Consider the following 115,343-nt stretch of genomic DNA (forward strand, 5'->3'; position numbering starts at 1 on the left):
CCCAGAGGATCTGCACCGCCGTCAGGGGCAGAGCGATACCCGCCACAAGCGCCGTGATCACCACCAGCGCCTTGCCCGCGTTCGTGGGAAGGGTCCGGCTGATGACCTTCTTGAGGTTGTCGTAGACGGTGCGCCCCTCGCGCACCGCCGCCGCGATGGTGGCGAAGTTGTCGTCGGCCAGCACCAGGTCGGCCGCCTCCTTCGCGGCCTCGGACCTCTTCAGCCCCGTGGCGATGCCGGCATCGGCGCGCTTCAGGGCCGGGGCGTCGTTCACCCCGTCGCCGGTCATGGCGACCGAAAGGCCGTTCGCCCGCAGCGCGGTGACAAGGCGCAGCTTGTCCTCGGGGCTGGTGCGGGCGAAGACGTCGATCCCCTGCACCTCCAGCGCCAGTTGTGCCTCGTCCAGCTTGTCGAGATCGGTCCCGGTCAGCACGCGATGCGGGTTCGGGCGCGCCCTTCACATGGATCAGCCGGCCCTCGGGGCCTTCGGTCAGCACCGCCATGAAGCGGTGGCGGCTGTCGAACGGGATGGCATCCAGCCGGGTCGCGGCAAGGCCGTGTGCGACCTTGCCCGCGAAGGCCAGAAGCGCCCCCTCCATCGGATCGCCCTCGACCGACCAGACGCCGCTCCGGTCGTGCTGGGCCGCGTCGTTGCACAGGGCCAGCCGCGTCAGGTCGCCTTTGGGTGTGATCTCGCCGCTGGTAGCCCTCGCCGGCCATGCGCTCGACACAGGCCCGGCCGATACCGACGGCGCCTCCGGTCACAATGACGGTCTTTCCGTTCAGGCGGTCCATGATCGTACTCCTTGACGGTTGAACAGTCGGGGCCGCCCGGTCACGGCGCCGGATGGCCCTCTGTGGCGATTTCGGGGATCTCGGTGCGTTCGGCGGCGGCGGCCCCGCCAAGGATCTCGACGGCACGGTCGGCCGCGTCCTGGAACGGCTCGAGCACGGTGTCGGCGCCGGCGCCGAACAGCGCCTCGGTCTCGCCCGCCCCGTGCGAGGCGACGGCGAGCCGCCCGCCGAAGCCCGCGGCACGGGTCAACTGGATCAGCGTCGTCCGCGTATCCTCGTGGCTGAGGCCGGTGGGATGGCGCGGCACGGTCAGCACGACCCACGCCGCGCCCCGCAGCGGCAGTTCGGCCACGAACTCCGGGTCCGTCGCATCCCCGAACCGGGCCTCGAGCCCCAGCCCGCGCCAGCGCCGCACGGCGAGCGGGTTGAAATCCACCCCCAGCACCCGCAGTCCGCGCTTCTTCAGCCGAAGCCCGATGGCGGTGCCGAACCGGCCCAGCCCGAACAGGATGACCGGAAACGACCGCCCGCCATGCGCCTCGGCCTCGTGCGGCTCGCGCGGGGTGCCGCGACGCTCGAAGACGCCCAGCACCGGCTCGCACAGCGCATAAAGCCGGTGCGACCAGGTGATCATGTAGGTCGAGGCCGCAATGGTCACGAGGCCGACCAGCGTCACCAGCCCCAGCGCATCCTCGGTCACATGGCCAAGCGCCACGCCCATCGCCACGAAGATCAGGGAAAACTCGCTGATCTGCGCCACGGTCAGCCCGGCAAGGAAGCCCGTGCGCTTGCGGTAGCCCATCGCCCCCATGATCGCCATGACGATCAGCGGATTGCCGATCAGCACGAAGAGCGAGAAGATCAGCGCCGCCTCGACCTGCGCGCCCAGCAGCGACAGATCCAGCGTCGCGCCAAGCGCGATGAAGAAGAACAGCAGCAGGAAGTCGCGCAGGGGCGCCAGTCGCGCCGCGATGCTCTCGCGGTAGGGGGTGGAAGCGAGCGACACGCCGGCCAGCAGGCCGCCCACCTCCTTGCCCAGCCCCACGGCATCCCCGATCGCGGCGAACATGGCGGCCAGCGACAGGGCAAAGATCACCAGCAGCTCGGGCGCGCGCGCCAGCCGCTCGGTCAGCGCATCGGCGGCATAGCGCACGAACAGCGCCACCGCCCCCACCAGCGCCACGCCCGAAGCGAGCACCGTCAGCACCGCGCCCCCGCCATGCCCCTCGCCGGCCGGGGCGCCGATGCCGATGGCCGACAGCACGATCATCGCCAGCACGACCACCAGATCCTGCACGATGAGAAAGCCAAGCGCCACCTGCCCGTGCAGCGCATCGATCTCGCGCTTGTCCGACAGAAGCTTCACGATGATGATGGTCGAGGAAAAGGTCAGCGCGACCGCCACATAAAGGCTCTCGACCGCGTCGAGGCCAAGGGCCAGCCCGATCAGCCAGCCGAAGACCGCGGTGAAGGCCACCTGCCCCAGCCCCGTCGTCACCGACACCGCACCCAGCGACCGGATCAGCTTCACGTCGAGCTTGATCCCCACAAGGAACAAGAGCACCGCGATGCCCAGTTCGGACAGCAGGTCGATCTGCTCGTCCGAATGCACCACATCCAGCGCCGACGGCCCGGCGATCAGCCCCACGGCGATGAAGCTGACGATCAGCGGCTGGCGCAACAGCGTGCCGAGAAGCCCGAGGCCCGCCGCCATCACCAGCAGCAGCGCGACCTCGGCGAACGAGGTCATGCCCGTCATCGGACGCCCTCCGTGCCCGCCTCGGGCCGGCGCGGTGCGGTCTCGTGGCGCATCAGGAAGACCTTAAGATCCGCATCGGCAATGCGCCAGCCCTTGCCGATGTCGATGGCGCGCAGGTCGCCCGTCCGGATCCAGTGGCGCACCGTGGTCTCGGCGACCTTCAGTCGGTCGGCGACTTCGCGAACGGTCTGGTACTGCTCCTGCGGCACGATCATGTCACCTCGGTCCGGTTGGTTTCGCGAAGTATGGCGCTGTTTGCCGTGGTTCGACCTGAGATGGATCAAGTCCGGCAGCTCCATTCCATGCTGAAATGGCCGGACCGAAGGGGGGCACCTGCGATGCGCATGATCCTGCTTGCGACGGACTTTTCCGAGCGTTCGGACCGCGCCCTGCGCCGCGCGGCGCTTCTGGCACGCGCCACCGGCGCCGAGTTGCTGCTGGTCCACGTCGTGGACGATGACCGCCCCCGCCGCATTGTCGAACATGAGACCGGCGACGCGCGACGGCTGCTTCACGATCTCGGCCATTCGCTGCGGAACCACGACGGGATCAGGTGCAGCACCTCGATTGTGCAGGCCGACCCCTTCGCCGGCATCGCCCGCGCCGCGACCGAGGCCGGGGCCGACCTTCTGGTGATCGGCCCGCACCGCCGTCACCTGCTGCGCGACGCCTTCGCCGGCACGACCGCCGAGCGCGTGATCCGCACCGCGGCCTGTCCCGTCCTGATGGCGAACGGCCCGCCGGTGGGGCCGTGGCGACACCTGTTGCTGACCACCGATCTCTCCGATGCCTCGTGCGCGGCGCTGCGTCGCTTTGCGGATCTGAAGGTCGGCGCGGGCGCTGCCCGGACGGTTCTTCATGTCTTCGACGCGCCGGCATTGCGCCTGGCAATGGCTGGGACGCTGCCCGAGGATGCGCGCGGCACCTATCTCGACGATCAGCGCGCCGAGGCTGCGGGACGGCTGACGGAGTTCCTGGCTTCGACCGGGCTTTCGGATGCCGCCCCGATCGTGCGGAGAAGTGGCGCGCCCCCGGCCCACGAGATACTCGGCGCTGCGGAGGAAATCGGAGCAGATCTTCTCATCCTGTCGAGCGTGGGCAAGGGCACGTTGGCGCGCGCGATCCTTGGCAGCGTGGCGGCGCAGGTTCTCGCCTCTGCCTTGGTCGATGTTCTGGTGGTGCCGCCGCCGGCTCCGCAGAAGGAGTGAATACCGAACCTTCCGGCGCGCGCGTTGAAAGCCCACCACCAGACCGGCTCACTGAAGCGAACTCCGGCAAGGATCCGAATTCTCATGGCCAGGCGCTCCGTTCTCACCGATCGCCAGCGTTCCTTCATCTGGGCGCTGCCGACGGACGAACCGACCCTGCTGCGGCATTACACGCTGGCGGACGACGATCTCGACCACATCCGTGCGCGGCGTCGGGCACACAACCGCCCTGCGGTTCCCCGGGCGGCTGCTGGCGCCGGGCGAGGTCATTCCCGAAGCGATCTCACGTTTCCTCGGGGCGCAGCTCGGCCTTAGCCCCGACGCTCTGACCGGCTATGCCATCCGGGCAGAGACGCGGCGCGAGCATCTTGGCGAGTTGCGCGCGATCTACGGCTACCGGATGTTCTCGGGCCGCGGCGCGCGGGATCTGAAGGCCTGGCTCGACGGTCAGGCCGAACTGGCGCGGACGAACAAAGACCTCGTGCGGCGCATCGTCGAGGAGTGCCGGCGCACGCAGACCATCCTGCCGGGGCTGACCGTGATCGAGCGGCTCTGCGCCGACGCGCTGGTCGCGGCCGAGCGCCGGATCGACGCGCGCATCGCTGCCCGTCTTGATGCCGATCGCGGCGGCGCAGGCCACGGCCCGCCTCGCGGTGCCCTTCGATCCGGCACACTGGCTGGCGGACCGGAAGGCGCGCATGGCCCAGGCGCTGAAGCGCCTCGCTTCGGCCGTGAAGGCCGGGGCGATACCCGGCGGCTCCATCGAGGACGGCACCCTGAAGATCGAGCGTCTGACCGCAGCCGTTCCGCCCGAGGCGGACGATCTGGTTTTGGACCTTTACCGGCGTCTGCCCATGGCGCGGGTCTGGGGGGCGGGCCTCACCGCATCAAGCGACGGCCAGTTCTTTCCTGCCGCCCGGCAGGACGCGGCGATGAACCTCGTGAACGCCAAATACGGCAGCGAGCCGGGGGTGAAGGCCTACACTCATGTCTCGGATCAGTTCGGCCCCTTCGCCACCCAGACCATTCCGGCGACGGTGAACGAGGCGCCCTATATCCTCGACGGCCTGCTGATGAATGAGCAGGGCCTGCGGGTTCGCGAAAGCTTCGCCGATACGGGCGGTTTTACCGATCATGTCTTTGCCATCACGGCGGCCCTCGGCGTCCGCTTCGTGCCGCGGCTCCGCGACCTGCCGTCGAAGCGGCTTTATGTCTTCGACCCGGCAAGCGTCCCGAAGGAACTTAGGGGGCTCATCGGCGGCAAGGTCCGCGAGGGCACCATCACCCGCAACTGGCCCGACATCCTGCGCAGCGCGGCCACCATGGTGGCCGGCATCCTGCCGCCGAGCCAGCTTCTGCGGAAGTTCGCGGCCTGTCCGCGCCAGCACGACCTGGCCGTGGCGCTGCGGGAAATCGGACGGGTTGAACGGACGCTGTTTATCATCGACTGGCTGCTGGATGCCGACCTTCAGCGGCGCGCGCAGATCGGGCTCAACAAGGGCGATGCGCACCACGCCCTGAAGAACGCCCTGCGCATCGGCCGCCAGGGCGAGATCCGCGACCGGACGGCCGAAGGCCAGCACTACCGGATGGCTGGCCTCAACCTGCTGGCCGCGATCATCATCTACTGGAACACCGCGCACCTTGGCCGCGCCGTCGCCGAGCGGCAGACCGCCGGGCTGGCCTGCCCGCCCGAGCTTTTGGTCCATACCTCGCCCCTCGGCTGGGCGCACATCCTGCTGACCGGCGAGTACAGGTGGCCGAAACCGTAGCTCTCGCTCTTAACGTACTATGCTGCCCCCTCCGGCAGCAGTCCCCTCGTTGACCGCGCGCGAGAATGTGGCCCTTGTGACCGAGATCGCCGCCCACCCCATGCCCCCCGAGGAAGCCCTTGACCGTGTGGGCCTTGGCCATCGGCTGGACCATTTCCCGGCCGAGATGTCGGGCGGCGAACAGCAGCGCGTGGCCATCGCCCGCGCCCCGAGATCCTGCTGTGCGACGAGCCGACCGGCGCGCTGGACAGTGCCACCGGCATCACCGTGCTTGAGGCGCTGGTCAAGGTGAACCGCGACCTTGGCGCCGCCACCGCGATCATCACCCACAACGCCGGTATCCGGAAGATCGCGCATCGGGTGGTGGCGCTGCCCGACGCCGGGCTGGTCATCGCCGAGGGGCTGGCTTGCGGGCTATGGCTTTGCCGCGCTGATGGTGCAGGGTTTTTCGACCGATGTGGTCAGCCTGCCGCTGGTGGTGGCGCGGCGCACCTATGCGGTGGCGGCGCTGATCGTGCTGGCGACGGCGCTGGTCTCGGCGCTGGCGGTGCGGCGGCGGCTGGACCGGATCGATCTTGTCGGCGCGCTGAAAGCGCAGGAGTAGGCAGGGATGGCGACAGGCGGCAGGATCATCATCGGCATCGCGGCTGCGGCGATCCTTGGCGGGCTGGCCCCGGCCCGCCCCCGCGCATCGGGGCCGGGCCGGGGCCTAATCTTCAGCGATCAGGTGGAAGAACGACCCCGTGACATGCCCCCGGGCCGAGCCTGTCTCGGCCACGGGTTTGCCCTCGGCGTCGCTGACGCGCGCCAGCGGCGCGTCGGGCTGGGCGAGGATGGTGGAATAGTGGAACTCGTGCCCGCGCAGCGCCGTGCCCTTGGGGTGGCCGGGCAGGGGGGCCAGCAGCTCGGCGCGGCGATAGCCCAGATGCAGGCGGCGGCGCTCGAAGCTGGTGACAAGGCCCAGAAGGCCGGTCATGGCATGGCGTGTGCCGGTGGCATCCACCAGCGCCTCGCCCAGAACCATGTAGCCGCCACATTCGCCATGCACGGGCCGGGTTTCGGCATGGCGGCGCAGCCCCGCGCGGAAGCGGGTGGCGGCGGCCAGCCGGCCGGCATGCAATTCGGGATAGCCCCCCGGCAGCCAGACCAGATCGGCCTCGGGCGGGGGGTCGTCGGCCAGCGGCGAGAACGGCACGATCTCGGCCCCGGCCGCGCGCCAGCCGTCCAGCAGATGGGGATAGGTGAAGGAAAACGCCGCATCCTGCGCCAGCGCGATCCGCTGCGCGGGCGGGCGCGGCAACGGCCCCGGCGCGGGCGCGCGGGTGGGCAGGGCGGTGGCGCGGATGGCATCCAGATCGGCATGGTCGCGCAGAAGCGCCGCGAAACTGTCGATCGCGCCGGTCAGGTCGGGATGTTCGCCCGCCTGCACAAGGCCCAGATGCCGTTCCGGCAGGGCCAGATCGCTGCGGCGGGGCAGGGCGCCCAGCACGGGCAGATCCAGCCGGGCCATCTCGTGCCGGATCAGCGTCTCGTGCCGGGGGCTGGCCACGCGGTTCAGGATCACGCCGGCAAAGGCCGGCGCGTCGGGGTGGCGGGCAAAGCCAAGGGCGGTGGCGGCGGCCGATTGCGCCTGCCCGCCCACATCCAGCACCAGAACCACCGGCCAGCCGAACTGGCGCGCGATCTCGGCGCCCGATCCGCGCCCGGTGACCCCCGGCGCCGAGGTGCCATCGTAAAGCCCCATCGAGGCTTCCGCGATCACCAGATCCGCCCCCGCCGCGCGCCCGGCGATCGCGCCCAGCAGGCCCGCGCCCATCGCCCAGCCATCAAGGTTGCACGACGCCCGCCCCGCCGCCGCGCGGTGAAAGGCGGGGTCGATGTAATCGGGACCGTTCTTGAACGGCTGCACCCGCAGGCCCGCGGCGCGGAACGCCCGCAACAGGCCCAGCGTCACCGTGGTCTTCCCCGTCCCCGAGGCCGGCGCGCCGATCATCAGCCCCGGCGGCAGGCCCGCCCCCGCCCGATCCGTCGTCGTATCGCCCATCCGCCCCCGCCCCGCCCCCGTCTGTTCGCCGTCAGTTCGCCGTCAACCCGCCGCGCAATGCCCCGATCTGGTGCGATGCGGGGCCAGGGCTGTCAAGCGAAAGGGCGGCACCGGATCAGCCGTTGGCGGCACGGCTCAGGGCAAGGCGCATCTGCTTTTCGGTCTCGATCAGGGCAAAGAACACCGCGCCGATGCCCACGATCAAAAGCCCTTCGGTCAGCGGCACCGCACTTGTGCCGAACATCGCCTGAAGCGGCGACAGGTAGGTCACGGCGAACTGCGCCGCCGTCACCGTCAGCACGCAGGTCCAGACCACGCGGGTGCCGCGCGCGGCCGTCCATGTCAGCGACGTGCCGTGGATGTTGCGGATGAAGAACAGGTGGAAAATCTCAAGCACCACGATCATGTTCATCGCCATGGTCTGCGCCAGCGCCTGCGAATGGCCGCGGTCGATGGCATAGGCATAGATGCCGAACACCGCGACAAGGAACAGGACCGACACCAGCACGATATGCCAGACCAGCATCCCCGACAGCAGCGGCTGGCCGCGCGGGCGGGGCGGGCGGCGCATCGTGCCCGGCTCTGACGGCTCGAACGCCAGCGCAAGGCCCAGCGTCACCGTGGTGATCAGGTTCACCCACAGGATCTGCACCGCCGAGATCGGCAGGGAAAGACCGGCAAACAGCGCGACCATGATGGTCGCGGCTTCGCCGGCATTGGTGGGCAGGGTCCAGCTGATGACCTTCTTGATGTTGTCGTAGACCGTCCGCCCTTCGCGCACCGCCGCCGCGATCGAGGCGAAATTGTCGTCGACCAGCACCAGTTCGGCGGCCTCTTTCGCGGCCTCGCTGCCCTTCTGGCCCATCGCGATGCCGGCATCGGCGCGTTTCAGCGCCGGCGCGTCGTTCACCCCGTCGCCGGTCATCGCCACCGTCAGCCCGCGCGATTGCAGCGCCGTCACAAGGCGCAGCTTGTGGGCGGGCGAGGTGCGGGCGAAGATGTCGGTGCTGATTGCGGCCTCGGCCAGTTCGGCGTCATCCATCTCGTGGATATCGGCGCCGGTCAGCACGCGGGCACTGTTTTTCAGCCCGATCTGATGGCCGATGGCGCGGGCGGTGGCGGCATGGTCGCCGGTGATCATCTTCACCCGGATACCGGCGGCATGGCAGTCGGCCACCGCGGCGATGGCCTCGGGGCGGGGGGGATCGATCAGGCCGACCAGCCCGATCAGCGTCAGCCGTCCGGCCAGATCCTCGGGGCCGATGGCGGTCATGTCGGCGGGGGCCGCACATCGGGCCAGCGCGATCACGCGCTGGCCTTCGGCGGCAAGGCGTTCGACGCGGGCGTGCCATGCGCGGGCATCCAGCGGGGCGGTGCCGCCCGCGGCGGTGCCTTGGTCGGCGCATATCGCCAGAACCGCCTCGGGGGCGCCCTTGACGTGAATGGTGGCGCGGCCCGCGCCATCGCGGTGCAGCACCGCCATATAGCGATGCGCAGCATCGAACGGGATCGCGTCCAGCCGCGTGCCGCCGGCCATCGCGCCCGCCCCGGCGATCTTTTCCGCCAGCGCCAGCAATGCGCCTTCCATCGGATCGCCCTCGACCCGCCACTGGCCGTCCGTATGGTGCAGCGTGGCGTCGTTGCACAAAGCCGCGGCCTGCCCCAGATCGGCCAGAAGCGCGGCGCTGTCGTGCCCTTCCTGCACCACCACCGCGCCCTGTGGCGCATAGCCGTTGCCCGTGACCGTCCACAGCGCATCGCCCGCGGCAAGGCTGGCGGCCATCATCTCGTTGCGCGTCAGCGTGCCGGTCTTGTCCGAGCAGATCACCGAGACCGAGCCCAGCGTCTCGATCGCGGGCAGGCGGCGCACGATGGCATGGCGCCGCGCCATGGCCTGCACCCCCACCGCCAGCGTGATGGTCAGCACCGCGGGCAGGCCCTCGGGGATTGCCGCGACCGACAGGCCCACCACCGCCATGAAGAATTCGCCAAAGGGCAGGTGGCCGACGAACTGGCCATAGACCAGCAGGCTGCCCGCCACGATCAGGATGAACAGCGTCAGCCAGCGCGCGAAACTGTCCATCTGCTGCACAAGCGGCGTGGTCAGTTCCTGAACCTCGGCCAACATGCCGCTGATGTGGCCGATCTGGGTGGCGGTGCCGGTCGCCACCACGACGCCGCGCCCGGTGCCCGCCGCGATCAGCGTGCCGCTGAACAGCATCGAGGCACGGTCGCCCAGCGGCGCGCTGGCGGCAACCGGGGCGGTGCCCTTGTCCACCGGCACGGATTCGCCGGTCAGGGCGGCTTCCTCGGCGCGCAGGCCGCGGGCCGCGATCAGCCGCAGGTCGGCGGGAACGCGGTCGCCGGACTCGATCAGAACGATATCGCCGGGAACCAGATCCGCCGTGTCGACGCCCCGCCGGCGCCCGTCGCGCAGCACCGCGGCACGGGGGGCCAACATGCCACGGATCGCATCCATCGCCTGTTCGGCGCGGCCTTCCTGAATGAAGCCGATCACCGCATTGGCGATCACCACCGCCACGATCACCCCGGTGTCGATCCAGTGCCCCAGCACCGCCGTCACCAAAGCCGAGCCGATCAGCACATAGATCAGCACGTTATGGAACTGAAGCAGCAGCCGCACCACCGCATTGCGCCGCCGGGGCGCGGGCAGAAGGTTCGGGCCATGTTCGGCCAGACGGCGCGCGGCCTCGGCCTGATCCAGCCCCTTGGGGCTTGCGTCGGTGGCGGCAAGGACCGCAGAGGCGGGCAGGCTGTGAAAGGGCGGGGGCGGGGTCTGTGCAGGGGGCGGGGGGTGGATCGTCACGGATGAAGCCTCTTTTCGGTCGCCATGGCGGGACATCCCTTCGGGGTCGGCGCGGGGCCTGTCCGCCGCACTGGACGGGCACGGGGGTGGGCCACGGGGGCGGGCGTCCCATCTCGTGCCCGGGGTCCGGGGCCGGCCACATTGCGGCCAAAAGCGGCGGCGCGGCCGGCACCGGGGGCTGTCACGATGTAAGCCCCGCGCCCGGCAGGGAAAGAGGCATGCGGCACCCTGGCACATGCAGGCCGGTTTCCTGCGGCGCCGGCAAGAACGGGTAATGAAGATTATGTAACGGCACAATCCAGGGCCACGGCCCGCACGACCATGGGGCGAGTGACGCGAAAGATTGTCATACTGGAAATTGCAGGCCATCCGGGTTATGGTAACCGGGCACTTACTCGATTCCCCATGCATCCTGTTATTGGCGCCGCGCGTGTTGCGCGTCCCGTCATATCGAGGTTTTCAAGGAGTAAGCCCATGCCGTCGAAATCGACCATCAATCGCTTTACCTCGAAGAACCCGCTTGACCTGAAACAGGTCCGCATCCCCGGTCTGGACAAACCGTTCGAGCAGCTGACGATTTCCGAACTGGTGCAGCTTCGCCCCGGATCGGCCGTGGCCGACACCTGGGAAGTCAACGCCGTGACCGACAACATCTCGGCCACCACCTCGGCCGCGCTGGAAGCCCTGGGCCGCATCCACAAGGAACGGGTCATCAATCAGGTGATGGATCAGGCCCGGCTGAACCAGCTTCGGACGCAGATCGGCGGCTCGATGGGGATCGGGGGGCTGTCCAGCGAAGTGCCCGCCGACGAGGTGCGCAGCGGAACCGAAGATGTCTTCCGCGCCGCAAGTTCCGACCCCTTCAAGGCCTGAGGCGGCAGGTTCGCCTGCCCCGCTTTCCAGATGATCAGGTTTGGCCCCAGAATGACGGGGCAGGAGTTCGCACGCTTTCAGGCGGCGACGATGGCGCATCTGTCGTTCAGCCTGACGCTCGCCTGCCCGCTTCGCTGCGCGCATTGCATGGTGGCGACCGTCTCGCCGCGCGATGCCGACAGCGCGTCGCTGCCTGTGACGGTGGCACGCCGCTTTGCCGCCGAGATGCCCGCGGTTGCGGCCATGGGCATCTCTCGGATCAGTTTCACGGGCGGCGAGCCGTTCGTCGCCCGCGAGCAACTGTCGATCCTGTCGGATGCGGCGGCGCGTGCGGGGATCGGCTGCACCGTGGTCACGGCCTGCCACTGGGCCAAGACGCCCTCGATCGCGGCGCGGACGATCGCGGCCTTTCCGGCGCTGGATCGCTGGCATGTTTCCACCGATGTCTTCCACAGCGACCAGCTTGACCCGGTCTTTGTGGTGAACGCGGCCCGCGCGCTGTGCGATGCCGGCCGCGAGGTGCAGATCCGCATGGCGGTTCCGGCCGATCCCGGGGGGGATGAGGCTGCCCTGCTGGACTGGCTGCGCCAGCGCCTGCCCGCAGGGGTGGGCTTTGCGGTGCAGCCGGTGATGGGCGGACCCGATCCCGGCTGCGCCGATCCTGCCTGCACCGATGGCGCCGCGCCGCCTTCGACGCCCTGCCTGACCACGGGGCCACTGATCCGCCACGACGGCCAGCTTTCGCCCTGCTGTTCCGGTCTGGCCGAGCGGTTGTCGATCAGCCCGTTCGACCGCGCGGACCCCGCCCGGACCGGGCTGGTCGAGGCCATCGGCATCTGGCGCGGCGACCGGCTGCTGACCCTGATCCGGGCGCTGGGGTTCGGCTATCCGGCGCTTTGGGCGGCCGAGGCCGGCGCGCCCACCCCCGCGGCCGCCCCCCGCCACCCCTGCGATTACTGCACCGCGCTTTGGGCGGCACCCGCCACCCGCGCGGCCGTTCTTGACCGCATCGCTTCCCCCGAGGTCGCGGCCCGCATCGACGCCCTTGCCCGGACCCTTTTCCCCCAGTCGGGAGTTGCCGCATGACCATCGCCGTCAAGACGCCCGATCCGAAGATTGCGCTGACCTTGCAGGAACTGACCGCCTGCCAGCACCTTGCGCGCACCCACATCACCTTTTCGCTGACGCTGAACTGCCCGTTGCGCTGCGCCCATTGCATCGTGGATGCCGGCCCCGACAAGGCCGCCACGTCGATGCCGCTGGCGGTGGCCGCGCGCTATGGCGCGCAGATGCCGGCGCTGGCCCGGCACGGCATCCGCGGCATCTGCTTTACCGGAGGCGAGCCGCTGGTCGCCCGCGCCCCGCTTCGCGTGATGTCCGAAGCGGCGGCTGCGGCCGGCATCGACGTTTCGGTGGTGACGGCGGCGCAATGGGCGGCCACGCCGGACCGCGCGGCGGGGCTGGTGGCGCAGTTCCCGGCGATCTCGTGCTGGGACATCTCTTTCGATGCGCATCATCTGCCATGGGTCGACATCCACCATATCCGCAACGCGGTCACAGCACTGCGGGCCGCAGGGCGGCGGGCCAATATCCGCGTGACCTATTCCGACCCGATGACCGAGGCCGACCGCCGGATCATGGACGACCTTGCCGCCATCGGGGAAGCCGATTGCGTGGCGCAGGCGCTGCGCCCGGTGGGCCGCGGCGAGGATCTGCACGCGCCGCGGCCGCATGGCTGGTCGCCCTGGATCAAGCCCTGCCTGACGCAGGGCATGGTGGTGCGCTATGACGGCTCGGTGTCGCCCTGCTGTCTGAACCTTGTGGAATCGCGGGCGCATCCGTTCCGCTTCGGGGCGCCCCTGGTCGAGGATCTGGTTCAGGTTCACCGCCGCTTTCTGACCGATCCGCTGTTGCAGTTGATCCGCGCGCTTGGCTTTGGCCCGCTGCGCGACTGGATCGAGGCCGAAGGGCTGGCCCATCTCTTGCCCGATCCCGTCCCCGAGGAAGTCTGCGAGTTGTGCACCGCCATCATGCACCGGCCCGAACTGGCCCGGCTGGTTCAGGCCCGCGCCGCCGAAGGCGAGGTGCCGGCCAAGATCGCGGTGATCGCGGCCAAGGTGCTGGGCGAAACCGACATGCTGCGGGCGGTGGCGCCCGACATCCTGTCCCCCGAACCGGAGTCCCTGCCATGACGCGGCCCTTCACCCCCCCGGCGCCTGCCCCGGCGCCTTCCCCGAACGTGGTCTTTGCCTACATGCCATGGGCCACCACCACGCGGCCGTCGCTGGCGCTGGGGATACTGGGCGCGATCTGCCATCAGGAAGCTGTGCCGGTTCAGACCTTCTATGCCAACCTTGACATGTCGGCCCGGATCGGATTCGAGGCCGCCGGCCGGATGGCCAATGAACGCTGCCTTTACGGGCTGTCCGAACATCTGTTCGCCTGCGACATGTTCGGCCCCGAGGTTCTGTCGTCCGACACCTATCTTTCGGCGCTGGCGGAACTGGCGCTGCCCGACACCTTCAAGGACATGGCCTATCTGCACCACCTGCGCGACGAGGCGGTTCCCGCCTTTCTTGACGCGCTGGAAGCCCGGATCGTTGCGGCCTGCCCCACGGTGCTGGGCCTGTCGTCGACCTTCAATCAGGTGATGGGGTCGCTGGCGATCGCGGCGCGGATCAAGCGGCGGATGCCGCAGGTCCGGGTGATCGCGGGCGGCGCCTGTTTCGACGACGAGATGGGGCAGGAATACCACCGCGCCCTGCCCGGCGTTCTGGATCATGTCTTCATGGGCGAGGCCGAACCCGCCTTTCGCGAATTCCTGCGCCGGGTGAAGGCGGGCCGGCCCACCACCGACATTCCCGGCGTGACATGGTGGGATGGCGACCGGCTGCATCTGCTGCCGGGTGGGCCGCTGGCCGATCTGGCCGACAGCCCCGCCCCCGATTATGACGACTTCTTCGCGGAACGCGACCGGGTGCGCACCGGGACCGGGCGGATCTTCAACATCGAATTCCTGCCCTTCGAGGGGTCGCGCGGCTGCTGGTGGGGGCAGAAGAACCATTGCGTGTTCTGCGGCATCAATCCCGATCTGATGGGGTTTCGCGAAAAGCCGGTGGATCGGGTGGTCTCGGAGATGGTGTCGCTGTCGCAACGCTATCGCGTGGTCAGCCTGACCGCCTCGGATTACATCGTCTCGCGCAAGCATCGGCGCGAGCTGTTCGGCCGGCTGGCCGAACTGGATCTGGACATCGAATGTTTCTACGAGGTCCGCGCCGATCTGCACAAGGACGAGCTGGCGGCGATGCAGCGCGCGGGCATCGTCAAGGTGCAGCCGGGGATCGAATCCTTCTCGACCGAGCTGTTGCGCCTGATGAAAAAGGGCACCAGCCGCATCCGCCATGTGCAGTTCCTGCGGTGGGCCAAGGAATATGGCATCCACCTCAGCTACAACATCCTGAACGGCTTTCCGGGCGAACAGGCCGAGTGGTATCGCGACATGGCGGCCTTCCTGCCGCAGATCCGCCATCTTCAGCCGCCGCTGCACAATGTCCACCGGGTCGAGATGCACCGCTTTTCGCCGCTGTTCCGCGACCGGGTGGCGCTGGGGGTGGATGATTACCAACTGCGGCAGGACTATTGCTTCAACTTTCCCGAAGGCTTGGTCGATCCGCTGAAGGTGGGGTATTTCTTCTCGTTCTCGGCGGGGACGGTGCTGGACCCCGAAGGGTATGTCGCGCCGCTGAAGGCGGTGCTGGCCGACTGGATCGAGGCCCATGCCGGAAAGATCGCCCCCGGCTTTCAGTATCAGATCGGCCCCGGCTTCACCCGGATCGTGGACAGCCGCGGGCTTGAGGATCGCTATGTCGATCTGGCGGGGCTGCATCAGGACATCTTCCTGTTGTGCGACGAGATCACCACCATCGAGCGGCTGGAAAAGGATCTGCGCCCGCTGTGGCCGGCCGAGGTCGCCGCCGGCAAGGTCGCGGCCTGTGTGGACGAGATGGTGGCCTCGGGGCTGCTGATGCGCGAGGACAGCTCGGTTCTGATGCTGCCGGTGGCACGCCACACCCGCAGCACGGCCGATCTGCGCGCCTATGTGCTGGGCGATGGTGTCGCGCAGGGGGTCGCCGCGGAATGACCATCCAAAGCGGGCGCGGCACGGCGGCGGATCTGTGGCGGCTTCAGTCGCTGGCCGCGCAGTCGCTGGTGGTCAGCGTGACGCGGAAATGCCCGCTGCGCTGCGGCCATTGCATCACGCGATCCGGCCCGGCGGCGCCGGGGCCGCTTCTGTCGCCGGCGCTGGCGGCGGTCTGGGCCGGCGATCTGCCGGCGATGGCGGCGCAGGGCCTGCGGCACCTGACGCTGACCGGGGGCGAGCCGATCCTTGCCCGCGATGCCTGTCGGCTGCTGGCGGGCGCGGGGGCGGCGGCGGGGGTGTCGGTGTTCGTGGTCACCTCGGGGGTCTGGGCGCGTTCGGCCGCGCAGGCGCGCGCGGTGGTGGCCGGGATGGCGGGGGTCGCGCGCTGGGATCTGGGGGTGGATGGCTGGCACGCGCAGGAAATGCCGCTGGAACGGATCGGTCATGCGCTGGATGCCATTCTGGCGGCGGGCGGCACGGTCACGCTGCGGCTGTGCGAAGGGCGCACCGCAGCCGAAACCCGCAGGATCGAAACCGAGGTGGCGGCGCTGGTGCGCGGCCGGGCGCCGATGATCCGCCAGTCGGTCCGGCGTATCGGCCGGGCGGCCGACCGGGGCGGCGCCGGGGGGCAGGCCGGGTTGCCGCGCAGGCCCTGTGTCTCGACGGGCCTGTTCCTGCGTGCCGATGGCAGCACCGGCCCCTGCTGTTCCGGCCTTGCCTATGAGGCGCCGGGCCATCCCTTCACCTATGGCCGGGTTCTGGCGCCCGGCGATCTGCGGGCGGCGTGGCAGGCATGGCAGGACGATCCGCTGTTGCGGCTGATGCGGGTGGCCTCGCTGGCCGGGCTGAACGGCTGGCTTGCGCCGGATCGGCGGGCCGATCTGCCGGCCGACCCGTGCGAGGCCTGCGTGGCGCTGTGGTCGCGCCTGCCCGCGGATGAGGCCGCCGGGCTGCGCGAACGCGCCGCGGCGGTGACCGACCGGCTGGCGCTGCTGGAAGCGCGGCTTCACCTTGCACTGGCGGATCAGGATGCCGACGGCAACAGCACCATCACGGACTGACGACAAGGCCCCCGCGGCGCTTCTGGCGCAGCTGCGCGCGGGCGGCGATCTTTCGGCATGGCCTTCGGGGCGGTCCCGGCTGATCGCCGCGGCGCTGCTGTCGGACAGGGCCGCCCTTTCCCAAGAGATCGCGGCGCTGGCCGGCCGCGCCGACGCCACGGCCGACGATGCCTTTGTGGCGGATTGGGCCGGGTTCTGGGCCTTTGGTCCGGGCTGGCCGCCGGTCCCCGGCGCGCCGATGCCCGAAAACGCGGAGTGGCTGGGTGAATGGCACTGGATGCAAGGCCGCCGCCAGCACTGGCCGCAGGAAACCCGGCAGGGCCGCGGAGAGATCCCGCTTCGCCCCGATCCGGGGCCGGTGCAGGTGGATTTTGCGCTGAATGGCGTGACCGGGGTGGCGATCCTTGACAGCGGGGCGCCCTCATCGGTGCTCAATCGCGGCTTTGGCCTGCGCGCAGGCGTGGGAACGCTGCCCGCGCATGGCCGCCAGATCCGCGACGGCGCGGGGCTTGCGGCGCCGATGCAGGCGGTTGTGGTGGATCATCTGGGCATCGGGCCGTGGCAGGGGCGGCGCCTTGCGATGGACATGGTGGACCTGCCGACGCTGCCTTGCGATGCGATCCTGTCGCCCTTCGATCTGTTCGGGCGGGTGGCGATGACCTTCGACACCGGGCGCAGGCGGCTGATCCTTGGCGCGCCGCCGCCTGCGGCGGGCGTCAGCCTGCGCGGCCTTTGGTCGGCGGGCGTGCCCCTTGTCGTGGCCGGGATCGGGTCGGCGCTGCTGTTCGCGCTGCTGGACAGCGGGGCCGGCGCCACCGTTCTGGACGCCGCGGCGGCCGACCGCGCCGGGATCGGCGCCCATGGCCGGCGGTTCGACAGCCCCACCGCCCTTGGCCAGACCGCGATCGAGACCGCCGGCGCGGCCGCGCTGGCCCTTCCCGGCCTGCCGGTCTTTCACGAACCCGTCTACCGCAGGGCCACGCCGCGCCACCCGCCCCCGCCCCTGCCCCGGCCGGCCGAGGTGTTGCTGGGCCGGCGCTGGTTCGATGCCCATCAGGTGCATTTCCCGGCCCGCCGCGGCCGGGTGATCCTTGCGCCCCGGTTGCAGGAGTGCCCGCCATGACCCCCTCGGTCCGCACGCTGGATCTGCATGTCGGCGGGCGGCGGTTCTCGCTGCCGCGCGATCTGCGGCGCTGTGGCGTGATCTATGACGACCGCCTTGCCCGCACCGACCGGCTTCGGCTGGAACAGCAGACGCTGGGCGCCACGCCTGCCCTGCGGTTCGAGGTGCCGGGCCAGCGCATCACCCTGCTGGACGCTTCCGAAACGCCGGCCGGCACGCGGTTCGGCCCGCTGGGGGCCGAAACCGCCCTTGGCGCCCAACCCGAGGTGGCCGCAACCTTTCCGGTGTTCCAACTGGCGGACAAGCTGGTTCTGCTGGCGCCGATGATCGTGGTGGGCTTCGATCCCATGGCCACCGATGCCGCCGCCATTGTCGCCGGCACGATCCTGCGCATCCGGTATCAGGCGCGCGATCACGCGGTTCTGACCGCCCCGGCCGAGGCCGATGTGCTGGCCGAGGCCGAGGCCCTGACCGCCCGGCCCGGCGTGCTGTTCGCCGAGCCGGATCTGATCACCATCGGCGCCAACCTGCGCCCGCCGCCGCCGGGCTTCATGGCCTTTGACAGCGCGGCCGGGGTGCAGCGGGCATTCCTGAACATCCGCGCGCCTGCGGCGTGGCCGCTGGCCGGGCCGCTGGACGCCATCCGCATCGCCGTGCTGGACGACGGGGTGGATCTGTCGCATCCCGCGTTGGCCGCGGCGGTCGTGGGCAGCTTTGACGCGATCGAGGGCACCGAGGGGCCGGTTTCCCCCAACGCATGGGACTATCACGGCACCTCTTGCGCGGGGCTTGCGCTTGGGCTTGGCGCGGGGTTTCGCGGGGTTGCGGGTGGGGCGCGGCTGCTTGCGGTGCGCATCGCCCGCAGCCCCGGGCCGGGCCAACCCTGGGCCACCTCGAACAGTGTGCTCAGGCGCGGGATCGACTGGGCGGTGGATCAGGGCGCGGATGTGATCTCGAATTCCTGGGGCGGGCCGCCGTCGTCGGTGGTGGCCGAAGGCATCGCGCGGGCATCAGGCGCGGGCCGCGACGGGCGGGGCGCGGTGGTTGCGGTGGCCGCGGGCAACAGTGGCGGGCCGGTGGCCTTTCCGGCCAATCTGTCGGGGGTGATCGCCGTGGCCGCCGTGAACCTTGCCGACGAGCCCAAGACATGGGCCAGTTCGGATGGCGAAAGCTGGTGGGCCTCGAACATGGGCCCCGAGGTCGATCTGGCGGCGCCGGGCATCGGGCTGACGACCACCGATCTGCAAGCGGCGCCGGGGCGCACGCCGACCGACTGGCGGCAGGATTTCAACGGCACCTCGGCGGCCTGCCCGATCGTGGCCGGGGCGGCGGCGCTGATCCTGTCGCGGGCGCCCCACCTGACCGCGCCCGAGGTCGCCGCGGTGCTGATCGCCGCGGCCGACCCGATCGGATCGGCCCAGCGGCGGCTGAATGTCGAACGGGCAATGACGGCACTTGCGCCCGCGCCCACCCCGGACCTGCCGCCGCCCGAGATCACCGGCCGCTGCACCCGCCTTGTGCTGTCGGAGGCGGTCAGCGTCTTTCACCTTGCCCCCGCGGACGGGGGGGCGGCGCTGTTTCTGGCCGATCCGGGCGATCTTGCGGCGCTGATCGCCGCCGAGGCTGTGGGCGTGGATCTGACGCTGCGTTATCGCGACAGCGTGGCGGGGCCGCTGGCGATCCTGAAAGGCGCGCGGCTGCGGCCTGCCGTGGGCGCGCCCCCCGACCCGGACCCCGCACCCGAGCCCGACCCCGACCCCGACAAGGTTCTGCTGCCCCGGCCCGAAGACGACATCTTCGCCACCGCCTGACCGGGGTGCCGCGGCCGGTCAGGGTGTTGCGCCCCTGCCCCGCCATCAAGACGGCCCGCGCAGGCCCGATGTCGCGGCGGTCATCCTGCCAAAGCCAGCGCCATCCGTCGATGATTGCGCGTTGCGGGGTGGGGTGGCGGGGGCGGCACCACCGGGGGCTGATCTGCGTCAAGGGCGCATCAACCTTTTGCCGCTAATGTCGCCAAAACCGCGGAGTGACCGGATGGACATCGTTCCCCTGATCGATGCTTTGGGCGAAAGCCGGGTGGCGGCGCTGTTCGGGCTGCTGACGGGGCTGGCCTTCGGCATCGCCGCGCAGCGGTCGGCCTTCTGTCTGCGCGCGGCGACGGTGGAATTCGCCCGCGGCCAGCTGGGCGAGCGGATGGCGGTCTGGCTGCTGACATTCTCGACCGCGATGGTCTGGGTGCAGGGCGCGGCGGCGCTGGGGCTGTTTCGCGATGCCGATGCCCGGATGATGGCGGTGACCGGATCATGGTCCGGCGCGATCATCGGCGGGGTGCTGTTCGGCGCGGGCATGGTGCTGGCGCGCGGCTGTTCGGGCCGGCTTCTGGTGCTGGCGGCGACGGGCAACCTGCGCTCGGTCGTGGCGGGGCTGATCTTTGCGGTGGTGGCGCAGATGTCGCTGCATGGCTGGCTTGCCCCGCTGCGCGAATGGATCGCGCAGCTTTGGGTGACGCCGGGCGGGCGCAACGTCGATCTGCTGGAGGTGTCGGGCCTTCCGGCGGGGGCCGGTCTTGTGCCCGGACTGGCGGTGGCGGTGCTGGCCTTGTGGCTGGCGCGCAGGAACCGGATCGGGGCGGGGACGCTGATCTTCGCCTCGGGGGTGGGGTTTGCGGCGGCCTTGGGGTGGGTGCTGACGTGGCAACTGGCGCAGGTCAGTTTTGATCCGGTCAGCGTGACATCTGCCACCTTCAGCGGGCCATCGGCGAATACGCTGATGTATTTTCTGGTGCCGGCGCCCGATCTGGGCTTTGACATCGGCCTTGTGCCGGGGGTGTTTCTGGGCGCTTTCCTTGCCGCAGCCTGGGGGAGAGAGCTGAAATTTCAGGGCTTTGACGGCGCCCCCGCGATGCGGCGATCAATGATCGGCGCGGTGCTGATGGGCTTTGGCGCGATGCTGGCGGGGGGCTGCGCCATCGGGGCGGGGGTCAGCGGAACCTCGATCTTCGTGGCGACGGCCTGGATTGCGCTGATCTGCATGTGGGTCGGCGCGGTGGCGACCGACTGGCTGGTGGATCAGGCAGCAAGCCCCGCGGGACAGGCCGCCTGATCCGGTCAGCCTTGGCACCGCCAAGGCGGCAGCCCCGCGGTCAGGCGGGGACGAACCGGAACCCTTCGGCCGCGCGTTCGACCTGACCGATCCCGCCTTCGGGCAGGTGAAATCCCACCAGCGTCAGCCTGTCCGCCGCCGCCCGATCCAGCAGCCGGGCGCGTGTCTCGGCGCCCTGCCCCGGTTCCTGATCCGAGGGCACGCGATGCAGCGGGCGTTCAAACCCGATATGAGCGTTTCCGATGGCATCCCCCGCGATCAGCACCCCATCAAGCAAAAAGGCCATGTGCCCCGGCGTGTGCCCCGGTGTCATCAGCGCAACCACCCCCGGCAGCACCTCCTGGCCGTCCTGAAACAGCGCCAGCCGCCCCGCCATCGCCTGAAGCCGGCGGGCCGCGCCGACGGCAAAGGTCTGGCGAGCCTCTCCGATGGTGCCGGGCGTGGCCGGGTCGGTCCAGTAGGCATGGTCCACCGCGCCGAACAGATGTTCGGCATTGGGGAACACCGGCTCGTCAAAGTCGTCCAGCATGCCCCACAGATGATCGGGGTGACCATGGCTAAAGACCACATGGGTCACCTCGTCGGGCGCCAGTTGAAGCAGGGCCAGCGCCTCGGACAGTTTGCCCGCCGTCGGCATGAAATCGGGGCCTGCGCCCACATCGAACAGCACCGTCCGCACACCGTCGCGCAAAAGCGTGACGTTGCAGGGCGGCGAAAGCCGGTCTTGCGGCAGGCCGTGGCGGGCCAGATAGCCCGCCGCATCGGCCATGTCGCCCAGCAGAAAGTCGGGCGGCACCACCAGATGGCCGTCGGACAGCGTGTCAAGCCGGAAGCCGGGCCCGGTCAGGGTGCTGCCAGCCCACAGCCGCGAGGCGGCAAGCCCCGCGGCGGCGGTCAGGAAATGGCGGCGCGACAGCCTCATCCGAAGATGTCCGCGGTGATGCCCTGATACCAGCCAAGGCTTTCCTCATAGGTTGCGCGGCGCAGCTCGGCCGGCTCTCCGGGTTGGCTGATGAAGCTTTCGACGCTGGCGATCTTTTCCGGCGTCGGCTCGTACGAGGCGCCGACCTTCACCCCGTCCTTGGGCGCGATCAGCGACCAGCAGGTGTTGGTGTATTTCGCCGGGAACACCCGCGATCCGGTCAGCTCTCCGCGGATCTTCATCGCCGCCACCTTGGCCTGACTGTTGGCCGAGAACGCCGATTTCGGCATGTCGCCCTGCGCCGAGGCATCGCCCACCACGAACACCCCCGCATCCACCCGCGAGGCCATCGACAACGGATCGACCGGCACCCAGCCGGTTTCGTCGCACAGGCCCGCGATTTCCGCGATCCGCCCGGCGATCTGCGCCGGGATCACGTTGCAGACATCGACCTTTTCGGCCTCGCCGTCGATCACGACTTCCATCGTGGCGGGGCGGACCTCGACCGCGCCGCCGCCCATGTCGGGGCCCAGCCATTCGATCATGCCGGGGTAGTGGGTCTGCCAGCCTTCCTCGAACAGGGCCTGTTTGGAATATTTGTCCTTTGGATCAAGGATCAGGATCCGGGCCGTGGGGTTCGTCTGCGTCAAGAGATGCGCGATCATCGACACCCGTTCATAGGGGCCGGGCGGGCAGCGGTACGGGTTGGGCGGTGCAACCATGCAGAAGGTGCCGCCCTGCCGCATCGATTCCACCATGGATTTCAGCAGCTTGGTCTGCGGCCCGGCCTTCCATGCATGGGGCATCACCTCGGCATTGGCCAAGGACCAGCCCGGAACGCTGCCGTCGCGGAAATCGATCCCGGGCGAGATCACCAGCCGGTCATACTCCAGCACATCCCCGCTGCCCAGCGTCACGCGGCGGGTGTCGCGGTCGACCCCTTCGGCGGTGGTCGCGGCAATGGTCACCCCCGCCGCCGCCAGCCCGTCATAGCCATGCACAAGGCTGTCAAAGTCGCGGAACCCGCCCAGATACAGGTTCGAGAAGAAGCAGGTGGTATAGCGGGCGTTCGGCTCGACCAGCGTCACATCCAGTGCGCCGCCGCTGTCCTTGGCCAGATAGCGGGCGCAGGTGGCGCCGCCCGGCCCGCCGCCGATCACCACGACGCGGGGCTTGGTCTGGCCGAACACGGCGGGCGCGGCAAGGGCGGCCGCGGTTGTGCCGATGAATGTCCGGCGTGTGACTCGCAATACTGGTCCTGTCATGTGAAGCGCCTCCCTGCGCTTGTCAGTCGATCCCCGCGTAATAGGCGGCGAGTGCGGCGATTTCCTCTTCGGTCAGGCGGCCGGCCATCATCTGCATCACCGGATGGGGCCGCAGTTTCTGGCGGTAGGCATGCATGGCCAGCACGAAATCCTCGGGCGGCCAGTGCGTGATCGAGGGAATCCCCTGATCCGAGCCGTCGCGCTGGTGGCAGGTGGAACATTCCGACGACAGATAGGCGCCAAATTCGGGATCGCCGCGGATGGCCAGAACCTCGGGCGACAGTTGCGGCGTGCTGCGGCGCGCGGTCGGTTCGGCCTCGGGGATGTCGCGCGGGCGGTCGGACCATTCGCGCAGAAAGGCGATCAGATCGGACCGGGCCTGTTCGTCCTGAAGCCCGCGAAACCGCATCCGTGTGGCCGACACCAGCACCTTGGGGTTTTCGATATAGGCGTCCAGCGTCTGCATGGTCCAGACAAGGCCATCGCTGCCCATCCGCGCCATGCTTTTGGAATAGTCGAACCCCTCGACCGATCCGGCGCGGCGGCCGAACAGGCCCGTCAGGCGCGGGCCGACGCGGTTGATCGCTTCGGGGCCGATCTGGTGGCAGGCCGAACACTGGCGCTGAAACAGCGCCGCCCCCCGGTCCGCATCGCCGATGGGGCCGGCCGTGGCCGCCCCCGTCAGCATCATCCCAAGGACAAGCGCGGCCCGGATCATCAGTCGGCCGCGTCGTCCGGCGTCACGTCAAGAACGGTCGCGTGCATGCGGATCGTCACCTCTTGCTTGCAGTCGGCCATACAGGGCGGTTGCGAGAACAGCGGCAGTTCGGTGGTGGCGCGATCGTCGGGAAAGAAGCCATCGGCATTGGGCATCGCGACCGTCAGAAAACTGTCGCGCGACAGAACGAAATCCTCGTCCACAAGGTCGTTCGAATAAAGCAGATAGGCCAGGATCGCATAGGTCTGATCGGCGTCAAGGCTGCGGGCATTGCCGAAGGGCATGGCGCGGTGGATGTAATCCCAGGCGGTGGACAGATAGGGCCAGTAGCTGCCGATGGTCTTTTGCGGGTCGTCATCGGCCAGCGTGCCATCGCCGCCCGCCAGTTTCGGCCAGCGGTCCACCCCTTCGCCAAATTCACCATGACAGGCGGCGCAGGTTTCGGAAAACAGTTCCTCGCCGGTGGCCACATCGCCGGCGCCCTCGGGCAGACCCATCCCATCGGGGCGGATGTCCAGATCCCATGCGGCGATTTCCTGCGGCAGCGCGGGGCGACCAAGGTCGCCCGCGGTGGCGGTGCCCGCGCACAGGATCAGGGCGAGCGTCTCAGGAAATCTCGACATTCTCAACCTCTCCGTTGGGCTTGACCAGCCAGGTCTGGATTCCGTTCATGTGATAGACCGAGTTCACGCCACGGATGGCGCGCAGCTGATCCTTGGTGGGCTGGACATAGCCGGTGGTGTCCACCGCGCGCGATTGCAGCAGCAGTTCCGACCCGTCCCAGTCGATATCCAGGTAGAACCGATGCAGCGCCTTGTCATGCGACGGCCCCGAAAGCCGGGCCTGCTGCCAGTTCCGGCCCCCGTCCAGCGAGACGTGAACCGCGCGGATGGCGCCGCGGCCCGACCATGCCAACCCCGAGATCACCATCGGACCCCGCCCGTGATTGACCCGCGCCTGCGGGCTGGGCGAGGTGATGATGGATTTGGCGTCCATCTCCCATGTCCAGCGGCGCGAACGGCCGTCGGCCATCGTGTCGGTGTATTTCGAGGTCTCCTCGCGGTGTTCCCATGGCGCGTCGCCCACCTCGATCCGGCGCAGCCATTTGACCCACATGTTGCCTTCCCATCCCGGCACCACCAGCCGGACGGGATAGCCATGTTCCTTGCGCAGCGCCTCGCCGTTGGCCTTGTAGGCCACAAGCACGTCATCCAGCGCCTTCTCGATCGGCAGCGAGCGGCTCATGGCCGAGGCGTCGGCGCCTTCCACCAGCAGCCATTTGCCTTCGGGGCGGATGCCGGCCTCGGCCAGCAGCGCCCGCAGCGGCACGCCGGTGTATTCCATGTTGTGGATCATGCCATGGGTGAACTGGCAGCCGTTCAACTGCGCGCCGGCCCATTCCATGCCGCTGTTGGCGGCACATTCCAGAAAATAGACGTGGTTCTGGCGCGGGAAGCGTTCCAGGTCGTCATAGGAAAACACCAGCGGGCGATCGACAAGGCCGTGGATCATCAGCCGATAGTCCGCCTTGGGCAGGTCGATGGCGCCGGCGTGGTGGCGTTCGAAGGCGCAGCCCTGCGGGGTGATCGTGCCTTCCAGCGCATGGATCGGGGTGAAGTTGACCGACGAGACCGCATCCGCCGTCAGCCACGGCACGTTGCGCCGGATCACCTCGGCTTCGTGATGGATCGGCAGGCCGTAGGGCGTGGCATCCACCCCGTCGCCCCAGCTGACGTTCCAGTCCTGCACCTCGGTGATCCGCGGGTCGGGGGGGGCGGCCCGCGCGGCGGTGGCGGCCAGCGCGCTGCCCGCGGCGGCGGCGGCAAGGAAATGGCGGCGGTTCGGCCCCGTGGCGTTGCTGTCTGTCATGCTGTTTTCCCTGTCAGGCGCCGGCGATGACGACCGAGTCATTCGGCGCGATCCGCACGGTGCCGATCTTCTTCAGATGGCTTTCCACCACATCCCAGATCTGCGGCCCCTCGGTCCCTTCATTGACCGAGGCCCAGCCGGCCACGACATAGCTGCGCGCGGGCTCGATCGGCTCGCCGGTGGATTGCAGCACCATGTCCGAGATCCGCGCCCCCATCGGCGCCGAGACATCGATCCGATAGCCCAGACCCCCGGTGCGCACCATGTCGCCGCCCTGCTGGTAATAGGGATCGGCGTTGAACAGGTTGTCGGCCACGTCTTCCAGCACCTCGCGCAGGCGGTCGCCGGTCATTTCGGTGCGGTAGCACTGGCCATAGGTCATCGAGGTCGCGCCCATCAGCGCCTCGCGGGTGATGGCCTCGCCCGGCATCACGCTGGGCCCCCAGCGCACGCCCGGCGACAGCGCGATCTGCGCATCGCGTTCGGACAGGATCGCCTGACAGATCAGGTCGTCCCATGTGCCGTTGAAATTGCCGCGGCGATACAGCAGGCTTTCGGTGGTGGCGAGTTCTTCCTCAAGCCGGGCTTTGAAGGGCGCGCGTTCGGCATCGATCAGCGCGGCCATGTCGGGGTCGGGCGCGATGGCATCGGCAAAGATCGGGATCAGCCGATGGCGGAACCCTGTCATGCGGCCGGCCTGAACGTCCAGATCGACGCGGCTGACGAATTTCCCGTGCGAGCCAGAGGCCACGATGATCGTCTGCCCGACCAGCACGGGTTCGGGCAGGGCGTCATGGGTATGGCCCGACAGGATCACGTCGATGCCGCGAACGCGCGCCGCCATCTTGCGATCGACGTCAAAGCCGTTGTGGCTAAGGCAAACCACCAGATCGGCCTTGGCGCGGACCTCGTCCACAAGCTGCGCCATCCGTTCCTCGCGCAGGCCGAAGCTGTATTCGGGGAACATCCAGCCGGGGTTGGCGATGGGCATGTAGGGGAAGGCCTGCCCGATCACCGCGATGCGGGTGCCGGCGCGTTCGAAGATTTCATAGGGGGCGAAGGCGGGTTCGTCCCATTCGACATCGAAGATGTTGGCCCCAAGGAAGGGGAAGGGCAGCGCGTCGACAATGTCGTGCACGCGTCGGGTGCCATAGGTCCATTCCCAATGCGAGGTCATGGCATCCACGCCAAGCGCATTCATCGCATTGACCATGTCCTGCCCTTTGGTCAGCAGCGATGTCATGGACCCGTGCCAGGTATCGCCGCCATCCAGCAGCAGCGCATCGGGCCGCGCGGCGCGGATCGCCTTGACCACGGTGGCGATACGGTCCAGCCCGCCCATCCGGCCATAGGCCCGCCCCAGCGCCACAAAATCCTGATGCGTCAGGGCATAGGCTTCGGGGCTGCCCGGCGTCAGGCCATACAGTTTCAGGAAATCGGCGCCGGTGACATGCGGCACCCGCCCCTTGGCCTCGCCCACGCCCAGATTGATTTCGGGTTCGCGGAACCAGACCGGGCGAAGCTGGGCGTGGATGTCGGTGACATGGATCAGCGTGACATTGCCGAAATCTGGAAACGCCAGCAGCTGATCCTGCGTCAGCCGCTGTTGCGCGGCCAGCCGCGACCACGGCCCAAGGCCCGCCCCGGTCAGGATCGCCGAGGCGGCAAGGCTTGCCTGTAGGAATTCGCGGCGCGAGATCATGGCATTCTCCTTCGGGCACGTCTTTCCCGGTCGCGCGGGCGCGTCGGGGGGTATCCTTGTGGGGCCGGGACGGGCCGGCGGGGTTCAGTGACGGACCGACAGCCCCTCGATCGGCAGGGTCATCCCGCGCGAGGCGACGTAAAGTTCCAGGGCGCGAAACTCGGGCGATCCGGGTTTGAACGGCTCGCCGCGGGTATCGCGGATGCAGCCGACAAAGCGGCCGTGAATCGAGACGATGCCCGAATCCTTCAGCCGGTAGGTGGGAAAGCCGTTGATCTGGCCCTGACTCAGGTGGTCGGCGCGGATCATCTTGCCGGCGTTCTGTTCGTGGCAATTGGCGCAGGACAGTTCAAGCTGGCCGTAGCGGGTATAGTAGATCTCGCGCCCCTGTTCCCAGTAGGGTTCGGCCGCGCCATCGATCCGGATGGTCGAGGCCATGCCGCGCGACTGAAGCGAAATCGCCGCGGTCATCTGCTTCATCGGGTCCGAGTTCCATTTCCATTCTTCGGCGCCCATCCGCTGGGTGCGGCAGGCGTTGATGAAATTTTCCAGCGACCACAGATCGTTGCCGGCCGGGTTCACCTTCGGCATCGAGGCGCGAACGCCCTTCATGCTGTCGATGCCCTGATGGCAGGACGCGCAGGACTTGCCTTCGCTGCCGTCCACGCCATCCCACTGTTCCAGCCCAAGATCGACGAACACCATCGCGGGATTGTCGAAATCGTCCATCTGAAGCGCGCGGGTTTCCTCGGTCCGATACAGCCAGCCGGACTGGACGGTGTCGAACACGTCCTTCAGATGGTCGGGCGCGGGGGCGCGGGTGGCGATCTCGATCTGGTCGTTGACGATCAGGGTCGCGGTCGGATCGGGGTCGGCACTGGCCGCACCCGCCAGCAGAACAGCGGCAAGCGTCACGCCGCCGGAAAGCAGTCGCATGGCATTCCTCCCTTGATGTGGCCGCCCGCCTCCCCACGGACGACCGGGGGCGCGCGGCCCCGGATGATCGGTGATCTCAGGCGACCTCGATCGACTTGCGGTCTTCGTAGATCGAGCCGTCATCGTCATACCAGGTGAAGGTGAACTCGCCCGAGGCATCCACCCTTGCGTCGAATTCGAAATAGGGGTTGGTCGAGATCGCCGGTTCCATGGTCACGTCGATCACATTCACCCCGTTGAAATCACAGGTGAAACGATTGATGATCGAGCGCGGGACCGTGTTGCCGTCGGCATCCTTGCGCTGGCCGCTTTCCATCTGGTGGCTGATCAGCGTCTTCAGGGTGACGACCTCGCCGGGGGTGGCGGTTTTGGGCACTTTCACGCGGGGTTTGGCATTGTCGGCCATGTCTGTTCCCTTTCCTGTCAGCCGCCGCAGCCGCCGATGGTGACCTTGACGGTGGCCTTCGCCTGAACGAAGCTGCCGTTTTCCAGTTTCGCGATCGCGATCACATCCTGCGTCTTGGCCAGACGGATGCGCGTGGCCGCCATGCGCGATCCCGCGGCCGGGCCGAAGGCGAAGGTTGCAACCCCCGGCACCGGGTTGCCCGAGGCCAGAAGCGTGATCGCCACCGCCCCCGGCGCGCTGACCGCGACCGGAACGGTATTGCCGTTTTCCGCGATCTCGGGGGCGGTCAGGGTGATGCCGCCGTCACCCAGAGGGGCGCCGCCGGTGAAGGCGGCGATCGCCTCGTCCACCGCCGCCGTCGCGGGCAGGGGCAGCGTCAGGGCCGCAAGCCCGCCCAGCCCAAGCACCAGCGTTTCGCGTCTTGAAAGCTTCATGTGTTCCTCCTTGGTGTCTGGCCTAGGGCTTCAGCGTCAGCAGATAGGCGACAAGATCCTCGACCTGCTGTGCCGACAGGATCGGCCCAAGATCCGCGGGCGCGGGGTTGCCGGTAAAGCCGTCACCCGGCCGGACATGACCGCCGACCTTGTAAAACGACGGCATCACCGAGCCCGCGAAAGTCAGCTTGGAATTGGCCACGATTCCGCGCAGTTGCGCCTCGGAATAGCGCGAGGCCACATCGTCGAGCGCGGGGCCGACATCGCCTTGGAACGCCACGTCGGGCTGTGCCGCGATCATGTGGCAGGCCACGCAGTTCGCATCGGCGCGCGACGACAGAAGCTTTGCCCCCGCCGCCGGATCGCCCGGCACGCCGGTCAGCGATTGCGCGACGGCGCCGTTGTCGAACCGCACCTCTGTCGGCGTGATCTCGGCGGCCGCGGGTGCCGCAAGGCAAGCCGCCACCGCGCCCAGCATCCACTGGTGCCTCATGCTGTTTCCCCCCTGACTTCCTCCGACTCGAAGGATAAGCGCATCGGTTCGAGTCTGGCAATAAAGATATTACAATTCTTGCATACTATATCAGTCGGCGGCGTTCATCCGCTGGGCCACGAATTTCTGGAAGTTCTCGCCCGACTGATAGCCATGATCCCGGACCCAGGTCAGAAGGGCCGCCGTGGTGCCCTTGCCAAAGGCCCCCGGCATCGAGGCCACCGCCGCCTGCTGCGCAGTCATCCCTTCGGGCACCTGTTCGGGAAAGAACATCAGCGTCGGCGTGAACATCACCCCCCAGCGCATCGCCGCCTGCTTTTCGGTCAGTTTCGTGCCGTCGAAATCGGTCACTTCGGTATCGCCGAACAGGTTCATCTGCACCACGAAGTAGTGGTCGCGGATCAGGGCCTCGATCTCGGGATCGGGGAACACCTCTGCGTGCATCTTCGTGCAGTAGATGCAGCCGCGCTGTTCGAAGGTCACCATCAGGCGTTTGCCTTCGGCGTTGGCCTCGGCCAGATCCTCGCGCAGATCCTTGAAGGTCTCGCGCAGCCAGTCGGGCTTGTGCAGCCCGTCATCGCCCAGTTCGGCGGCCTGCGCCGGCAGGGTTGCCGCCAGTGCGGCGGCAAGTGCGAATCGTCTCATCTTCCGCTCCTTTCAGGTGAGGGTGCCGCTCCAGTCAAGATGGCGGATCATGAACTCGGCGATGCGGTTCACGGAATTGGTGGCGATCAGCACGGCAAACAGGATCAGCATGGCGCCCATCGCCTTTTCGACATGGCCAAGGTGGTGGCGGTGCCGCCCGACCCAGGCCAGAAACGGCCGCGCAAACAGTGCCGCGATCACGAAGGGCAGCGTCATCGCCAGCCCGTAGGTCAGAAGCAGGCTGGCGCCGCGCCACAGTTCGCCCATGCCGCCGGCGATCATCAGGATCGCCGCCAGCGCGGGGCCGACGCAGGGTGTCCAGCCAAAGCCGAAGGCCAGCCCCATCACATAGGCGCCAACGACCGAGCTGGGCCGGGCCGAGGTCTGAACCCGCGCCTCGCGATACAGGAACGGAATGCGCACAACCCCAAGGAAATGCAGCCCGAACAGCAAAAGCACCGCCGCCGCCCCCCATGACAGTTGCGCCTTCCACTGAAGAAAGGCGCCGCCAAGCGCGGTGGCGCCCAGCCCCAGCAGGACGAAGATCGTCGTCACCCCCAGCGCGAAGCCCATGGCCGAGACGACCAGCCGCCGTTGCGCCCCGGGGGCGATCGTATCCGCCCCGCGCAGTTCCGCCATCGACATCCCGGCCATGTAGCACAGGTAAAACGGCACCATCGGCAGGATGCAGGGCGACAGGAACGACAACAGCCCCGCCACGGCCGCGGCGCCGTAGCTTATTTCGAACATCGCGGTTCCCCCCGGACCGATACGATGCCGCTTGCGGCGGCGACAAAATACATTACGATATTTCGATATAAAAAGGCGGTCGTCAATCATGCTGTTCCGCGCCCTTCTGCTGACCCTGCTTCTGGCCCTGCCCGCCCGCGCCGAAACGCGGCTGTTGCTGTTCGAGCAGCCCGGCTGCATCTGGTGCGAACGCTGGCAGGCAGAGGTGGGCCATCTTTACCACCGCACCCCCGAGGGCCGCGCCGCGCCTCTGGTGCGGGTGCGTCTGGGTCAGCAACCCGACGGCATCAAGATCGCACCGCCGCCGCATTTCACCCCCACCTTCGTGCTGGCCGCGGACGGCCGCGAACTGGGGCGGATCGAAGGTTATCCGGGTGAGGCGTTCTTCTGGGCGCTTCTGGGGCAGATGCTGGCCGCCGGCGGCTGACCTGCGGCGCCGGCAGACCAAATCGCCACTGGAAGGTGGCATGATTTTCGTGGCATTCCTGACGCGGATCGGACGGGAACGGGGCGCATGGCGCGGCAACAGGCAGAACGGGTCGAAGCGGCGGGCAACGAAGACGCCCTGCCCGCGGACCTTGTGGCCCAGGCCGATGCGGCGGCCAATTTTCTCAAGGCGCTGGGGCATGAGGGGCGGCTGACCATCCTGTGCCATCTGACCACCGGCCCCAAAAGCGTGATGGAGCTTGAAACCCTGCTGTCTTCGCGGCAGGCTGCGGTCAGCCAGCAGCTTGCCCGCCTGCGTCTGGAAGGTCTGGTCAGTGCCCGCCGCGAGGGTCAGGCGATCTTCTATTCCATCCTCGACCCGAAGGTAGAGCATATGGTGCGCCTGCTGGCCCGGCTGTTCTGCGGCCCCGGGGACAGGGTCTGACCCGCATCCGGGCAGAAGGGGGGGGTGGATGATGGAAGGCTTGCCCTTTGGGGCGATGGCCGCACTTGTCGGCCTGGTCAGCGGCACGGTGCTGGGCCTTGCCGCACGGCTGGGGGATTTCTGCACCCTGGGCGCGGTGGAAACCGCCGTCTATGGCGGCGATCAGCGGCGGTTGCGGCTGTGGGGCATCGTGCTGGGCACGGCTCTTCTGGGCACGCATCTGCTGGCCGTGGCGGGGCTGATCGACCTTGGCGCCACCATCTACCATCAGATGATCTGGAACCCCTGGGCCAGCATCGCCGGCGGGCTGATGTTCGGCTATGGCATGGCGATGGCCGGGAACTGCGGCTTTGGCGCGCTGGTGCGGTTCGGAGGCGGCGACCTGCGGTCGATGGTGATCGTGGTGGTGATGGGGATCTTCGGCTTTCTGGCGCTGTCGGGGCCGCTGGCGCCGCTGCGCATCGCGCTGTTTCCGCAAGGGCCCGCCCCCGGGCCACAAGGCCCGGCGGCGCTGGGGGTTCCTGTGCTGCCTGTGGCGTTGGCGCTGGCGGCGGCGGCCTTTGCCTGGGCCCTGTCGCACGGGCCGCTGCGGCGTGACCGGCGCCTTCTGGGCTGGGGGGTGGCCGCGGGGCTGGCGGTGGTCTGGGCGCTGGCCGGAACCAGCTGGCTGGCCGGGACCAGCCTGGGCGCTGTCACGGTCGAAGGCCCGTCCTACACCGCACCGATCGGGCGGACGCTGATCTTCCTGATGACCTCGACCGCGGGCGGGATCACCTTTTCGGTCGGATCGGTCGCGGGGGTGATGTTGGGGGCGATGGGCGGATCGCTTATCCGCGGCCTGTTCCGCTGGGAGGCCTGCGAAGACCCGCGCGAACTGGGTCGGCAGGTCTCGGGTGCGGCGCTGATGGGGGTGGGCGGCGTGGTGGCGATGGGCTGTTCCATCGGCCAAGGCATCACCGGCTTTGCCACCCTCGCCTGGAGCGGACCCGTCACCCTTGCCGCGATCCTGGTCGGCGCGCTGATCGGGCTGCGGCACCTGATCGGGGGCTTTCAGCCCGATTAGCCTAGGGCATCGGCCCGTTGCGCGCCACCTGCCAGGCGGTCAGCACCGCGCCGGCAAAGATCCCCAGCATCAGCCCCACCAGCACCACCGGCGCCACCACCGCCAGCGGATCGCAGACCGACAGCCCGGCCAGGATCGCAAGCAGCGCCACCGTCCCCACCGCCACCAGCCCCCGCCGCAGCCTGACGCCCGGCGCCAGACCGCTGACGAAAGACCCCGCCACCAGCAGCAGCACAAAGCCCGCGATCAGCCCCGCCGCAAGGCCAAGACTGCCGCGGTTCGGGCAGATAAGCACGCACAGCCCGCGCGCCGCCGGTGCGCCGGGAACCCAGGCGAACACCCAGTTCTCGGTCATCCAGTCAGAGCCTCGGGTCACGGGGCCGCCGGCCTCGCCGCCGGCCGGCTGACCCGCAAAGGCCCCCCACAGCGCGGCTTCGGTCGGGGCCGCGGGGTCGGGCGCGGGCCAGAACGCCACGCCGCCGAAATTGTCCTGATAATAGACAAGATCGGTCGTCAGGGTCTCAAGCTCTCGGGCTTGAACCGGGGCGCTTGACATCTCCTCCAGCGGGGGGACCACGGGCAGGATGCGCCGCAGCACGTTTTCGCGCGCTTCGCCGTGGAAGATGCCCCAGTCCAGGCCATAGCGCAGGAACTTCTTGCTGTCGCTGGTGGGGCGCGGCAGGAACACCAGCACCCGGTCCACCAGTGGATAGCTTAGCGCCTGACCCGCATCAGAGCGGGGATCGACCGGGGTGGTATGGTCGGGATCGGCGCGGTGGCAGTCGGCGGGATCGGCCAGGATGCTGCACAGCTCGTCCAGCAGGGCGGGCCTTTCGCCGGTTTCGTCGGCGGCGGCCTCGTCGATGGCCAGATCCAGCGCGATGTTGATCGTCTGGCCCTGCGGTTGAAGCTGCCGCGACAGCCCCTCGACCAGCGAAAGGATGGTCCAGCACGGCTCTGCGGGGCGGCAGCGGTGGATGCCGCCGGCATCGGGCGTGGTGGTGCGGTGGCTGTCGTGATAGCCGGGAAAGATCAGCGTCACCCCGTCGGGCCGGGTGGTGCCGAACCGGCCCGCGCCCGGCACCGGCGCGACCATGCGGGCGATCTCGGACACGGCGCGGGCGACGCGGTCGGCCGACCAGTCCTGCCAGCCGGCAAGGGTGATGGCGTAATCGGCCTTGGCGCGGTGGATATGGGCCGCGCGCACCAGCGGCGCCCCCACCCGGTCAAGCCAGTCGTTCGCGCCCGCAGGCAGCCGGTCGGACAGTTCCAGCCCGTAAAGCGCGATCCGGTCCACAAGGCGGAAATTCACCGCCGAGACCGCCTGCCGGCCAAAGGACCGATCCTGACCATCCAGCCGCCAGAACGGGAAAAACGCATAGACCTGCGCGTTATCCTCGCGTTCCGAGATGCATCCGCAATCGGTTGCGGCGATCCGGGATGCGTCGCTCAGGGCGCCCGGCACAACCCGCTGGCGGGCCAGCGACAGCACCAGTTCGCGGATCGCCTGCCGGTCCGCGGGCGCGGGCACCTCCGCCGCCGCCGCCGCCCCTTCGGCCAGCGCGGCGTCAAGCGCGGATTCAAACAGCGGAAGGAACGGATAGGGCAGCCCCACCAGCCGCGCCAGCGTCTCGCGCAAAAGGCCGTCACTGCCGATGGAAGCCGCCGCCGCCACAGCCGCGACCAGATCCGGCGTCACGGTCCAGCTTTCGGTCACCACGCCACGTTCGGCCACTGCGGCCATGGCCGCGGCCACGGTCTTTTCGACCTTCGCCGCCGCGATCGGTTCCAGCACGCGGCGCACATCGGCCTTCAGCACATCCGGGGTCGAGGCCGGGGCAAATTCGTGCTGCATCAGCGCGGTCCAGAACTCTTTGTCCTGAACCATGACCGTCATCACACCATCCGTCGCCTCGGTCACACCGATCGCGGGCGGCGTCGGCAGGTCGGGAAATTCCGGCACGCCGGCGGGCCGGGTGTCAAAGCCCGGATCGACGGGTTCGGCCGCCCCGGCCACCGCGCTGGCGGCGGCGGCCACCTGGACCTCGATCTCGTCACGGGTGGTGGCGCGGATCGTCGCCTCGACCGCGGCTTCCAGTTCGGCGCGGGTCGCGGCGACGATCCCGCGCAACTTGCCAAGGGCTGCGGCACTGGGCGCGGTGACGGGCACCAGCAGCAGGCCGTTCAGCTTGGCATCGTCCAGCGTGAAGGCATGGCCCATCAGCTGGGGGTTGCTGTCCAGCGCGGCACCGATCCGGGCCAGCATCCGGTCGGTGACCGGGGCGATGCGCGGATCGGGCGGCGTTTCTTCGGCCTCGGCTGCGGCCTTGGCTTCTGGCGTGGCCTCGGGCTTGGGGGCGCAGCCGCCCTCGCCGCCCAGAAGGCTGGCGCGGGCCGCCGTCATCACCGCAGCCTTCAGCGCCGCGGCGGTGGCAAAGCCTTGCCCCTCAAGGCAGCCAAGATCCAGATCGGCGGTCAGGGCGCGCTTGATCGCGTCGAAATCGGCCGTCTCGATCGCGAAGTAATCCAGCGCCGTCACGGTGGGCGGGCCGGGGTCGGCCGGCGCCACAGCCGCCTGCGGGGGCGGCGCGGCACCGGCGGCGCGATAGTCGCGCAGCAGCGCCAGAACCGCGGCATCGGTGCCCATCAGCCGCGGCACGCGGTCATCCTGATCGCGGGTCAGCCATGCCGCGAAATCGGGTGACAGCAGATCGGCCAGCGCGCCGGGCAGCGCCCGTTCGATCCCGCCATAAACCGCCAGCGTCGCCGCGACCGAAGCGTTGCCGCCCGCGGCGGGCGTCAGCGCCGGGCACAGGCTGGACAGGTTCGGCCACAGCCCCGCCCCCGCCCGCGTCAGCGCGGCCAGCCCCTCTTTCGCATCCGCCGGCAGGGTGCCGGGATCGACCTGCGGGCAGGTGGGGCCAAAGCCGCCCTCCATCAGCGCGCCCTTGGCCAGGGCCGGCGGCCCGGCCAGCCGCAACGGCAACAGCGTCACGCTGGACCCCGCCGCCACCGCCGTCAGCCGCGGCGCCAGCCGCGGATCGGTGGCATAGCTGCGCCAAAGTTCGTGAACCTCGGCGACCTCGCCGTAATCCTGCGCCAGCGCCAGCGTGCCGGCCACCACATCCACCCCCGGGTCCAGCGGCACCGACAGGCAAAGTTCATGCAGCGCCTGCCGGGTGTAGGGGCCAAGGCGGTTGTCAGACAGCGCCGCACTCCAGTTGTTCAGCATCGAGCGCAGGCCGCGGTGGATCTTGTCGATCCGCAGCGCGGGGTCTGGCAGCCGGGCCGGCAGGGTCAGAAGCGGCGCGCAACCGGGGGTGCCGCCGGTCGGCTCATCTGCGGCAAGTGCTGCGGTTCCCAGCCACATCCCCGCCAGAAGCACGACGATTTTTCCGAAGGAAACCCGTGTCATGCGGTTCGCCCCTCTTTGCGCATCTCGACCGAGATCGCCTGCTGAAGATCGTGCGCCCCCACCGTGGCCGCGCCCCGTCGCAGGGCGCCGATGGCGGCATGGTGGACGATATTGGTGATCGAGCCGCCCGAGAGTTCATGCCCCCGCGCCAGCGCCGCGACATCGACTTCGGGCGACAGCGGCACGCGGGCCAGGATGCTTTGCCACAGCGCGCGGCGCAGCCCTTCGTCGGGGCGGGTGAAGGCCACCGCCATCTGGAAGCGGCGAAAGAACGCCTCGTCGATGGCGTTCTTGAGGTTGGTGGCAAGGATCACCAGCCCCGGGCAATCCTCGATCCGTTGCAGCAGATAGGCCACTTCCTGATTGGCGTGGCGGTCGTTCGATCCCGTGGGCACCGAGCGCGCGCCAAACAGCGCGTCGGCCTCGTCGAAGAACAGGATCCAGTCGTTCTGCTCGGCCATGTCAAAGACCTGCGCAAGGTTCTTTTCGGTTTCTCCGATGTATTTCGACACCACCATCGACAGATCGATGCGGAACACGTCCAGCCCGGTGCGCTGGCCCAGAAGCGCCGCCGTCAGCGTCTTGCCGGTGCCGGGCGGGCCGTGGAACAGCACCTTGAAGCCGCGCCCGACCCGGCGCCCAAGGCCCCAGCCGTCGCGGATCAGCGCCCGGTTGCGGAACCATGTCACCACATGGTCAAGGTCGTGGCGGATCGCCGGTGGCAGGATCAGGTCATCCCAGTCCAGCCGGGTGGCGATCTGGCGGGCGGGGAAGCCGGGCGAAAAGTCGGGCCGGGGCGGCTGGCCGGTGCACAGCGCCAGCAGCCGATGAGTGGGCAGGCCAAGCGCGCCGCCAAGGATGCCGCCACCGTCGCGCATCTCGGCGATGGTCAGGCCGGCCAGTCGGCGCAGCGCGTGGTCGGGGGCGAACAGGCCAAGCGCGCGGATGCGGGCCGCGGTATCGCCCCCGCCCAGCAGAAACAGCGCGGTCACGACCGAGGGCACAAAGCTGGCCGCATCCGGGCGTGCCGCGCCGAACTCGGAAAACTGCCGGTCGATGCCGGTATTGCGCAGAAAGAACGGGTCCAGCGCGGCCGGGCTGATCTGCGGCGCCAGTGCCAGCGCCAGAACCAGCCGCGCCTCGGGGGAAAGTGCGGCCGCGGCCACCAGTTGCCCCAGCGCCGAGCCCTCTGGCAGCGCCGGCGGCGGGGCAAGCGTGAACGGCGGCCCGCCGCCTTCGAAGAAATGCGTCAGCCGCGCGGTGATGACCCCGGTCAACCAGTCAAGTTCGCAGGCCAGCGCGGTGGCATGGGGATCAGTCACGGCGCTCTCTCCAGCTGACCGACAGCGGCAGCGCCATCCACGGCAGCGCGACCTGCGTCAGCGACCACGGCAGCCCGTCCAGCAGCATGTCGAACGGCCCCTTGTCCACGAACAGCCGCGGCGGGTCGGGGGCGCGACGCTCAAGCACGCCACGGCGGCGCACGAAGGTTTCGCGCAGCCCCTCGGGCGAGGTCTGGCCCAGCCGCCGCCACTGCGCGATGACGCTGCGCAAAAGGCCCTCGATCAGCGCCGTCTCGGCCGGGGCCAGAGGCGCGGGGTCCGGCTCGATCCCGTCGGGCAGCGCCAGCAGCAGCCGTTCCAGCGGGTCCAGCGGCCCGTCGCGCGGCCCCGATGCCGCCAGCGCCGCCAGCGCCGCCGCAGCGCGCGGCAGGCCATGGGCGGCAAGGGTGGTGCGGTCGGCGCGCAGGTCCAGCCGGTCGAACAGCAGCGGAAGAAAGGGGTGAAACAGCACCAGACCGGCCCGCGCGGTCAGCAGATGGCCCTGATCCGGCCCGGCCCGCCTGCCGCGCGGGACATCGGCCTGCGATCCGCGCTGAACGGGTGCCGCCCAGGGCGCTGGCAGCGCCCCGCCCTGCGGTGGCGCGGTTTCTTCTTCCGTCGGCGCCCCGCGCTGCGGCGGTGCGGTCTCTTGCTCTGCCGGCGTGCCGCGCTGCGGCGGCGCGGTCTCTTGCCCCGCCGGCGTGCCGCGCTGCGTTACGCGGCCGTCGCGCGGGCCGTCTGCGCCATCTTGCGCCGTCGCCGCGCCCGACCTTATCGGCATTGCGGCCGCGGTCCCGGACAAGGCGGGCGCGCTGTCGGTGCCGCCTCGGTCCGCACCTGCGGGCAGCGCGGTATCCGCGCGGACGCCATCGGCGGGTGTCGGCCCTGTCGTCGTCGCCACCGGCCCCGGCCCGGCCGCGGACAGCATCGGACGACCCGGCCCGGCCGCGTCCGGGGTGGCCCCCGTGACATCCATCGGCGCCGGGCCGCGGCGGCCCGATCTGTCGGGCGCGGGCTCGGCCGGGATCATCCCCCGCAGCGCCGTCAGGATTTCGGCCCGCAGATCGGCGGGCAGGTCCGGCCGAGGATAGCCGATCCGCACCAGAAGCAGCCGAAGAAGCGGCATCCGTGCCTCGGCCGGCGGCAGAGCGGCGTGCAGGAAGGCGGCAAGGGCCGGGCCAAGCCCGGCGCTGTGGTTCTGCCGCCCCTCAACCCCGGCAAGAGCGGCGGCCCAGAACGCGGGACGATCCTCGGGCGCAGGGTCGGGCACCGCCCGCCAGATCGCTTCGAACGCGGCGCGAAGCCGGCCCGCGCGATCCCCCGCCAGTTGATCGAACAGCGCACCAAGGCTGTCCTCGGCCTCGGTCGCCGCGGGGGGCATCCCGGCCGTGCCTTGGGCCGTGGGCGAGGGCGACAGGCCCTGCGCCAGACCAGCGGCATCGGCATGGGGCGTGGCGCCGAAAGCCGCGGACGGTGCCGTGGCAAAGGCCCCATCGCCCTGCATGACGGGCAAGGATGTGGCAGGCCGCGCGCCCTCCGGCAAAGCCTGCGACAGATCGGGCGCTGACCCGCCTGCCTTGGCCGGGGGGGCGCGCGCATCCAGACCGGCGGCCCCCGACGCCACCACCGCCGAGGCCGCCCTTTGCCCAACCGACGGCGCATGGGCGGATCGCACCGCCACAGCCGTGGGGTCGCCGGCCGCAGAGCCGGGTTCTGCGGTGCCGCCTGCCTCTGGGTCGGCGCTTACCGGCTGACCACGGCCCGCGCGATCAGTCATGGCAGGTGCATGGCGGCCGATCCGGGCTGGGTCATCGGGCCATTCGGCGGCAGGGCGGACCTCGGTGGCGGTGGGGCGGTCTTCGCCCGCCGGGCCGGCCGGCAGGATCGGGGCGCCCGGCTCGGCTTCGGCGGCGCCCGGAGCGGAGCCGGGCGCCGAGCCCGTCCCCCCCGGGGCCGGATCGGGCGCGGCCGGGCTGGCCTGTCGCACCGCCCCGGACGGACCCGCCGCGTCTTGCGGCGGCCCGGCCTGACCCGGCTCGCTTTCGGGCCCGGCGACTTGACCCGATGGCTTTTGCGGCAGCCCGGCCCGATCGGCTGTGGTTTCGGGCAGCGAGGCGGCCAACGCGCCGGGGCGGGCCGGATTGTCCGCCCTCGGCCGGTTTTCCGTCGCAGGCGTGCCGCGGGCGTCGTCACCGCGACCCGGATCTTTCCAGCCCCCCGGATCTTTCCAGCCCCGTGCGTCGGGACCATGCGCCGGATCGGCGCCTGCCGGCAAGGGCGGCGGGCCATGCGTCACCGGCCGATCCGCCGGAACCGCGACGCGCGGTGCCACATCGGCCGCAGGACGGTCAGGCAGCCCGGTGCACGCGTCATGCGCGATCGCGGGGCGATGCGACCACCGGCCCCGTCGCACCCCATCGGGGTCCGCGTCATCCACGGGCACCCCGGGCGCGGGCGACGGCTGCCGGGGTGTGGCCGCGGTATCGCGATGGACCGCACCAGCCTGCGGCGCGGCGAGGCCCTCTGCGTCAATAGCGGCAGCCGCGGGCGACAGATCGCGATTGCCGGCGCCCTGCGTCTTGTCCGACCCTGCCCCGGCCATGGGAACAGGGTCGGGCGCGGGCCGGGCGACGCTCGGGCCTGCGATGGGCGTGCCCGGATCGTTCCCCCCATCGGCCCGCAGGGGCCGCTGCGCCCGGATCGGTGCCAGAAACGCGGCGATGGCGGCTTCGCTGGCGCCCAGTTCGTGCAGCACCTGCGCAAGGGCCGCGTTCCGCGCGGATGCAGGGTCCGGCGTGTCGGCAAGCGCCGCTGCGGCATCCAGCGCGGGATCGCCATCGCCGCGCTGGCGCCCCCCTTCGGGGTCTGCGGCCCGGTGGTCGGACGGCAGACCCCGACGCGCGGCGCTGCCGGCAGGCGCGGCAAGGCCCTGTGCCTGCACCACCCGCGCGACCGCGCGTGCAAGCGGCCGGTCCTCGCCCGCCACGGGCAGGGCCAGCCGGTGCAACAGCGCCTGCACATCGGGCGAGGCGCCCTGAACAAGCGCCGCAAGATCCGCCAGATCCCCCGGCGCCAACGCGCCAAGGTCGGCCAGCAGGCGGGCGGGCGCGTGGCGCGCTCTCCAGCGCAGATCGGCCAGCAGTCCGGCCCGGCGGGCGGGCAAAGAGGCCGATGCAATCGCCTGACGAAGCGATGAGGGCACGATGCCTGCCGCGTCGGCCGCAGGCGCCATTCCGACAGGGGGCGCCTGATCGGCAGGTTGCGCGTCAGGTCGGGGGGCGGCCCCCGTCGACAAGGCGGCGACAGACCCGCCGGGCGACGCACTGGCCGCCTGCGGAACGCCCGGCGCATCCGCGGGCAGGCGCTGCCCTCTGGCCGGGGACAGGTCCGCATCCGGGCGCGATCCGGGCGGCGCGGGCGCAGGACCATCCGGGGGCCCCACCGCCTGCCCGCCCGACAAGGCGATGGCGGCGGGGGCCTCCGCGGCCGGGGTGCTGGAAGGTGCCGCTTGCTCGCCCGGCGAGGCGATGGGCGCGGATGCCTCCGCAGCCGGGGTGCTGGAAGGCGCCGCCTGCCCGCCCGGCGAGGCGATGGCGGCGGGCGCCTCCGCGGCCGGGGTGCTGGAAGGCGCCGCCTGCCCGCCCGGCGAGGCGATGGCGGCGGGCGCCTCCGCGGCCGGGGTGCTGGAAGGTGCCGCTTGCCCGACCGGCGAGGCGATGGGCGCGGATGCCGGGGCGGGGCTTGGCACCGTCAGCCTCTGCCCGAAGCCGTCGGCCGGGGCTGCGGGGACAGGCGCGGCGGAAGGACGGGCCGTCGGGGGCGGGGGCTCCGCGCCGGACAGGGCGGGTGCGGGGCGGGCCTCTGGCCCGGGCAGGTAGGGCGCAAGGCCCGCGATCAGACCCTGACGCAGACGGGCGCGCAGGGTGGGCCAGTCGGGCGGGTCGGGATGCTCGCCCAGATCCAGATCCAGCGCGGGCACCCGCAACGCGCCTGCCACCGCAAGCTCGGCCAGGGTGGTGTCGATCACGTCGAGAAGCTCGGCCCGGATCGCCAGCAACAGACGCTCGGGCGAGGGGAAGGCGCGCGACCGCGCCGCCAGATCAAAGCGGAAGTCCAGCGTGCCGATCCGGTTCGGCGCGGTCATCGCGCGGCCTCGATGGCGCGAAGGGCGGCGCGAAGGGCGGGGCCGGCCCCCTCGGCGCCCGCGCGCCATGCGGCAAGGGCCGGGCCAAGCGACAGGGCATCGAAAGGCGACAACCACAGGATGCGCACATGGACATGGGCGGGGGCGGTGCGCCCGATCATGTCCTCGACATGCAGGCGGAAGGCGGGCTGTGCGGTGCGCGCGGTCCAGCCCGCCACCAGCGCCGCCGCCCGTGCGGCGCCACCGGGATCGCCGGGGTCGCGCAGCAGGATGTCTTCCAGCAGCACCAAGCCCTCGCAGGCCCGGTTCAGCGCCTGCCAGCCCGAACACAGCCGGTTCGCCAGCGCCTCGGCCGTGGGGCGATCGGGGCAGGTGGTGCATGCATGCAGATCGCCGCCCGGCTGACCTTCGAACAGCACGCGCCAGCCCCCGGCCGGATCGGGCGCCAGCAGCCAGGCATCGGGATCGGCCGCGCGGGCAAACAGCGCCGGCGTGGTGCGCCCCCCCGCCACCCACGGCGCCAGCGGCAGAAGATCGGCGGCCGGCAACGGCAGGGCAAAGCCGTCGCGGTGCATCAGCAGATCATGCGGCTGCCCGTGCCAGACGATCGCATCCGGCGACACAAGGCCCGGCGGCACCGGCGCCCCGGGATCAAGCGCAAGGCCCACCGCCGACATCGCCTCGCCGGGCAGGCGGCCGCGGTCCAGATCGGCCAGATGCGCCATCCGCGCGGCAAGGCCGAAATGCGGATGGGCGGTGCCGGCAAAACGGTTGAATTCCGGAAGTTTGCGCAGGTATCGCGCCCGCCAGTCCACCGCCCAGCGAAGCTGACGGGCGGGGGTGCGATAGACATGCAGCGCCGCCTGCGCGGTGCCGGGCATCTCTTCGCCCTGAAGCGCAATCAGATAATCCAGCATCCCGACCCGGCGGCGCAGCGCGGCCGCATCTTCGTCGGCGCGCGGCGTGCACAGGCCATAGCGGCGGCGCAGCCCAGCCAGAGGTGCGGCCACCGCGGCCAGATGGCCCTCGATCATGGTGCGATAGCTGGCCATCTGGCCAGCCGCCCGCAGCCGGTAGATCCGCGGCAGATCGACATCGACCGGCACGCGGGCGGCGCTGCGCGGGCGGCCGGGATAGCCCATGTCGAAATCGCGCCGGTCCAGCCGGTTGCCCGCCTTCCCGATCCGCGCCGCCGCCAGCTTGTCATGTTCGGCCGCCACCGCCTGCGGATCAAGCGGCACCGGCCCGCCGTTGCGTGTCAGCACCAGAAGCGGCGCATCCGGCCGCGGCAAAAGCACCTCGAACACGGTGCCGGGGAAGGCCGCGGGGGCCAGCGGGGCGCCGCTTTCGGCATCCACAAGCGCAAGGTCGCGCAGGCTTTCGACGCCCTCGATCCGTTCCAGCGCCGCAAGCACCAGATCGGGGCGCGACGGATCGCCCGGTTCGCTGCGCACCCGCGGCCAGACCGCGGCGGGATCGTCCCAGACATCGGCCCGACGCGCGCCCTCGCGACCCGAGGCTTCGGCGCAATCAAGCCCCTGAAGCGCCAGCGTCACCGCATGGACGATCTCTGCGGCGACGCGGTTCGGCTTGGCCAGCGGGCGAAGCCCGACCGTGCCGCGCAGATGCAGCCCCTTGCGCGGGGCCAGCGCGATCAGCGCCGCATCCGATCCGACCATCCGCACCGCCGCAAAGGCCCGCCGCACCGCCGCCAGCGCCACGGCCCCGTCGGTGCGCGGGGCGGGCACCACGCGAATGGCAAACAGCCCCGTTGCGGGATGCGGCGTGACGAACACCCGGGCCACCCCCGGCAGCGCCGACAGATGCCCCGCCAGATCCAGCGCCGTCACCGGCCGCCCCGGCAGCACCCGCCGCGGCAGCGGCAAGGCCAGCGCCGAGGGCGCGAACCGCCCCTTGGGATCGGTCAGGTGGTCGCGCACCGGATGGTCGGCGCGATAGGCGATCTCGGTCAGGGCAAAGCAGGTCTGTTCCAGCAGCGTGACGCCCGGATCATGCAGGTTGTAATCGGTCCAGATCCCGCCCGAGGCGCGCTGCGCCGCAGGGATCGCCGCCGCCATCAGCGCCTGAAAGGTCAGCGGCGGGGGCGGGGGATCAAGGCTCATTTCGGCGTCTCCGCCGCGGCGGGCGGGCGCGATCCGGCCATGGTCGGATCGAACCACAGTTGCGTCAGGGAATAGCGGATCACCTTGTCCGGGCCGAAGCTGCTGTTGGCGCGGATCTGAAGCCGGAAATGATGGCGCAGCGCCGTGGGCACCCAGCGCAGCCGGATACGGTCGGCAAAGCGGCCATACATCGCGGTCTGCGCGCGGATCGGGCGGCGCCCGAACAGCCAGTTCAGCACCCCGTTGCGCGGGTGAAAGGCGTTCATCGCCACGGCATGAAGCATGGAATAGCGGCCCTCGCCCGGCTCTCCGCCGACGCCGGCCATCACCTCGAACGCCTGACAGCCGGTCAGTTCCGGCGTGATGTCGTGCCAGCGCCCGTCGGCGGGCACGGCGTCGTCATCAAGGATCGCGCGGCCCATCCGGCCCGACATCCGCACCACCCCGTCGACATCCATCCGGCAGCCGGGTTGCGCCTCGTGGACGCCCAGCCGGCCGTCGCGCGTCAGCGTCAGCCCCGCCACCGCAGCGGGCGCCGCGCCGCCGCGGTCGGGGCGCAGATGCAGGCTGTTGTCGTCGCCATGGTCCATCACCCATGCGGGATAGGGTGTGCCCACGCCTTCGTAAAAGCTTAGAACCCGGCGCGACGACCCCAGCGAGGACAGCCGCAACCCGTCGGCCACCGTCTTGGAAAAGCCGTCCTCGACCTGGTTCACGCTGCTGTCGATCAGGTCGCGGTAGTGTTCCGCGGTCGGAAGCGCGCCCTCGCGGAAGAAGGATTTCAGCGTGGTCCTGTCCTGCGTCGTCACCGACCTGCCTCCTGACCCACGATCAACATGTCCCCCACCCGCAGCCGGCCGATGCCGGTCGGCCGCGCCTCTTGTGCCGGCGGCAGGTCGCTGGCCTCGATCGCGTGATCGGCGGCCGACAGCGGCAACGCCCACGGCCGCGAGGGGCGGATCACCTGCATCCCCCCCGCCCCGCGCGCGGTATCGATCAGCCGATGGATGCCGCGATCGTCCGAGGCGAAATGCAGCACCGAAAAATCCGAGATTTCCTGCACATAATCCAGCGCCGCGATCTGCGCCCGCAGTTGCGCCACATTCAGCGACCAGCCCAGCCGCGCCAGATCCGGCGCCGCGGTCCAGACCGACAACTGCCGCACCAGATGCTGGCGCAGCCGGTGCGCGCGGGCGCTGTCCTGACTTTCGCGGCCAAAGCGGACCTGCGCGCGGACCTGAATCCGGTCGAAGGCGGGGTTGACCACCTCGAACCCGGCGAAGGGGCTGGCGTGGCGTTCCAGATGATCGCGCACGCGGGTCAGCTTGCTGACGTCGAAATGGCGTTCCTGCGGGGGCACGCTGCCGTCGGGGTCGGGCGGCGGCGGATGGCGCACCAGCACCACCGTTGCCCGCCCCGGCGCGGGGGCGGGGCCGGCATGGGTCAGATGCGGCAGGCATTTGACGTGCCAGACTTCGGGAAAGGCATCCAGCACCAGACATTCGACATCCCAGGGCGTCACCGCCCGCGCGCGGTGGCGCAGCCGCGCGGCCACCCGTGCCCGCCATGCCGGCGGGGTTTCGGGCGGGCGCGGCGGCAGGCGGCGGCCCACCTCGACCGGGGTGCCAAGGCCCGGAAACCCCGGATCAAAGCGCCAGTCGCGCGGCCCCTGCGCCCCCTCGGCCGCCACGACCGACACGCCACTGGCCCAGATCCCGTTGGTGCGGACCGAGGACAGCACCGGATAGGTTTCAAACCCCGGACGCTCGGCCGAGACCGCCAGCCACACCCCGCCGGGCGGCATGTCGGGGGCGGTTTCGCTGGCGTCATCGGGCAGGTCCAGAACCATCGTCCCCGGCCGCAACAGGCCGTCGGTGGTGTCCGAGGTGATCGCCGTGGCCGGCAGCACCTGCCAGCCGGTGTCGGTCAGATAGTGCCAGACCAGCGGCACCCGGTCAGGAACGGTGCGTTCGTGCCCGCTGTCAGCGATGTCGAACAGCAGCGACAGGCGGTCCTTGGCGGCGGGGCCGGCCAGCTGGACAAACAGCGTGCCATAGCCAAGCCGGGCCGGGAACAGGCCGATGCGGCGGCCGATCCGTTCGGGAAACAGGCCAATGGTGCCGAAGGGCGTGACCTGCCGCACCCGGTCGCGCGGGCGGGCGGCTTCGTGATCGGACAGCAGGATGGTGTCGGCGGCCTCGTATCCCAGCCGCAGCGCCGCCACCCGCGGCAGCCATGGCGGGTTGGGCAGCGCCCGCGGTCGCGCCGCCGGCCCGATGGGCAGCAGCCGCGGCCGCATCGCCTGCGCCAGCGCCATGGTATAGGGCACCTGCCCCAGCCCCTCGCCCACCCCCGACAGGGTCAGCCGCACCGCGCCGGCGCGCAGCTCGCCGCGGGACCGGGGCAACGACAGGCTGTCGGCGCCGGTATCGGGCCGGCTGGGCCGCTCTACCGCGCCGTGGCGCTGCCAGTGGCTGGCCAGCCGCCCGTCGGGGCCCGCACGATCCACCAGCGCCGTGGCGCCCGGCAGCAGCGGGGCCCAGCCCTCGGCCGACAAGAGGCTGGCGGTCACCTGCGGATCGGGCACCGCCGTTCCCGGCGGATACTGCGCGTAATGGGCGGCAAACCCCCCCGGCCCCACCGGCAGATCGGCCCAGTCCAGCGCGATCGTCACCCGAGAGACCGGCTTGACCGCCATTTCCGGCGCCGCAATCGTCAGCGTGGCGCCATCGGCGGGGCGGCTGCCGAAGGGCAGGAAGCTTTGATCCGCCGCCACCGGGCCATCATCGTTGAAAGCGGCGAAGCGGCGCAGCCCGGCCACCCGGACGCGCAGGCCGATGCGGGCGATCTGGTAGCGTTCAAAGAAGCTGACCGGGCAGATCCGCGTTGCGCTGCCGTAGCGGATGGTCAGCCTGGGCGCGGCGTCGCCCTCGGCCGTGATCGGGGGCTGTTCGGGGCCGATACTCAGGCGCAGGGTCAGGCCGGGGGGCTGGCCGGGCCCGTTGGGCAACACCTGACGCACCTCGGGGCGGATCGGGCCTGCGGCGCCCGACAGGGTGACATCGAAGGTGTCGGCAAAGAACGTCTGGAACACGTCCTCGGGGCGGAACAGGAAGCGCCCCGCCGCATCCTGCGCGAAACATTCCGCCAGAATCGAGTTCCGGGCGCCATGGCCGTTGCCGGTGCGCTGACCGCTAAGGTCATCGCGGCAGGCGTCGATGCGGGCGCCCAGCACCTGCCAGAACCGCCCCGAGGGCCAGGGCGCGCCCTCGACCAGACCCAGCGTGACGATCCGCCCCAGCAGCAGGCGCAGCGCGTGGCCTTCGGGCGCACGCTCGGCCAGGGTCTGATAGATCAGCGCCATCGAAGGCGGGCCGGGCCGGGCCGCCACCTCGGCCGCGATCAGGGCGGCGCCGGCCTCGACGCTGGCATGGCCGAAGGCCAGCACCAGTTCGGGATCGCGCGCCAGTTCCAGCAACACCTCGGGGTCGGCGCCCTTGCGCGGGGCATCGGTGTCCGGGGTGGTGGCGGTGGCGGGCAGCGCACTGGCCCGGCGCATTTCCAGCCTCACCTCGATCTCGCGCCGGCCTTCGTGCAGGCGGAACATGTCCGAGCTGACATCAAGCCCAAGGTTCGGCGCCTGCGCCAGCCGGGCGGTAAAGATGCCGCGGTCGATCGCGCGGTCGGGCGGATCCAGCGAGGCCACGACCCGGGTGATCGCGCCCAGCGTGGCATGGGCCGACACCTGCGGATCGGTCTGCCATGTGATCGCGCCGGTGGCGGCGACCCGCGCGGTGGTGACGGGCGCGGCCAGCAGGGTGCGGAACTCGGCCGGGGCCGCCGCGGCGCTGCGCGCGATCAGCCGCGCACCCTGCGGCAGCAGATGCGCGGCCGCGCCGGGGGGGATGTGCAGCAGCACCCGTTCCGGCTGCGCCGGCGCCGGATGCTGGCCCAGCATCCCGGCAAAGTAGAATTCGGTATGGCGGCGGGTAAAGCGGTTCAGCCGCGCCTCGACCACGCCCGCGGCCGTCAGTTCCGCCACCAGAAGCCCGATCGCGGGATCGACCCGCCCCGAGTCAAGCCGCGCCCGCAGCGCCGCCTGCGCCGCCGGCTGCAACGAGGCCACCGCATGAACCATCTGATGATGCGCCGCCACAAGGCCGCCGCGCAGGCGGCGCGCCTCAAGGATCGGGTTGCGGGGGCCCTTGGTCGGCGCCTCGGCCAGACCCAGCGCCGACGACGCCTCGAACAGCACGGCGCGGGTGTCGGCGGCGCGGCTGGAGGCCAGCCGGCTGACGCGGCCTTGCAGGTTCATCTCGGCGTCAAGGGTATCAAGCGTGTCGGCAAAGACCTCTGGCAACTGGCTGCGGGCGCGGGTCATCCAGTCCTGCAACTGCTGCGCAAGGGCGCGCACATGGCGGACAAGCGGCGTGGCCCCGGATTCGGCCGCAAGGTCAAAGGCCGCCAGCGCATCGTCGGGCCGGAAGGCCACGATCTCGGCCGCCAGAACCGCGGGTTCGTGGCGCAACTGGTGGTGCCACGGCTGCGGCGCGCGGGCGGCAATCGCGGCCAGCGCCTCGGCCAGCCCGCCCGGGCGCAGATACGGCGCATCCGTCGCCAGCGGCAGCGGCAGAACCGATCCGGCCGACATACCCGGCCCCGGCTGCACGCTGCCCCAATCGTCCGTCACGATCGGCCCGCCGCACAAGGCACCGCGTGGCCCAAGGCCCCAGATCCGTCCATCGCCTGCATCTGACCGGTTCCTCCCTCGACATCGGCCCGTATCCCTCAGGGTTGCGAGACGAACACCCCTTCCAGATTGGCCGCATTGCCCTGAACCGCGAAGATCCCGCCCACCGCCCCCGGTGGGCCGGGCCGCGCCGCCCCGGCAAACTGGCTGCTTTCGAAACTCAGCCGGGCGGCCGGTTCGGCCGCTGTCGGCAGAATCGGCACCCGCATCCCCGCCGCATCGGTAAAGCCGACCCGGCCCTGCCCGCTGGACACCACCCGCGGCGCGCAAACCCCCAGCCGCGTCCAGGACATCCGCGCAAAGGGCAGCGGCGGCCCGCTGTCCACCACGAAATCGCTGGCGGTAAAGGCCGCCCGCCCGGTGCCATGGCCGATGACCAGCGAGAACCGCCCCCGCGCCGTGGTCACCGCGCCGCCGGTGGGGGCAAAGGTCACATGCAGCGGTCCGGTCATCACCGCCTCGCCCGCCATCGGGATCTCGGTTGCGGTGGGGCTCATGCCGACGACAAGGGGGCCGTCGTAGTCGACCCCCTCCAGCCGGTAGCCCAGCCAGTAAGCCTGCGGCAGCCGGTCGCCCGATCCAAGGCCCGGGATCGGCCGGGCCACGGCGCGGCGCGTGCCTTCCAGCCGGGCCGCGCCGCCTTCCTCGGCCGGGGTCAGGCCGCGGATCGTCTTGCCCTCGATCACCAGATTGCGCGGCAGCGGCCCCGCGTCGCCCCGCGCCACCGCCTTGCCCGAGACGTAAAGCGGCACGCCCCCCGCCGTGCCCACCGGGCGTTGCAGGAAGGCGCCGGTCATCCGGCGCTGCTGATACAGGTTGATGTCGCAGGGCACCTCGACCCCGAAGCCCAGCTTTTCCGCGGCCTCGGTCGCGCGGATGTCGTCGGCCACCTCGCCGCAGGCCACCGGGATCAGCCCGCCCAGCACAAGGACGGACGTGGCGATGGATCGGGACAGGGCTCGGCTGCCAGTCATCGGGACTCCGCGTCAGCTTGGCTGATGCACGGCGCGGATGACAGCGGCACCGCCCGCGCGAACGATCACAACCATACCGCGATCCGATGGTAAACAATTCGCTTGTTCTGGCAAGCGATCTTCAACCCCGTAGCGAAAAAGTCGCGAAATGATTGAGCTTGCCAGATTGGTTCAACCTGTGGTTACCTGTCAGTCAATCGCGCAAGGACGAAAAGGGAGGAGGCCAATGGCCCATTCGTTCCTGAGCGACCGCGGCCGGACCGGCGCGCGGTCGGGGTCCGTGATGACGGGCGGGCGCAAGGCAGAGCCGGACGCCCGGACCGCCGCGCTGAAGTCGATGGCCACAGGCAGCGCGCAAGTGCAGGCGCTGCACGCCCTGACCGACCGGGCCGCGGTGCAGCGCGCCGGGCTTGAGGAAGAAGAGCCCCTGCAAGGCCACGCCATCCAACGCGCCGGACCGGAGGAGGAAGAGCCCCTGCAAGGCCACGCCCTGCAAGCGGCCGGTCAGGACGGCAAGACCGCCCTGCAAGCCATGCCCGACAGCCCCGCGGGCGGCCTTCCCGCGGGCTTGCGCAGCGGGATCGAAAGCCTGTCGGGCCAGTCGATGGAAGGCGTCCGGGTGCACCGCAACTCGGCCCAGCCCGCAAGGGTCGGCGCCCATGCCTTTGCACAGGGGCACGACATCCACCTTGCCCCGGGACAGGACCACCACCTGCCACACGAGGCTTGGCATGTCGTCCAGCAGGCCGCCGGCCGCGTCGCCCCCACCACCGAAGTGGCGGGCGTTCCGGTGAACGACAGCCCGGCGCTGGAACAGGAAGCCGACCGGATGGGCGCCAAAGCCGCGCGCCGGACATGAGCCCGCAACCGCGCCCCCCCTGCCCGATCGGCACCCCGGCCAAAAGCGGCCGGCACATGTCGCAGGCGCCAGCGCCATGATCGACCGGGCGCTCAACACCACGGTCGAGCGCCTGAACGGCCATCTGGCCGCCCGCTTCCGCACCGGCGAGCCGGTGGTGATGCTGGCCCCCCTGACCGACGCCGAGGGCAAACCCGCCGATACGGTGAAAAACCGCCTTGCGCTGTTCGTGGTCAACATCGCCGAAGATACCGTGCCGCGCGGCCCACAGGGCGGGCGCGGCACGGCAGGCGGCACGGTGCGGACGGCGCGGCCGGTGCATCTGGACATCTATGCCGTGCTGGCCTCGGCGCATGAACCGGACCGCTATCTGGAAGGGCTGAAACTCTTGTCGGCGGCGCTGCTTTTCTTTCAGGCCCAACCGCTGCTGACCACGCAAAGCGCACCCGACCTGCCCACGGGCATCGACCGACTGTCCTTTGAACTGGCAAACCTGCGGATCGAGGAAATCAGCCAACTCTGGAGCAACCTCGGCGGGCGCTATGTGCCCTCGGTGCTGCTGAAAATCCGCTCCTGCACACTGGATGCCGACGCGGTGCAAACGATCGAGCCTGCCATCCGCAGCACCGCCCCCACCGTATTGCCTGGGTCCGGGGGCGCGCCATGAAACACGCGCTTGCGCTGGATCTTGCGCTGCATCACGGCTTCTGGGGCGACACGGCGGCCCCGCTTCGTGCCGTTGCGGCCGAACCCGACAGGCTGGCCAGGGCGGGGATCGTGCTGAAATCCAGCGGGCCGCGCGCCCTGCTGGCGCTGCCCGACGACAGCCCCGCCCCCGACCGGATCGCGCTGGACATCCTGACAACCGAGCCGCGCCTGGCCGGGCTGACACAGGGCTGGGACGCGGCCGCCGTCCCGGTGATCGAGGTGCCCGCCGATGCCACCACCGTGGCCTTTCCGCCCGATCCGGGTGCCAGCCTGCCGCGGGCGCCCGGCGATGCGCGGCTGTGCCGGCTTTTGGTGGCCCCCCGCCCGGCCGACCCGCGGCTGCGGCTGATCTGCCAGCCGGTGCAGGCGCTGTGGGCCTATCACGTCACGGGACAGGCCGCGGCCGGGCCGATCCGCGTCGTCGATCCCGCCCGGACCTGCACATTCGAGGATCTGGGAACGGAACCGCTGCCGGACGGGCGGGCGGCGCGGGTGTTGCGATCGACGCGGCCGCTGCCGCTGGCGGCGCGGTCGGACCTGCGGCTGCGGCTGGAACTGGATCAACCCGCCCCCTACGACCCGCTTGCGCTGGTGTCGGTTCTGCCTGCGGGCGGGACAAACCTGCGCCCCGCGCCGGACGGCCAGCCGCCCGGCATCCTGCAATCGGACATTTTCATATGCCTTTGGTAGAGGAGCCCTGGCCATGGCCATGAAGACCCCCGGCGTCTATGTCGTGGAAAAGAACGCCTTTCCCAATTCGGTGGTGCAGGTGGCGACGGCAGTGCCCGCCTTCATCGGCTATACCGAAAAGGCGATGAACGGCACTGTCTCGTTGACGATGACGCCGTTCCGCATCAGCTCGTTCTCGGAATATGTCAGCTATTTCGGCGGCGCCCCCGACCCCCGATACGAGATCGTGGAAGCGGCCGATCCGGCCGGCCCCTCGCCCTTGTCGGCCGATGGCGCGGCGCTGCCCGATGCGCTGCCGCGGGCGATCTTTCCGGTCGGTGAGAAACGCTTTGAACTGAAGCAGAAGGGCCCGGCCTTCGCGCTGTTCGCCGCCATGCGGCTGTTTTTCCAGAACGGCGGCGGGCCGTGCTATGTGGTCTCGGTGGGCAATTACCGGATGCGCGACGAAAGCGGCGCGCTGGTCGATACCGCGATCGACGCCGAAGCGATGCTGCGTGCCATCGACGCGCTGAAATCCGAACCCGAACCCACCATGCTGGTCATCCCCGAGGCCACGCGCCTCAGCCGGCAGAACTGCGTCAAGGTTCAGCAGGCGATGCTGAAGCACTGCGGCTATGAGATGCGCAACCGCTTTGCGATCCTGGACATTTTCGGCGGGCACATGGGCCAGAAAGACCCGCTGGGCAACCCCGTCGCCACCTTCCGCAACGACATCGGCATCAATCAGCTGGATTTCGGCGCGGCCTATTTCCCGTGGCTGGACACCTCGATCTTTCAGGGCCGCGACTTCAGCTATCGCAACATCGACCCCGCCAGCCACCGCGCGATGATGTCGCTTTTGAAGCAGTCGGTGCGCCGCGACCCCGACCTTGCGCGCGAGATCGACCGCATCGGCGCGCCCACCGTCTCGGGCGATTTCACCCTGTCGGTGCCCAAGGGCGGCACCATCCTTGTCACCGAACAGGATCTGAAAGCCGAGGATGACGAAAGCGACCTGACCGGCCTGACCTACAGGGCGCCGCGCAAGATCACCGGCGGCAGCTTCGTCAAGACCGACGACGGCAGCGCGCTGGCCAGCTTCACGCAGGACGACATTGCCGCCGGCCGGGTCAGCTTCAAGCACGACGGCACCAGTGCCGCCGGCCGGATCGACCTTGTGGTGACCGATGAGATGGACATCGCCTCGGACACGATCCCCCTGAAGGTCGAGGTGGTGGGCGGCGTTCTGGCGCCCAAGGACATCAGCGCCGGCACCATGATCGAGATCGACGTGGCCGCCGACCACCCCGAGGGCGATCCCGCCTCGATCCGGCTGGCCGATGCCAGCGAAGCCGACGGCCGCACCCGCGCCATTCCCGGCGTGGGGACATGGGCGGTCGCGGATGGCGGCAAGGTCACCTTCAAGCCCGACCCCGCCTTCGCCGGCCCCGAGGCCAAGGCCAGCTACACGATCTTCAAGGAAGACAAGCCCCTGGCCAGTGGCGACATCCGCGTGCTGGTGGATGGCGCAAGCCCGGTCCGGCAGGAAGGCCCCTCGCCCGAGACCATCGACAAGACCCTTCGCGCGCTGGTTCCGCTTTATGGCACGATCATGGAAACCATGGCCAAGCGCGAAAACTGCCTGCCGCCCGGCGCCGGCATGGCGGGGATCTATACCATGGTCGACAACAGCCGGGGCGTGTGGAAGGCGCCGGCCAATGTCTCGTTGAACTCGGTCGTGGCGCCGCGCGTCAACATCAACCACGAGGAACAGGAAGATCTGAACGTCTCGACCACCGGCAAATCGATCAACGCCATCCGCCCCTTCGTGGGCGAAGGCACGCTGGTCTGGGGCGCGCGGACGCTGGACGGCAACAGCCTTGACTGGCGCTATATCAACGTCCGCCGGACCATGATCATGATCGAGGAATCGATCCGGCTGGCGGCGAAAGCCTATGTGTTCGAACCCAACACCGCCCAGACATGGGTGACCATCCGCTCGATGATCGAGAATTTCCTGACCTCGGTCTGGAAGCAGGGCGGGCTTGCCGGGGCGGTGCCGGCCGACGCCTTCAGCGTCTTTGTGGGCCTTGGCCAGACCATGACCCCCGAAGACGTGCTGGAAGGCATCCTGCGCGTCACCGTTCTGGTCGCGGTCACCCGCCCGGCCGAATTCATCGAGATCACCTTCCAGCAACAGATGCAGAAATCCTGAGGGAGATTGACCCATGGCTGACGACGGCTCTGCCCAGACCCAGGCGATATGGCCGCTGCCCAAGTTCCATTTCCAGGTGAAATGGGACGATACCGAGGTCGCCTTTCAAGAGGTCTCGGGGCTGGATATCGAAACCGAGGCGATCGAATACCGCGCCGGCAATTCGAAAACATTTTCCAAGATCAAGATGCCGGGGATGGTCAAGACCTCGAACATCACCATGAAGAAGGGCGTGTTCGTCAAGGACAACGCGCTTTGGGACTGGTTCGCAGAGGTCAAGATGAACACGATCAAGCGCAAGGCGCTGACGATCTCGTTGCTGGATCAGGAAGGCAATCCGACGATGGTCTGGAAGGTGCAGAACGCCTTTCCGGTCAAGATCTCGGGGACCGACCTGAAGGCCGACGGCAACGAAGTCGCGGTCGAAACGGTCGAAATCGCCCACGAGGGTTTCACCATCGAAAATGCCTGATCCTTTCGCCCTGCCCGTCGCCTTTCATTTCTCGGTCAGTTTCACCGGGGGCGATCCCGCCATCGCGGACGCGGCCTTTCAGGAAGTCGGCGGGCTTGAAATGGAAATCGAGGTCACGACCTTGCAAGAAGGCGGTGAAAACCGCTTCCTGCATCGTCTGCCCGAAAAGATGCGCCACCGGCAGCCGCACCCGCCAGACCACCCTGCCCTATTCCGAGGGGCAGGTGTCGTTGTCATCCGTCGCGACGGCGCGGGCGGCGCGGGTGGGGCTGGCGGCGATGCAGGGCCGCTGTTCCTATCAGGGCACGACGCTGGCGGGGCCGGGCGACGGGCTGACGATTGCGGGCGTGGGCGCGCGGATGGGCGGCACGGCGCTGGTGTCGGGGGTGACCCATGTGCTGACGGGCGGCAACTGGATCACCAAGGCGCGGCTTGGCCTGCCGCAGGACTGGCGCGGCGACGGGGCGGGTGTGGCCGCGCCGGGGGCGGGCGGCCTTGTGGCGCCGGTGCAGGGGCTTCACATCGGCACGGTGGCGGCGCTGCTGGATCCGGGCGACAGCAACCCGTTTGGCGATGCCACCATGATCCAGGTGCAACTGCCGCTGTCGGGCGATCCGCCGGTGGCGCTGTGGGCGCGCTTTGCCCAACCCCATGCCACCGCCAGCGCCGGCATCCAGTTCCTGCCCGAGATCGGAGACGAGGTTGTGGTGGGCTTTTTCTCTGACGATCCGGCCGCGCCGGTGGTGCTGGGCGCGCTGCACAGCGGCAAGATCGCCCGCGCCCGCCCCGCCACCGAAAAGAACGAACTGAAGGGGCTGACCACGCGATCCGGCCTGTCGATCACCTTCGACGACGACAAGAAGATCCTGACCCTTCTGACCCCGGGCGGCCACAGCGTCGAGATGAACGACGACACCAAAGAGCTGCACCTGAAAGACCTGACCGGCAACACGCTGACCATGGCACAGGCCGGCGTCACGCTTGAAAGCAAGGGCACGCTGGATCTGAAGGCGCAGGGCGCGGTGACGATCAGCTCGACCTCGGGTGATGTGACGGCCAAGGGGCTGAACGTGACGCTGGACGGCTCGGTCGGGGTGAAGGCCAAGGGGGGCGCCACCTCTGAACTCAGCGCCGGGGGGCAGACGGTCGTCAAGGGCGCCATGGTGATGATCAACTGAAAGGAACCGCGATGCCACCCGCCGCACGGATCACCGACCTGCACACCTGCCCGATGCAGACCCCGGGCCTGCCGCCGATCCCCCATGTCGGCGGGCCGGTGGTCGGGCCGGGGGTGCCCACGGTGCTGATCGGCAGCCTGCCGGCCGCGGTGCTGGGCGACAGTTGCGTCTGCGTAGGGCCGCCCGACAGCATCGTGAAAGGCTCTGCCACGGTGATGATCGGCGGCAAACCCGCGGCGCGGATGGGCGACACCACCGCCCATGGCGGGGTGATCGCGCTTGGCTTTCCCACCGTGATGATCGGGGGCTAGGATGGCCACGACCGGCGATGATCCGGGCTTTCTGGGACGCGGCTGGGCCTTTCCGCCCGCCTTCGATCCGCTGCATGGCACCGCGCGCATGGTCGAGGCCGCCGAGGACATCGCGGAAAGCCTGCGCATCCTGTTCGAAACCCGCCCCGGCGAGCGGTTGATGCACCCCACCTATGGCTGCCGCATCCACGACCTGCTGTTCGAGCCGATGACCGGCGCCACCGCCCAGTCGATCGAAACCGCCATCGCCCGCGCGATCCTGCATTTCGAACCCCGGATCGCCGTCCTTTCCGTCCGGGCCGAGTTCGACGACTGGGCGCAGGGCCGGATGCGCGTCCATTTGCAGTATGAGGTTCAGGCCACCAACTCGCGCCACAACATCGTCTTTCCGTTCTATGCCGAGGAAGGCACGCTGGTCACCTCAACCCCGGTTGCGCAATGAAGGCCGCGACCCTTCCGGCCGCGCTGCTGGCCTGTCTTGCGGCGGGCGCGGCGGGGGCGGCCTGCCCTGACCGAAGCCCCGGCGTGGATGTGGCGGTGGGCATCCGCCCCGCCATTCCCTTTGTCGATTTCGACCGCCATGGCGTGGCGCGCGGTCTTGCCATCGACATGTGGCAGATCGCCGAACGCGAATTGCGCGCCCGGGGGCTGATCGGCAGCACCGAGTTTGTCCTTTGCCCCTCGATCCGCGATCAGGGCGAGGCGCTGGCCTCGGGGGGGCTGGATGTGGTGATCTCGCCGCTGACGATCACCGCGGCGCGGATGGAAAGTTACGCCTTTTCACAGCAATACCTGTCCTCGGGGTTGACGGTGATGCAGCGCGACAGCGGCGCGATCGATTTCCGCCATGCCGCGGGTGTGGTGGTCGATACCGTCACCCAGCCGGGCGTGGTGCGGGCGGTTCTGGGCTTTCTGGCGCTGAACCTTGTCGTGGCGCTGCTATTTCGCTGGGCGTTGCGCGCCGAAGGCAAGGGGCTGGAAGCCGAGATGGGCCCCTTTGCCGCCACCACCGCCTATGTGATCGAGGCGGTGACCCGCACCATCGGCCTGAAAGGGGTCAGCAGCACCTTTCGCCGTGCGGCGGGGCGAATTCTGGAAATCTTCCTGGCCGTGGTCGGCACCGCGCTGTCGGCCACCGCCTTCGGGGTGCTGACCTCGGCCTTTGTCGGCGCCATCGGCGCGCGGACCGCGCTGCCGATCGAGGATGTGGTTCGGATGCGCGTGGCCGTCCTTGCCGGCTCCACCGCCGAGGACTTCCTGCACGACACCGCCCGCCGTCTGGGCGATCGGGCCGGTCTGCGCTGTGGCGCGGCCCCCGCCCCCGCCACGGCGCAGGGGCCGCTGTGCCTGCTGACGCCCACATGGGCCGAGGCCGCCGACCTGCTGGCCGCGGGAACCGTCGATGTCGTGCTGGGCGACTGGGTGGCGCTGTCCTATCTGGCGCGGCTTGACCGCTATGCCGGCCGGTTCACCGTGCAGCCGCGCACCTATGTCAGCGAGGCGTATGGCTGGGGCATCACCCCGCACCGCCCCGCGCTGCGCGACGGGATCGACCGTATCCTGATCGACGAGATGCGCCAGCCGGAATGGCGCGCCCGCATCGAAGGCGCGCTTGGCGCCGGCGCGATCCGCCCGGAATGACCCCGCCCATGGCCCGCCTTGACCCCGGATCGTCCGACCCCGAAGGCACAATCCGTTCCTATGCGCTGTATTATCAAAGCGGCAGCTATGACCGGCGCTATCCGGCACCCAATCCGCGGGTTCTGGCCCATGCCCGGCGGCTGGCGGGGCCGCGGACCCATCTGATCGACTTTGGCTGTGGCAGCGGGCGCTATCTTCTGGCGCTGAAGGACGGGGTGCGGCTGGCGGCGGGGTTCGACCCTTCGGCCGCGGGGCTGGATCTGTTGCGCGCCCGCGCGGCGGCGCAGGGCGGGGCGCCGGTGCAGGTGCTGGGCCCCGATCCCGGCGATCTGGCCCGCCATGTCGCGCGCCACGGGCCGGCGGATCTGATGCTGTGCCTGTTCGGCGTGCTGGGCCATATCCTGCCCCGTGCCGCGCGGCTTCAGACGCTGGCGCGGATGCGGGCGGCACTGGCGCCGGGCGGGCGGCTGCTGCTGTCGGTGCCGAACCGCCGCCGCCGCTTTGCCCGCGAACAGCGCCATGCCGGTGCCGAGGGCGCGATCCACTATCGCCGGCAGATCGCGGGGGCCGAACTGTGCCTGCCCTATCAGTTGTTCGACCCCGAAAGCCTGACGGCGGAACTGGCGGCGGCGGGCTTTGCCGTGGCCCGCCTGCGCGCCGAAAGCGTCCTGCCCGAGGCATGGCTGCTGGCGGGCCGCGCGCCCCGCCTGCTGGATGCGGCGCTGACACCGCCCTGCCCCGCCTGCTGGGGCTATGGCCTGCTGGCCGAGGCGGTCCCGGCATGAGGCGGCTTCTGGCGCTTTGGCTGCTGCTGCTGCTGCTTTGGCCGCTGGCGGCGGGGGCCGAACCGCCCGACACGGGCCGGATCGCGCATATCCTGGACCGCGGCCGGCTGATCGTCGGGGTCAAGGCCGACTATCCGCCCTGGGGCATCCGCGATGCCACCGGCGCCATCGTCGGGATCGAACCCGACCTTGCCGCCGAGCTTGCCCGCCGGCTGGGGGTCGGGTTGGAGCTGCGCCCGGTCAGCGCCGCAAACCGGCTGCAACTGCTGGATCAGGGCGCCATCGATCTGGTGATCGCCACCATGGGCGACACCGAGGAACGCCGCCGGATGGCCGATGTGATCCAACCGCCCTATGGCCAAAGCGGGGTGGGCCTGTTCGTCCGGCCCGGCTTTCCCTTCACCGACTGGGGCCAGTTGCGCGGCCGCGCGATCTGCCTGACGGCGGGCGCCTATTACAACCGCCCCCTGGCCGAGCTGTATCTGGTTGAGGCGCTGACATTTCCCACCAATGCGACCGCGCTTCAGGCGCTGCTGGACGGGCGCTGCGTCGGCTGGGCGTTTGACACCACGCTGGCCCGCAGCACCCTTGCCGCCGATGCCCGCGGCCTGACCGAGACCCCCCTGCCCCAGATCCTGACCGTGCCCTGGGTCATGGCGGTCGCCCGTGGCGAGGGCGCGGCCCCCCTTGGCCGCTTTGTCGCCGATACCGTGGCCGAATGGCACCGGACCGGCTTTCTGATCGACCGCCGCGCCGCGCATGGCCTGCCCGAAACCGCCTTTCTGGCGCAGATGCGGCGTCTTTGGTCGGCCGAGGGGCTGTGCCTGCGTCTGCCCGATGGCCAATGGCCCGCCGAATGTCTGGCCGGCCGGGGCCTGCGCACCGGCGGCGCGCCCGTCGCCCTGCCTCTATGGGCGGGGCGGATCGCGGCGGCGACCGGGCTTGACCTTGGCGTTCTGTTCGACCCGTTCGCGCGGGCGGCGCTGGCGCGGGGGGTGTGGCTGACGGTGGGATTAAGCGCCACGGCGATCGCCGGCTCGATCCTGGCCGGGGTGGCGCTGGGAATGGCCGACCACGCGGCGGCGAGGCTGTGGCTGTTGCGCCTGCCGGTGCGCGGGGTGGTGACGGTGGCGCGGATGGTGCCGCCGATCCTGCAACTGTATATCGTCTTTTTCGGGCTGGGCTCTTTGATGGCCAGCCGCTGGGGGATCACGCCAGGGGCGTTTGTGGTCGCCGGGGCGATCCTGTCGGCCTATGCCGGGGCCAGCAACGCGGTCATGATCTCGGCCGCGCTGAAGATGGAACAGGCGCAGCGCCCCGATGCCCGGCTGACCACGCTGCTGCCGGCGGCGCTGTTGCGGTCGTTCGACGGGCTGGTGGCGGTGTCGGTCAACATCGTGAAGGCCGCCGGCATGGCCAGCGCCATCGCCCTGACCGAGATCATCGCCACGGTGAATGCGCTTGTCGCGCAGGGCGCAAGCCCGGTGGTGCTGATGAACCTTCTGCTGCTGTTCTATTTCCTGTTCGTGATGGCGGTGGTGGCGATCTTTCGCGCCGCGCGGCGCCTGCTGGGGGTGGGGCGATGATCGCGGCCCTGATCGCCGCCACCCCGTTTCTGGCGCAGGGTTTTGCGCTGAATCTGGCCATTTCGGCGCTGGCGATGGGGCTGGGCAGCACGATCGGCGCCATGCTTGCCGCGCTGCGCGGCAGCGGGCGGTGGTGGCTGTCGGGGCCTGCGCTGTTTGCCACCAGCCTTTGCCGCAACGTCCCCAGCTTCGTGCTGCTGTTCTATGTGGCTTTCCTGTTGCCGGTCGAGGTCGATCTGGCGGGCCGCATCGTGACCGTCCCGCTCTGGATCAAGGCGACGGTTGCGCTGACGATTCCGGTGGTGGGGTTCGTATCCGATCAGGCGCAGGGCTACCGTCGGCAACGCAGCGCGGGCGACACCCAGGCCGGCGCGACCTTCCTTGTCGCATGGCTGCAATATCTGCTGATCATCCTGATGGCCTCGTCCACCGCCTCGGTCATCGGCGCGGATGAGATCGTGGGCCGCGCGAACCGCCTGATCGCGCAGGACCAGCGGCCCGAATTCCTGCTGCTGACCTATGGCTATGTCGCGCTTTGGTTCATCGTGGCGGGTCTGGCGGCCAGCTGGCTGTTGCGGCGCGTGACAGGTTGGGCCCGGGGTTCCTAGTCCTGTTCGGCGGCGGGTTGTGTTGGCGCGGCCATGATCTGTTCGGCGGCGGCGGGGGTTCTGACAAGATCTGCGAGGGTGAGGGATTCGATCAGCAGCAGGTAGGACCAGAAGATTTCGGCAAAGACCTTGCGGATGCGGCAGGCGGCTTCGTCGGTGCAATCCTCGCAGGGCTGATAGGACCGGCGCGACAGGCAGGGCAGCGGCGCGATGGGGCCGTCGATCATGCGCAAAAGCTCGCTCAGCGGGATCTGTGACGGCTCTTTGATCAGCAGATAGCCGCCCGAGCGGCCGCGCAGGCTGGCAATGTAGCCCGCGTTGCGGATGTCAAGCAGGATGTGTTCCAGAAACCGCTTCGGCGTGCCCGAGCGCGCGGCGATATCCTCGATGCGCAGCGCCCGACGCTCGGCCGCGCGTTCCTCGGCCAGCACCATCAGGGCTTTCAGCGCGTATTTCATCTTCTGCGTGATCATCGCCCAAACCTATGGCCCCGCCTGCGGCGCGACAAGCGGAATCGGTGCCCGCGGCAGGGGCCGATTGGCAGCCGGGGTCCGCCCCCGGACGATGGGGGCGGCACCGTTTCGGGGGCTTTGCGGTCGGGTGACGGGCGGGCCGCGGCGGGGATGTGCCGGCCGGGCGCCACCAAGGTCGGCGCGGGCGAAGGCCGCTAATAGACCGGGGGCGACACCACCCACAGCACCTCGGCCGGTTCATCGCCCGGGTTTTCCCAGGCATAGTCTTCGCCGCGGAACTGGAAACTGTCTCCTGGTCCCAGTTCCGCCGTCAGCGTGCCGATCCGCAGGATCAGCCGGCCCGCGATCACCACGCCGCCATCCTCTTTCTCGACGCCGCTGCGCAGCCCCCGACTTTTCGACCGCGGGGCAAAGACCGATCGGATCATCTCGAACGATCCGGCCAGACCGGGCGACAACAGATCCTCGGTCAGGCCGCTTCCGGGCGAGCCGATCCGGCTGCGGTCGGCGGCCCGCACGATCCGGCCTTGTTCCTGGGGGTGGCGCGCGGCCGAGCGGAAGAAAAAGCTGATGTTCAGATCAAACAGTTCGGCAATCCGGCCAAGGTCTTGCACCGACGGCACGCTTTGGCCGCGTTCGACCTGGCTAAGCCAGCCGACCGACCGCCCCAAGGCCGCCGCCACCTGCGCCAGCGTCATGCCGCGGGCCTTGCGCAGGGCGCGGATGTCATCACCGATACGGTCGTTCATGCCTGTCCTCCGTCGGGGCAAGGTAACGCCTTTCACCGCGAGATGTGAAGCCACCTTGGGCGCGCATCATCGCTGTGAAATTTGATGATTGCTTTTTCATTTTTGCGGCCGCAGTCTGCCCAAAACCCCACGCCAAGGTGCCCCATGCCCGATCTGCCGCCTTCCGCCCGCGTCGTCATCATCGGAGGCGGGATCTCTGGCTGTTCCGTCGCCTATCATCTGGCCGAACTGGGCTGGACCGACATCGTCCTGCTGGAACGGCGGCACCTGACCTGCGGCACGACATGGCACGCGGCGGGGCTGATCGGCCAGCTTCGCGCCAGCCAGAACATGACGCGGCTGGCGAAATATTCGGCCGATCTTTACCGCCGGCTTGAGGCCGAAACCGGCCTTGCCACCGGGTTCAGCCAACGCGGATCGATGACCGTCGCCCTGACCGCGGCCCGGCACGAGGAACTGTTGCGGCAGGCATCCATGGCCCGCGTCTTCGGGGTCGAGGTGAACCCGCTGTCCCCCGGCGAGGTCACGGCGATGTATCCGCATCTGAACACCGCCGACGTGGTGGGCGGCGTGCATCTGCCGGGCGACGGGCAGGCCGACCCGGCCAATATCGCACTGGCGCTGGCCAAAGGCGCGCGGATGCGCGGCGCCCGGATCGTCGAAGGGGTAAAAGCCCTGCGCGTCACCACCGACCGCGGCCGGGTGACCGGGGTGGACTGGCAGGCGGGCGACGAACAGGGCCATATCGCCGCCGCCATGGTGGTCAATTGCGGCGGCATGTGGGGGCGCGATCTGGCGGCAAAGAACGGCGTCACCCTGCCGCTTCATGCCTGCGAACATTTCTACATCGTGACCGAAGCCATTGCCGGCCTGACCCGGCTTCCGGTGCTGCGGGTGCCCGACGAATGTGCCTATTACAAGGAAGACGCGGGAAAAATCCTGCTTGGCGCGTTCGAGCCGGTGGCGAAACCCTGGGGCATGGACGGCATCCGCGAGGATTTCTGCTTTGACCAGCTTCCCGAGGATTTCGACCACTTCGAGCCGATCCTGCAACAGGCGGTGGCGCGGATGCCGATGCTGGCCAAGGCCGGCATCCACACCTTTTTCAACGGCCCGGAAAGCTTCACCCCCGACGACCGCTACTATCTGGGCGAGGCGCCCGAGGTGAAAGGCTACTGGGTCGCGGCGGGCTATAACTCGATCGGGATCGTCTCGTCCGGGGGGGCCGGCATGGCGCTGGCGCAATGGATGGACGCCGGCCGCCCGCCCTTCGATCTGTGGGAGGTCGACATCCGCCGCGCCCAGCCGTTCCAGAAGAACCGCCGCTATCTGCGCGAACGGGTGACCGAAACGCTGGGCCTGCTTTATGCCGACCACTTCCCCTATCGCCAGATGGCGACCGCGCGGGGCGTGCGCCGCTCGGCGCTGCACGAACATCTGAAGGCCCGCGGCGCCGTCTTTGGCGAGGTGGCCGGCTGGGAACGCGCGAACTGGTTCGCCGCCGAAGGCGAGACGCGCGACTATCGCTATTCCTGGGGCCGGCAGAACTGGTTTCCGAACAGTCGTTCGGAACATATGGCCCTGCGCGAGGGGGTGGGCCTTCTCGACATGTCGTCATTCGGCAAGATCCGGGTCGAAGGGCGCGATGCCTGCGCCGTGCTGAACCGGCTTTGCGCCAACCGGATCGACGTGGCACCGGGGCGCATCGTCTATACCCAGATGCTGAACGAGGCCGGCGGCATCGAAAGCGACCTGACCGTTACCCGGCTGTCGGAAACCGCGTTTCTGCTGGTGGTTCCGGCGGCGACGCTTCAGCGCGATCTGGCATGGGTGCGGGCGCATCTGGGCGATGCCTTTGCCGTGGTCACCGACATCAGCGCGGCCGAAGCCGTGATCGAGGTGATGGGCCCGCTGTCACGCGATCTGATGGCACGGGTCAGCCCCGAAGATTTCAGCAACGCGGCCTTTCCCTTCGGCACCGCCCGCCAGATCGAACTTGGCCTTGGCCTCGCGCGGGCGCACCGCGTGTCCTATGTCGGCGAACTGGGGTGGGAGCTTTACATCCCGACCGAACAGGCCGCCCATGCCTTCGAGGTGCTGGAAGCCGCCGGCGCCGACCTTGGCCTGCGGCTGTGCGGCCTGCATGCGATGGACAGTTGCCGGATCGAAAAAGCCTATCGCCACTTCGGCCATGACATCACCGACGAGGATCATGTGCTTGAGGCCGGTCTGGGCTTTGCGGTGGACATGGACAAGGGGCCGTTCATCGGCCGCGAGGCTGTGCTGGCCCGCCGCGCCCTTGGGGTGTCGCGCCGACTGATGCAGTTCCGCCTGACCGATCCCGAACCGCTGCTGTTTCACAACGAACCGATCCTGCGCGATGGCCGGATCGTGGGACAGATCAGTTCCGGCGCCTATGGCCATGCGCTGGGGGCGGCGATCGGTCTGGGCTATGTGCCCTGCACCGCGCCGGGGGAAAGCGCGGCCGAGATGCTGGCCTCGGGCTATCAGATCGAGGTGGCCGGCCGGCGGATCGCGGCCGAGGCAAGCCTGTCGCCGCTTTACGATCCGCGCTCGCTGCGGGTGAAGGGCTAAGGCCCCCTGCCCTGCGCCCGGCCTGCCAGCCTTCAGCCACTGACCGCGCCGAGGTCAGTGGCCGGGACGATCGCCCCGCGGATGGCCGCGCCAGCTGCGCCGACCGACAGGGTTGGCGCAGCGGTTTCAGGCGGCACAGCCGATCGGCGCCGTCCACCCCAAGGACCGCCCCTGCCCCGCCGGAAATGAAGGCGCCGATCCATCGCCTTGATATCATGCGCATTTATCTGGCATCTGGCCGCCGGGGCACCCGCAATCAGGCCCGGATGCCATGTCGCCCCCCGGGGCGCACGCCGCGGTTACCGGCCGGTAACCCATGCTGCGGGGGCACCGACCGGCCCGGTTACCGGCCGGTAACCCCTGCCCCTAATCCTTGCCGGCCAGCACATCCTGAAACGCCCGCACCGCACGTTCAAGCACGCGGCGTTCAACCCCGGAATAGTCAAAGACCGCGCGCAGGCGAAACTCGCCGTTGCGGGCGGTGACCTTGGTTTCCCCGACATGGAATTCGTATTTCTGCCGTGCGGTCGCCGGATCGGCGGGCGCGGCATCCGTGACCGGCGCGGCCCCCGCCAGCAGGTCGCGCAGAAAGCGGTTCTGATCCTCGGGCGTCGGGCAGGCGGCCAGCTGGTCGCGCGGGATCTTCAGCCCCTCGGCCAGACGGCGCGCGACCTCAACACCCAGATCGCGCGGCACCGCCTTGGGGAACGGCAGGTCGGGTCCGATCTGCGCCATCAGCGCAACAAAGGACCGGATATAGGCGCGCTTGACCTTGTGAAGCGACCGATACAACCGCGCCACCGCCGCCTCGGGGTCGGCAATCCCGGCCTGCGGATCGGCCGCCAGCGAGATCGCGATCTGGGCCATCTCGGCAAAGCTCAGATCCTGCCGGATCACGTTTTCTTCGACCATGTCGACATAAAGCCCGACCCGGTCGGCATCGGCCACGGTCACGCGCGCGATGGCAAAGGCAAAGCGGGGATCTTCGGTTTCGGCGTGCAACTGACGCAGCGCCGTCAGCCGCCGCCAGCCCTTTTTCAACTGATAGCGGCCGTCGGCGGTCAGGAACACCTCGATCGGCTCTCGTTGGCCGCGTTCGCGGATCGAGGCCTTCAGCTCTTCCATCTCGTCGCTGGCCGCCACCCCCTGAAGGTCAAGGCGGTCGCGCGGCAGATCGTCCAGCCCGATCCCGTTGATCGGAAGCGGAACCAGAACCCTGCCCTCGTCCTTGGCGGCGCGGAATTCGCGCGCATCGGCGGCGTTCTGGCGGCGCTGCTCGATCAGCGCATCGCTGGCTTCCTGCGCGCTGGCCGCACTTTCGCGGACGGCCACCCCCATCGGCCCGGGATCGCGGTTGCGGCGCGGCAGACCCGCGGCCGGGGTATCGATCGGGCCGATCCCGAAACGGTTGCCTTTGCTGCCCATCATGCCGCCTCTTTCTGCGCGTTGCGTTCCTTCCAGGCCCGAAGCAGGGTTCCCTTGAACTCGTCATAGGCGTGGTCGAAGGACTGCCGCGCCCGTTTCCAGGTCTCGCGCGTCATTTCGCGGTAGTCCTGTTCATAGACCGACATCTGGAACCGGCCGGATTGTTCGACCGCGCGGGTCATCTCGATCGGGTGCTGGCAGACATCGGCGCCGAACACGTTGCGGAAGGCTTCCAGCATCGCGACATGCAGCGGGTTTGACAGCTCGAACCGGGTCATCAGCACCCGGATATCCAGAAACCGCTTGGGCAGGCGGATGCCGGCATCGGCCGCGATCCGTTCGAACCCGACCGAGATTTCCTGCAACGCATCCCCCAGCTGGCCCAGAAACGAGGTGGTGGAATCGTATTCCCAGTAGCCCGGACCCGAGGGGATATACAGCAGATCGGCCGCAAAGGCCGCGTTCAGCGACTGATATCCGATGGCGGGCGGGCAGTCGAAGATCACAAGGTCATACTGATCTTCAGGCAGTTCATCCAGATAGCGCGCCACGCAGCCAAAGAACGACCATGCCTTGTGCAGAGACCGATACTGCGCCGAGGCGAATTCGACAAAGGCGGCATTGGCGCAGGACGGGATGATGTCGATGGTGGGCCATGCGGTGTGCTGGATGAAATCCTGCACCCGCATCGTGCCGATTTCCTGCACGTCTTTGGGCAGTTCGTCCGCGGCGGGGTAGGGGCAGTCGGCCGGATCGTCATAGGTTTCCATGATCCGGTCGGCTTCCTTGCACAGATCGCGGCACATGATGCCCCAGACCGTGTCCCATTCCTTGACCTCGACCAGCCCCATCGAATGGGTCAGCGTGGCCTGCGGATCGAAATCCACCACCAGCACGCGATAGCCGTCCAGTGCGGCGGCATTGGCCAGATGCTGGGCGACCACGGTCTTGCCCACGCCGCCCTTGAAATTCGACACCGCCACCCGCAGCGCCCGGCCTTTCGGCCGTTCGGGCAGCAGCGACTTGCCACGAAAGCGGATGCGGCGGCGCAGTTCGTTGATCTCGGCCAGCGTGAACCAGCGTTGGCGGCCCTCTTCCTCGACCACGCCTTGCGGCAACGAGGGGTCTTCGGCCAGCTTCTTGCGCAGCGTGTCGGCGGGCACGTTGAACATGAAGGTGCTGATCTCCCAGATCGAGAACGGCCGCAGGCTTTTGGTCTCGGACGGAGAGAAGGTCGCCTTGCGAACGGCCGCCTGTTGCAGCAGGCTTCGTTCGTTCATCTCTTGCAGATAGCTGAAGTCACGCATTTTGATCTCGCGTTTTTGTGCCCGGATTTCTGAATAGCGCGATTTCGCGAATCCGACAAACTGAAACTTTTCGGATATCGCGTTCTTGGCGGCGCAGGGTCGAACAGCGTGCGTTGCGGCAACACTTTCGCAAGATGGGGTGACACAGCGGCGCGCTGATACCGGGTTTGGGTGACAGAACGGGCCGGATTCGGTGACAGACACGCTGTCACCCATTACCCTTTATACCTCAAATCACTGATTTGGGTATCAGGGCGCAGAAATCCCGTCTTCTGAAAACATTTGACAAATAACGCGAAGCTGGCACAGTTTCAAAGACAAGGAATCGGCGGATCAAGCCGATCGAGCAGTGAAGGCCCGACATGCAACATGTGCGACTGGCGGGGCCCGGTTCGGGTGCCGAGAAATATGACATCCTGACGGCGCTTGCGGTCAAGGGGCTGGCGGCAAGCGGTGTGATGCAGACCTCGGTTCTGCGGCTGATGGCGCTGGTGACGGCGCGCTACAACTGGGCCCGCGACGAGGTGACGATCGGCCAGCGAGAGATGGCGCAGCTTTGGTCCGTCGATGAGCGCACGGCAAAGCGCGAAACCAAGCGGCTGCTGGCGGCGGGATTTCTGCGGCTGAAGCGGCCGGGCGTGAAGGGCAGGGTGGCGGCCTACAGTCTGGACATGGGCGCGCTGTATCGCCAGACCGAAGACCTGTGGGATCGTGTCGGCCCCGATTTCGTCGAGCGGATGGCCGCGCGCCATGCGGTGCCGGTGCCGCCACCGGATCGGCCGGCCGTGGCGCCGCCCAGGCAGGCCGAGGCGCCCGACGGGCCGTGGGGCAGGGCGCTGCGCCTGCTTGAGTACAGCCAGCCGGCGCATTTCGCATCATGGTTTTCGCGTCTGACGGTCGCCGCGCATCACGAGGATGAACTGACGCTGCGCGCGCCGTCGCCCTTTGCCGCCCAGTATATCGCCACGCATCTGATGAAAGAGCTGGATGCCTGCGTGCGCGCCTGTTTCGGCGCCTCGTGCCGGTGCAAGGTCGTGGGAAACGGATAAGCGGCCACGCGGTCAAAAAGGTATTTCATCCGTGGCGCCGGTCAGATGGTCGGACCTTTGGGGCCAAGATCGGCCAGCTTCCTGATCTTGGGCCGGCCGGTCATGGCATGGATGCGGGCGATCTTGATGATGGTGAACTCGCTCGGGGGGCCGGTGAAATACTTTGCCTTTTCCGCAAAGGGATCGACCGTCGTGATGCCCGGCGTGGTCGGTTTGGTGGTCTTGTCATAGGCGTCGACATACAGGCTTGCGGTGTCCCAGCCCTTCTTGCAGGTGGCGTCGGTGTTGCTTGGCACTTGCAGCGGTTCGCCCTTCAGCGCGCTGTCAAACCCCAGCTGATACTTGTCGAACGCCGAGGCGGTCCTGACCGCGTTCATGAATTCCTCGTTCGTGGAATAATCTTTCAGCGCAAAGGATTTCGACCCCGTGTCGCCCACGGCCTTTTTCGGGTGATACTCGATCTCGACGACATATTCCGGGCGCAGGAACTCAAGGTAAAGTTCGCGGTTCTTGGTAACGCTTTCATCATACTTGTAGTTTTTGCCGTTTTTCACGGGGTTTCTGACATCGCCCAGGTTTTCGCGGACCCCGCCCGTCGCGTAGTGGTTCAGCAGGATCGGCGCCGCCTCGGATGTCGGGATACGGGCCAGGTCGATCTTCAGCATGAAGCCGTCGTCGGTGCGGAAATTCTCGCCTGCGTTGCCGATGGTTTCGCCCTTGCGCGGGGTCGAGGTCAGCGAAAGCCCGCGCTGGTGATCGCCGCTGCCCTTGTGCTGGTGGACAAAGGCCAGCTGGGTGTCGGACAGGGTGCCCTTGGGTCCGCGCTGATAGTCTTTCGCGATGGACTGTTGCCCGGGCTTGCGCACATCTGGGCGTTCGGCGCCGGTGCCGGCGCGGACAAGGCTTTGAAAGCGGCCCTCCATGAAGCCGGTGCCGAAAAATTCCATCATCTGATGGAAATTCTTTTCAACAAAGGCATAGCGGCGGGTTTTCACGCCCAGCTTGTCCTCGACATATTCCTTCTTGTCCGCGCCGCCGGTGAAGATGGCGCGCTTGGCTTCGTCGGGCTGCTTGGCAAGTTTGGTATAGGTTCGCGGGGTCAGCGTTGCGACATCCACCGTTTCGGTGCCGGTCGGGGCATAGCCGATGGTTTTCGTGCCGGTGCCGGCCGTGGCGAAAAGCTTGGTGGGTTCCTTGCTGGGCGGCGGGGCGAAGGCCGGTTGCTGCAACAGGAACCTTTCAAAGGTGATGTCCTTCAGGACCGTGGCATAGGCGGCATTGATGCCCTTGCGGTCGGCGGGCTTGCCTTCGGACCGCGCCTTGATCTTGGCCCAGTGGTCATCCTTGGCGTTCTTGCGCGCGACATTGGCGGCCTTTGCCGCATCCGCAAGCTTGGTCTTGCCCACGGAATAGGGCTCTTTGGCGGGGGGCAGGGGTTCGGGAAGCAGCGCGATGTCCTGCTTGGCTTCGCCCACGCGCTGTATCGTCGGCCCCTTCGTCGCGATCGCGGTGGGCGGCGGGCGAAGCCGCAGCCCGTCGGCGGCCAGCGCGTCGTCGGCAAGGCATTGCAGCGCGTGCAGCGGGCGGGGCACCGGCCCGGCATCGGCGGTGCCCTGCAAGGCCAGCAAGGCGCCACCCGAGGGCACCCGGCCGGTGCCGGCCCGGCGGTTCCCGGTCTGTCGTGGCGCAGGGGCGGCGGATCTTGCACGGGTCATCGAACGCCTCCGGTTCCCGTGATGATTGAACCCTGTGCGGCGCGTGCAATCAAGACGTTTCCTGCGCCCCGTCCCGCCGATCGCATCGGCAGGGCAGGGGGGATCGGCCGGATGGGGCAGGGGGGCGTTACCGCGCCCGACGCCGTTCCGCGATCGCGCGATCAAAGGTCGCCTGATATACGGCGACGGCGGCTTTGGCCTCATAGTCGCGCGCCACGTCGAATGCGGCATCGACATAGCGCCGTCGCAGATCCTGTGACCCGAGGGTGGTTTTCATCGCCTCGGCGATGGCGCTGGCTGATGCGTCCTGCACCAGTCGCCCGGCCCGGCCGTCACGCAGCAGCCGCCTTGGGCCAAAGGGGCAATCCACGCTGACCACCGGGATGCCGCGGGCCATGGCCTCGATGATCGCATTGCCAAGCCCCTCGCGCCGCGAGGTGCAGACGAACAGATCAGCCGTCCGATGCACCTTGTCCATGTCCGACGCATAGCCGGCAAGCCTGACGGCATCGCCCAGCCCAAGCCTGACGATCTGCGCTTCCAGCGCGGCGCGTTCGCTGCCCTCGCCGTGGAGTGTCAGCCGCGCATCGGGCAGATCCCGGTGCAGGGCCGCAAAGGCATCGATCAGCAGGTCGAACCGCTTTTCGGGGGCAAGGCGGCCCACGCTGACCACATGACGCGCAAGGTCGGGCACGGGCCGCATGGGCCCCACATGGTCCACGACCGGGTTGGGCAGCAACACGAATTCCGGGGCGGCCGCGCCAAGCATATCGGCCAGATCCGCGCCGATTTCCCCGATGGGCCCCCCGATCAGCGTGGCATGCGGAAAGGTCAGGCGGATCGCCATCCGACGAAGGCGGGCCAGCTTGGCCTCGGGTAGAAAGCTGGACGGGGGTGTGTGTTCCGTCACCAGCGTCGCAGGCGCCGTTCCCGCAAGCCGGGCGGCAGGAATGGAATACAGGCTGGCCGCATTGGTCATGGTGACGGCCAGCGCCACGCCTTCGTCAGCATAAAGCCGGGCAAGTTCAGGAATGCAGCGCGGTGGGCGCGGATGGCGCAGGGCCAGAACCGGCACATCGCCGGGCACGCGGGCAAGCAACTCGCCCTGACGGCGTTGCAGCACAAGGACAGGCGTGTGGCGGGTGCGGTCCATGCCGTCCAGCAGGCGCAGCACGACGCCTTCGGCCCCGCCGTGACCGAAATGGGGAAGAAAGAACGCAACTTTTTCAGGCATCGGCAAGATCCCGTGCATCATCCACCCATCCGCAGTATCAGAACCTGCCAACAGGTAAAGCGATGTCTACCGGGGATTGCGGCTTGGCGAAGGCCTGCCCGCGCAGGGAACAGACCGACGCCCGCGCGATCAGCAAAATGCCGAAAGACAGACGCCGGCCCGCCCCGTCGACGGGCGGGCCGGCGCCGGCATTCTGGTGGCCCACCGGGGCGGGCCACTGGGATGTCAGGCCAGTTGCAGGCCGAACAGGTCCACCTCGATCCCGCGCAGGGCAAAGGCGTCATAGGCCCCGGCGCCGATTTCAAGGCGATCAAAGGTCACGCCGGGATCGAACGAGACCGAACCCGATGCGAACGTCTCTTCGCCAGAGGCGACAAGAATCCCGTTGTGATAGGCCGAGAACACCGCCGTTTCGCCGTTGGCGGCATCCCATGCCGTCAGCGACAGCGACTGGAAGTCGCCCTTGGCCAGCAGCCTGTCGAACTCGATGATCAGACGCTCGTTGCCATCGATCTGCTGTGCGTCGGCCTTGCTTTCATTGCCAGAGATGACGCCAAAGCGCCCCGTCTTCCAGCACAGCGCCGCCGACGTCCCCGGCGCCGCGGCGCTAAGGGTAATATCAAGTTGATCGAGGCTGATCGAGGACACCTTCTTCTGCCCCGAATAGACGTTTGTTGCGACCACCTTGCCATCGACCGTCTGCGAAACCTCGGTCTGAAGCAGCGACCGCTTGGCAAATTCGATCCCCACCGATCCGGTCTGGACCGTGATATAGACCGGCTCGGGGATGGGTTCCTCGATCGGCGTCGGGGCCGGTTCGGGGGTGGGGGTCGGTTCCGGGATGGGCTCGGGAATGGGTTCGGGGGTGGGGGTCGGCTCGGGAGTGGGTTCGGGAATGGGCGTGGGAACCGGGTTCTGGTCCCCGCCGCCGACGAACCGTTCAAGCCATCCGTTGTCGGTCACGACAAAGTCGCTGTCGGCGGGCCGCTCTCCGGGGGACAGCAGGCGCATGCCGCCGGTGGACGGATCTTCCAGCACCCAGACGTCATTCGTCCCGAAAGCGCCGTAAAGGTCAGAGGCCGCGAAGGACGACCCCATCCCCATCAGCGCATCGCCGCCCGTGGGCGATGCGACGTGATAGATGCCTTCGGCCGCGGTCGTCACCTTCGCATCGTCGGTGAGGTAGATCGCCAGCAGCTTCTTGGCCCAGAGGCTGGGCTTGGGGTTGCCGTTTTCGTCCCGCAGCGCGATCAACTGGTTATAGTAGGTCGAGCCGGTGATGTAGTCCTGAAACCAGTAGACCGTTTCGGCCCCGGCCGCGATGGCGCCAAGATCCGACAGCGCCGACGTGGCGAAATAGTCAACCCCCGTGGGCGTCGTCGTGCCGTCATAGGTCGGCGCGCCGCTTTCGGTCACGATCACCGGCCGGCCACCGCTGAGATCGGAAATCAATTCGATGCGCAGCGCATCCAGCGTCCGGTCCCCGTAAAGGTGGACGGCGGCCTGATCGTAGCGCGCCTGTTGCAGCGGGATCAGCAGCCGCTCTGCGATCAGCGCGTCGGCTTCGGCGCTGCGCAGTTCCTTGACCGTGTAGGTCATCGATGACGTGGCCGAGATCGGCTGCGACGGCTCGAAGGTGGCGCGATCAAGATTGACCTGCGCCATATCCGCGACAAGCGACGCCACACCCCCCATGACGAAGGTGGATTGCGGGTCTGCCGCCTTCACCGCGTCATAGGCCGTGTTCACATAGGTGACCAGCGCCTCCGAGGTCGAAGCCCAGCCGCCCGAGCGGTTGTTGATGCTGGAAAATTCGTTGGCAACCTGATAGTCATCCACCAACGAGCCATAGCGCGCCGCGGTGGCCCCGACGAATTCCGCCCACTCGGCCATGTCGTTTGGAAGCAGGTTCTTGGCGTCGTTGTCGCCCGGCGAGGTCGCCCAGACGGCATCCGAATAGAAGGTCAGCAGCGGCTTGATGCCGGCATCGGTCAGCGCCTTGATCCGGCTGTCCAGCCCGGCCCAGTTCCATGCATCGTCGCTGGCTTCGATCAGTTGCCACGAGACCCCCAGCCGCACGGCACCAAAGCCTGCGTCGGCCAGTGCAGCATAGGTCTTCGGGTCGCTGATCGGAAACGCCAACCCCAGCTTGTCACTCTGCGGCACGTCCAGTTCGTTCAGTTGAAGTTCCATCTTTTAGCCCCACGCGAAAGATTGTCAGGGGCTCAATCGGATCCAACTCGGTTTTTTTTTAGTGATCGGAATGAAAATTTTGCGATCCGGGCGCCGCATTTTTACCTTAATGCGTGCGAAGCGCGACGATCATCGCGGGAAAGTTGTTTCCCGCCATGGGGTTCAGGCGCGGGGCGTAAATCCGCTCTGGGTTGAAAAAATTCGTCCGGACCCCGCGCCTGCGGCGGGTCCGTGCTGTTTTGCGGGCGCGGGGGCCGTGGCGCGGGCGGTCACAGGCTGGCCGGCTGCGCCGCGTCCGCCCACGGCGGTGGGTCAGGCGCGCGGATCGCGCCTGCCGAAGCGGTCAGTAATCCTCGTCATGGTCGGCCCGGCAGAAGTGCATGTCCGCGGCAAGCCGAGGCAGATCCGCGCGCGCGTCGGGGTTCTCATGGCCCAGGTTCAGCGGCCGGGTCTGCTTGCGGCTGAAGAAGCCCGCGCGCCACGCGGCTGTGTCGATGGCCTTGGAGCAGCCATAGGCAATCTCGCCATAGGTGCAGCGCGCGCGCATGAACTCTGCGTCGGCGGCGGCAAGCAGCAGGCCGTAATCGCGGGCCGTGCCGGTGTAGGCGAAGATGTCCGTGACGCGCCCCGCCGGCCCGGACCCTGTCGGGGCGATGGTGATCGCGACATATCCCGCCAGCTTCCGGTCGCGATACAGCGCAAGGCACCGCCCCGCCGGAAAGGGCGATTCGATATGGCGCCATTGCAGATGGGCCGACGTCCGAGAGATCGCACATTTGACCGAGGGTCGGGCCGCCTCCCATGCCGTGTCGAACTCGGGGCCAAAGGTTTCGATCGGCACGATCCGTTCGGTCTTTCGCTGTGACGGGCGCATGATGCCGATGATGGCCAGTGGCAGGCGGAACACCGCATCCAAAGGCCCGCCCAGCATCCGCGGAAGGCGCCCGCGCAGGGCCAGGATGCTGCCGGGGCGGTAAAGCTTGCGGCACAGCGTCCGCGGCGGGCTTTCGGCCGCGCCAAGCCTGACCCAGACCGCGCTAAGCCGGTCGCTGCTGGCAAGGCCCACCGTGATCCCGCCATGGCCCAGGTTGAAACAGGTCTTCAGCGTCACCATCCCGGCCCCGCGATCATTGGGCCGGATGTTGTTCCCGATCGGCAGCACGGCGGGCGTTGGCACGCCATCCAGCGTGACTTCTGTCGGCAGCAGGAAGACGCCGCCGACAAGGCGGCCTGCGCGCTCGATGGTCAGAACGCGTGCGGGGTTGGTCTCGGTGCGAAAGGGCGCCTTGAACAACCAGTCCCAGGCGCGGCGCTTTCGTTCAACCGCCTCTTGGGAAAAGGTCTCGGACATCACCGCAAGAAATTCGTCCCGAACGTCCGCGCCCCTGAAAACAGCTTTGATTTCACTCAATTCCGACTACTCCATCAACAAACAAAGACCTTGGACGAACGGCCGGCCGCACGTTCGCAAAAGCCTTGCCGGGTCTTGGCGCGGGCCTGTCAGGGCAATGTCTTGCCTGTGGCACCGGCCTTGGCCCGGCAGCGCGTCAAAATTCGCGCCTGCGTTTGATTAGGGAATGCCGCCCCCCCCGCCGTCAAGGTGTAGCTTGCGCCCGGCCCACCGCAAAAGCGCCCACTGCCGGGGCGCATCGTCGCTGTCCCACCGCTTTGTGGCGCAAGCCAAGCGCGCAAGCCCGGCTTTGCCGGGCGTCGGGATCTTGCCGCGGGGGGCGCGCGCACCATCGGCCCTGCGCATCGATCGGGCGGAGTGTGTGTCGCGAAAGCCTGCCCCGGGGGCGGGCGGTCACGGATCGGGGCCTTTGGTCACTTTCTTCGGGCGTTCGACATCGCCCCGATGGTCCGCATCGCATGGATGTTGAATTGGAACGACATCGGCAGGCTTGCCTGCCCCGGCGTCCATCGGGCCTTGGCCACCGCGCCGCCGCCGGTTCTTTGGGCGCCAGACCCCGCTTAGGTGAAGCAGGCCCCCGACCGCCAGCGCCGCCGCCGCGCCGCCGATCCAGAAGGCAAGCAACCCCAGCCAAGGATTGCCAGAGATCGCAAGAAGGACTCCACCCCCTGCGCCGATGCCGTATCCAGCCAGAAGAAGTGTGCCCAACCGTTCCACATCACACAACCTAGACACGATGCGCCGTCCCGCAAGGGCGAATGTCGCGCCTCGACAGGCCATGGACCCCGCGCGGCGGAAAGGTGCCGGCGATCGGGCGGGGGCGTGGCAGGTTGTCGCAATCCGGCGTGCCGCGGGCCTAAGCGCGCGGAAATGCGGCCTGACCCTTTTGTCCGCTGGACGCTAACCGCCTTTGAAGTTTTGACTTTCCTGTTGGGATCGGGCTGGCGGGCCACCGCTGACGCGCCAAGGCGCCGGTGTTAGATTAATGCTGCACGCATCATTTTTCTGTTAATGGTTCGTGATAATCAGTAAACGTGAATTCGAATTGGAATGGCTTGGAATATGTGAGTCGTCACCTGTTCGCAATCGGTCTTGGCTGCCCGCTGCAATCCCGTTTCTGTCGCAGCCCGCAGTTCTGATGACGTCGCGCCATCCGTCCGCCTTGCAGTTTCAAGGCGGCGTTCGTGCGAAAGGCCGGTGCGCGGTAGACAAAACCGCCCGTTTTTTGGGCTGTCTTTATAATTGTAGGGCGTATTGATGAAGCTACGTTCCAAAAGGCAAATCGGGTTTCGTCCGGCCAGTGAAAAGTGGTATCGAGTTTACAATTTCACCAAAGCGGCGGTGCTGATCCTGATCATCCTACCTCTTTTGGTGATGATCTCGGGCGTGCTGCTGGCCACTCAGGGCCGCGAGATCTTTTACAGGGGTCCGCGGCTTGGCAAGGATCAGAAGGTTTTCCACATCATCAAGTTCCGGACGCTGTGCACATCGCGCGCCCGCGAGTTGACGCGCGACCGCACCCTTCCGGTCGATTCCAGGATCGAAACCCCGCTGGGGGGATTGCTGCGCGAAACCCGTCTGGACGAGCTGCCGCAGCTGTTCAACATCCTGAAGGGTGACATGAACTTCTGCGGGCCGCGCCCGGTGCGCGCCGAGATCGCCCAAATCGAACGCGAGCGTATCCCCGATTACGATCTGCGCTTTGCCGTGAAGCCGGGGCTGATCGGTCCCACACAGGCCTATTTCGGCCACGGCGCCAGCAAGCGCCTTCGTGCGCGGATGAACAACCGGCTTGTCACAAGGCCGGTCTCGATCAGCGCCGAACTTCTGCTTCATGTGCAGATCTTCATGTCGATCATGGAAAAGCTTGGCCGGAAGATCGGCGGCCGAATGTTCCGGCCGATCCGCAGCGCCAGCCCCGTGCGTCGGCGCGATATCTGGCTGGCAACCGACAGCGGCCAGCGGATTTCGACGGTCGAGTCCATCGGGCTGCGGCGTATCACGGCCCCCAACCTGCCGGGTGTCGCGGCGGGCGAACGCGCGGTGCTGTATATACGGCTGCGGTCGGGTGGCCTGCGCAAGGCGCGGATCATCCTGTCCGAACCCGAGAAGCGGGGCGTCTTCAACTATACCGCCGAAACCGCATTCGGAGAGTTCGTGATTGAACGCTATGCCCTTGGGCTGGTCGTGGTTCCGCCGCAGCTTGGCCGTGTCCGGGCCATGGATCACGCCGCGAATGGGCCGAAGCAGGCATACGTCTGAAGGTTAGATGGGCACGTTCAATCGATCCCCGGCGGCTTCCGGCGATACACCGCGCAATCAGCACCGACGCATATCGCTTGTCGCCGCAGGAAGTTCGCAGTTTGCCGGGCAGGCGCTGGGGATACTGATCGCGATCCTTGTGTCGCATCTGATCGCGCGACGCATGGGCGCAGGCCCGGATGCCGATGCCTTCCTGCTGGGCCGCCGGCTGGTCACAAGCCTGACCGAAGCCCTGAGTCAGGTGGTCGTCGTGGTGTTCATCCCGCTGATCGCGGCGCGGGCCGCGGCGGGGGACAGCCTCTTGCGCATCTTGGGGCATTCCGGCGGCGCGGCACTGGCACTGGGAACGGTGCTTGCCATCGCATTCGCGCTTGCCGCACCGGCGATCGTCGGATCGCTGGCCCCGGACTTTGATCCGGCAACCGCGGCGCTGGCCGCGCAGGTGGTGGTGATCCTGTCGCTGTCGTTGCCTGCAACGGTGGCTGCCATCGCCTTTTCGGCCTACTGCAATGTCAGGGGCCGGTTTGGCGCCCCGGCCGCGATCCGGCAGTTGCCGCGGGCGGCAACGGCCTTTGCGCTGCTGTTCGGGGGGGGGATTCTGGCGCTGCAAGCCTCGGCCGCCTACACGATCACCTTTTTTGCGGTGGCGGCGCTGACGCTGATCCTTGCGCTTGGTCTGGGTGCCTCGCCTGCCACCGGCACGGCGTCCGGCCCCGGTTCGACCGCAATCGGCCGGCGCGGTTCCGCGGCGATCCTGCTGACGTTCGGGGCGCTTGCCTGCATCTGGCTGGAAACCGCCTTTGCCGCCGGGCAGGGGGCGGGCGGTGTGGCGATGCTGGATTTCAGCCAGCGTCTTGGCGCGCTTTGCGGCAATACGCTGGCGATGGCGCTGGGGCTGGTGGCGTTTGCCGATCTGTCGTGGCGGGCGGCCTCGGGTGAGGCGGCCGATCTTGGCCGGCGCTTCCGCCATGCGACGGTGGCCGGGGGTGCCTTGCTTTTGCCTGTCCAGCTTGGTGTCTTTATCAACGCAGGCCCCGTGGTCGATGTGGTGATCGCCCATGGCGAGGCCGGCACGGATGCCGCCGCCCGCATCACAGAGCTTGTGCGCTGGATGGCCCTTGCGCCGTTCGGGGCGCTGGTGACGCGGATGATGCTGGTCCGGCTTCTGGCGCAGGACGATCTGCCCATCGTTCGGCTGGTCGGGGGGGCGATGGCGCTGGATTTCCTGTCGCGGCTGGGGCTTTTTGCGGTTCTGACCCCGATGTTCGGCCTTGTGGGCGTTCCGGTGGCGCTGGCTGTCGCGCCTGCGGTGCCGGTCGTGTTCCTTGCCGTCGTGCTGCGGGGCAGTGGCGTCTTCGCCGGCGGTGGCGCGTTCCGCGCGGCCCGGCCGGTTCTGGCCGCCTCGGCGCTTGGCTGCGGCGGCATCCTTGCCGGGGCGGCCGCCGGGCCGGGGCTTGCCCAGCTTCTGCGGCCGCTGATCGAGGAACCGGGCAAGCTGGAAAGCCTTTGCCAGCTTGCGGCCTCGGGGGGGCTGGGGATTGTTGCGCTGGGGGCGGGGATCAAAGTGTTCGGTGTGAAACTGCGCCCGCGCTAGCGATCACCGCGGGCGGTAGCCGGTTTTCAGCCAGACCCAATCGGGCCAGTCGGCCCCCCGCGCCCGGCGCCTGCGGTCTTCGGCCAAAGCCAGAACCGCCAGCGGAACAAGCCGGCCCAACCCGTCGCCCAGCCAGACCAGCGCCCGGTCAAGCGGCGACAGGCGCTGCGTGCCGGACTGCTTGTGGCTGGTGTTGGGGCTATAGGCGCTGACCAGCCGTTCGGGCGGCACCGCCAGACCCAGGAACTGCACCAGACGGCGCTGCCCGCTTGCCGGATGCGCCGTCAGCTCTTCATAGCGCAGAAGCAGCGCCCGCCCCTGTGCCCGCGCAGCAAAGCGCCGCATGTGTCTGGCGTAAAGCGCATTGACAAGCGCGCCGCGCAGGATGTCGGCCGCCCGCTTCAGCCCGCGCGACGGGCTGCGCCCATAGCCGACCAACCGCGAGGCGACCAGTGTCGCGCTTGCGCGCATGACGCAGACAAAGCGCGCCTCGGGGAAGCGCATGGCCAGATCATCGGCCAGAAGCGTGTGGTGGGGCGATTTCTCCAGCCAGTGCGTGCAGCCGTCGCGGTCGGCCACAGCATCCATCACCGCAGCGAAGACCCCGGCGGGGTCCGTCGCTTGCGCCACCATCGCGTCAAGCGAGGCCCGCGGCAGCCCGGTCAAAAGGAAATAATCCGACGCCGCAAAGGCATCCAGAAACCGGCCGCGCGCCTGTGGATCGTCGAAGGGGCCGAACAGGCGGGCGAAGTGCGAAAAGAAGATGCTTTCATGCACGCCTTGATGTTCAGGCGCGGCAACCGCGGCAACCGCGCCCGATCCGGCCAGCATGTTGGCCACCCAGGTTGTCCCGGACCGCTGCAACCCAAGCACAAAGACCGGCACCGCCATACCTTAGGCCTCCGTCTCGCGTGAGGGGGTCCAGAGCGTGCTTTTGCGCCCGGCGGCATAGCGCGCAAAGCCTGCGGCCATCGCGACATGGGCCAGCACGAAGAACGCGGCGATCCCCGCGGGCTTGAACCGGCGCAGCCGCGGATCAGCCAGCGCGGCCAGCGCCAGCGCATAAAAGCCAAGCTGGCACAGCCCGGTCAGGACATAGACCCAGCCGTTTGCCAACAGCGCCAGATTGGTCAGCAAAAGCACCACCAGAAACAGCGGGTTCAGCCGCCGGATCAGTTTGTGCGACACAAGTTGCCAGGCATACCAGCCGTGCCGGAACGGGTTCATCAGGCCGGTCCATGCCATCATCGCCCGCCAGCTGAGTTCGGCCGAGCGGATGCGGCGGCGCATTTCGCTTTCGACGCTTTCGGTCACGATTTCGGTGGTGCAGGCCAGCGGTTCAAAGACAAGGCGCTTGCCCTCGGCCACGGCCTGGACCGAGATCACGAAATCGTCCGCCGAGCCCGGCTCGGGGGCGGTCACAAGCTCGCGACGCATGGCGTAGACCGATCCCTGTGCCGATACGGTGCCGCCCAGCCGCGATTCAGCCCGCTTCAGCGCCTGATCGTATCGCCAGAACAGCCCCTCGGAGAAGCCAAGCCCGCCCTTGCCGGTCCCCGCGCCTTTCACCGTGATCTGGCCGCAGACGCCGCCGACCTCGGGATCAGCGAAATGGCGCAGCAGTGCTGTCAGCGTGCCGTCGGCCAGAATGGCATTGGCATCCGAGAACACCACCACATCGCCGCTGCACCGTTCAAGCCCCAGCCGCAAGGCCGCCGCCTTGCCGACGCGGCCGGGATCAAGAACCGTGATCCGCGGGTCACCGATCGCGCGGGCCACATCCGCGGTGCCGTCGGTCGATCCGTCGGACACCACGACGATCTGAACCTCCGCGCCGCCCGCATCCAGCGCCAGCGTGTTGCGCAGCTTTTCGTCGATCACCGCGGCCTCGTTATGGGCGGCGACAAGGAAGCTGACCCGTGGGGGGGCCCATGCCTTCGGCGCGGGTCGGGCAGGCCGCAGCCGCGACAGAACCAGCAGCACCATGCCGTAGCCGGCAAAGCTGTAGATCAGCGCCAGCGCAGACATCCAGAACAGGGCTTCGATCACCGGGTTTCCTCCATCAGGGCGACAAGCTGGCGGGCATTGTCCTCGACCACATATTCCGCGGCGACGCGGTCGCGTCCGCGCGCGCCCATCGCCGCTGCCGCGGGCCAGTCGGCGGCGATGGTGCACAGCGCACGCGCGATTGCCGCCGCATCGCCCGGCGGCACCAGAAGGCCGGTCACCTTGTCCTCGACCAGTTCGGGAATGCCCGACACCGCGCTGGCGATCACCGGAAGGCTGTGGGCCAGCGCCTCCATGCAGACCACCGGGATGCCTTCGGTCCGGCCCCGTTCCCCGATGACCGAGGGCACCACCACCACATGCGCCGTGCCCAGATGCCGGGTTACCGCCTCGGCGGGTTGCGGGCCTTCGAACCCGATGCGCCCATCCAGCCCCAGCGCGCGGGCCTGTGTCGCCAGATCGTCGGCCAGATCGCCGCCGCCCACGATCCGCGCCTGCCAGTCAAGATCCGCGGGCAGGGCGGCAAGCGCATCGATCAGATGGCGCACGCCCTTTCGCTGGATCAGCGAGCCGACATAAAGAATGCGGAACGGGCCCTGTCCGGGGGGCTGCGGCCCGCCCGATTGCAGCCTGTCGCGGGTCACCCCGCAATGAACCAGCCGCAGCTTCCCGGCCGGAAATCCGGGCAGGCGTTGCAGGAATGCGATGTTGTAACGGCTGATGGCGCGAACGAACCCCGCCTCGCGCGCCTTTTCGGGCAGCAGCGCCTGCGACACGAAGATGTCATGGGCATGTGCCGAAAAGCTGAAGCGCACGCCTGCGACACGCGCGGCGATCATCGCCGCGGTTGCCGGGTGGCCGGCAAATTCCGCGTGGATATGATCGATCCCCGCGCGCCGGCACCAGCGCCCCAGCGCAAGCGCCTTGGGGATATAGGCCATCACCGCAAGGCCGCGGGCCGGATCCCCGCGATAGGCGCCGATGACGTCTGCCAGTAGTCGGCCCAGTCGGCGGGGCGCTGTCACCGCCTCAAGCGCCAGCGCACCGACCGCCGGGCCAGAGACATAGCCGAAGGTGAAGGCACGGCTGACCAGCCCGCGCATGAAGTCATGGACCATCTCGGATTTGCGGAACCGCTTGATGTGAAAGATCCGCACCTCATGGCCAAGCCGTTCGTATTCGACCACATTGCGATAGGCGAAGGTCTCGGTAAGTTTCGGAAACTCGCTGACGACGACCAGGATCTTCATTTCCGTGCAAGTTCCTTCCGGTTTGCGACAAACAGCGCCGTCGAGAGGCCCGCCAGAAGCCAGGTGTATTTGGTTTCCTCATTCGGCAGGAACAGGCTGGCCACCAGATAGGCGGCAAAGGCAAACCCCAGCGCAAGCGCCTGAACCCGCATCGCCTCGGAGCAGGGGGTGGCCTGCACGGCGCGCAACTGCCGGAAACAGATCACCAGCATGGCAAAGAACGGGAACGCCCCCACCAGCCCGTATTGCACCACCACCGACAGATACATGTTGTGCAGCTCTCGCCCCAGCAGGGTGCGGCCGGGCAGGTAGCGATAGTCGTTGTCGGTGAAATGATGGACGAAATTGCCGGGTCCGACCCCGAACACCGGATGATGCAGGAACAGGTCGATCCCGATCAGGTTATAGGTAAAGCGCCGGCCCAGCGTCGGATCGGCGGCCCCGCCAAACAGCGAGGACAGCCGTTCCCAGTATTCCGCCGGAATGAACGGCAGCGCCGCCACCCCGACCAGGGCCATGGCCGCGATCGCCAGCGGCAGGTGTTGCCAGCGGCGATAACGCCAGACCAGCACCAGCCCGACAAGGCCATAGGCCAGCGCCGCCGACCGCGCAAAGGACATCACCACCGCGATCGAGCCGATGCCGGCGATCATCAGCAGGCGCCACCGCCACACCGGGCTTTCCAGCGCGTGAACCAGCGCAAAGACCACGCCCACCAGCAACATCGAGGCCGCGGTGGTCGGGTTGTAGTCCGACCCCCCGGATGACCGCGCGACGCCTTCGGCGGTGCGGGCGGTGGTGGCGGCATCCGACTGCGCCACAAGCTGCATCCCCAGCACGAAATCCACCAGCAGGATCAAGGATGAGACCAGCGAGGTGGCCACAAGGATCCACAGCAGCACCGCCACCTTGCGCGGGGTATCGGCCAGCATCGCCACCAGCAGCAGCAACAGCACCAGACTGAGCATCTTGCGCATCGAGGCCAGCGCCATCACCTTGTCCTCGGCCCCGGCCATCGAGACGACGGTCAGCATCAGAAAGACGATCGCCAGCACCACGACCGGCTGTTGCAGCATCACCCGCACATGATCGCGCAACCGAAGCCCGTTGGCCAGGATCGCAAGCGCGGTGGCCAGCGCCAGCGTCTTGAAGAACGAGAAGGGCAGAAAGCCGAACAGCAGCTTTTCAATCGCATCAAGCTGCGAAAACGTCGTCAGCACCGCCACGCCCAGGAACGGCTGAACCACAAGCACGATGCCGCCATAAAGCGCAAAGCCCAGCCCCAGCGCCAGCGGCGCCATCCCCACCGCCCCCGCGACCAGAACCGCCAGCGCCCCTGTCGCCACAAGGACCACCATCGTCAGCGTCACAAGAAGGGCTGCCGTCACGAAACCGCTCCGTATCCCGGACGACCGAAGCGGCGGCGCCGCGCCATTGCCGCCAGCGCCACCGGCACATGCCAGACCAGCCGGCCCGATGCCGAATGAAGCCGTGCCCGGAAGGCCAGTCCTTCCAGCCAGAGCGGCCCGCCGCCAAAGGCGCGGTCCTGCACATGAACCCGGCTGAGGATCGTGGGGTCTTCGCCCGCCCGGTTTTCGCCGGTTCCGCCGGTGACGGCGACAAACCCCGCACGGCGTGCCGCCGCCACGCTGACCGGACAGGATCGGTCGAAGGGCCAGGCAAGGATCGCAGGCGCGCGGCCCAGGATGGTTTGCAAACCCTGGAAGGTCTGGGTCAGCGCCTGTTGCACGCGCGCGGCATAGGCGGCTTCGTCCTCGGGCGCCCCGTCGCGCCACCAGCGCCCCGAAAGGGCCGAATCCGATGCGGGCACGGGATCGTTCAGACGCAAGCCCGCCGGCGGCCCGTCCGCCTCGAACCACCGCGCCTTGTTGGCCCGGTCATTGGCCCAGGCCAGCGGCGCATGACGGCGCCAGTTCCCGGCGGTCAGCCGGTCGACGACCTCGCCCGATACGGGCACGCGGGCATGGTCCAGACCATGCGCCTCGATGCTGAACAGCGGATCGGCATCCATCGCGCGCAGCTCGGCCGCGGTCATGTAGCCGGTCCAGGTGGCGGGCCCCTGTGCCGCGGCGCCGGTCCGAAGCGCCTCTCCGGGTTCGATGAAATCCAGCGAGACGAAAAAGCTGGCCGGCATGGCGAATTCGCGCAGGATCGGTGCGGCGAACAGGAAATTGTCCAGATACCCATCGTCGAAGTGGATGACCGCCGTCCGATCGGGAATGGTCTTGCCCTGACGGCGGGCCGCGACCAGATCGGTCGTGGGGATCACCGTCCAGCCGCCACGCCTGAGAATTTCAAGATGGCGCCGGAAGGTTTCGGGCCGGACGCTGGTATTTTCCGCCCACGGCAGCCAGCGCGCATCGGGCGAGACGCTGTGATAGACAAGGATGGGCACCGCACCCGGCCGGTGCAGGATCGCCGCCGCCCCGGCAAGGCCGGCGCCCGCGATCGCAATGGCGACAAGCCCCAGCCAGGACGGCGCCACCACCGCCCAGAGACCCGCCGCCGCAAGGCCGGCGACCGCCACCCCGGCCGCCGTCAGAAAGGCGCGTCGCCGTATCCGTCTGCGGTCGGGGGCGCGCGTCATAGCAAGACCGCCAGGAAGGGGGGCGCTTCGGGATCGACGGCGATGCCGGCCACGCGCTCGACCTCGATCCGGTCGGCTTCGCCGCAGCTGACCCCCGCGATGATCGTGCAGCCCCGCCAGGGCGCCCAGTCGCCGATGCGGGCGATTTCGGGCAGGGCCACGACCTTGGTCAGCGCGCCGCCGTCGGCGGCAAACGGATCGACCAGTCTGACCGCGGCCTCGACCACCGCATGCAGCCCGGCGATCTGCTCGGCCGAGCCAAGCGCCGTGACCGCGATCTTGCCGCCCTGCGGCCGTTTCCGGCCCTCGGTCACAAGCCGTCGGGCCATCACCTCGGCAAAATCCGACAGGGCGCGGCCCGGTGTGTCGCCGTTGCGAAGGAACGCCTGCGCCTGCGCCACCAGCGCGCGCGACACCGATGGCAATGCCCGCGGCCCGACGATCTGGCGCAGACCTTCGCCGGTGCGCACCCGGTCGTCCAGCACATCCAGCAGGGCGATGGGGGCCAGCGCAAGGATCGCGCCAAGGACCGTGCCGACCACGGTATTGACAAGCACCTTCGGGAAGGCCGGATAAACGGGCACCTGCGCCGCGCTGATGACGCCCACCTGGTTCATCCGCGCTTCCCGCGCCAGCTGGGTTTTCAGCTTGCGGTCCTGGAGTTCGGCAAGATCGGTTTCGGCCTCGCGGATGCGCAGGGCGATCTCGCCCAGTCTGGTCTCGGTCTGTTCAAGTGCCTGAAGCGCGGTCTCGGTTTTCTTCAGCGCCTCGGCGCTGCGAATGACCAGGGCTTCGGCGGTGGCCAGGTCGGCGCTGATCGTGGCCGCGGCGCCCGCATCGGCGCTGCCCGGCCGCACCAGCCGGTCTCGCAACCGCGCGACCTGCCGCCGTGCATCGGCCAGCGCCTTGTCCGCCTCGGCGCGGGACGCCATCAGGATCACGCGGCCAGCCTCGACGCTTTTGTAGCCAAGCTGGCGTTCAAGCTGCCGCCGCGCGGCACTGTTGCTTTCCAGTTGGGCTTCCGTGGCGGTCAGCAGCCGCGACAGCGCCGCATCCACCGCGGCGGCATCTTCCGCGAATTCGTGGCTTGCGGTTTCCATATAGGCCCGCGCAAGGGCATTGGCGGCACGGGCCGCCATTTCGGGAATGTCGTAGGTGATTTCCAGCAGCAGGATATACGAGCCCTCGACCATCTCGACATCGGTGGCCGACATCAGATCGTTCAGCCATTGGTCGCGTTCGGTCGGCGGCTGGAAATAACCGTAGTTCAGGATCGTCCATGTCTGCCAGATCGCGGACTTCAGCTTGTCAAAGGCGGTCGGCGGGTCCGAGGGCAGGTTGCCGCCGCTTTCCTCGATCAGGATGTCCAGCGCCCTTTCGGCCACGCGGCGGCTTAGAAGACGCTCGATATGGGTCTGGGTGATGATCGTGGCGGGGCTGAACTGCGTCACGCCCATGAAGGCGCTGTTGAACATCAGCGCCTCTTCCGAGGGCTGCATGTTCAGTGTGACGGTGCTTTTGTAAAGCGGCATGGTGTTCAGCAACACGATGCTGAGCAGGCAGGCCAGGACGCCGGTTCCAAGCGCGCCGGCAAGTATCACCAACCGGAAATGGCGCAGTAGGTCGAGATAGTGCTTCAGCATGGCGCGGCGGACCTTGTGGGAAACGGTATCGGTTCGGGTTCAGCGGGACAGCAGGGAAGACAGGTCATGGCCGGCAACCGTCAGCGCCTCGGGATCGCAGCGGCCCGGATCGCGGCTGAGCGCGCCGGTCCCGGCATCGGCCAGACAATAGGCTTGCGCCCCGGTCTGTGCGGCAAAGGCCCGGACGGCCGCGGCGCCACCCCCCCAGCCGATCCGCACGACATCGCCCGCAGTGCGGCGCAACTCGAACAAAGCGGGGCCGGCGGCGCGCACGGTGGTATCGGCCGCCAGCAGCCGCGACAGCATCCGATAGGCATAGACGCCCGGCTTGGGCTTTGCGCGCTCGGTGTAAAGTGCGGTATGGCGGTTGCCGAAGGTCGTGTCGCGCCCTTCGCCCAGCCGATACCACAGGCAGAACTGCCCGCCCGCGGCAAGCACGCCAAGGTTGCGATCGACCACGGCGATAAAGTGGCCCTCGGGCGTATAGCGGTCGCCATAGTCCAGCGAGGGGCCCCCACATTCCGCCGAAAGCACCGGCCGCCCGGTCATCGACCCGATCATGGCGATGCGGGCGGCGTCGCGGCTTTCGGGGCCATAAAGGTGAACATCGGCGATGTCATAGGGGCTTTGGCGCAAGACCGGCAGAACATCGCGGTCGATGATCCGGGCGATCTCGGCGCCCCGCATGTCCGATGGCGACAGCACGGTTTCAGACCGCTCATTCCATTTCTGGCGAACCGTGAACTGCTGTCCGCCGCGCGCCACCAGCAGAACATCCAGATTGAACGCCGCGATGCCGCCCAGCACGAAGATCGCCCTTGGGTCGACCGCCTTCACCGCATCATGGGTGCGGCGGATGTAGTCGATCAGCTCATCCGTGGTTCCGACCCACCCGCCCGACTTGTTCTTGTCGCTGATCCATTCGTTTGCCGCCTGCCAGTAGCGCACCCGCCGGTGCAGTCCGGGCGCATCGGCGTGGCCATCGCCGTCATAGCGTTCGACCACGGCGCGAACGAAACGCTCCCAGTCGGCGGGATTGTTGGGGCGGGCGTTCTTGACGCCGCGGGTTTCCGGCACGGTGCCCCAGTCGGCGGTGGATTCAAACGTAAGGAACGGCTCGATCCCGTAAGCCTGCAAGCCCACCACCCGACTGTCGAGCCCCGACCAGTCGAACCGGCCGGGGGCTGGCTCGACCCGGTCCCAGGCCACCGACAGCCGAACCACGCCGATTCCGGCCTGCGCGATGGCGGAATAATGCTTGGGATTGCTGCCCGGAAACGCCAGCCCAAGCCGCGGATTCGGAGAGGCCACCACCTGCGACAGATCGATCGTATCCGCCGTCGCACCCCCCGCTGACAGGGTGACAAGCGCCGCCGCCACAAGACTGCGCAGCCTCATCTGTCGTTCATCCCGCCACTCGGGTCAGGGGTCTGCTCAAGCGTTGCCACCTCAAGCATGTCGCCGGGCTGAAGCAGCGTATCGGGGCTGGCCGCGATCACGGTGACGCCCTCGGGGCCGCGCCGGCGCAGACGATAGACCATGCCGGCGCCGGTCATCTCGGCCGCTTTCGCCTGCCCGCCAAAGACGGCGACAAAGCGGCGTGCCTGATCCATGTCGACACGGATTTCGGCAATGTCAGCATCGATTTCCGCCAGCGCCGTGGCCACCTCACCCGCCCGAAGGACCGTTGCGCCCTGCTTGCCGGCCTCGGCATCCGAGATCGTCTTGCGCGCCTGCGCCTCAAGCGCGACCGCTTCAAGTTCGTCGGCCCGGTATCCCGCCTCGCTGACGCGCAGATCGAACATGCGCTGGTTCAGGGCAAGGCCGCGCTCGGCCAGTTTCAGCTGGCCATCCAGTTCTTTTTGCGTCGCATCAAGCTGGCTGCGGATCAGTTGCTGACGCTCGGAATAGGCGCCGGCTTCCTCTTCGGCCAGACGGCGCGTCGCATCGATGGCCGCAAGCCGAAGGGTAAGTTCCTCGTCGCGCGCCGCACGCAGGGCTTCCTGCGCCTCGGCCAGGGCGCCGGCCGCGGCGCCAAGGGTGGTCCTGGCCTCATCCGGCACGGTGATTTCGGCCAGCCCGTCACGCTCGGCGACAAGCCTTGCCCGTTCGACCAGAAGGCCCGCCAACTGCGCCCGCAGCAGCGCGTGACGGGCGGTTTCGCTTTCGACGCGCATACTGGCGCTGAGATCGTCCGACAGCGTGGATGCGCCGGTTCCCCGTGCCAGGGCAAGCGCCCCGGCCACATCCAGACCCGGCTGGAACGGATAGGCGCCCGGCGCGACGACCTGCCCGCCCACGATCACCGGGCGGTATTCCGCCACCTCAACCGTGGCCGAGGTGGACCCCTCGAACACCTCCGAGAGTTGCTGCTCAAGCGAGGATTCCAGTTGCGCCGGCGACAATCCGGCCGCCTCGACGCTGCCAAGGATGTGCATGGTGATGGCGCCGTCAAGCCTGACGCGATAGGTGCGGGTCAGTTCGGGATGCGACAGCACCGAGACATCGACAAGATCGCCGGGCCGGATGGCATATTCTTCCGCCCTTGCCGCCGCGCCCGCAGACAAGGCCGCGCAGAACGCAAGTATTCCGGGAATCATGAATGCTCCACGCACAAAGAATCTCGATGTTAAAACGCTAAATCAGTTATGATTGAACGCTTTCACACTCGTGCCAGTGTGTCAACCGGCGCGGCCGGCGCTGTCGGATAGGTCGCGGGCGGGCGCAGGCGGCCGCCCCGAAAAAGGGCCGGGCGCCCTTGATCCGCCCGGTTTCCTTGCCGATGGCGGACAGGCCATGGCCACGGCCGGACGCGCGGGCGAACCGGCTTGATCGGCAGGCCGGGTGGCGACGGCAAGCCCCCTGCAATCGGGCCGGGGATCGGGGCGTCCATCCCCCGGCGGCGCGCGGGGGGATGGAGGTCGCGCGGGACGTGGGCCATGACACAGATCAAGGCGGGGCGTTTTCTGTCGCTTATCGTGACCTTTCACCATGATCCGGCGGGGGAAGGCCCTTGCCGAAGGACGCAGGCCGCGGACGAACGACGGAAGTGGAGGACAGCCATGTTTGAACAGGCGTCAAGGCCGCGGCGACGCGGCGCAAACCGCGCTTTCGGGGTGCTTCTTGCGGGGGTGGCGGGCTTTGTCGTCCTGACCTCGCCGGTCACATGGTCGCTGACCCATCCGACGCGCGACGTGGCCGATGCCGGCCCTGCCGATCTGGACAACGGCCAGCGGATCTTTCTGGCCGGCGACTGCGCCACCTGCCACGCCACCCCGGGCCAGCCCGACCAGACGAAGCTGGGCGGCGGGCGGGTGCTGGACACCGCCTTTGGCCGGTTCCACATGCCCAACATCTCGCCCGATCGGGTGGACGGCATCGGCGGCTGGACGCTTGAGCAGTTCACCCGTGCCGTGCGCGAGGGGGTTGGCCCGGGCGGGATCATGCCGGACGGGCAGAACCTGTATCCCTCGTTTCCCTACACCTCGTATCAGCGGCTGAACGCCAATGATGTGCGCGACATGTATGCCTATATCATGTCGCTTCCGCCCGTGGCGGGGCAGGTGCCCGGGCACGAGCTGAAATTCCCCTACAACATCCGCCGCGGCATCGGCGTCTGGCGTCTGGCGTTCCTTGACGGCCAGCCCCTGCCGGATGCCCCCGCCACCCAGACCGCCCCCGATCCGCATCAGGCGGTGCTGGCGCGCGGGCGCTATCTGGTGGAAGGCGCGGGCCACTGCGCCGAGTGCCACTCGCCGCGCAGCTTCATGGGCAATGTGATCGCGGACAGCCGCTATGGCGGCGGGCCGACCCCCGACGGCCACGGCCATTTCCCCAACATCTCGCCGGACGAGACCGGGATCGGCTTCTGGTCGGTCAATGCCATCGCGAACTATCTGGAAACCGGCATCAGCCCGATCGGCAAGAAAGCCGGCGGCGACATGGAAGAGGTGATCCTGAACACCGCGCAGCTTCCGCGCGAGGATCGCCTTGCCATGGCGATGTATCTGAAAACCGTGCCGGCGGTGGATGCCCCCGGCCCCGGCCGCCCCGAACCGAACCGCACCCCGACCGTGGTCATGCTGGACCGCCCCGCCGGCAAGGCGCCGGTGCTGCCGACATCGCCCGCCGCGGCGCTGGCGGATGCCAAGGTGGTGCATGTGGTGACGACAAAGCCGCTGTTCCTTGATCCCGGCCGCATCGGCACAGCGGGCGCCGAGGATGGCAAGCTGCTGGGCGGTGCCCGTCTTGCGGTGCTGGCGCGTGATGGCGACCGGATTCAGGTCCGGCTGGATGGCTGGCAGGCGGTAGGGGCCGAGCAGGTCTTTTACGCCGAACGCGGCCAGCGCATCCTGCTGGCGGTGCTGGGCGATGCCGCCATGGCCGCGGTCAGCCGCGAAGCGCCGGTGGACGATCCCGCCACCGGGCAAGCCTGGGCGCAGGCCAGCCTGACCGGCTGGATCGACGGGCAGGGGCTTCATGCCGATCTTCCGGCGCTGTGGGGCTATGCGGGCGATCTGTTCAACGCCAGTTGCGCCACCTGCCACAGCCTGCCGCACCCCGACCGCTATCTGGCGAACCAGTGGATCGGCAATCTGAACGCGATGAAGCGGTTCACCTCGCTGGGTGACGACCAATATCGGCTGCTGCTGGCCTATCTGCAAAACCATTCCCGGGATGTCGGACCGCAGGCCGGGGCCGAGTGATGCGCCCCCCTGTCACCGCGGACCACCGCCCGACCCTCGACGACCAGAGGAGACCCCTTTGATGACCACGATCCCAAGCCCCCGCAAAGGCGGCCTGTCGCGCCGCGGCTTCCTGTGCCAGACCGCGGCCGCCGCCGCCCTGGGCGCCACCGTCCCGCTTCCCCGCGGCGCAGCCCTTGCGCAGGACGCAGCCGGGTCCGAGATCCTGACCGGCAGCCACTGGGGCCTGTTCCGCGCCACGGTCAAGGACGGCCGCGCCGTGGCCATCCACCCGTGGGAAGGTGATCCCTGGCCCTCGGCGCAGCTGAAGGGCGTGCTGGATTCGATCTATTCGCCCAGCCGGATCAAATATCCGATGGTGCGCCGGGCCTGGCTGGAACAGGGGCCGGGCGCCGATCCGGCGGGCCGCGGCACCGGCGATTTCGTCCGCGTCAGCTGGGACGAGGCGATTTCGCTTGTTGCCCGCGAACTGGTGCGGGTGCGCGATACCCACGGCCCCGAGGCGATCTTTGGCGGCTCTTACGGCTGGAAAAGCCCCGGGCGGATGCACAACTGCCAGACGCTGCTGCGGCGGCTTTTGAAGCTGAACGGCGGCTTTACCAGCTCGATGGGGGATTATTCCACCGGGGCGGCGCAGGTGATCCTGCCCTATGTCACCGGCTCGATCGAGGTTTACGAACAATGCACCGCCTGGCCGAATGTGGTCGAGAACACCGAACTGATGGTGTTCTGGGGCGCCAACCCGCTGCGCAATTCGGAAATCTGCTGGCAAATCGCGGATCACGGCGCCTTCGTCGGGGTGGACGGGCTGAAGAAAAAGGGCACCCGCGCCATCTGCATCGACCCGGTCCGAACCGAGACCGCGCAGTATCTGGATGCCGAATGGATCGCGCCCCGGCCGCAGACCGACACCGCGATGATGCTGGGCATCGCCCACACGCTTTACAGCGAAAACCTGCATGACGCGGATTTCCTTGCGAAATACACCACCGGATTTGATCGCTTCCTGCCCTATCTGCTGGGCGAAAGCGACGGCACGCCCAAGACCGCCGACTGGGCGTCAAACCTGTGCGGCATCCCGGCCGACACCATCCGCGATCTGGCGCGGCGCTTTGCCGCCAACCGCACCATGCTGGCGCTTGGCTATTCCACCCAGCGCCAGCACCATGGCGAGCAATCCACCTGGATGCTGGTGACGCTGGCCTGCATGTTGGGCCAGATCGGCCTGCCGGGGGGCGGTTATGGTCTCAGCTATCACTATGCCAGCGGCGGGGCGCCCACGCATCTGTCACCGATCCTGCCCAGCATCACCGACACGCCCGGCCAGTCGGCCGGCGGCGGGGCGGCCTGGCTGTCGGCGGGGGGGACGGTTTCCATCCCGGTTTCCCGGCTGGTCGAAACGCTGCTGAACCCCGGCGCGACGATGGATTACAACGGCACGAAGATCACGCTGCCCGCGCTGAAGCTGGCGTGGTGGGCCGGCGGCAACCCGTTCTCGCACCATCAGGACCGCAACGAGATGGTTCGGGCCTGGCAGGCGCTGGATACCTTCATCGTGCAGGATTTCCAGTGGACGGCCACCGCGCGCCACGCCGACATCGTGCTGCCCGCCACCACATCCTATGAACGCAACGACATCGAACAGGTGGGCGATTACGCGCTTAGCCATATCGTCGCCATGCGCAAACTGATCGAGCCGCTGCACGAAGCGCGGTCGGATTATGACATCTTCACCGCGGTCGCGGACAAGCTGGGCTTTGGCTATGCCTATACCGAGGGCCAGACCGAAATGGACTGGATCCGCAGCTTCTATGAGGCGGCGATGATCGAGGCGCGGGCCAAGGGCATGGAAATGCCGGTGTTCGACGTGTTCTGGAACAGCAATCAGCCGCTGGCCTTCCCGCTGTCCGAAGACCAGCGCCAGTTCGTCCGCCATGCAAGTTTCCGCGCCGATCCGCTGCTGAACGCGCTTGGCACCCCCAGCGGCAAGTTCGAGATCTTCTCGCGCGCGGTTCAGGCGATGGGGTATGACGACTGCCCGCCCCATCCGACATGGCTGGAACCCGTCGAGCGGCTGGACGGCCCCACCGCGCGCTATCCGCTGGGGGTGGCCGCCAACCATCCGGTGAAGCGGCTTCATTCGCAACTGTGCGGCACCGTCCTGCGCGAGGATTACGCCATCGCCGGGCGCGAGCCCTGCTGGATGAACCCCGCCGATGCGGCGGCGCGCGGGTTGCAGGACGGCGATCTGGCCCGCGCCTTCAACGACCGGGGCCAGATCCTTGTCGGCATCCGCATCACCGACGAGATCCGCCCCGGCGTGGTGCGCATCGACGAAGGCGGCTGGTATGACCCGGCCGACCCCCGCACCCCCGGCAGCCTGTGCCGCTATGGCGATGTCAACGTGCTGACCACCGGCATCGCCACATCGCGGCTGTCGCAGGGCAACTGCGGCCAGACGGCCGTCTGCGAGGTCGAGAAATTCCAGGGCGTCCCGCCCGAGGTGACGGTGTTCGTCGAACCGGGCGCCTGACCGGCGCGGCCCGCCCCGCACCGGTCAGGGCAACGTCGTGCTGCCTTGACCGGCGCGGGGGCCGCCCGGCCCGGGGCGCTGTTCTGGACAAGCGGCCGGATGGGCCTATTCGCGGTTGCGGGGCGCCCAGCCCGACCCGTTGCGCAAAGGTGGCGCCCCCATGCAGGGGCGTCAGCCGTCAAGGCGGCAGGACGGCAGCCCCTTCCCCCAGGTCTGAAGATAGGCGGCGACCTTGCCGGTGGCATTGTCGCGCACCACCGTCTTGCGGCCGATCACCGAGGCGAGGATGGCTCCGTGCAGCCGGTCGGTCACCACGGTTTGGCCCTCGGCCAGACGCGCGGCCGCGGTTTCGACCTTGGCCCGTGCCAGCCGATCCCGCAGCGCAGGCGCGGCCGCCGCGGGCGCCAGCGCCAGTGCCGCCTTGCCCGCCCGGTTCAACCAGCGCAGCCGCGGCAGATCGGCCCAGTCCCAGCTGTCGCCGGCGTCGATCCGGGTGCCGCTGGCCGCTGCCTCGCGGTCGCGCCGCAACAGCCGGGTTTCGTCGCGGATCGGCGCGCCCACCGGCAGACGCAGCCCATGGGCGGCATCAGGCGCCAGCAGTGGCCGTTCTCCCAACAGCCGGGCGACAACGGCCTGACTGTGGGCCTCGCGTGCGATCAGGGTCACATTGCCATGCGCCGCCAGAACCTTGCGCGTCGGTTCAAGCGCCTCGTCAAGCCCGGCGACGCTGAAGGGCAGTTGCACGATCCGGTTGCCCGCCATCGCGGCGATGACACGCAGGCGCATGTCGTGGTGGCGGGAATAAAGGCCGCCGAAATTGCCCCCGCCCAGCAGAAACACCGTCCCGCCACCGATGCGGCGGCGGCAGGTGTCGGGGTCAAAGCCGCGCAAGGTTGCCGTATAGGCCGGCGCCGTGCCGAACAGCCCGCCAAGGATCTGCCGCGTGCCCAGCCAGATCGCCGCATCGCCGGGGTTGTGATACAGCGGATAGTCGATCAACGCATAGCGCCCGCCATCGACCAACGGCCTCAGCGCGCTTTCAAGCAGGCCGGTCAGCATCCTTGCGGCCCCGCGGTCCTGATCCATTCGGCGCCTGACAGGGCCAGAACCGCGGGCAGGGCGGGCGTGACCGGGCCGCTGTCGGGCCAGCTACGCCCGCGGGGGCGGATGCCGGCGATCCTGCGCCCGGCCTGAACCCCCAGATTGGCCAGCAGGCGCCGCAGATGGCCGCCCTTCTGCACCCGCCCGGCGGCGATGGCGCTTGTGTCGGCATGATCCGCGGCCGCCCCGCCAAGCGCCGGAACCGCGATCTTCACGCAGGCGCCATGTTCCCACCAATAGGTCAGCTGATTGTCCACCGGGCGCGAGAACGGCACCCACCGCATGACAAGCTGCGCCGCCGCGGCGCGGGTGATGGCATAGCCGATGGTGCAGGGCGGCATCCGGCGCGGCAGGATCGCGCTGACCCCGGCTGCCCCGGCCGCCGTCCGGTTCGAGTGGCACAGCTTCAACATGTCCCAGTCCACCGGCATCGCCGCCAGTGCCGCCAGCTGCGCGCCGGCGCCGGGCCGCAACCTTGCGTCATCCTCCAGCACGATGGCCACCGGCGCCGGGCCGCGGGCGATCCGGTCCCACACCAGCAGATGCGACAGCGTGCAGCCGATCTCGGCCGGGGTAAGCGGGCGTTTGTAGCGGGGTGCCCCTTGCGTCAGTTTGTGCCGGATCTCGGCCGGCACGGCATGGCCATCGACCGCGGCCATCCGCGAAAAGCGCAGGCCAAGCGCGTCCAGATGGTCCGAGATTGCGGCCATACGGTCGCCCGCGCGGTCAAGGTTGATGACATGGATTGGCCAGATCGGCCCCAAGGTAGAAAGCAAAGAGCCCTTTCCCGGTGCAGGAAGCAGCGTTGACTTGGCTTGGCGGACGGGCTGCGCCCATGACGCCACAGGCCGGCGAAGGATGAACGATGCCTTTATGATCGATGCCGGGCGCAGCGGCAATGCGTTTTCCCGGCTGGCCGGCCCGACGATCGCGGCGCGGTGCCGGCTACAGCAGGCCCAGATCGTGGGCGCGGGTCAGGATCGTTTCGGCCCGGGCGTCGAAACTGTCGGTTTCGCGCAGGGCGGTTGCGAAGGCGATACGTTCGGCCCGGCGGGGGGCGTCCTCAGCGCAGATGGCCGCGACCGCGGCGGCAAGATCGGCGGCGGTCTCGACACGGAACACGAAGGGCGCGAAAGCCGCGGGCAGATCGGCCACCGCGTCGCAGATCACCGGGGCCGCGCAGGCCAGCGCATCAAAGATCCGGTTCGACACGAAGCCCTGCCGCCGCATCGGGGCGGAATGATCGCAAAGCACCGCCCGCGCGCCGGCATAAAGCCGCCCAAGGTCGCTGTTGGCGACAACGGGCGCCACCACATGCGGGCGTTCATGCGCGGCGGTCCAGCCGCTGCCGTGGATGTCAAGCGCGATGCCCGCCGCCAGCGCCAGTTCCACCACCGGCCGGGGGTGGCCGAAATGGTTATTGCCGACAAAGACATGGATCTGGCCCGGGGGGGTGGGTCCGGGGGCCATGGTCTCGGCATCGAAGGCCTGCGGAAGGAAGGAACACGACAGGCCCGGCCGGTCACGGCGCAGCCTGCGCAGGAACGGCCGCGAGGCCGCGAACACATGGCCGTAGCGGCTGAAATTCTCGGGGTCGAAGCGTTTGCCGGGGTAGATATACCACATCAGCGCGGGAATTCCGTCGCGCGGCGGGTGGTAGTCGTGCCCCTGAAGCACGATGTCCAGCGCATCGTCGGCAGGCGCCGTGCCCCAGTCGGACATGCAGTCCACCCGCGCGGCAAATCCCTTGCGCTGAAACGCGCGGGCCAATGAGCGGGCGAAATGCGTATCGCCCCAGTTTTCCGCCTCGGCAGCCGAGGGGGTGCAGGCCTTGATCGCGATCCGCGGCCGCGTCTTTGGCCGCGCGGGCACTGCCGCCCGATCCGGCCGGAACGCGGCGGCCGGGGTCAGGTCGATCATCCGCCGAAAGCTCTCTTGCCCGAAAGTGTCCAGCGTCAGGGGGGCGAACTCTTGCTCGATCAGGGCCAGCCGGTCGGAAAGGATGGTGTTGGCCGGATCGAGGCCCTGCACCACAACCAGCCCGGTCGGCGCCAGATCAAGACAGCTTATCCGCAGATCCGGGCGATATTTGCGCAGGATCGCCACGACCTTCCAGACATCGCCCGTCCACATGCCGCCGTCGGCGCGGTCGCGAAGGGCCATCGTGGCATTGATGGGGACGCAATCATGCATCGCGATCACGCCATCCGGCGCCATGTGACGCTCGATATGGATGAAATCGCGCAGCAGCGCCTCGAACAGGTGCAGCCCGTCCAGAAACGCCAGATCGACCCGCCGGCCCAGCCGCTCAAGCATCCCCGAGGCGAAGAACGCATCGCTTGTGGTCTGGAACTGCAACAGCGCCGGCTTGTTGCGCGAGACATCGGCCTGAAGCCGGAACTGCGGATCGACCGCAATCGAAAAGCAGCGCGCAAAGGCAAGGCTGGCCCCGCTTTCGGTGCCGATCTCGAAATAGGTGTCGGGGCGCAGCTGTCGGTGCAGGTCGGGCAACCAGTCCAGATAATGCGTGGCCCCCATCTGCGGAAACCCCTCGGCCGAGGTCAGGCCACATTCGTCCCGCAGCTTGCGCCGTGTCCGGTTGGGGATCGTGTCCGGGTGTTGCATGCCTTCGCCCTTTGCCTGTGGTTGCCGTGCCGTGCAAGATGAACGCCAACGCCTTGCCAGATCATGCCCGGCGCGCGGCTGTCAAACGGGATCGGCACCCCGGTCAGGGGGATGGCGCAGGTTTTCGCCCCCCGGTCAGGGGCGCCGCGCGGGGTGATCGGGGGCGCGTGACACTGCGTCGTGGCCGGCCTGCGGCCTGCGGCCACTTTGGGCGTGTGGGATGTGCCATAGGCGGTATGACAATCCGCCAGCGTCCACCTTTGGCGAATTGACGGCAATCATTTCAAGGATGATAAATTAATACTTATTACTCCGGAGGTTTTGATATGAGAAGATATTTGCAATGTCTGATTTTCGCGGCCGTGATGGGCGCGTCGGGCGCCGCGCAGGCTGCCACGCAAGGCTGGGCGACCCTTACGCTTGAGTTGATCGGAGAGTCTTTTCTCGGTGTTCATGTGGATGTGGACACGAAGTCGCTGGATCAGGACGGGGAAATTCAGTGGTCCTATGAAAGTTATTACTATACCGAAATCACGCGCGAAGAAAACGTATTCAACCTGCGTGGCTTCATGACAGAGCATCCCTATGGATCTTTGTTCGAGGCGACCTTTTACTGGGAACCGATTTATCCGGAAGAAGATTATTATGAAACAGCATGCTTTTCTTCCGTGCGTGGTTTGTGCGGGGGGGGTGGCGAAGGGCACATCGATACGCCCGCGTTGGGTAAATCCCACTTTTTCGCCAACTACGACCTCGACAAAGTGATGGATGTTTCGTTCTATGTCGGCGGCACGATGAATTGGTCAGGCCTGTATTATCACGCGGGTACATGGTGGCAAGAGCCTGATGGCAAAGAGTATTACGTCAGCAATCTGGACTATGAACTGCAATTCCGCGTCGTTGGCATCACCGGATCGGAAAGCCTTCTGCCCAGCGAATCGTCCATTCCCCCGGTTCCCCTGCCTGCAAGCGCCGTTCTGCTGGGCGGCGGGCTTTTGTCCTTGCTGGGGCTTGGGCGGGGCCGGCGGGTGATCGCCGGCGCAAGGGGTGCCGTGGCGCGGCGCCGGATGTAACCGCAGACACGCCCGACGGGCAGCGCCGAACGCCGGCGGCAAGACCCGCCGGGCGATACGTTGGCGGCAAGGCCCGCGATGATCCGGGGGCGGGGCGGTGATGCCCCGCCTTTGCGCTTAGCGGGTCTTTTGGCGCTGCCCCTCGGCGCGGCAGATCGCGTCGGCCTCTGCGATGCTCATCCGGGCGGGGCGGTCGATGGCGCGATCCCAGGTCACAAGCTCTTTGGTGTAAAGCTGGCAGACCACCTTGCCCCGCGGGGTGTCGATGGTCACGGGCTCGGTCTCGTAGGTTTTCGGATCGATACTGCACCCGGCAACAACGGCAAGGGCGGCGGCGGCAACGGCAAAACGGATCATGGTTTCTGGCTCTTGGGCGACATGCCCGGGGACACGGCCAGTTGTGCCGCGATTGCGCCGCCGGTCAAGTCGGTTGATCGCCGGGGCACCGGAAGGGTGCCGTTTGGTCATCCGTCACGGGCGCGCGGTTCAGACTTTCCGGTGATTGAAATGAAAGGGAAGGCGGGTGACACTTTGCCTGCCGCGCTTGGGAGGGTGCGGCCAACCGGGAGGAATGACATGACGGCTTACCAGACCAAGGCGGCGTTGTCGCGCCGTTCGTTTCTGCGCACCGGCGCGTTGGCGGGGGGGGCTGCGGCACTGGCCGCGCCCGCCGTGCTGGCGCAGTCTCCGATCGTGATGAAGATGCAGACATCCTGGCCCGCCTCGGACATCTGGATGGAGTTTGCGAAGGAATATGTCACCCGGGTCGAGGAAATGTCGGGCGGGCGCATCCGGGTCGATCTGATGCCCGCGGGTGCGGTGGTCGGCGCCTTTCAGGTGATGGATGCGGTGCATGACGGGGTGATCGACGCCGCGCATTCGGTGTCGGCCTATTGGTATGGCAAGTCAAAGGCCGCGTCCTTTTTCGGCACCGGCCCGGTGTTCGGCGGATCGGCCACCACCATGCTGGGCTGGTTCTATCAGGGCGGCGGGGCCGAGCTTTACCGCGAACTGACCCAGGACATTCTGGGCATGAACATCGTGGGCTTTTACGGCTTTCCGATGCCCGCCCAGCCCTTTGGCTGGTTCAAGGGCGAGGTGAACGGCACGGCCGACATTCAGGGTTTCAAGTATCGCACCGTGGGTCTGGCGGCCGATCTGTTGCAGGCCATGGGCATGTCGGTGGCCCAGCTTCCTGGCGGCGAGATCGTCCCCGCGATGGAGCGCGGCGTGATCGATGCGTTCGAGTTCAACAACCCCTCGTCCGACCGCCGCTTCGGGGCGCAGGATGTGGCGAAGAACTATTACCTGTCATCCTACCATCAGGCGTCGGAAAGTTTCGAATTCACCTTCAACCGCGACTTTTACGAGGATCTGGCCCCCGATCTTCAGGCGATCCTGAAATATGCGGTCGAGGCCGCCTCGACCGCCAACACCGCCCATGCGCTGCGGCAGTATTCGGCCGATCTGGCCGGGCTTGCGGCCGAAGACGGCGTGACGGTGCGGCGGACGCCGAAAGAGATCCTTCAGGGCCAGCTTGCCGCCTGGGATGCGCTGATCGCCCAGCTCGAGGCCGACCCGTTCTCGAAAAAGGTTCTCGACAGTCAGCGCGCCTGGGTCGAGCAGGTCAGCTATTACGAGTTGATGAACGAGGCCGACCTGCGGCTGGCCTACGACCATTACTTCCCCGGCAAGCTTCAGGGCTGATCCCGCGGCGCCGACAGCCCTTGACCCCGGGGGGCGCACCCCCGGGGCCTTTCCCGCGGAGAGTTCGATGCCAACCTTCATCCGCTTTGCCGACCGCCTTTCGGCCGCCTTCGGTCATGTCTTCGCCTGGCTGATCGTGCTGATGACGCTGGGGGTCAGCTATGAGGTGCTTGTGCGCTATGCGTTCAACGCGCCCACGCCCTGGTCGCTGGATGTCTCGTTCATCATGTATGGCACGATGTTCATGATGGGGGGCGCCTATACGCTGTCGCGCAACGGCCATGTGCGCGGCGATTTCCTGTATCGGATGTGGCGGCCGCGAACGCAGGCGGCGGTGGATCTGGTGCTGTATATCCTGTTCTTCTTCCCCGGCATCACCGCGCTGATCTTTGCGGGGTGGAAATACGCATCCCGATCATGGGGCTACGCCGAGGTCAGCGTGAACAGCCCGGCCGGAATCCCGATCTATCAGTTCAAGGCGGTGCTGGTGGCGGCGGGAGTTCTGCTGTTCATTCAAGGGCTTGCGCAGGTTTGCCGCTGTATCCTGTGCCTGCGCGAAGGCTATTGGCGCCCCGCCGAAGCCGATGTCGAAGAAACCGAAGCCGCCCTTGTCCAGGATATCCGGGGCGACACCCCATGACCCCCCGCCCCATGACCCCCCGCCAGGAGACGGCCGCGTGACCGACCCCCAAATGGCCCTGATGATGCTGGGCATATTCATCGCATTGGTTTTCCTTGGCTTTCCCATTGCCTTTACGCTGATGGCCCTTGGCATCGGCTTTGGCTATTACGCCTATTTCGACCCCGGCCGGATGTGGCGTGCCTTCAACCGGCTGGGCGAGGATGCCGATGGCTGGACCCTTGTCACCACATGGCTGGAAGGGTTGTTCAACAACCGCATCTTCGATCTGTTCGTGAACCAGACCTACACGGTCATGGCGAACGAGATCCTGACCGCGGTGCCCTTGTTCCTGTTCATGGGCTATGTCGTTGAACGCGCAAACATCGTGAACCGGCTGTTCACCACGCTGAACATCGCATCAAGGAACATTCCCGGCTCGATGGGGGTGGCGGCGCTGGTGACCTGCGCGCTGTTTGCGACCGCAACCGGCATCGTGGGGGCGGTGGTGACGCTGATGGGGCTTCTTGCGCTGCCGGCGATGCTGCGGGCGCGCTATGACCCGTCCTTCGCTTCGGGGATCATCTGCGCGGGCGGAACGCTGGGTATCCTGATCCCGCCCTCGATCATGCTGATCGTTTACGCCGCGGCGTCGGGCGTGTCGATCGTGCGGCTTTACGCGGCGGCGCTGCTGCCGGGGCTGACGCTTGTCGGGCTGTATCTGGTCTATATCATCGCCCGGGCGATCCTTCAGCCCTCGGTCGCGCCGCGCCCGGCCAAGGGCGAGCTGCCCGAGGTGCCACGGCGGCAGCTTGTCGTGATGCTGCTGACCTCTTTCCTGCCGCTGGCGGTGCTGATCCTTGCGGTTCTGGGCTCGATCCTGTTCGGCCTTGCCACCCCGACCGAGGCCGCCGCCATCGGGGCGCTGGGGGGGATGGTGCTGGCGGTGATCTACCGCGCCATGTCCTTCGAACGCCTGCGCGAAAGCGTCTATCTGACCGTGCGCACCACCGCGATGGTGTGCTGGCTGTTTGTCGGCAGCTATACCTTTTCGGCGGTGTTTTCCTATCTGGGCGGCGAGCAGATGATCGCGGACTTTGTCGGCGGCCTGAACCTGACCCCCTTTCAGTTCCTGATCCTTGCGCAGCTTATCATCTTCCTGCTGGGCTGGCCGCTGGAATGGTCCGAGATCATCATCATCTTCGTGCCGATCTTCCTGCCGCTGCTGGCGATCTTCGACATCGACCCGCTGTTTTTCGGCGTGCTGGTGGCGCTGAACCTGCAAACCTCGTTCCTGACGCCACCCATGGCGATGTCGGCCTATTACCTGAAGGGGATCGCGCCGCCGCAGGTGAAGCTGACGCAGATCTTTGCCGGCTCGATGCCCTATGTCGGCATGGTGTTTCTCTGCATGGCGCTGATGTATGTCTTCCCGCAGATCGTCTTTTCCTTGCCGGAGTATTTCTATGGGACGCGCTGAGACGATGACGCCGATCCTGTCGCTGTCCGCGGTCGAGTTGCGCGACCGGCTGGCCAGCGGCGCGCTGCGGGCGGTGGAACTGGTCGAGGCCTGCCTGGCCCGGATCGAGGCGCAAGAGCCGCAGGTCCGCGCCTGGGCCTGGCACGACCCCGCCTTCGCGCTGGCGCAGGCGCGCGCGCTGGATGCGCGGCGGCAGTCGGGGGCGGCGACGGGGCCGCTGCACGGGCTGCCGGTGGGGCTGAAGGATGTGATCGACACCCGCGGCATCCCCAGCGAAAACGGCGTGGCGGCGGATGCGGGCCGGGTGCCCTCGGCCGATGCCACGGTGGTGGCGCGGCTGAAGGCGGCGGGGGCGATCATCATGGGCAAGACCGTGACCTGCGAGGCCGCGTTTCTTCAGCCCTCGGTCACGCGCAACCCGCATGATCCGGCGCGCACGCCGGGGGGGTCGTCCTCGGGGTCGGCCGCGGCGGTGGCGGCGGGAATGGTGCCGCTTGCGGTGGGCACGCAGACCGGCGGTTCGGTGATCCGGCCGGCGGCGTTCTGCGGGGTGGTGGGGTTCAAGCCCGGCTTCGGGCTGATCCCGCGCACCGGGGTTCTGATGCAGTCGCCCACGCTGGATACGCTGGGGGTGTTTGCGCGCACCGTCACCGATGCCGCCCTGCTGGCCGAGGCGCTGATGGGCCACGACCCCGCCGATCCCGCGACAGAGCCGCTTGCGGTGCCGCGCCTGCTGGCGGGGGCGCTTGCCGCGCCGCCGGTGCCGCCGGTTCTGGCCCTTGTGCGTCCGCCGGGCTGGCCGGATGCCACCCCCGAGATGCGCGCCGCGATGCAGGAACTGGCCGGCCGTCTTGGGCCGCAGTGCCTGCCGCTGGATCTGCCGCCCCTGTTTGCCGAGGCGGCGGCGCTGCGGCGCTGCATCAATCTGGCCGAGATGGCCCATTGCCATGCCGATCTGGACCGCCGCGCCGGCGACAGCCTGTCGCCCATCCTGCGCGCCGCGATTGCAGAGGGCCGCACGATCCCCGCCCCCGACTACTTGCGCGCGATCGAGGCCCGCGCCCGCCTGAACGAGGCGCTGGCGCCGATCTTTCACCGCTGCGACGCGATCCTGTGCCCCGCCGCCCCCGGCCCCGCCCCGGGGCGAGAGACGACGGGCGACGCGATCTTCAACGGGCTGTGGACGCTGTGCGGAACGCCCGCGATCACGCTGCCGGTGTTTCAGGACGAAGGCGGCCTGCCGATGGGGGCGCAACTTGTCGGGCCGCGCGGATCGGACGCGCGGCTGTTGCGGACGGCCAACTGGCTGGCCGGCCGTCTTGCTTCGGAAGGGGATGCGCCATGACCCGACGCCTGCTGCCGGCCCTTGCGCTGATCGTGCTGGCGGTGTTCCTTGGCATCCTTGTGATGAAGGTGCCAAGGTGGGATCTGGGCCTTGTGGTCGGCATCACCCTTGCCCTTGCGGCATGGGATCTGATCCGCGGCCCCGACAGCCACAAGCCCTAACGCGCCGCCCGCGCCGCCTGTTGCAACGCCAGAAAGGCGGCATAGCGCCGGTCGTGCAGCGCCTTCAACGCACCCTTGGCGGGTTCGTAGCTGTGCGCGTTGCGCGACAGGCGGCGCATGGCGGCGGTCATGTCGGGCTCGATCCCGGCCGCGACCGCGCCAAGAATGGCCGAGCCAAGCAGGACGGGTTCGGCCTCGGCACTGGCCAGAACGGGCAGGCCGGTGACATCGGCCAGAAGCTGGCGCACCACATCCGACTGCCCCGCCCCGCCGCTGATGACGATCCGTTCCACCGGCGCGCCGGCGCTGGCCTGTGTCTCGATGATCTGGCGCAGGCCGCAGGCGATGCCGCAGATCCCGGCAACATACAGTGCGACAAGGCTTTTCAGGTCACGCTCCATCCCCAGACCGGCGATGACGGCGCGGGCATGGGGGTCGGCAAAGGGCGCGCGATTGCCCAGAAATTCCGGCACCACATGCAGGCCATCGGCACGGGTTGCGACCTCGGACAGGCAGGAAAGTCCCTCGGCCGCCCATGTCGCCAGAAACCCCGGCAGCGATTGCCCCGTGGCACGGGCAGAGTCGGCGGCCTCGGCCGCGGCGGGGTGGAAGGACAAAAGCTGATCGATCGCGGCACCGGCGGCGGACTGGCCGCCCTCGTTCAGCCACATGCCGGGCACCATCGCGGACTGGTAAGGCCCCCAGACGCCCGGCACAAAGACCGGATCGCGCGTGGTGGTCATGGTGCAGGACGAGGTGCCAAAGACATAGGCCAGATCGCGTTCGGGCGCACCTTCGGCGCCCACGGTGCCCACGCCGCCGGCATGGGCATCGATCAGCCCCGCCCCGACCGGCGTTCCGGGGCAAAGGCCCAGATCCGCCGCCGCGGCCGCGGTCAGCCCCGCGCCCAGCGGGCATCCCGGTTCGACCACACGGGAACCGATGCGGGCAAAGCCCTCGTCGGCCAGCTCTCCCAGACCGATCTGGTGGAAATAATCGGCGTCCCAGCGCCCTTCATGCGCCAGATAGGTCCATTTGCAGGTGACCGTGCAGGTCGAGCGCGCCAGATCCCCCGTCGCCCGCCAGCCCAGCCAGTCGGCCAGATCGAAGAACTGCCACGCCGCGGCAAACACCGCGGGGCGGTTTTCGCGCAGCCACAACAGTTTCGGCGTCTCCATCTCGGGCGAGATGCGGCCGCCGACATAGCGCAGCACCGGATGGCCGGTGGCGTTGATGCGTTCGGCCTGATCGACGGCGCGGTGATCCATCCAGACGATGATATCGCGTGCGGGATCTTCGGACGGGCCAACGGGCAGCGGCGTGCCGCCCGTGCCCACCACCACCAGCGAACAGGTGGCGTCAAAGCCCACGCCGCGAACGGCCTCGGGCGGGCAGGCGGCCTTGGCCAGTGCGGCGCGGGTGGCGGTGCAGACCGCGGCCCAGATCTCGGCCGATTTCTGTTCGACGATGTGTCCGGACTCGCGATACAGGCCGAAATCGCATTTCGCGCTGGAAACCATCCGGCCGGCAAGGTCGAACAGACCCGCGCGGGCGCTGCCGGTGCCGACGTCGATGCCAAGAAGCAGGGGCTGGGCCTGGGTCATGGCAGCCTCAGAGATCGACGCTGTTGGGCAGGATCACGAGGTCGCGGATCACCACCCCCCGCGGGCGCGACAGCATGAACAGCACCGCCTCGGCCACCTCTTTCGGCTGCATGAGCGAGCCGTTGGCCAGCGCCTCATCCATCTTCGCCTTCGGCCAGTCGTCCAGCAGCGCCGTCACCACCGGCCCCGGCAGAACCGCCCCCACCCGCAGGCCATGCGGCGCCACCTGCCGGCGGGTGGAATGCACGAAGGCCTGCACCGCGAACTTGGACGCGGTGTAGATCGGCTCCCATACCACGGGCACCACACCCGCGACGGAACTGGTGAACAGGATGTCGCCGGTCTTGCGTTCGATCATGTAGGGCAGAACGGCATGAACCGATCGGAAGGCCGCGTTGATGTTCAGGTTCAGCATCCGGTCCCAGGCATCGGGATCGCCCTCGGCCACCGGCCCGCCGATATAGGCGCCGGCATTGGCGTGGAAAATGTCAAGCGAGCCGGCAAGCGCCAGAATCCGCGGCAGCATCCCCGACACCTGCGCCCCGTCAAGAAGATCGACGACCAGAGGCAGGGCGCGCGGCCCGATCTCGGCGCAAAGCGCGCGCAGCCGATCCTCGGCCCGGTCGATCAGCACCACCGTCGCCCCTTCGGCCACCAATGTGCGCGCACATTCCAGCCCGATCCCCGAGGCCGCGCCGGTGATGGCGGCAACCTTTCCCTGCATCAGATTTACCATGATGATGGTCCTTTCTTCAGGCGCGGCCGTGGCTGACCCGGCTTTGGCGGGCAAGCGAATCCACGATGACGGCAATGGCCAGCACGCCGCCGGTGATCATGTAGCGAAGCGACGACGACAGGTTCAGCAGCGTCAGCCCGTTCGAGATCGCCTGAATGACAAGGATCCCCAGCAGCGCCGAAAACGCGCTGCCCCGGCCGCCGAACAGGCTGGTGCCGCCGATGACCGCCGCCGCGATCGCGTTCAGGTTCACGTCGCCCGTGCCCGCCTGCTGGCTGGACGAGGCCAGCCGCGCCGCCGACAGGATGCCGCCAAGGGCCGCCAGCGTCGAACACAGCACAAAGGCCGACACATTCACCCGCCGCACGTTGATCCCCGACCGCCGCGCGGCTTCGGAATTGCCGCCGACGGCGAACATCGACCGGCCCCATTTGGTACGGGTCAGCGCGTAGTTCATCGCCAGAACCAGCGCCACGAACAGGCCGAACATCCACGGCACGCCCCGGCCAAGGTTCAGATACCAGACCGCAAACACCAGCGCCGCGGTCAGCAGCGCCGCCTTGACCAGCAGCACCGACAGGCCCGGCGTGGACAGGTTCGCCGCCTGACGCCGCGCCATGGTGCGCAGGCCCAGAACCACCAGCGCCACCCCCGGCAGCACCGCAAGCGTATAGGACAGCCAGTCGGGCATGACGTAGATCTGCCCGAACCGCACCAGCGCCGAGGAATAGGGCAGGTTGATCGACCCCGTCGGCCCCAGAATGTAAAGCTGCAACCCCAGCAGCGCCAGCAACCCCGACAGCGTCGAAACGAAACTGGGCATCCCGAAACGGTTCAGCAGCACGCCATAGGCCAGCCCCACCAGCGCCCCCGCCCCCAGTGCCGCCGCGATGGCCGCAGGCAAGGGCAGGCCAAAGTTGACCCACAACACCCCCAGCATCGCCGAGGCCAGACCGCTCATGGATCCCACCGACAGGTCGATCTGGCCCAGCATCAGCACGCAGACGATCCCAAGCGAGATGAAGCCCACCGTGGCCGCATCGAACAGCAGGTTCACAAGGTTGTTCGGCGCCAGAAACACCGGGTTCAGCGTGGAAAACACCGTCGAGATCACCACCAGCCCGACCACGACCGGCAACATCCCCAGATCGCCCGAGCGCACGCGATCGAAAAAGCCGCGCAGGGCGCCTGACAGCCCCTCGTCCCGGCGCAGACGGCTGTCGCCACGGTCGAGCGCCTCTTTGGAATCGGTCATTCGCGGACCTCCTGTTTCCGTGCCTGCCGGCGCGAGACGGAATTTTCGGTGGCGCCGGTGATGGCGGCCACAAGTTCATGGTTCGAGGTGTCGGCGGTGAAAATGCCGTTGTTGCGCCCAAGGCGCAGCACCACGATACGGTCGGCCACGGCGCGCACATCCTCCATGTTGTGGCTGATGATGATGACGCCAAGGCCACGGTCGCGGACACGCTCGATCAGGTTCAGAACCTCGGCGGTCTGGGCCACGCCAAGGGCGGCGGTCGGCTCGTCCAGCATGATGATCCGCGGGTCAAGCAGCAGCGACCGCGCAATGGCCACGGTCTGACGCTGCCCGCCCGAAAGCGAGGCGACGGGTTCGCGCACCGAAGGGATGCGGGCCGCCAGTTCGCGCAAAAGCGTCCAGGCGCGGACCTCCATCGCGACTTCATCCAGCCGCCACGGCGCCAGTTCGTGGCCAAGGAACAGGTTGGCCACCACATCCAGATTCTCGCACAGCGCCAGATCCTGGAACACCGTGGCAATCCCCAGTTCCAGTGCCGTGCTGGGGCTGTCCAGCGTCACCGGCCGGCCGCAGAATTCGACCGTGCCGGCGGTGGGCTGATGAACGCCCGCCAGCACCTTGACCAGCGTGGACTTGCCCGCGCCGTTGTCACCGACCAGCGCCACAACCTCGCCGGCGTGGATGTCCAGATCAATGTCGGCCAGCGCCGAAACCGCGCCGAACTGCTTGGATACGCCGCGAAGCCGCAGGATCGGCTCTCCGCGGGCGGGAAGATCGGGGATCATCGCGCTGCCCTTTGTGGAAGGGGCGCCCACCGGGGGGGCGGGCGCCCGTGTCGTTACTGGATGCCCAGCTTGGCGCAGGCCTCGGCATATTCGCCGGTGCAGACCTCGGCCGCGGTCTGGATGCCCTTGTCGAAGATCTCGGCCTTGATGTTCTCGGCCGTGACCACGGCGGGCACGAACAGTTCGGCCGGGGTGTCGTAAAGCGTGGTCACGGCCTCGGGGGTTTCGCCCTTCAGGAAGGTGACGACCACCTTTGCCGCGGCTTCGGCCACGATCTCGGACGGTTTCGAGATGGTGTTGTATTGATCGCCCGCGATGATCAGTTGCAGCGCGGCGATGGTGGCATCGTTGCCGGTCACCGGCGGAACCGGATCGACGCCGGCCGCCTTGAAGGCCGCGATCGCGCCGCCGCCCGTTCCGTCATTGGCCGCAACCACGCCCTTGATCTGGTCGCCAAAGCGCGTCACCTGACCCGAGGCCCATTCCTGCGCCTTCGGCGGCGCCCAGTCGGGGGTGTCGAACTCGGCCAGTGTGACATAGCCCGACGCATCCAGCGCCGCGTCGATCCCGTCGCGGATCAGGCCCGCGGCGGCATCGGTGGGCGATCCGTTGATCTGCAACACGCCCGCGCCCTCGGGCACGCCCGTGGCCTTCAGGTGATCGACCAGCGATTGCGCGATGGCCTGACCGATGCCCTTGTTGTCAAAGGACACATAGTAATCGGCGGCCTTGGCCGGGATCGGCCGGTCATAGGCGATCACCTTCACATCCTGCGCATGGGCGATCTCGACCATCGAGGCGGCGGCGGACGAATCCACCGGATCAAGCACGACGATCTTTGCGCCCTGCGCAATCACCGAGTTGAACTGCTGCTGTTGCAGCGCCACGTCGCCGTTGGCGTTCTGATAGATCACGGTGCAGTCGGGGCACAGCGCGCCCATCGACGTCTGAAAGCCGGGGAAGTCGTGTTCCTCGTAACGGGTGGATGCCTGATCGGGCATCAGGAAGGCCACGGTCGCGGCTTCCTGCGCAAGGGCGGCGCTGCCCAGAAGGGCGGCAAACAGGCCCAGGGCCGCAGCCGGGGCGTAAGGTCTGATGGTCATGTCTCTCCTCCACGAGATCCGGCGCCCCCGTCTGGCCCGGCGCAAGGGACGGCATCGCCCAAGACGGCCGGACGCAACCCGCGCCAGCCCCGCGCCCTGTGGCGCAGTCTTGTCCGAACCCCTCCCTTGGCGCCGTAACTGGCTGGCACCATCGATTGCGCATGTGTGCTCAATCGATATAGCATGATTGCGGCGGGTGCGTTACGATGTCAAGATACTCCGAAGGACAAGGAACAAGACCGCGTGACCGAAGACCCCATGTCCGAACCGGCCAGCCGCACTTCCGCCCGGCGGACGACGATCTATGATCTGGCGGCGCTGGCGGGAACCTCGGCCAGCGCGGTCAGCGCGGTGCTGAACGGAACGTGGAAAAAGCGCCGGATCAGCGCAAGGCTGGCCGAAAAGATCCTGCATCTGGCCGCGGAACAGGGCTATTCGGTCAACCTTCAGGCCAGCGTCCTGCGGCGGGAAAAGTCGAACATCATCGGCATGATCATGCCCAAATACGACAACCGCTACTTCGGTGCGATCGCCGAGGAATTCGAGATCCGCGCCCGTGCCCGCGGCCTGTTTCCCGTCATCACCTGCACCCGCCGCGACCCCGATCTGGAATTCGAGGCCGCCCGAGAGATGGTGTCGTATCAGGCCGAACACATCGTTGCGACCGGCGCCACCGACCCCGACCGCATCGCTGACTTCTGCCGCGCGGCGGGGGTGGCCTCGATCAATCTGGACCTGCCGGGGGCGGCGGCGCCGTCAGTGGTGTCGGACAATTTCGGCGGATCGCGCGATCTGGCGCGGCTGATGCTGAACCGGCGCCGGGGGCCGCTGCTGTTCATCGGCGGCCGCCCCACCGACCACAACACCGCCGAGCGGATCCGCGGCTTTCGCGCCGCCCATGCCGAACGCGGGATCGATCTGCCCGAAAGTGCCATCCTTGCCTGTGGCTATGCCGCCGAAAAGGCGGAACGCGCGCTGGCGGCGCGGGGCGGGCCGCTGCCGGCGGGGCTGTTTGTCAATTCCACCATCACGCTGGAAGGGGTGGTGCGTTGGCTGCGGCGGACGGCGCCCGACTCGACAACCGAGATCGGCGCCTTCGACTGGGATCCGTTCGCGGCGCTGTTGTCGGATGTGGTGGCGATGGTCGAACAGGATGTGACGCGGATGCTGGACGAGGTGTTCCGCCTGATCGATGCCGCCCCCGATCCGGCCTTGCGGATCGAGGTTCCCACGATCCTGCGCGCCCGCCCCTGACGGAAGCGTGACTGTTCAGGTGGGAACAGTTGCTGTTCGCGCGGTGCGATTGTGCGAAGGTGCCTTTACGGCGCACCTTCTGTCACAGAAAACCAGCCCGGAGAGTTCCCATGAAACGCATCCTTCTTGCCTCTGCCCTTGCGCTTGCCGCCCCCGCCGCCATGGCCGCGCCGCAGGCCTATACGCTTGACCCCAGCCACAGCCAGATCGTCTTCACCTACAACCACCTTGGGTTTTCCACCGGGATGGGCATGTTTTCCGGCTTTGAAGGCCAGATCAGCTTTGACGAGGCCGACCCGGCGGCGTCCTCGGTCACGGTCTCGTTCCCGGTGCGCACGATGCTGACCGGCTGGCAGGCGCGCTTTGATCACTTCATGTCGCCCGATTTCTTCGACGCCTCCGAGGATGAGATGGTGACCTTCGCCTCGACCGCCATCGAGGTGACCGGCACCGATACCGCGAAGATCACCGGCGATCTGACCCTGAACGGGGTGACAAAGCCCGTGGTTCTGGATGCCAGGCTGAACCAGAAGGGGATGCATCCGATGGAAAACAAGCCCTGGGCCGGGTTTGACGCGACCACCACGCTGAAGCGGTCGGATTACAACCTTGGCCAGTTTGCGCCCTATGTCTCGGACGAGGTCGAGCTGCGGATCTCGATCGAGGCAAAGCAGGCCGAGTGACGCCCGCCCACTGACCGCAGGGGCCGCCGGTTGATCCGGCGGCCCCTTTTGTCTGGGGCCTGCACGCCCGCCGATCAATCGGCCCTTTGTGCCGTCAGCACCACCTTCACCCCGACCGCATGGCCCACCGACGCCTCGTCGGGATAGCTTTTGCCCATGCCGAAGTCGCGCCGGTCCAGTTGCAGCGCCCCTTCCATCCGCGCGACATCGCCCTCGATTACAAGGCGGAAGGGCAGCGCAACCGGCACCTCGACCCCGCGCAGCGTCAGCCTGCCGCGCGCCACATAATCCGCGCCCTCGGGCAGAATGTCAGCGGTGAAGGTGGCGGTGGGATGGGCGGCGCTGTCGAAGAATTCGGGCGCCTTTGCCTGTTCGCTGACGGAGCCAAGCGTCAGGGTTTCGGTCGCGATCGTCACCGTCACCTCGCCGTGGCGGCCCTCGACCGGGGTCTGGTCAAAGCGGATCGCGGCGGTCCAGTCGGGGAAGCGGCCTTCGACCTCGCTGCCCATCTGGCGCAGGGTGAAGGTCAGCGCGCCGTCGGTGACCTGCCAGCCCGAGGCGACGGGGGCAAGGGCAGGGGCCGCGGACTTTCCGGCCGGCATCAGGGCCAGGGCACCGCCTGCCGCGATGGCATAGATCGCCAGTGCGGCCAGCGCCGGCCCGCGGTGACGCGCACCCGCGCCGCGGCCTGCGGCCTTGCCGCGGGTCATCCGCGCCAGCGTGTCGTCGCGGTCAACCAGCGCATGTTTCAGCGCGCCGGCCACATGCAGCGCGATCGCCCCGATCATGATCCAGGCGAACGTGCGGTGCAAAAGGCCCGCAGTCTCGGCCAGGGTGGCGGATTTCGGCACGAAGGGCAGCGACTGGCCAAAGGGCCACAGGATCGGCGCAAAGCCGGTGGCGGCGGAATGTTCGATCCATCCCGCCAGCGGCACCGAGATCAGCGACAGGTAAAGCGCGCCATGCACCAGGGCCGCGGCCGCGGTCTCCAGCCGGCGTTGGGGGTGAAGCGGCACGGGTCTGGGTTGCAGGGCTGCCCACAGGATGCGGATCAGCGCAAGCACAAGCAGCGCGACCCCAAGGCTTTTGTGCAGCGAAAAGACCCAGGCCTTTCCGGCCAGCGCCTCGGCGGTATCGAAAGGCAATCTGCGCGCGATCAGGCCAAGCGTGATCGCGGTCAGGATTGCCAGCGCCATCAGCCAGTGCAGCGTGCGTTCGACCGCGCCGTAGCTTTGGGGGGTGTTGGTCAGGGCCATGGAAGTCTCCTTTCAGGGCGGACCCTAACCCGCAGCCGAGCACCCCGAAACACAGGCCGCCGCACAAAGGCTGTGCGGCCGTGGCCTGCGCCCGTCAGGTCTGGTCGGGCTGCTGTTCGGCCGTCTTGCCGGTTGCGGGTTTGCGGCGGCGGGGCTTCGGGCTGGCGGTTGCCGCCTCTGCCCCGGTGTCATCGGGTGTTTTCCTTGCGCGGGCTGGCTTTTTCGGCTCGGCCGGGGTTTTGGTCCTGGCTGTCCGGGCTGCGGACCCTGCGGCTTCTGGCGGGGTGGTGTCGCTGTGCGTGGTGGTGGCGTCCTCGGCGGCAATCGCGGCTTCGGCCCGCAGCCAGTGGTCTTCGTGGCGCCCCTCGGGGTGGCCTTCGGACACCCAGAGATGATGGGCATGGCGTCGGATGCGGGCTTCGCGTTCTTGCGTCATCGGGAACCTCTTTGCTTGGCGGGCGACGGCCGGGCCGCCGCGGGATGGCCGCAGGATAGGCCCGCGGGGCCGCTGCTGCCAAGCCGAAGGCGGTGTCGCGGCCCGTTTGCGGATGGCCGGCCGCGGCTTTGCCTGTCGATCCGGCATCGCGGTCAGGTGGTGGGCCGGGCGTCGGCCGGCCCACCGGCCAGGATCAGGCGGCGTCGGTGCGGCGGAACCCGTCGTCGAGCGAATCCCCGTCAGAGGTATCCGCCAGATCGAAGGCAAAGCCACCTTTCGTCAGCGGCGCCTTCGTGCGGGATGCAAGCGCCTTTGGCGCCGCGCTGGCCGCCGGCGTCGGTCGCCGCGCGGGTGAGGGTGCCGTGGTGGTGGTGGGGCGGGGCGTCTCGGCCGGGGCGGTGCCCAGCCGGAAATAGCCGACCGCGCGTTCCAACCCTTCGGCCTGACCCGACAATGTCTCGGACCCGGCCGCCAGTTCGCCTGCCGCCGAGGTCGCCTGCTGCGTCACGGTGTCAAGCTGCTGGATCGCCATCGAAACCTGCTGCGCACCCAGCGAAAGTTCGCGCGAGGTGACCGAGATCCCGCTGACCAGCGCCGAGGTCGATTCGATCTCGGGGACCAGATGCGTCAGCATCTCGCCGGCCGCGCTGGCGGTGCGCACCGTGCGCGCCGACAGATCCGAGATTTCGGCCGCCGCCTGCTGGCTGCGTTCGGCCAGTTTGCGCACCTCGGAGGCCACAACGGCGAAACCGCGGCCATGCTCGCCCGCCCGCGCCGCCTCGACCGCGGCATTCAGCGCCAGAAGATCGGTCTGGCGGGCGATTTCCTGCACCACCATGATCCGGTCGGCGATGGCCTGCATCGCAGAGACCGCCTCCGCCACGGCCTGACCCGAGGCACGGGCGTTTTCGGCCGATCTGCGGGCCATCACTTCGGTGCTGGCGGCGTTTTCGGCGCTTTGGCGGATGTTGGCAGCCATCTGTTCCACCGAGGCCGAGGCCTGTTCGGTCGCCGCCGCCTGTTCCTGCGCGCCTTGCGACAGTTCTTCCGAGGTGCTGGCCATGCCGGCACTGCCCCGACCCACGTCGCGCGCTGACGCGCCGACCGTGCTGACAACCTCGCGCAGTTTCAGCACCATCGCGTTGTTGCTGCGCAGAAGGTCGCCGATCTCATCGCGAGAGGTGACGGTGGCGGTGTGGCTTAGATCGCCCTCGGCCACGCGGCGCGACAGATCCAGCGCCTGCGCCAGCCCGCGGCCGATGGCGCGGACGATCCAGATCGCCGCCCCGCCGCCCAGAAGAAAGGCAATCGCCATCGCCCCCGTCAACTGGGCCAGCGCGCTGTCATGCAGGCTTTGTGCCGCGGCGTTGGCCTCGGACACATGCTGGATCTGGGCGTCGCGGATCTGGCGCACGATGGTCATGCGATCGACAAGGGCGCGCTGCGCGTCGGGATCGTTCAGCAGCCGGGTTGCCGCGGCGGTATCGCCTTGTTTCGACAGCGCAAGAACCGTGTCGGTCACCTTGCGCGCTTCGGTATTGGCGGCGCCATAGCGGGCCAGCAGCGCCTTGTCATCGGGCTGCGTGGCCAGGTTTTCCAGATCGGCCACCGAATTGGCCCGCGCCTTGCGGGCCTGGGCAAGGTCGTCTTCGTGCAGTTTTCTGGCCGATTCGTCGGGTGCGAGCACATGGTCGCGCAGTGCCGCGGCGGCGTGTTCCTGTTCGGTCGCGATACGTTCGGCCAGCAGCGCCATGCGGAATTCGACCTTGGTCAGTTGGCCGATCCGGTCGCTGAGATCGTTCATGCGCTGGATCGAAAAGCCCACGGCCAGTGCAAACAGCAGGAAAACAAAGCCGAATGCAGCGATGAGCTTCAGTTTGATCGACATCGGAAGGTTCCTTCACTCGGAAAGGATCGTGTTGGCCCGGCGCGGCAAGGCGGACACCGGACCGGGCAAAGCACATGTGACAGGGGAGGGTTCTGCATCGGGCGCAGGTGTCCCCATGTGCCTTTCATGCGCCCCGAGGTTTAACAAATCCTCACGGCGACAGGGATTCGGGTGGGCTTTTGCGTCGCAGGGCCTGCGTCAGCCGGCCGGGCTTTCGGCGCGATCCAGCGCGGCCGCGATCTGTGCGCGTTCATCCGCGGCTGCGGCGGCCAGCACCCGCCGCAGCCGGTGCCGCCCATAGCCGCGCGACGGATCTGCAATCCGGTCAAGGACTTGCGCCAAGGGCAGCACGGGGTGATGGGCGCCTTCGGGGCGCGTGCGCAGCAGGGCTTCGCGCAGCAGGGGGGGGTTGGTGGCGAAGGTCCGGGGGCGGAAATCGCGGGGCAGGGCGCGGGCAAGATCAAGCGCCGTCGCCGGGTGGCGAAGGGCGGCGCCGGCCAGAACCGCCTCGTCGTTCAGCCGTCGCAGGCCAAGGGCAAGCGCCTGTTGCCGAATTCCGGCCATCCGGTCGATCAGCGCGGCCGTGGCGAACACTACCGGAAACAGGCACCCCGCCCGCGGATCAAGCCCAAGCCGGTCCAGCCCGCGCGAATATTTCGGCGCCTCGTCATGCAGGCCAAGCCGCACGGCGCCGGCCTCGGCCGCGGGGTGGCGGGCCAGATCGACCAGCCGCCGCAGCGCCTGCCCAAGGAAAAGCACGTCGTTTTCGATCAGAAGGTGGCGGTCGGCCTTGGGCAGCGCGTTGCGCGCCAGATACAGGCACAGGTCGCCGCAGCGCCACGCCCAATCATCGGGCAAGCCGGCAAAGCCCAGACCGGCCAGCCGGTCGCGGGTCAGGGCCAGGGTCGCAAAGCCGTCCTGTTCGGCATCGGCGCG

General features: G+C 68.4%; 91 protein-coding genes and 5 pseudogenes (1 of these 96 running past the window's edge). 43 read left to right on the forward strand and 53 right to left on the reverse strand.

The window, feature by feature from the left end:
• The 3 genes and pseudogenes from CRO07_RS10175 to CRO07_RS10185 all read right to left on the reverse strand — a co-directional run.
• Positions 1-707: pseudogene (locus CRO07_RS10175) on the reverse strand (HAD-IC family P-type ATPase); the annotation flags it as partial.
• 128 nt (positions 708-835) lie between these two features.
• A complete protein-coding gene (locus tag CRO07_RS10180; protein ID WP_097030591.1) occupies positions 836-2,554 on the reverse strand; it encodes a cation:proton antiporter in 1,719 nt (572 codons plus the stop codon).
• Positions 2,551-2,769, reverse strand: a complete 219-nt coding sequence (locus CRO07_RS10185; RefSeq protein ID WP_235840970.1) for a helix-turn-helix domain-containing protein — start codon at positions 2,767-2,769, stop codon at positions 2,551-2,553. Before CRO07_RS10185 ends, CRO07_RS10180 begins: the two co-directional genes overlap by 4 nt.
• A gap of 123 nt (positions 2,770-2,892) precedes the next feature.
• On the opposite strand from CRO07_RS10185, the gene CRO07_RS10190 reads away from it, so the two are divergent.
• The 5 genes and pseudogenes from CRO07_RS10190 to CRO07_RS18685 all read left to right on the forward strand — a co-directional run bounded on the left by CRO07_RS10190 (position 2,893) and on the right by CRO07_RS18685 (position 6,138).
• Positions 2,893-3,762 carry a universal stress protein gene (locus CRO07_RS10190; RefSeq protein ID WP_097030592.1) on the forward strand — a complete coding sequence of 290 codons (870 nt, stop codon included), beginning with the start codon at positions 2,893-2,895 and terminating at the stop codon, positions 3,760-3,762.
• Positions 3,763-3,846: 84 nt separating this feature from the next.
• A pseudogene (locus CRO07_RS19480) lies at positions 3,847-4,267 on the forward strand (DUF4158 domain-containing protein); the annotation flags it as partial.
• Positions 4,268-4,373: 106 nt separating this feature from the next.
• Positions 4,374-5,534: pseudogene (locus tag CRO07_RS10195) on the forward strand (Tn3 family transposase); the annotation flags it as partial.
• A gap of 40 nt (positions 5,535-5,574) precedes the next feature.
• Positions 5,575-5,921 (forward strand): annotated as a pseudogene (locus CRO07_RS10200) (ATP-binding cassette domain-containing protein); the annotation flags it as partial.
• Between the two features lie 46 nt (positions 5,922-5,967).
• A complete protein-coding gene (locus tag CRO07_RS18685) occupies positions 5,968-6,138 on the forward strand; it encodes a hypothetical protein (protein WP_176504544.1) in 171 nt (56 codons plus the stop codon).
• A gap of 105 nt (positions 6,139-6,243) precedes the next feature.
• Here CRO07_RS18685 and CRO07_RS10205 read toward each other — a convergent pair whose 3' ends face one another.
• Both CRO07_RS10205 and CRO07_RS10210 read right to left on the reverse strand, forming a co-directional pair.
• Positions 6,244-7,578 carry a cobyrinate a,c-diamide synthase gene (locus CRO07_RS10205; RefSeq protein ID WP_097030593.1) on the reverse strand — a complete coding sequence of 445 codons (1,335 nt, stop codon included), beginning with the start codon at positions 7,576-7,578 and terminating at the stop codon, positions 6,244-6,246.
• A 115-nt stretch (positions 7,579-7,693) separates the two neighbouring features.
• Positions 7,694-10,405, reverse strand: coding sequence for a cation-transporting P-type ATPase (locus CRO07_RS10210; RefSeq protein ID WP_407919625.1), 2,712 nt, complete (start codon positions 10,403-10,405; stop codon positions 7,694-7,696).
• 474 nt (positions 10,406-10,879) lie between these two features.
• On the opposite strand from CRO07_RS10210, the gene CRO07_RS10215 reads away from it, so the two are divergent.
• From CRO07_RS10215 to CRO07_RS10250, 8 genes are all read left to right on the forward strand, one after another.
• Positions 10,880-11,278: a hypothetical protein gene (locus CRO07_RS10215; RefSeq protein WP_097030595.1), complete on the forward strand. Its 399-nt coding sequence runs from the start codon at positions 10,880-10,882 to the stop codon at positions 11,276-11,278.
• A gap of 51 nt (positions 11,279-11,329) precedes the next feature.
• The gene (locus CRO07_RS10220) at positions 11,330-12,364 is read left to right on the forward strand and encodes a radical SAM protein (RefSeq protein WP_176504545.1); all 1,035 of its coding nucleotides are present in this window, start codon (positions 11,330-11,332) and stop codon (positions 12,362-12,364) included.
• Positions 12,361-13,470, forward strand: coding sequence for a radical SAM protein (locus tag CRO07_RS10225; protein ID WP_097030597.1), 1,110 nt, complete (start codon positions 12,361-12,363; stop codon positions 13,468-13,470). Before CRO07_RS10220 ends, CRO07_RS10225 begins: the two co-directional genes overlap by 4 nt.
• On the forward strand, positions 13,467-15,419 hold the full coding sequence (locus tag CRO07_RS10230; protein ID WP_097030598.1) for a RiPP maturation radical SAM C-methyltransferase: 1,953 nt from the start codon (positions 13,467-13,469) through the stop codon (positions 15,417-15,419). Before CRO07_RS10225 ends, CRO07_RS10230 begins: the two co-directional genes overlap by 4 nt.
• Positions 15,416-16,480: a radical SAM protein gene (locus tag CRO07_RS10235; RefSeq protein ID WP_097030599.1), complete on the forward strand. Its 1,065-nt coding sequence runs from the start codon at positions 15,416-15,418 to the stop codon at positions 16,478-16,480. Before CRO07_RS10230 ends, CRO07_RS10235 begins: the two co-directional genes overlap by 4 nt.
• Positions 16,449-17,603 carry a retropepsin-like aspartic protease gene (locus CRO07_RS10240; protein ID WP_097030600.1) on the forward strand — a complete coding sequence of 385 codons (1,155 nt, stop codon included), beginning with the start codon at positions 16,449-16,451 and terminating at the stop codon, positions 17,601-17,603. Before CRO07_RS10235 ends, CRO07_RS10240 begins: the two co-directional genes overlap by 32 nt.
• On the forward strand, positions 17,600-19,414 hold the full coding sequence (locus CRO07_RS10245; RefSeq protein ID WP_097030601.1) for a S8 family peptidase: 1,815 nt from the start codon (positions 17,600-17,602) through the stop codon (positions 19,412-19,414). The genes CRO07_RS10240 and CRO07_RS10245 overlap by 4 nt, the downstream gene beginning before the upstream one ends.
• A 223-nt stretch (positions 19,415-19,637) precedes the next feature.
• Entirely contained in the window at positions 19,638-20,705 is a 1,068-nt protein-coding gene (locus CRO07_RS10250; RefSeq protein WP_097030602.1) for a YeeE/YedE family protein, read from the forward strand.
• 40 nt (positions 20,706-20,745) lie between these two features.
• On the opposite strand, the gene CRO07_RS10255 is transcribed toward CRO07_RS10250, so the two are convergent.
• The 12 genes from CRO07_RS10255 to CRO07_RS10310 all read right to left on the reverse strand — a co-directional run bounded on the left by CRO07_RS10255 (position 20,746) and on the right by CRO07_RS10310 (position 30,845).
• On the reverse strand, positions 20,746-21,627 hold the full coding sequence (locus tag CRO07_RS10255) for an MBL fold metallo-hydrolase (protein ID WP_097030603.1): 882 nt from the start codon (positions 21,625-21,627) through the stop codon (positions 20,746-20,748).
• Positions 21,624-22,877, reverse strand: coding sequence for an NAD(P)/FAD-dependent oxidoreductase (locus tag CRO07_RS10260; RefSeq protein WP_097030604.1), 1,254 nt, complete (start codon positions 22,875-22,877; stop codon positions 21,624-21,626). The genes CRO07_RS10255 and CRO07_RS10260 overlap by 4 nt, the downstream gene beginning before the upstream one ends.
• A 37-nt stretch (positions 22,878-22,914) precedes the next feature.
• Entirely contained in the window at positions 22,915-23,610 is a 696-nt protein-coding gene (locus CRO07_RS10265; RefSeq protein WP_097030605.1) for a c-type cytochrome, read from the reverse strand.
• Positions 23,610-24,233, reverse strand: a complete 624-nt coding sequence (locus tag CRO07_RS10270) for a c-type cytochrome (RefSeq protein ID WP_097030606.1) — start codon at positions 24,231-24,233, stop codon at positions 23,610-23,612. The genes CRO07_RS10265 and CRO07_RS10270 overlap by 1 nt, the downstream gene beginning before the upstream one ends.
• Complete coding sequence (soxC, locus tag CRO07_RS10275; protein WP_097030607.1) at positions 24,217-25,479, reverse strand: sulfite dehydrogenase; 1,263 nt, start codon at positions 25,477-25,479, stop codon at positions 24,217-24,219. The genes CRO07_RS10270 and soxC overlap by 17 nt, the downstream gene beginning before the upstream one ends.
• A 13-nt stretch (positions 25,480-25,492) precedes the next feature.
• Positions 25,493-27,181 (reverse strand): thiosulfohydrolase SoxB, encoded by a 1,689-nt coding sequence (gene soxB / locus CRO07_RS10280; protein ID WP_097030608.1) that lies wholly within the window; start codon positions 27,179-27,181, stop codon positions 25,493-25,495.
• A gap of 84 nt (positions 27,182-27,265) precedes the next feature.
• A complete protein-coding gene (gene soxA / locus CRO07_RS10285; RefSeq protein WP_097030609.1) occupies positions 27,266-28,117 on the reverse strand; it encodes a sulfur oxidation c-type cytochrome SoxA in 852 nt (283 codons plus the stop codon).
• A gap of 76 nt (positions 28,118-28,193) precedes the next feature.
• Positions 28,194-28,523 (reverse strand): thiosulfate oxidation carrier complex protein SoxZ, encoded by a 330-nt coding sequence (gene soxZ / locus CRO07_RS10290; RefSeq protein WP_097030610.1) that lies wholly within the window; start codon positions 28,521-28,523, stop codon positions 28,194-28,196.
• Between the two features lie 17 nt (positions 28,524-28,540).
• Complete coding sequence (gene soxY, locus CRO07_RS10295; RefSeq protein ID WP_097030611.1) at positions 28,541-28,957, reverse strand: thiosulfate oxidation carrier protein SoxY; 417 nt, start codon at positions 28,955-28,957, stop codon at positions 28,541-28,543.
• 22 nt (positions 28,958-28,979) lie between these two features.
• Positions 28,980-29,450, reverse strand: a complete 471-nt coding sequence (gene soxX / locus CRO07_RS10300) for a sulfur oxidation c-type cytochrome SoxX (protein WP_097030612.1) — start codon at positions 29,448-29,450, stop codon at positions 28,980-28,982.
• Between the two features lie 90 nt (positions 29,451-29,540).
• Positions 29,541-30,095, reverse strand: coding sequence for a SoxW family protein (locus CRO07_RS10305; RefSeq protein WP_097030613.1), 555 nt, complete (start codon positions 30,093-30,095; stop codon positions 29,541-29,543).
• A gap of 12 nt (positions 30,096-30,107) precedes the next feature.
• Positions 30,108-30,845 carry a cytochrome c biogenesis CcdA family protein gene (locus CRO07_RS10310; protein WP_097030614.1) on the reverse strand — a complete coding sequence of 246 codons (738 nt, stop codon included), beginning with the start codon at positions 30,843-30,845 and terminating at the stop codon, positions 30,108-30,110.
• A gap of 88 nt (positions 30,846-30,933) precedes the next feature.
• Here CRO07_RS10310 and CRO07_RS10315 point away from each other — a divergent pair, with 88 nt between their 5' ends.
• The 3 genes from CRO07_RS10315 to CRO07_RS10325 all read left to right on the forward strand — a co-directional run bounded on the left by CRO07_RS10315 (position 30,934) and on the right by CRO07_RS10325 (position 32,779).
• Complete coding sequence (locus tag CRO07_RS10315; protein ID WP_097030615.1) at positions 30,934-31,272, forward strand: thioredoxin domain-containing protein; 339 nt, start codon at positions 30,934-30,936, stop codon at positions 31,270-31,272.
• A gap of 87 nt (positions 31,273-31,359) precedes the next feature.
• Positions 31,360-31,716, forward strand: a complete 357-nt coding sequence (locus tag CRO07_RS10320; RefSeq protein WP_097030616.1) for an ArsR/SmtB family transcription factor — start codon at positions 31,360-31,362, stop codon at positions 31,714-31,716.
• Between the two features lie 55 nt (positions 31,717-31,771).
• On the forward strand, positions 31,772-32,779 hold the full coding sequence (locus CRO07_RS10325) for a YeeE/YedE family protein (protein WP_235840971.1): 1,008 nt from the start codon (positions 31,772-31,774) through the stop codon (positions 32,777-32,779).
• 1 nt (position 32,780) lies between these two features.
• On the opposite strand, the gene CRO07_RS18690 is transcribed toward CRO07_RS10325, so the two are convergent.
• The 7 genes from CRO07_RS18690 to CRO07_RS10360 all read right to left on the reverse strand — a co-directional run bounded on the left by CRO07_RS18690 (position 32,781) and on the right by CRO07_RS10360 (position 49,507).
• Positions 32,781-36,194 (reverse strand): hypothetical protein, encoded by a 3,414-nt coding sequence (locus CRO07_RS18690; protein WP_097030617.1) that lies wholly within the window; start codon positions 36,192-36,194, stop codon positions 32,781-32,783.
• Entirely contained in the window at positions 36,191-37,516 is a 1,326-nt protein-coding gene (locus CRO07_RS10335; protein WP_097030618.1) for an ATP-binding protein, read from the reverse strand. Before CRO07_RS10335 ends, CRO07_RS18690 begins: the two co-directional genes overlap by 4 nt.
• On the reverse strand, positions 37,509-41,660 hold the full coding sequence (locus tag CRO07_RS10340; protein ID WP_141400051.1) for a contractile injection system tape measure protein: 4,152 nt from the start codon (positions 41,658-41,660) through the stop codon (positions 37,509-37,511). The genes CRO07_RS10335 and CRO07_RS10340 overlap by 8 nt, the downstream gene beginning before the upstream one ends.
• A complete protein-coding gene (locus CRO07_RS10345) occupies positions 41,657-43,783 on the reverse strand; it encodes a hypothetical protein (RefSeq protein ID WP_097030620.1) in 2,127 nt (708 codons plus the stop codon). Before CRO07_RS10345 ends, CRO07_RS10340 begins: the two co-directional genes overlap by 4 nt.
• The gene (locus CRO07_RS10350) at positions 43,780-44,592 is read right to left on the reverse strand and encodes a hypothetical protein (RefSeq protein ID WP_097030621.1); all 813 of its coding nucleotides are present in this window, start codon (positions 44,590-44,592) and stop codon (positions 43,780-43,782) included. The genes CRO07_RS10345 and CRO07_RS10350 overlap by 4 nt, the downstream gene beginning before the upstream one ends.
• The gene (locus CRO07_RS10355; RefSeq protein WP_097030622.1) at positions 44,589-48,434 is read right to left on the reverse strand and encodes a hypothetical protein; all 3,846 of its coding nucleotides are present in this window, start codon (positions 48,432-48,434) and stop codon (positions 44,589-44,591) included. The genes CRO07_RS10350 and CRO07_RS10355 overlap by 4 nt, the downstream gene beginning before the upstream one ends.
• 137 nt (positions 48,435-48,571) lie before the next feature.
• Positions 48,572-49,507, reverse strand: coding sequence for a hypothetical protein (locus tag CRO07_RS10360; protein ID WP_097030623.1), 936 nt, complete (start codon positions 49,505-49,507; stop codon positions 48,572-48,574).
• 226 nt (positions 49,508-49,733) lie between these two features.
• On the opposite strand from CRO07_RS10360, the gene CRO07_RS10365 reads away from it, so the two are divergent.
• From CRO07_RS10365 to CRO07_RS10425, 13 genes and pseudogenes are all read left to right on the forward strand, one after another.
• On the forward strand, positions 49,734-50,366 hold the full coding sequence (locus CRO07_RS10365) for an eCIS core domain-containing protein (protein WP_204840004.1): 633 nt from the start codon (positions 49,734-49,736) through the stop codon (positions 50,364-50,366).
• A gap of 76 nt (positions 50,367-50,442) precedes the next feature.
• Positions 50,443-51,033 carry a DUF4255 domain-containing protein gene (locus CRO07_RS10370; RefSeq protein WP_097030624.1) on the forward strand — a complete coding sequence of 197 codons (591 nt, stop codon included), beginning with the start codon at positions 50,443-50,445 and terminating at the stop codon, positions 51,031-51,033.
• Entirely contained in the window at positions 51,030-51,764 is a 735-nt protein-coding gene (locus CRO07_RS10375) for a hypothetical protein (protein ID WP_097030625.1), read from the forward strand. The genes CRO07_RS10370 and CRO07_RS10375 overlap by 4 nt, the downstream gene beginning before the upstream one ends.
• A gap of 13 nt (positions 51,765-51,777) precedes the next feature.
• Positions 51,778-53,958: a cadherin-like domain-containing protein gene (locus CRO07_RS10380; protein WP_097030626.1), complete on the forward strand. Its 2,181-nt coding sequence runs from the start codon at positions 51,778-51,780 to the stop codon at positions 53,956-53,958.
• 13 nt (positions 53,959-53,971) lie between these two features.
• On the forward strand, positions 53,972-54,430 hold the full coding sequence (locus tag CRO07_RS10385) for a phage tail protein (RefSeq protein ID WP_097030627.1): 459 nt from the start codon (positions 53,972-53,974) through the stop codon (positions 54,428-54,430).
• A pseudogene (locus CRO07_RS19065) lies at positions 54,423-54,548 on the forward strand (phage tail protein); the annotation flags it as partial. The gene CRO07_RS10385 and the pseudogene CRO07_RS19065, both read left to right, overlap by 8 nt.
• A gap of 16 nt (positions 54,549-54,564) precedes the next feature.
• A complete protein-coding gene (locus tag CRO07_RS19070; protein ID WP_141400053.1) occupies positions 54,565-55,608 on the forward strand; it encodes a phage baseplate assembly protein V in 1,044 nt (347 codons plus the stop codon).
• An 11-nt stretch (positions 55,609-55,619) separates the two neighbouring features.
• On the forward strand, positions 55,620-55,919 hold the full coding sequence (locus tag CRO07_RS10400) for a PAAR domain-containing protein (protein ID WP_097030629.1): 300 nt from the start codon (positions 55,620-55,622) through the stop codon (positions 55,917-55,919).
• Between the two features lies 1 nt (position 55,920).
• Positions 55,921-56,361, forward strand: a complete 441-nt coding sequence (locus tag CRO07_RS10405) for a GPW/gp25 family protein (RefSeq protein ID WP_097030630.1) — start codon at positions 55,921-55,923, stop codon at positions 56,359-56,361.
• Positions 56,358-57,560, forward strand: coding sequence for a transporter substrate-binding domain-containing protein (locus tag CRO07_RS10410; RefSeq protein WP_097030631.1), 1,203 nt, complete (start codon positions 56,358-56,360; stop codon positions 57,558-57,560). Before CRO07_RS10405 ends, CRO07_RS10410 begins: the two co-directional genes overlap by 4 nt.
• Positions 57,561-57,568: 8 nt before the next feature.
• A complete protein-coding gene (locus tag CRO07_RS10415) occupies positions 57,569-58,345 on the forward strand; it encodes a class I SAM-dependent methyltransferase (protein ID WP_097030632.1) in 777 nt (258 codons plus the stop codon).
• A complete protein-coding gene (locus CRO07_RS10420; RefSeq protein WP_176504546.1) occupies positions 58,342-59,931 on the forward strand; it encodes a transporter substrate-binding domain-containing protein in 1,590 nt (529 codons plus the stop codon). The genes CRO07_RS10415 and CRO07_RS10420 overlap by 4 nt, the downstream gene beginning before the upstream one ends.
• On the forward strand, positions 59,928-60,539 hold the full coding sequence (locus CRO07_RS10425) for an ABC transporter permease subunit (protein ID WP_097030634.1): 612 nt from the start codon (positions 59,928-59,930) through the stop codon (positions 60,537-60,539). The genes CRO07_RS10420 and CRO07_RS10425 overlap by 4 nt, the downstream gene beginning before the upstream one ends.
• On the opposite strand, the gene CRO07_RS10430 is transcribed toward CRO07_RS10425, so the two are convergent.
• The gene (locus CRO07_RS10430) at positions 60,536-61,012 is read right to left on the reverse strand and encodes an RrF2 family transcriptional regulator (protein ID WP_097030635.1); all 477 of its coding nucleotides are present in this window, start codon (positions 61,010-61,012) and stop codon (positions 60,536-60,538) included. The genes CRO07_RS10425 and CRO07_RS10430 overlap by 4 nt on opposite strands.
• Positions 61,013-61,206: 194 nt before the next feature.
• Positions 61,207-61,761, reverse strand: coding sequence for a helix-turn-helix domain-containing protein (locus tag CRO07_RS10435; RefSeq protein ID WP_097030636.1), 555 nt, complete (start codon positions 61,759-61,761; stop codon positions 61,207-61,209).
• Between the two features lie 144 nt (positions 61,762-61,905).
• On the opposite strand from CRO07_RS10435, the gene CRO07_RS10440 reads away from it, so the two are divergent.
• Positions 61,906-64,356: a GcvT family protein gene (locus CRO07_RS10440; protein ID WP_097030637.1), complete on the forward strand. Its 2,451-nt coding sequence runs from the start codon at positions 61,906-61,908 to the stop codon at positions 64,354-64,356.
• 366 nt (positions 64,357-64,722) lie between these two features.
• Here CRO07_RS10440 and CRO07_RS10445 read toward each other — a convergent pair whose 3' ends face one another.
• Both CRO07_RS10445 and CRO07_RS10450 read right to left on the reverse strand, forming a co-directional pair.
• Positions 64,723-65,784, reverse strand: a complete 1,062-nt coding sequence (locus CRO07_RS10445; protein WP_328589334.1) for a ParB N-terminal domain-containing protein — start codon at positions 65,782-65,784, stop codon at positions 64,723-64,725.
• A complete protein-coding gene (locus CRO07_RS10450; RefSeq protein ID WP_097030638.1) occupies positions 65,781-67,088 on the reverse strand; it encodes an AAA family ATPase in 1,308 nt (435 codons plus the stop codon). Before CRO07_RS10450 ends, CRO07_RS10445 begins: the two co-directional genes overlap by 4 nt.
• 362 nt (positions 67,089-67,450) lie before the next feature.
• Between CRO07_RS10450 and CRO07_RS10455 the strand changes: the two genes are divergently transcribed.
• The gene (locus CRO07_RS10455) at positions 67,451-68,137 is read left to right on the forward strand and encodes a DnaA N-terminal domain-containing protein (protein ID WP_097030639.1); all 687 of its coding nucleotides are present in this window, start codon (positions 67,451-67,453) and stop codon (positions 68,135-68,137) included.
• A 41-nt stretch (positions 68,138-68,178) separates the two neighbouring features.
• Here CRO07_RS10455 and CRO07_RS10460 read toward each other — a convergent pair whose 3' ends face one another.
• The 4 genes from CRO07_RS10460 to CRO07_RS10475 form a co-directional block, all read right to left on the reverse strand.
• Entirely contained in the window at positions 68,179-69,852 is a 1,674-nt protein-coding gene (locus tag CRO07_RS10460) for a hypothetical protein (RefSeq protein WP_097030640.1), read from the reverse strand.
• A 127-nt stretch (positions 69,853-69,979) separates the two neighbouring features.
• On the reverse strand, positions 69,980-71,086 hold the full coding sequence (locus CRO07_RS10465) for a glycosyltransferase (protein WP_176504547.1): 1,107 nt from the start codon (positions 71,084-71,086) through the stop codon (positions 69,980-69,982).
• 225 nt (positions 71,087-71,311) lie between these two features.
• Positions 71,312-73,279 (reverse strand): cellulase family glycosylhydrolase, encoded by a 1,968-nt coding sequence (locus CRO07_RS10470; protein ID WP_097030642.1) that lies wholly within the window; start codon positions 73,277-73,279, stop codon positions 71,312-71,314.
• A 343-nt stretch (positions 73,280-73,622) separates the two neighbouring features.
• A complete protein-coding gene (locus tag CRO07_RS10475) occupies positions 73,623-74,630 on the reverse strand; it encodes a hypothetical protein (protein WP_097030643.1) in 1,008 nt (335 codons plus the stop codon).
• A gap of 1,317 nt (positions 74,631-75,947) precedes the next feature.
• On the opposite strand from CRO07_RS10475, the gene CRO07_RS10485 reads away from it, so the two are divergent.
• Together CRO07_RS10485 and CRO07_RS10490 are read left to right on the forward strand one after the other, a co-directional pair.
• Positions 75,948-76,952 (forward strand): sugar transferase, encoded by a 1,005-nt coding sequence (locus CRO07_RS10485; RefSeq protein WP_097030645.1) that lies wholly within the window; start codon positions 75,948-75,950, stop codon positions 76,950-76,952.
• A 7-nt stretch (positions 76,953-76,959) separates the two neighbouring features.
• Positions 76,960-78,546: a lipid II flippase MurJ gene (locus CRO07_RS10490; RefSeq protein WP_097030646.1), complete on the forward strand. Its 1,587-nt coding sequence runs from the start codon at positions 76,960-76,962 to the stop codon at positions 78,544-78,546.
• A 3-nt stretch (positions 78,547-78,549) separates the two neighbouring features.
• Here the strand turns inward: CRO07_RS10490 and CRO07_RS10495 are convergent, their stop codons facing one another.
• From CRO07_RS10495 to CRO07_RS10530, 8 genes are read right to left on the reverse strand one after another with little or no spacing between them, the layout of a single operon-like run.
• Positions 78,550-79,437: a sulfotransferase family protein gene (locus tag CRO07_RS10495; RefSeq protein WP_097030647.1), complete on the reverse strand. Its 888-nt coding sequence runs from the start codon at positions 79,435-79,437 to the stop codon at positions 78,550-78,552.
• Between the two features lie 3 nt (positions 79,438-79,440).
• Positions 79,441-80,595 carry a glycosyltransferase family 2 protein gene (locus CRO07_RS10500; RefSeq protein WP_235840972.1) on the reverse strand — a complete coding sequence of 385 codons (1,155 nt, stop codon included), beginning with the start codon at positions 80,593-80,595 and terminating at the stop codon, positions 79,441-79,443.
• On the reverse strand, positions 80,592-81,803 hold the full coding sequence (locus CRO07_RS10505; RefSeq protein WP_097030648.1) for a glycosyltransferase family 4 protein: 1,212 nt from the start codon (positions 81,801-81,803) through the stop codon (positions 80,592-80,594). The genes CRO07_RS10500 and CRO07_RS10505 overlap by 4 nt, the downstream gene beginning before the upstream one ends.
• Entirely contained in the window at positions 81,800-83,191 is a 1,392-nt protein-coding gene (locus tag CRO07_RS10510; RefSeq protein ID WP_097030649.1) for an O-antigen ligase family protein, read from the reverse strand. Before CRO07_RS10510 ends, CRO07_RS10505 begins: the two co-directional genes overlap by 4 nt.
• The gene (locus tag CRO07_RS10515) at positions 83,188-84,411 is read right to left on the reverse strand and encodes a polysaccharide deacetylase family protein (RefSeq protein WP_097030650.1); all 1,224 of its coding nucleotides are present in this window, start codon (positions 84,409-84,411) and stop codon (positions 83,188-83,190) included. The genes CRO07_RS10510 and CRO07_RS10515 overlap by 4 nt, the downstream gene beginning before the upstream one ends.
• Entirely contained in the window at positions 84,408-86,054 is a 1,647-nt protein-coding gene (locus tag CRO07_RS10520) for a GumC domain-containing protein (RefSeq protein ID WP_097030651.1), read from the reverse strand. Before CRO07_RS10520 ends, CRO07_RS10515 begins: the two co-directional genes overlap by 4 nt.
• A 39-nt stretch (positions 86,055-86,093) precedes the next feature.
• Positions 86,094-87,452 (reverse strand): beta-galactosidase, encoded by a 1,359-nt coding sequence (locus CRO07_RS10525; protein WP_097030652.1) that lies wholly within the window; start codon positions 87,450-87,452, stop codon positions 86,094-86,096.
• Complete coding sequence (locus CRO07_RS10530; RefSeq protein WP_097030653.1) at positions 87,449-88,654, reverse strand: polysaccharide biosynthesis/export family protein; 1,206 nt, start codon at positions 88,652-88,654, stop codon at positions 87,449-87,451. Before CRO07_RS10530 ends, CRO07_RS10525 begins: the two co-directional genes overlap by 4 nt.
• Positions 88,655-89,116: 462 nt before the next feature.
• Between CRO07_RS10530 and CRO07_RS10535 the strand changes: the two genes are divergently transcribed.
• Together CRO07_RS10535 and torA are read left to right on the forward strand one after the other, a co-directional pair.
• A complete protein-coding gene (locus tag CRO07_RS10535; protein WP_097030654.1) occupies positions 89,117-90,760 on the forward strand; it encodes a c-type cytochrome in 1,644 nt (547 codons plus the stop codon).
• Between the two features lie 61 nt (positions 90,761-90,821).
• Positions 90,822-93,293 carry a trimethylamine-N-oxide reductase TorA gene (gene torA, locus CRO07_RS10540; RefSeq protein ID WP_097030655.1) on the forward strand — a complete coding sequence of 824 codons (2,472 nt, stop codon included), beginning with the start codon at positions 90,822-90,824 and terminating at the stop codon, positions 93,291-93,293.
• A 171-nt stretch (positions 93,294-93,464) separates the two neighbouring features.
• Here torA and CRO07_RS10545 read toward each other — a convergent pair whose 3' ends face one another.
• The 3 genes from CRO07_RS10545 to CRO07_RS10555 all read right to left on the reverse strand — a co-directional run bounded on the left by CRO07_RS10545 (position 93,465) and on the right by CRO07_RS10555 (position 97,019).
• Complete coding sequence (locus tag CRO07_RS10545) at positions 93,465-94,379, reverse strand: polysaccharide pyruvyl transferase family protein (RefSeq protein WP_097030656.1); 915 nt, start codon at positions 94,377-94,379, stop codon at positions 93,465-93,467.
• Positions 94,346-95,170 carry a glycosyltransferase family 25 protein gene (locus CRO07_RS10550; RefSeq protein ID WP_141400055.1) on the reverse strand — a complete coding sequence of 275 codons (825 nt, stop codon included), beginning with the start codon at positions 95,168-95,170 and terminating at the stop codon, positions 94,346-94,348. Before CRO07_RS10550 ends, CRO07_RS10545 begins: the two co-directional genes overlap by 34 nt.
• Before the next feature lie 169 nt (positions 95,171-95,339).
• Positions 95,340-97,019: a glycosyltransferase family protein gene (locus CRO07_RS10555; protein WP_097030658.1), complete on the reverse strand. Its 1,680-nt coding sequence runs from the start codon at positions 97,017-97,019 to the stop codon at positions 95,340-95,342.
• Positions 97,020-97,345: 326 nt separating this feature from the next.
• Here CRO07_RS10555 and CRO07_RS10560 point away from each other — a divergent pair, with 326 nt between their 5' ends.
• Entirely contained in the window at positions 97,346-98,092 is a 747-nt protein-coding gene (locus CRO07_RS10560; RefSeq protein WP_097030659.1) for a hypothetical protein, read from the forward strand.
• Between the two features lie 117 nt (positions 98,093-98,209).
• Here the strand turns inward: CRO07_RS10560 and CRO07_RS10565 are convergent, their stop codons facing one another.
• Complete coding sequence (locus CRO07_RS10565) at positions 98,210-98,449, reverse strand: hypothetical protein (RefSeq protein WP_097030660.1); 240 nt, start codon at positions 98,447-98,449, stop codon at positions 98,210-98,212.
• A 219-nt stretch (positions 98,450-98,668) separates the two neighbouring features.
• Between CRO07_RS10565 and CRO07_RS10570 the strand changes: the two genes are divergently transcribed.
• The 5 genes from CRO07_RS10570 (at position 98,669) to CRO07_RS10590 (ending at position 103,404) form a co-directional block, all read left to right on the forward strand.
• Positions 98,669-99,799, forward strand: a complete 1,131-nt coding sequence (locus tag CRO07_RS10570) for a TRAP transporter substrate-binding protein (RefSeq protein WP_097030661.1) — start codon at positions 98,669-98,671, stop codon at positions 99,797-99,799.
• Positions 99,800-99,866: 67 nt separating this feature from the next.
• The gene (locus CRO07_RS10575; protein ID WP_097030662.1) at positions 99,867-100,439 is read left to right on the forward strand and encodes a TRAP transporter small permease subunit; all 573 of its coding nucleotides are present in this window, start codon (positions 99,867-99,869) and stop codon (positions 100,437-100,439) included.
• Between the two features lie 37 nt (positions 100,440-100,476).
• Positions 100,477-101,898, forward strand: a complete 1,422-nt coding sequence (locus CRO07_RS10580; RefSeq protein ID WP_097030663.1) for a TRAP transporter large permease — start codon at positions 100,477-100,479, stop codon at positions 101,896-101,898.
• Entirely contained in the window at positions 101,885-103,243 is a 1,359-nt protein-coding gene (locus tag CRO07_RS10585) for an amidase (protein WP_097030664.1), read from the forward strand. The genes CRO07_RS10580 and CRO07_RS10585 overlap by 14 nt, the downstream gene beginning before the upstream one ends.
• Complete coding sequence (locus CRO07_RS10590; protein WP_097030665.1) at positions 103,240-103,404, forward strand: hypothetical protein; 165 nt, start codon at positions 103,240-103,242, stop codon at positions 103,402-103,404. Before CRO07_RS10585 ends, CRO07_RS10590 begins: the two co-directional genes overlap by 4 nt.
• On the opposite strand, the gene CRO07_RS10595 is transcribed toward CRO07_RS10590, so the two are convergent.
• Genes CRO07_RS10595 through CRO07_RS10615 form a run of 5 tightly spaced genes read right to left on the reverse strand, consistent with a single transcriptional unit; the run spans position 103,401 to position 108,890 of the window.
• Complete coding sequence (locus tag CRO07_RS10595) at positions 103,401-105,008, reverse strand: FGGY-family carbohydrate kinase (protein WP_097030666.1); 1,608 nt, start codon at positions 105,006-105,008, stop codon at positions 103,401-103,403. The genes CRO07_RS10590 and CRO07_RS10595 overlap by 4 nt on opposite strands.
• Positions 105,009-105,015: 7 nt before the next feature.
• The gene (locus CRO07_RS10600; RefSeq protein WP_097030667.1) at positions 105,016-105,744 is read right to left on the reverse strand and encodes an SDR family oxidoreductase; all 729 of its coding nucleotides are present in this window, start codon (positions 105,742-105,744) and stop codon (positions 105,016-105,018) included.
• A 16-nt stretch (positions 105,745-105,760) separates the two neighbouring features.
• Positions 105,761-106,999: a sugar ABC transporter permease gene (locus tag CRO07_RS10605; RefSeq protein ID WP_097030668.1), complete on the reverse strand. Its 1,239-nt coding sequence runs from the start codon at positions 106,997-106,999 to the stop codon at positions 105,761-105,763.
• The gene (locus CRO07_RS10610) at positions 106,996-107,787 is read right to left on the reverse strand and encodes an ATP-binding cassette domain-containing protein (RefSeq protein ID WP_097030669.1); all 792 of its coding nucleotides are present in this window, start codon (positions 107,785-107,787) and stop codon (positions 106,996-106,998) included. The genes CRO07_RS10605 and CRO07_RS10610 overlap by 4 nt, the downstream gene beginning before the upstream one ends.
• A gap of 53 nt (positions 107,788-107,840) precedes the next feature.
• Positions 107,841-108,890 carry an ABC transporter substrate-binding protein gene (locus CRO07_RS10615; protein ID WP_097030670.1) on the reverse strand — a complete coding sequence of 350 codons (1,050 nt, stop codon included), beginning with the start codon at positions 108,888-108,890 and terminating at the stop codon, positions 107,841-107,843.
• A 258-nt stretch (positions 108,891-109,148) separates the two neighbouring features.
• Here CRO07_RS10615 and CRO07_RS10620 point away from each other — a divergent pair, with 258 nt between their 5' ends.
• A complete protein-coding gene (locus tag CRO07_RS10620) occupies positions 109,149-110,144 on the forward strand; it encodes a substrate-binding domain-containing protein (RefSeq protein ID WP_097030671.1) in 996 nt (331 codons plus the stop codon).
• A gap of 110 nt (positions 110,145-110,254) precedes the next feature.
• Positions 110,255-110,827 carry a YceI family protein gene (locus CRO07_RS10625; protein WP_097030672.1) on the forward strand — a complete coding sequence of 191 codons (573 nt, stop codon included), beginning with the start codon at positions 110,255-110,257 and terminating at the stop codon, positions 110,825-110,827.
• A 74-nt stretch (positions 110,828-110,901) separates the two neighbouring features.
• On the opposite strand, the gene CRO07_RS10630 is transcribed toward CRO07_RS10625, so the two are convergent.
• The 4 genes from CRO07_RS10630 to CRO07_RS10645 all read right to left on the reverse strand — a co-directional run.
• Positions 110,902-112,083, reverse strand: coding sequence for a cytochrome b/b6 domain-containing protein (locus tag CRO07_RS10630; protein WP_097030673.1), 1,182 nt, complete (start codon positions 112,081-112,083; stop codon positions 110,902-110,904).
• A 94-nt stretch (positions 112,084-112,177) separates the two neighbouring features.
• On the reverse strand, positions 112,178-112,519 hold the full coding sequence (locus CRO07_RS10635; protein WP_097030674.1) for a DUF2934 domain-containing protein: 342 nt from the start codon (positions 112,517-112,519) through the stop codon (positions 112,178-112,180).
• A 193-nt stretch (positions 112,520-112,712) separates the two neighbouring features.
• Complete coding sequence (locus tag CRO07_RS10640) at positions 112,713-114,407, reverse strand: methyl-accepting chemotaxis protein (protein WP_097030675.1); 1,695 nt, start codon at positions 114,405-114,407, stop codon at positions 112,713-112,715.
• Between the two features lie 198 nt (positions 114,408-114,605).
• Positions 114,606-115,343 carry the 3' portion of a hypothetical protein gene (locus tag CRO07_RS10645; RefSeq protein ID WP_097030676.1) on the reverse strand. The gene runs 117 nt beyond the window's last position, so the window shows 738 of its 855 coding nt (coding positions 118-855); its start codon lies off the right edge, out of view — the gene reads right to left on this strand; its stop codon occupies positions 114,606-114,608.

Origin of the sequence: Cereibacter ovatus, assembly GCF_900207575.1 — a bacterium.
GTDB lineage: Bacteria > Pseudomonadota > Alphaproteobacteria > Rhodobacterales > Rhodobacteraceae > Cereibacter_A > Cereibacter_A ovatus.

Bases quoted from the DNA above. Each gene is read 5' to 3' on its own strand.
- CRO07_RS10590 (WP_097030665.1), top strand. From the start codon at position 103,240: ATGACCCGACGCCTGCTGCCGGCCCTTGCGCTGATCGTGCTGGCGGTG.
- CRO07_RS10595 (WP_097030666.1), bottom strand. From the start codon at position 105,008: ATGACCCAGGCCCAGCCCCTGCTTCTTGGCATCGACGTCGGCACCGGC.
- CRO07_RS10230 (WP_097030598.1), top strand. From the start codon at position 13,467: ATGACGCGGCCCTTCACCCCCCCGGCGCCTGCCCCGGCGCCTTCCCCG.
- CRO07_RS10225 (WP_097030597.1), top strand. From the start codon at position 12,361: ATGACCATCGCCGTCAAGACGCCCGATCCGAAGATTGCGCTGACCTTG.
- CRO07_RS10405 (WP_097030630.1), top strand. From the start codon at position 55,921: ATGGCCACGACCGGCGATGATCCGGGCTTTCTGGGACGCGGCTGGGCC.
- CRO07_RS10180 (WP_097030591.1), bottom strand. From the start codon at position 2,554: ATGACGGGCATGACCTCGTTCGCCGAGGTCGCGCTGCTGCTGGTGATG.
- CRO07_RS10635 (WP_097030674.1), bottom strand. From the start codon at position 112,519: ATGACGCAAGAACGCGAAGCCCGCATCCGACGCCATGCCCATCATCTC.
- CRO07_RS10215 (WP_097030595.1), top strand. From the start codon at position 10,880: ATGCCGTCGAAATCGACCATCAATCGCTTTACCTCGAAGAACCCGCTT.
- CRO07_RS10420 (WP_176504546.1), top strand. From the start codon at position 58,342: ATGAGGCGGCTTCTGGCGCTTTGGCTGCTGCTGCTGCTGCTTTGGCCG.
- CRO07_RS10605 (WP_097030668.1), bottom strand. From the start codon at position 106,999: ATGACCGATTCCAAAGAGGCGCTCGACCGTGGCGACAGCCGTCTGCGC.
- CRO07_RS18685 (WP_176504544.1), top strand. From the start codon at position 5,968: ATGGTGCAGGGTTTTTCGACCGATGTGGTCAGCCTGCCGCTGGTGGTG.
- soxB (WP_097030608.1), bottom strand. From the start codon at position 27,181: ATGATCTCGCGCCGCGAATTCCTACAGGCAAGCCTTGCCGCCTCGGCG.
- CRO07_RS10250 (WP_097030602.1), top strand. From the start codon at position 19,638: ATGGACATCGTTCCCCTGATCGATGCTTTGGGCGAAAGCCGGGTGGCG.
- torA (WP_097030655.1), top strand. From the start codon at position 90,822: ATGACCACGATCCCAAGCCCCCGCAAAGGCGGCCTGTCGCGCCGCGGC.
- CRO07_RS10340 (WP_141400051.1), bottom strand. From the start codon at position 41,660: ATGACCGCGCCGAACCGGATCGGCACGCTGGACTTCCGCTTTGATCTG.
- CRO07_RS10615 (WP_097030670.1), bottom strand. From the start codon at position 108,890: ATGACCATCAGACCTTACGCCCCGGCTGCGGCCCTGGGCCTGTTTGCC.
- CRO07_RS10360 (WP_097030623.1), bottom strand. From the start codon at position 49,507: ATGACTGGCAGCCGAGCCCTGTCCCGATCCATCGCCACGTCCGTCCTT.
- CRO07_RS10535 (WP_097030654.1), top strand. From the start codon at position 89,117: ATGTTTGAACAGGCGTCAAGGCCGCGGCGACGCGGCGCAAACCGCGCT.
- soxA (WP_097030609.1), bottom strand. From the start codon at position 28,117: ATGCGACTGCTTTCCGGCGGCGTGACGCTTGCCGCTGTTCTGCTGGCG.
- CRO07_RS10310 (WP_097030614.1), bottom strand. From the start codon at position 30,845: ATGTTCGAAATAAGCTACGGCGCCGCGGCCGTGGCGGGGCTGTTGTCG.
- CRO07_RS10235 (WP_097030599.1), top strand. From the start codon at position 15,416: ATGACCATCCAAAGCGGGCGCGGCACGGCGGCGGATCTGTGGCGGCTT.
- CRO07_RS10620 (WP_097030671.1), top strand. From the start codon at position 109,149: ATGTCCGAACCGGCCAGCCGCACTTCCGCCCGGCGGACGACGATCTAT.
- CRO07_RS10465 (WP_176504547.1), bottom strand. From the start codon at position 71,086: ATGCCTGAAAAAGTTGCGTTCTTTCTTCCCCATTTCGGTCACGGCGGG.
- CRO07_RS10445 (WP_328589334.1), bottom strand. From the start codon at position 65,784: ATGATGGGCAGCAAAGGCAACCGTTTCGGGATCGGCCCGATCGATACC.
- CRO07_RS10255 (WP_097030603.1), bottom strand. From the start codon at position 21,627: ATGAGGCTGTCGCGCCGCCATTTCCTGACCGCCGCCGCGGGGCTTGCC.
- CRO07_RS10600 (WP_097030667.1), bottom strand. From the start codon at position 105,744: ATGGTAAATCTGATGCAGGGAAAGGTTGCCGCCATCACCGGCGCGGCC.
- CRO07_RS10345 (WP_097030620.1), bottom strand. From the start codon at position 43,783: ATGAGCCTTGATCCCCCGCCCCCGCCGCTGACCTTTCAGGCGCTGATG.
- CRO07_RS10270 (WP_097030606.1), bottom strand. From the start codon at position 24,233: ATGTCGAGATTTCCTGAGACGCTCGCCCTGATCCTGTGCGCGGGCACC.
- CRO07_RS10570 (WP_097030661.1), top strand. From the start codon at position 98,669: ATGACGGCTTACCAGACCAAGGCGGCGTTGTCGCGCCGTTCGTTTCTG.
- CRO07_RS10190 (WP_097030592.1), top strand. From the start codon at position 2,893: ATGCGCATGATCCTGCTTGCGACGGACTTTTCCGAGCGTTCGGACCGC.
- CRO07_RS10630 (WP_097030673.1), bottom strand. From the start codon at position 112,083: ATGGCCCTGACCAACACCCCCCAAAGCTACGGCGCGGTCGAACGCACG.
- CRO07_RS10315 (WP_097030615.1), top strand. From the start codon at position 30,934: ATGCTGTTCCGCGCCCTTCTGCTGACCCTGCTTCTGGCCCTGCCCGCC.
- CRO07_RS10325 (WP_235840971.1), top strand. From the start codon at position 31,772: ATGGCCGCACTTGTCGGCCTGGTCAGCGGCACGGTGCTGGGCCTTGCC.
- CRO07_RS10625 (WP_097030672.1), top strand. From the start codon at position 110,255: ATGAAACGCATCCTTCTTGCCTCTGCCCTTGCGCTTGCCGCCCCCGCC.
- CRO07_RS10415 (WP_097030632.1), top strand. From the start codon at position 57,569: ATGGCCCGCCTTGACCCCGGATCGTCCGACCCCGAAGGCACAATCCGT.
- CRO07_RS10490 (WP_097030646.1), top strand. From the start codon at position 76,960: ATGGGCACGTTCAATCGATCCCCGGCGGCTTCCGGCGATACACCGCGC.
- CRO07_RS10460 (WP_097030640.1), bottom strand. From the start codon at position 69,852: ATGACCCGTGCAAGATCCGCCGCCCCTGCGCCACGACAGACCGGGAAC.
- soxY (WP_097030611.1), bottom strand. From the start codon at position 28,957: ATGAAGCTTTCAAGACGCGAAACGCTGGTGCTTGGGCTGGGCGGGCTT.
- CRO07_RS10305 (WP_097030613.1), bottom strand. From the start codon at position 30,095: ATGAGACGATTCGCACTTGCCGCCGCACTGGCGGCAACCCTGCCGGCG.
- CRO07_RS10205 (WP_097030593.1), bottom strand. From the start codon at position 7,578: ATGGGCGATACGACGACGGATCGGGCGGGGGCGGGCCTGCCGCCGGGG.
- CRO07_RS10265 (WP_097030605.1), bottom strand. From the start codon at position 23,610: ATGATCCGGGCCGCGCTTGTCCTTGGGATGATGCTGACGGGGGCGGCC.
- CRO07_RS10220 (WP_176504545.1), top strand. From the start codon at position 11,330: ATGACGGGGCAGGAGTTCGCACGCTTTCAGGCGGCGACGATGGCGCAT.
- CRO07_RS10455 (WP_097030639.1), top strand. From the start codon at position 67,451: ATGCAACATGTGCGACTGGCGGGGCCCGGTTCGGGTGCCGAGAAATAT.
- soxX (WP_097030612.1), bottom strand. From the start codon at position 29,450: ATGAGGCACCAGTGGATGCTGGGCGCGGTGGCGGCTTGCCTTGCGGCA.
- CRO07_RS10370 (WP_097030624.1), top strand. From the start codon at position 50,443: ATGATCGACCGGGCGCTCAACACCACGGTCGAGCGCCTGAACGGCCAT.
- CRO07_RS10375 (WP_097030625.1), top strand. From the start codon at position 51,030: ATGAAACACGCGCTTGCGCTGGATCTTGCGCTGCATCACGGCTTCTGG.
- CRO07_RS10565 (WP_097030660.1), bottom strand. From the start codon at position 98,449: ATGATCCGTTTTGCCGTTGCCGCCGCCGCCCTTGCCGTTGTTGCCGGG.
- CRO07_RS10380 (WP_097030626.1), top strand. From the start codon at position 51,778: ATGGCCATGAAGACCCCCGGCGTCTATGTCGTGGAAAAGAACGCCTTT.
- CRO07_RS10365 (WP_204840004.1), top strand. From the start codon at position 49,734: ATGGCCCATTCGTTCCTGAGCGACCGCGGCCGGACCGGCGCGCGGTCG.
- CRO07_RS10520 (WP_097030651.1), bottom strand. From the start codon at position 86,054: ATGCTGAAGCACTATCTCGACCTACTGCGCCATTTCCGGTTGGTGATA.
- CRO07_RS10320 (WP_097030616.1), top strand. From the start codon at position 31,360: ATGGCGCGGCAACAGGCAGAACGGGTCGAAGCGGCGGGCAACGAAGAC.
- CRO07_RS10400 (WP_097030629.1), top strand. From the start codon at position 55,620: ATGCCACCCGCCGCACGGATCACCGACCTGCACACCTGCCCGATGCAG.
- CRO07_RS10355 (WP_097030622.1), bottom strand. From the start codon at position 48,434: ATGTCGGCCGGATCGGTTCTGCCGCTGCCGCTGGCGACGGATGCGCCG.
- CRO07_RS10470 (WP_097030642.1), bottom strand. From the start codon at position 73,279: ATGGAACTTCAACTGAACGAACTGGACGTGCCGCAGAGTGACAAGCTG.
- CRO07_RS10245 (WP_097030601.1), top strand. From the start codon at position 17,600: ATGACCCCCTCGGTCCGCACGCTGGATCTGCATGTCGGCGGGCGGCGG.
- CRO07_RS10525 (WP_097030652.1), bottom strand. From the start codon at position 87,452: ATGAGGCTGCGCAGTCTTGTGGCGGCGGCGCTTGTCACCCTGTCAGCG.
- CRO07_RS10610 (WP_097030669.1), bottom strand. From the start codon at position 107,787: ATGATCCCCGATCTTCCCGCCCGCGGAGAGCCGATCCTGCGGCTTCGC.
- CRO07_RS10430 (WP_097030635.1), bottom strand. From the start codon at position 61,012: ATGATCACGCAGAAGATGAAATACGCGCTGAAAGCCCTGATGGTGCTG.
- CRO07_RS10240 (WP_097030600.1), top strand. From the start codon at position 16,449: ATGCCGACGGCAACAGCACCATCACGGACTGACGACAAGGCCCCCGCG.
- CRO07_RS10505 (WP_097030648.1), bottom strand. From the start codon at position 81,803: ATGAAGATCCTGGTCGTCGTCAGCGAGTTTCCGAAACTTACCGAGACC.
- CRO07_RS18690 (WP_097030617.1), bottom strand. From the start codon at position 36,194: ATGACACGGGTTTCCTTCGGAAAAATCGTCGTGCTTCTGGCGGGGATG.
- soxC (WP_097030607.1), bottom strand. From the start codon at position 25,479: ATGACAGACAGCAACGCCACGGGGCCGAACCGCCGCCATTTCCTTGCC.
- CRO07_RS10435 (WP_097030636.1), bottom strand. From the start codon at position 61,761: ATGAACGACCGTATCGGTGATGACATCCGCGCCCTGCGCAAGGCCCGC.
- CRO07_RS10450 (WP_097030638.1), bottom strand. From the start codon at position 67,088: ATGCGTGACTTCAGCTATCTGCAAGAGATGAACGAACGAAGCCTGCTG.
- CRO07_RS10545 (WP_097030656.1), bottom strand. From the start codon at position 94,379: ATGGATCAGGACCGCGGGGCCGCAAGGATGCTGACCGGCCTGCTTGAA.
- CRO07_RS10555 (WP_097030658.1), bottom strand. From the start codon at position 97,019: ATGCAACACCCGGACACGATCCCCAACCGGACACGGCGCAAGCTGCGG.
- CRO07_RS10560 (WP_097030659.1), top strand. From the start codon at position 97,346: ATGAGAAGATATTTGCAATGTCTGATTTTCGCGGCCGTGATGGGCGCG.
- CRO07_RS10515 (WP_097030650.1), bottom strand. From the start codon at position 84,411: ATGACGCGCGCCCCCGACCGCAGACGGATACGGCGACGCGCCTTTCTG.
- CRO07_RS10575 (WP_097030662.1), top strand. From the start codon at position 99,867: ATGCCAACCTTCATCCGCTTTGCCGACCGCCTTTCGGCCGCCTTCGGT.
- CRO07_RS10385 (WP_097030627.1), top strand. From the start codon at position 53,972: ATGGCTGACGACGGCTCTGCCCAGACCCAGGCGATATGGCCGCTGCCC.
- CRO07_RS10495 (WP_097030647.1), bottom strand. From the start codon at position 79,437: ATGGCGGTGCCGGTCTTTGTGCTTGGGTTGCAGCGGTCCGGGACAACC.
- soxZ (WP_097030610.1), bottom strand. From the start codon at position 28,523: ATGGCCGACAATGCCAAACCCCGCGTGAAAGTGCCCAAAACCGCCACC.
- CRO07_RS10410 (WP_097030631.1), top strand. From the start codon at position 56,358: ATGAAGGCCGCGACCCTTCCGGCCGCGCTGCTGGCCTGTCTTGCGGCG.
- CRO07_RS10425 (WP_097030634.1), top strand. From the start codon at position 59,928: ATGATCGCGGCCCTGATCGCCGCCACCCCGTTTCTGGCGCAGGGTTTT.
- CRO07_RS10485 (WP_097030645.1), top strand. From the start codon at position 75,948: ATGAAGCTACGTTCCAAAAGGCAAATCGGGTTTCGTCCGGCCAGTGAA.
- CRO07_RS10185 (WP_235840970.1), bottom strand. From the start codon at position 2,769: ATGATCGTGCCGCAGGAGCAGTACCAGACCGTTCGCGAAGTCGCCGAC.
- CRO07_RS10640 (WP_097030675.1), bottom strand. From the start codon at position 114,407: ATGTCGATCAAACTGAAGCTCATCGCTGCATTCGGCTTTGTTTTCCTG.
- CRO07_RS10530 (WP_097030653.1), bottom strand. From the start codon at position 88,654: ATGATTCCCGGAATACTTGCGTTCTGCGCGGCCTTGTCTGCGGGCGCG.
- CRO07_RS10585 (WP_097030664.1), top strand. From the start codon at position 101,885: ATGGGACGCGCTGAGACGATGACGCCGATCCTGTCGCTGTCCGCGGTC.
- CRO07_RS10475 (WP_097030643.1), bottom strand. From the start codon at position 74,630: ATGTCCGAGACCTTTTCCCAAGAGGCGGTTGAACGAAAGCGCCGCGCC.
- CRO07_RS10440 (WP_097030637.1), top strand. From the start codon at position 61,906: ATGCCCGATCTGCCGCCTTCCGCCCGCGTCGTCATCATCGGAGGCGGG.